Below are 115,343 nucleotides of genomic sequence, written 5' to 3'. Positions count from 1 at the left end.
ACCTGGAAGGAAATGCGGGTCGGGAAGTTCGCCTTGATCGTGCCGGTGATGACGTCGACCGACGGACGCTGTGTCGCCATGATCAGATGGATGCCGGCAGCGCGCGCCATCTGGGCGAGGCGTTGGATCGCGCCTTCGATGTCCTTGCCGGCGACCATCATCAGGTCGGCCATCTCATCGACGATGACGACGATATAGGGCATCGGCGTCAGGTCCAGCTCCTGGCTTTCCTCGATCGGAGTGCCGGTGCCCTTGTCGAAGCCGACCTGGACCATGACATGGATGGTCTCGCCCTTTTCACGGGCCTGGGCGACGCGGTCGTTGTAACCGTCGATGTTGCGGACACCGAGGCGCGACATCTTGCGATAGCGCTCTTCCATTTCGCGCACGGCCCATTTCAGCGCCATAACCGCCTTCTTCGGATCGGTGACGACGGGCGTCAGCAGATGCGGGATGCCGTCATAGACGGAGAGTTCGAGCATCTTCGGGTCGACCATGATCAGGCGGCACTGTTCCGGCGTCATGCGGTAGAGCAGAGACAGGATCATCGTATTGATGGCGACCGACTTGCCGGAACCGGTGGTGCCGGCGACAAGCAGATGTGGCATCTTCGCGAGCTCGGCGATGACAGGCTCGCCGCCGATGGTCTTGCCGAGGCCGAGCGCCAGCTTGTAGCCGCTCTTCTCGAAATCCTGGCTTTCGATCATCTCGCGGAAATAGACGGTCTCACGTGTCACATTCGGCAATTCGATGCCGATGACGTTACGGCCGGGGACGACGGCGACACGGGCCGAGAGCGCCGACATCGAGCGGGCGATATCGTCGGCAAGACCGATGACGCGCGAGGATTTCACGCCCGGCGCCGGCTCGAATTCATAGAGGGTGACGACAGGACCGGGACGGACATGGATGATCTCGCCCTTGATGCCGAAATCTTCCAGCACGCTTTCCAGAAGCCCGGCATTCTGCTCCAGCGTCTCCTGCGACATGATCTCGCCGAGGCGTTCCGGCGGTTCCTGCAGAAGGGCGCGCGGCGGGAATTCATAGCCGGATGCGTCGATCCTTTCGGGCCTCGCAACTAGGCGCGGCGACGGCAGAACCGCGGCGACAGGCGGCGTGCGTTGCGGCGCCGGCGCGGCCGGGGGTGCTGATGCAATTTGAGGGGCTGGCGCGACCCGAGAGGTTGCTACCGCCTGAGGTGCCAGTACGACCGGCGCCTCGACAGCAATACGCCTCGGCCTTTCCAGGGGTGGGGCGGCCGGAAGGCGCACGGCCACCTTTGCGGAGACCGCGGCGGGCGGAAGGGCTGGGCGGGAGACGACGGGAGCAGGGGCCGGCCGGCCGGGGCGCCATTCCATGATCCGGAACAGCGACGTGATCGACTCGGGCGAGGTCTCGGTCTTCGGGAACGAGATCAAGGAAGCCGCGCGCACCGGCGCCTCTTCGAAGGCCATGACTTCCCAGAAGGCGAAATCGGAAATGGACGAAAGCTCGGCGCTGGCGCGGAAGGCGGGCGCGCCGGGCTCGTCAGGCAAAGGTGACTGCTGCAATTCGATCCTTTGCGGTGCTGCGGAAATTTCGTCCGGCTCCGGCAGATAAATATCGAACGGTACGTCGACGGCAACCGGCTCTATCCGTATCGCCTGCTGTCCAATCTGCGAATCATCGCGAACGGGCTCATTCGGGGCGCGCCGCTTGCTGATCAGCGTTTCCGGTGTGCGGGTGAAACGGACATTCGGCGCGAGGGAAAAGTTGCTCTGCCAGATGGGCGCCGCCGGCTTCTCCCCTGGGTTTTCCTCCGGAAGGTCCGTTTCAATCTCGCTGGAAAAATCTCCGGCATCCGTCAAATTGGTTCTGGGAAAACGCATGCGTCCACTACTCACTCATGCTTTGCAAATTACGACCCTACCGGGATAGAAAAGGAAGGTTAATAAGTTCCTTCCTGCCGTATCGTACCGATACGACTCCCGGAGATAAATCTCTGCACTTTCAATGAGTTCTGGCAGTGAGAAAAATCTTTGCCGATTTTGCCGAGGCGCTCTGAAGCGCGTCGCAATCTTTCAGATCGCTCCTGGGGCTTTAGGCTTCATTCCACGCATGTCGTTGCCGCAAAACCGCCGCACAGTTTTGCGCGACATGCTTTTAATGCGCCTCGTCCCAATTGGTGGCGGCGCGTGCATCGACCCTCAGCGGCACACGCATTTCCAGCGCCGGCATGGTGGCGTTTTCCATGACCGAGACGATGACCGGCATCGCCTTTTCGACATCCCCGTCCTCGACCTCGAAGATGAGTTCGTCATGCACCTGCAGCAGCATTCTGACGCGATCGGCGAGGCCAACTTCAACAAGCGCTGGCTCTATCTTGATCATCGCCCGGCGGATGACGTCGGCAGCCGAACCCTGGATCGGCGCATTGATCGCCGCACGCTCGTTGAAGGCGCGCACGGATGGATTGGACGAGCGGATTTCGGGATAGTTGATGCGGCGGCCGAAGATCGTTTCGACATAACCCTTGTCGCGCGCCATGGCCTTTCGGCTTTCCATATAGTCGCGGATGCCGGGGAAACGCTCGAAATACTTCTTGATGTAGTCGCCGGCTTCCGAACGCTCGATCGAAAGCTGATTGGCAAGGCCGAAGGCCGAGATGCCGTAGATGATGCCGAAATTGATGGCCTTGGCGCGGCGGCGCACCTCGCCCGGCATGCCTTCCACCGGCACGCCGAACATTTCCGAGGCCGTCATAGCGTGGATATCGACGCCATCTTCGAAGGCCTTGGTGAGTTGCGGGATCTCGGCCACATGGGCAAGCACGCGCAGTTCGATCTGGCTGTAGTCGGCGGAGATCAGCTTGTGGCCAGGCGTCGAGATGAAGGCGGTGCGAATCTTGCGGCCTTCGGCGGTGCGCACCGGAATGTTCTGCAGGTTCGGCTCGGACGAGGACAGGCGCCCCGTGGTCGTCGATGCCAGCGAATAGGAGGTGTGGACCCGCTTTGTCTCGGGGTGAACGTAACCCGGAAGCGCGTCGGTATAGGTGGATTTCAGCTTGGTGACCTGGCGCCAGTCGACGATCTTGCGCGGCAATTCGAAACCGGCGGCGGCCAGATCCTCGAGCACCTGGGCGGAGGTGGACCATTGGCCTGTCTTCGTCTTGTTGCCGCCGCCAAGGCCCATCTTGCCGAACAGGATATCGCCCAGCTGCTTCGGCGAGCCAATGTTGAAACGTTCGCCGGCCAGCACGTAGATCTCGTCCTCCAGCCTTGCTGCACTTTGGGCCAGCTCGCCGGAGAGCCGCGACAGGATCTGCCGGTCCACGGTGATGCCGCGCGCTTCCATGCGCGCCAGCACCGGTAACAGCGGCCGCTCCAGCCGTTCATAGACACTGGTCAGCCCTGCCGCCGCCAGCCGCGGCTTCAGCACCAGCCAGAGGCGCAGCGTGACGTCGGCATCTTCGGCGGCATAGTGGGTGGCGCGGTCGATGTCGACCAGATCGAAGGTGACATTCGCCCTGCCGCTGCCCGCCACGTCCTTATAGGGGATCGGGGTATGGCCGAGGAATTTTTCCGAGAGCGGGTCCATGCCATGCGCACCGGTGCCGGCGTCGAGCACGTAGGAGATCAGCATCGTGTCGTCGAAACTCCTGGTCTCGATGCCGTAGCGCTTCATCAGCAGGTAGTCGTATTTCAGGTTCTGGGCGACCTTGAGAACCGATTCGTCTTCCAGCAATGCCTTCAGCCGCGGCAGGGCATCGCCCATCGGGATCTGGTTTTCGGCAAGGCCGCCGCCGAGCAGATCGCCGACGCCGTTCTTGTGGACGAGCGGCACATAGGCGGCACGGATCTTCGTGCCGGTGGGATCGGCCGTATTGTCGGCGATCGCCATCGAGAAGCCGACAAGCTCGGCCTGCATCGCATCCAGCGACGTGGTCTCGGTATCGAAAGCAACGAGGCCGGTGGCACGCGCATCGGCGATCCAGCGGTCGAGCGTCGCCAGATCGCGGATCGTGACATAGGCCGAATGATCGAAGGGCAGCGTCGCAAAGGCCTCGGCCCGCGCCTTGGCAAGATCGGCGGGCGAAAAGGCGCCTTCGACGGCGGCTTTCGCCTTCACCCGCGGCGGCACCGGCACGGATTCGCCCGAGACTTCAGGGATGCCGCCGGCAACGGGCTCGGGCTCGGCCGCATCGAGATCCGGGCCGCGGGCCGTCTCACCCCATTCGATGCGGACGATCGCCGGTTCGATGGCGCTCGCATCGCAATCGCAGGCTTCGGCGACACGGCGCGTCAGCGTGGTGAATTCCATCGTCTTCAGGAAGCCGATCAGCTTCGGGCCGTTCTGCGGTTCCAGCACCAGCGCGTCGAGATCGAGATCGAGCGGCACATCGGTGCGCAGCCGCACGAGATCTCGCGAGAGCCTGGCCATGTCGAGATTGGCGAGGATCGTCTCACGGCGCTTGACCTGCTTGATCTCGGTGGCGCGTTCGAGCAGGGTGTCGAGATCGCCGTATTCTTCGAGGAGCTGGGCGGCGGTTTTCGGGCCGATGCCGGGAATGCCGGGAACATTATCGACCGAATCGCCGGTCATCGCCTGCAGGTCGATCATCTTTTCCGGCGGCACGCCCCATTTCTCGATGACATCGGGAATGCCGATCTGCTTGTCCTTCATGCTGTCATACATGTGGACATTGGGGCTGACGAGCTGCATCAGATCCTTGTCGGAGGAGACGATGGTGACATCGCCGCCGGTCGCTTCGGCTTGGCGGGCATAGGTGGCGATGATGTCGTCGGCCTCGAAGCCTTCGGTCTCGATGCAGGGCAGATTAAAGGCGCGGGTCGCCTCTCTTATAAGGCCGAATTGCGGGATGAGCTCTTCCGGCGGCGCGGAGCGGTTCGCCTTGTAGGCGTTGTAGAGATCCTTGCGAAACGTCTTGGCGGAATAATCGAAGATGACGGCAAGATGTGTCGGCGTCACGCCGACATCGGTATTGCGCGCGTCCTTCAGCAGCTTCCACAGCATGTTGCAGAAACCGGACACGGCGCCGATCGGCAGGCCATCGGTCTTGCGCGTCAGCGGCGGCAGTGCATGAAACGCCCGGAAGATGAATCCGGAACCATCGACTAGGAAGAGGTGATCGCCTTTTTTCATGCGTGCATGGATAGCGCGGGCATGGGACGAGGTCCATATAGAGTTCGGCATAAAGTTCGACGCGCGAAAAGGATTATGGCGTTCGGACCGCTATGTCGCCGCGCGCATTGTCGGACGCGCAAAGGACGCTGAGTACTGGGCGTTGCTGCATAATTTTGTCCTTCGATCGATTCCGATTCCCGAAATCCTGCAGCAGGGATTCCGGCTCACCAAACTGTTACCGATTTGTAACCATGGCCCTCCCTTGAAAAACCACATTCTAAGGCACAAATCCATGTCACCGGCACTTGATTGCGCCGCGGGTCTGATTACCGGCTTGTCCCCCGCCGCGTCAGGCTTGGACAAAGGCCTTATCCCCCTCTCCGGGCCTTTGTCCCCACTTTAAAGTCGCCATGGCCAACCTCCAGGCCATGGCGACTTTTGTTTTTTCGAGACACTCGAAATTATCATCGCAGCTTGCATGTTATGGAGCATCATATGCGAATTGCTGCATTGTCTCCGGCATGGTTTTGAGCCTAACTTGCAATGATGGGATTTAACCGCATGGATTCGGGAGCCTACCTTGCCAGTCAGCTGGCGAAGGGTTTTGCCCGCTCGCTCCACCAGCGCGCGGTCGGGCTCGGTTTTTCTCCGGGCCAGTTCCCCATTCTGCTGGAACTCTGGGCCGAGGACGGACTGACCCAGAAACAGCTTCTCGAGCGGGTCGATATCGAGCAGGCGACCATGGCCAATACGCTTTCGCGCATGGTCCGCGACGGGTTGATCGAACGCCGGCCGCATCCGTCCGACAAGCGGGCGCAACTGCTCTTCCTGACGCCGCGCGCCCGCGCCATGGAGGCCGAAGCGATCGAGACCGCGCGTGAGGCCGACCTGTCGCTGTTTAAAGGTTTCCGGGTTTTCGAGCGTGAACTGACGCTTGAATATATCCGCCGGCTTCTGGAAAACGCCAAGGCGCTCTGACCACTGCAGTCCAAAAGCGCTACAGTGTCCTTTGCGCGTCTGAAAAGACGCGCGGCGCTGTAAGATCACTCACCGGCACCATGTCCGCGCCGCAACAAGGACAGGCCGGTTTCGATCTGCGCGATCAGGACGTTTTCGTGAGCGGCAAGCTTGATGCTCGGCTCGATATCCGGCTTGCCGAGTAAAAGGCCCTGCACTTGCGCGCAGCCTTCCTCGACGACGATCCGGCGCTGCATCTCGGTTTCCACGCCCTCCGTCACGACAGGCATGCCGAGGCTATGACCAAGGCCGATGATGGCGCGCACGATCGAGCGCGCCGCCGCATCATGTTCCAGCACGCCGGTGAAACTGCGGTCGACCTTGATCTTGTCGAAAGGGAATGAACGCAGGTTCGAAAGCGAGGAAAAACCGGTGCCGAAATCATCCATGACGATGTGCACGCCGAGCTTGTGCAGCCGCAGCAGCGTCGTCATCACGCGGTCGCGATCGCGAATAAGGGCCGCCTCGGTGATCTCAAGCTCCAGCCGGCTGGGCGCAAGCCCGGTTTCGGCGAGGATCGCCTCGATCCGCTCGCAGAGGTTCGGCAACATGAATTGCACCGGCGAGAGATTGACGGCGATCATCAGCGGCAGCGGCCAGCGCACAGCCTCCCTGCAGGCCTGCTGCAACACCCATTCGCCGAGTTGGACGATCGAGCCGCTTTCCTCAGCGATCGGGATGAAGATATCGGGCTCTGTCAAGCCGTGACCTGGCCGGTTCCAGCGCATCAGGGCCTCGTAGCCGCCGATCTCGCCGCTCAGCGCATCGAGGATCGGCTGATAGCTGACATGGATCTGGTTGCGGATGATCGCATGACGCAGTTCGCTTTCGATCTGGCGGCGGTTCCGTGCCGCCCTATCCATTTCCGCGTCGAAGAAACAGACCTTGCCGCGACCGTCATGCTTGACGCGATAGAGTGCAGTATCGGCATTGTTGCAGAGTTCTTCGGCAGCAGCCCCATCCGCGGGATAGAGTGCGATGCCGACGCTGACGCCGACGGCGGTCGGGTCGCGCGCCGTGTCCATCTCGGCGGCGAATTCGTCGAGGATATCGGCCGCAAGCTTTTGCGCCGCCGCCGGCTGCTGCCCGGCCGGCTGGATGATGGCGAATTCATCGCCGCCGAAGCGGGCGACCGTATCGCTCTCACCGGCCACGCGGCGCAGGATCGAGGCGACCTTGCGGAGAATGCGGTCGCCTTCGGCATGACCAAAGATATCGTTGACGGCTTTGAAGCGATCGAGGTCGAGATAGAAGAGGGCAACTTCGCTGTTCTTTCGTTCGGCCATCTGCAGTGCCTGCCGGATGCGGGTATCGAACAGCGACCTGTTCGGCAGATCGGTGAGCACGTCGTGGTGGGCGAGATGCTCGATCATCTCCTCGGCCTGCCTGCGCTCGGTGAGATCACGCACCGCCAGCACCTCGCAATTGTGCCCGCGATAGACGATCCTGCTCGCGGTCACGTCGACGGCGATCTCCCTGCCGTTCCTGGTGTTGAGCAGCGTCTCGCTGGGTCTGTTCTGCCCAGTCCCCTGAATAGCGGTCAAAACAGCCGAGGGCGCCTTGCCGGCAAGACCGGCGAGCTTCCAGCCGGAAAGCTCCTGGAAGCGTTCATTGGCATCGATGATCCGGCCTTCCCGCAGGATCAGCAGCCCTTCCTGCGAGGCATTCGCGAGCCCCCTCAGATCCGTCAGGTGGCTTTCGATAAAGACCACCGCGAGGGCAATCAGAATGAGCGTCGTCGCCGCCACCACGACGATCGCAGCAAGGAGGTTGGCGTCGAGCACCGTTGCCGGAACCTCTTTGCCGGGATCCGGCACGAGCGTGATGCTGGCCATCGAGATGAAATGGAGAGCGCAGATCGCGAGGACGAAAGTGATTGACGAGGCGAGGAGCCGCCTCGGTCCCTTCAATTGGAAAAAGGCGTGGAAGGCGGCGCTCGATAACAGCGCTCCTGCGAGAACCGCACTCAGCGTCATCAAGGGATCATAAAGGATGACCGCCTGCGTTTCGATCGCCTGCATGCCGGTCAGGTGCATGGAGGCGATGCCGAACGCCATCAGGACGCCGCCGCGGATGCTGGAAAACCTGCCGCGGCTTTCCGAAGCGACGACGATCGCTGCCCACGAACCGACAACCGACAGGAGGAAAGAAAGCGTCGTCAGGCCCAGTTGGTAGCCGATCGGCATGCCGCCGTCATAGGCCAGCATCGCGATGAAGTGCGTTGCCCATACGCCGGTGCCGAAAGCGAAAGCCGAGGCGCCGATCCAGAGCTTGCGCCGCCCGGCATCGCATTCCTGGGCGCGGGAAAGCAGCAGCATGGCCGCCATCGCGCCGACCAGGCAGACGGCGGCGGCAGCAAGCACCAGCCGCCAATCGTGGTTGTCCCGAATACAGGTAATGACCGAAAACATCCGAACCTCGCACAGCTGAATTCGGTCAGGCTAGTTAGGTTGTACTAAATAACTGTAAATTGAATTAGACTTCTCTTTTATATTATCCAGCAAATCTCCTTGATATTAATCTATGCCTCGCCTGCATTTCGCGCCGCCGATTTTTTGTTTTTCCGCCTCGCCTGTATTTCTGGTTTGGTCTATCGTCCGGCCGAATTTCAAAAAGGAGTCGAAAATGACCGATGTAAGCCAGGTGCTTGCGCGCGCGGACCAGAACCTTCCATCGAGCCTCGACAAGCTGTTCGAGCTTCTGCGCATCCAGTCGATTTCCACCGATCCGGCCTATAAGGCCGAATGCCGAAAGGCTGCAGAATGGCTCGTCGGCTATCTCGGGACGCTCGGCTTTACGGGCTCGGTCCGCGATACACCCGGCCATCCGATGGTGGTCGCGCACCATGCCGGCGCTTCCGCCGATGCGCCGCATGTTCTCTTCTACGGCCATTACGACGTTCAGCCGGTCGACCCGATCGAGCTCTGGGAAAACGACCCCTTCGAGCCGTCGATCAAGGATGTCGGCGAAGGCCGCAAGATCTTGACCGGCCGCGGCACCTCCGACGACAAGGGTCAGCTGATGACCTTCGTCGAGGCTTGCCGCGCCTTTAAGGAGATCAATGGCGCACTTCCTTGCCGCGTCACCATTCTGTTCGAGGGCGAGGAAGAATCCGGCTCGCCATCATTGAAGCCCTTCCTCGAAGCCAATGCCGCCGAGCTCAAGGCCGATTATGCGCTGGTCTGCGATACCGGCATGTGGGACCGCGACACGCCGGCGATCGCTGCAGCGCTGCGCGGCCTTGTCGGCGAGGAAGTAATCGTGACAGCCGCCGACCGCGACCTGCATTCCGGTCTCTTCGGCGGCGCGGCGGCCAATCCGATCCATATTCTCGTCGAGGCTCTTGCCGGTCTGCATGACGAGACGGGCCGCATTACGCTTGACGGCTTCTATGACGGCGTCGAGGAAACGCCCGACAACATCAAGGCGTCATGGGAGACGCTCGGCAAGACGGCGGAGAGCTTCCTCGGCGAAGTCGGCCTTTCCATCCCATCCGGCGAAAAGGGCCGGTCGGTGCTGGAACTCACCTGGGCTCGGCCGACCGCCGAAATCAACGGCATCTGGGGCGGCTATACCGGCGAAGGCTTCAAGACGGTGATCGCCGCCAAGGCTTCGGCCAAGGTCTCTTTCCGGCTTGTCGGCACGCAGGATCCGGCCGCCATCCGCGAGGCTTTCCGCAGCTATATCAGCTCGAAAATTCCCGCCGATTGCTCGGTCGAATTCCATCCGCATGGCGGCTCGCCGGCGATCCACCTCTCCTATGATTCGCCTGTTCTGACCAAGGCGAAGAACGCGCTTTCCGACGAGTGGCCGAAACCGGCCATCGTCATCGGCATGGGCGGGTCGATCCCGATCGTCGGGGATTTCCAGAAGATGCTCGGCATGGAATCGCTGCTCGTCGGCTTCGGCCTCAGCGATGATCGCATCCACTCGCCGAACGAGAAATACGAGCTCGTCTCCTACCACAAGGGTATCCGCTCCTGGGTGCGGATTCTTCAGGCGCTGGCCACCTGAACGGCGTGCCAAGCAGAATCGCAAATAACAAAAAGGCCGGTTCGACCCGGCCTTTCGTCATCCGCTCATCTCAGTGCCAGTTCATCCGTGGTCAAGGAGCAAGCGGGTATTGCAACTAGACTGCCGCCGAAAGGTTAACCAACCGTTAACAGCACCACCTTGCCGGAAGCACCGCTTGCGGCTCCAAGGGCGCTGACAGATATTTCGCCGTTCAAGCTGCGTTCATCGCCGGCAATATATAAGCCATTGAAAGATAAGACGAATAGCAACACCCTAACACCCGGGGGCGATCGCTCTATCTTTTGTTTCAATGGCATATGCCAAGGAAACGCGGCCAAGCGCTGCCTGAAAAACGTGCCAACAAGGACTGAGAAGCGTGAAAAATCTCTTTGTTAAAATCGCAGCGGTCGGCCTGCTTATGCTGGCGCCTGCCATAGCACAGGCTGCCCAGGGCTACTCGACGGCGAACGTCAACATGCGTGCCGGTCCGAGCACCCGTTATCCTGCCGTCGCCGTCATACCCGCCGGTTCCTCCGTCGAGATCCGCGGATGCCTTTCCGACGTCAACTGGTGCGACGTCGAGTTCTACGGCGGCCGCGGCTGGGTTTCCGGCCAGTACGTGCAGGCCCCCTACCAGCAGCGCCGCGTCTATGTCGGCCCGCAATATTACCGTCCGCTCGGCATTCCGATGATTCGCTTCAGCGTCGACAATTATTGGGACCGTTATTACCGCAACCGCGATTTCTATCGCGACCGTGACCGCTGGAGCCGCGGCCCGGATTATTACTACCGCGACCGCGACAATCGGGATCGCGACCGCGATCGGGATAACCGGGATCGCGACCGTAACTGGCGCGAGCGGGATGGCGACCGATATGGGCGCGACCGCGATCGTGACTGGCGCGACGACAATCAAAGGGACGATCGGCAAAGGGACGATCGGCAAAGAGGTGAACGGCAGAGGGACGACCGGAGAGGCGATGATCGCAGGCCGATCCGCAGGGACTTTGATTGCCGCCCCGGCGATCCCTCGTGCGACGAATGAAACAGAAGGGGGGACGGCAGCGCCGTCCTCTTTTGAGGTTTGCCAAGCTAAGGGCAAACAGCCAAGAAAAAGCCCGGCGCTCCCATGAGGGTGCACCGGGCCTGATGTCGATCGGCACGTGTTGAGGGGAGACGGCCGATCATTCGCGGGACTTGAGGGGTTGTCCCGCTTCTCCATAAACAAACGCGAAGCCTATTGGTTCCGCCTCCTGCATAATTCCTCAAATCGGAATCGAGTTTAAGGACAAAATTATCCAGCAATTCAAAGTTTTACAGCGTCACTTGCGCCTCTCGAAAAGACGCGCGCCGCGGTGAACTACGTCGTATCGCACGTAGCTCACGCCACAGACTTCGGGCCTTTGTTTTCACGACGCGCGCCGCATCGCCGGCGAGCGCAAGAGAGGAAACGCGGTGGAAGCATCGATCCTCGGATACGGTCAGCGACAATTTGATGTGAAGCCATCGCGAGGCTCTTGTTTTGCAGGATTCTTTATTGCAGTTTTGTGAAGTTGCGGATTGATTTTAATCCGTTCGAGGCTGGACCCTGATGACGCAAGACTACCTGGCTTTCTTCGGGCTTTTCGCCCCTCGGGCAGCCACTACCGATGTTACCGTTTGGCATAAACATAACCCACTCCTGCCTGTGCGCCTCACCGATGGGGCGAACCTCAACCCTTCCGGCCAGATCTGGCGCCGCTTTCATCTGGGCGAGTGGGAGTATAAGCAGGACCCGGAAACGCTCGACGATTACGAGGCCCGGCAGTTCTGAAGGCAATGCTGTCAGCCGACGCGGTCTGCCTTACTTTGCATTATTAATACCCCGTTAAATCGCCGCATTTACAGTTCAGTCGGATGATCACGGCGGCACTCAAAGTGCTCCAGCGTCCTTTGTGCGTCTGAAAAGACACACGGCGCTGGAGAAGAGCACCGTTATGCGAAGCTGGCTTCGCGATCGAACATGGGGTGTGACCGGTCGGCGATGGCAGGCAGAGGCAGATCAGGCGACAGAATAGAACCGTTCTTCAGCGGCCGCCCGGCACGCGACGATGACGAATTCTCGCTCGATGCCGACGATCGCGTTGCCGGAGGCCGATCCCAGCGCCGCGGCGGCTCGAAACCCCCGCCGCAACGTGCCGCCCCCCGGCGGAAGCGCGAGCCGCGGGAGCGCGAAGGCGGCGGCTTTTTCGGCTTCCTGCGCCGCGTGATCTACTGGTGCGTCGTGCTTTTCATCTGGGCCGGCATCGGCGTTGCCGGGCTTGTGGTCTATTATGGCTCGCGCATGCCGAGCGCCAGCACATGGGCGATCCCGGAGCGGCCGCCGAACGTGAAGATCACTGCCGTCGACGGCAGCGTCATCGCCAATCGCGGCGCCACCGGCGGCGAGGCGTTGTCGCTCGAAAACATGTCGCCCTATATTCCGGAAGCCGTCATCGCCATCGAAGATCGGCGTTTCTATTCGCATTTCGGCGTCGATCCGCTCGGCCTCGGCCGGGCTGTCGTGACCAATCTGACGGCTGGTCACATGGTGCAGGGTGGCTCGACGCTGACGCAGCAGCTTGCCAAGAACCTCTTCCTCTCCCCTGAGAGAACGCTTGAACGCAAAGTGCAGGAGGTGCTGCTCTCGCTCTGGCTGGAGCAGAAATACACCAAGGACCAGATCCTTGCCATGTATCTCAATCGGGTGTTCTTCGGATCGAACGCCTATGGCGTCGAGGCGGCCTCACGCCGCTACTTCAACAAATCGGCGCGTGACGTGAACCTCGGCGAGGCGGCGGTGCTGGCCGGCCTGCTGAAAGCGCCGTCGCGGCTTTCGCCGGCCCGCGATGCGGATGCGGCGAATGCCCGCGCCCAACTGGTGCTCGCGGCAATGCGCGAGCAGGGTTTCATCACCGATTCCGAAGTCAAGACGGCGATGTCGCAGACCCCGGCTTCGGCCAAGAGCTACTGGTCGGGCGCCGGGCACTATGTCGCCGACATGGTGATGGACGAGCTGCCGGGTCTGATCGGCGACGTCAAGGAAGACGTCATCGTCGACACGACGGTCGACAAGTCGCTGGAAAAGAAGGCCGAGCAATCGCTGGTCGACGTGCTCGACAAGGAGGGCGGCAAGCTCGACGCCTCGCAGGCGGCCCTGGTCTCGATCGACGGCACCGGCGCGATCCGGGCGCTGGTCGGCGGCAGGGACTATGCGACAAGCCAGTTCAACCGCGCCGTCAAGGCCAAACGCCAGCCGGGTTCGTCGTTCAAGCCCTTCGTCTATGCTGCCGCACTCGAGAAGGGGCTGACGCCCTATTCGGTGTTCAACGACGCGCCGATCCGGATCGGCGACTGGACGCCCGAAAATTACGAGAAGAAATACAATGGCGAGGTGACGCTGGCGACCGCGCTTGCCAAATCGCTGAACACGGTGGCCGCCCAGCTGGTGATGTATGACGGGCCGGACCAGGTGATCAAGCTTGCCCACCGGCTCGGCATTGAAAGCGAGCTGCAGCCGAATGCCTCGATCGCACTCGGCACCTCGGAAGTGTCGCTGATGGAACTCACCGCCTCCTATGCCGCCTTCATGAATGGCGGCTACAAGGCGACGCCGCACGTCATCCGCCGGGTGACGACTGCCGAAGGCAAGGTTCTCTACGAAAATACCTATGACAGCCCGCCGCGCGTGCTGTCCGAGCAGATCGCCGCCGAGATGGATACGATGATGATGGGCGTCATCGAGAGCGGCACCGGCAAGAGCGCCAAGATCCCCGGCTGGCAGGCGGCGGGAAAGACCGGCACCACACAGAATTCGCGCGACGCGCTCTTCGTCGGTTTCACCAGCAACCTCACCACCGGGGTCTGGTTCGGCAATGACGACGGCAAGCCGATGAAGAAGGTGACCGGTGGCGGCTTGCCCGCCAAGGCCTGGAAGGAATTCATGATCGCCGCCCACAAGGGTCTTTCGCCGGCGCCGCTTTTCGGCAACGGCCAGTTGATCGCCGATCCGAACAACGGTCAGCCGATGGCCGAGGCACCGGGCAACGGGCAGCTGGGCAGCGGGCAACCGATGACGGCGGAGGCGCCGCCATCGACGATCGGCGGTATCATTTCCGGCGTCTTCGGCGGCAATGACAATGCAAACCGCTATCCGCAAGCGCCTGCCCGGCAGCAGGCGGCGACCTCCGGCAATGGCCCGGTTCCGCCCGCAGACATTGCCGAAGGTGGCGGTTCTGGCTATGAGGGCATGGTGCCGCCCGGCGATGTCGGGGGCGCGCAGGCCACCTCTTCCGTCCAGCCGCGGCGCACGACGCTGCTCGATCTGATCATGGGCCAGTGAGATCTTTGCTGCATACCCCGCACAAGCCCGATGATCTTAAGCGCGTCGCGATCTTTCAGATTCGCTCCACGCGCTTCAGGTCTTTGTTTTACGCCTGCGGTTGTCGCAAAACCGCTCTGCAGTTTTGCGCGACATGCCGCAAAAATCGGCCGCTTTCCGGGCAAGGGGTGACCTCCGTCCCGGCGACTGTAAAAATTGAAGGCAACACATTCGTTTTGCTGGATTCCGGGGCATTTCTCGCCTTGCAGTCCAGAAAACCGCTCCTTATATACGCCGCATCACCGCAATCACGATTGCGTAATCTCAAGTAGACCCATCCCGTAAGGGGCTGTCAGGGAAATGCCTTCTCGGGGTTCCGACAGCTTGCTTCAAGGAGAGAATGACATGGCAAAAGTAATTGGTATCGACCTTGGAACGACGAATTCCTGCGTCGCAGTCATGGACGGCAAGGACGCGAAGGTCATCGAGAATGCGGAAGGTGCGCGTACGACGCCTTCCATGGTGGCATTTTCCGATGATGGCGAACGCCTCGTCGGCCAGCCGGCCAAGCGCCAGGCAGTCACCAACCCGACGAACACACTCTTTGCCGTCAAGCGCCTGATCGGCCGCCGCTACGAAGATCCGACCGTCGAAAAGGACAAGCACCTCGTTCCCTTCACCATCGTCAAGGGCGACAATGGCGACGCTTGGGTCGAAGCCAATGGCAAGGGCTACTCGCCCGCACAGATTTCCGCGATGATCCTTCAGAAGATGAAGGAAACCGCCGAATCCTATCTCGGCGAAAAGGTCGAGAAGGCCGTCATCACCGTTCCCGCCTATTTCAACGACGCGCAGCGCCAGGCAACCAAGGATGCCGGCCGCATCGCCGGTCTTGAAGTTCTGCGCATCATCAACGAGCCGACCGCAGCCGCGCTTGCCTACGGCCTCGACAAGAAAGAAGGCAAGACGATTGCCGTCTACGACCTTGGCGGCGGCACCTTCGATATTTCGATCCTCGAGATCGGCGACGGCGTCTTCGAAGTGAAGTCCACCAACGGCGATACCTTCCTCGGCGGTGAAGACTTCGACATGCGCCTCGTCGAATATCTCGTTACCGAGTTCAAGAGGGACAACGGCATCGACCTGAAGAACGACAAGCTTGCCCTGCAGCGCCTCAAGGAAGCTGCGGAAAAGGCAAAGATCGAGCTTTCGTCTTCGCAGCAGACCGAAATCAACCTGCCGTTCATCACGGCCGACGCCTCCGGCCCGAAGCATCTGACGCTGAAGCTGACCCGCGCCAAGCTCGAAAGCCTGGTCGACGATCTCGTCCAGCGCACGATCGCGCCGTGCAAGGCAGCGCTCAAGGATGCCGGTGTTACCGCTTCCGAAATCGACGAAGTGGTTCTCGTCGGCGGCATGAGCCGCATGCCGAAGGTGCAGGAAGTCGTCAAGCAGCTGTTCGGCAAGGAGCCGCACAAGGGCGTCAACCCGGATGAAGTGGTGGCGCTTGGCGCCGCCATCCAGGCCGGCGTTCTGCAGGGCGACGTCAAGGATGTCCTGCTCCTCGACGTGACGCCGCTGTCGCTCGGCATCGAGACGCTGGGTGGTGTCTTCACCCGCCTGATCGAGCGCAACACGACGATCCCGACGAAGAAGAGCCAGACCTTCTCGACCGCCGAAGACAACCAGCAGGCCGTGACCATCCGCGTTTCGCAGGGCGAGCGTGAAATGGCTGCCGACAACAAGCTGCTCGGCCAGTTCGACCTCGTCGGGTTGCCGCCGTCGCCGCGCGGCATGCCGCAGATCGAAGTCACCTTCGACATCGACGCCAACGGCATCGTCCAGGTTTCGGCCAAGGACAAGGGCACCGGCAAGGAACAGCAGATCCGCATCCAGGCTTCCGGCGGTCTGTCCGACGCTGACATCGAGAAGATGGTAAAGGATGCCGAAGCCCATGCCAGCGAAGACAAGAAGCGCCGCGAGGCCGTCGAGGCCCGCAACCAGGCTGAAAGCCTGATCCATTCCTCGGAAAAGTCGCTGAAGGATTACGGTGACAAGGTCTCCGAGGCCGACCGCACCGCGATCTCGGATGCGATCGCTGCACTGAAGACGGCGTCGGAAGCATCCGAGCCCGATGCCGACGACATCAAGGCCAAGACCCAGACGCTGATGGAAGTGTCGATGAAGCTCGGCCAGGCGATCTATGAAGCACAGCAGGCCGAAAGCGGCGCTGCTGGCGATGCCTCCGCGGAAGGCGGCGACAATGTCGTCGATGCCGACTACGAGGAAATCAAGGACGACGACCGCAAGAAGTCCGCGTAATCCGCGACGGCGTGGTTATGCTTCAACACCTGATCCGGCTGCTCACCATGGCAGCCGGAAATCCATTTCCGGGGTTTAATCCTTAATGGCAAAAGCGGACTTTTACGAAACTCTGGGGGTAGCCAAGTCGGCGGACGAGAAAGAGCTGAAAAGCGCCTTTCGCAAACTGGCGATGAAGTACCATCCGGACAAGAACCCGGATGACAAGGACGCCGAACGGAAGTTCAAGGAAATCAACGAAGCCTACGAGATGCTCAAGGACCCGCAGAAGCGGGCGGCCTATGATCGTTATGGCCATGCGGCCTTCGAGCATGGCGGCATGGGCGGCGGTGGCGGCGGATTTGCCGGCGGCGGTTTCTCCGACATCTTCGAGGATATCTTCGGCGAAATGATGGGTGGTGGGCGTGCGCGCCAGCGCTCGTCGGGCGGCCGCGAACGCGGCGCCGATCTTCGTTACAACATGGAAATAACGCTGGAAGAAGCTTTCTCCGGCAAGACGGCGCAGATCCGCGTTCCAACGTCGATCACCTGCGACGTCTGTTCGGGTTCAGGCGCCAAGCCCGGCACGCAGCCGAAGAACTGCGGCACTTGCCAGGGAACGGGACGCGTGCGCGCGGCACAGGGCTTCTTCTCGATCGAGCGGACCTGCCCGACCTGCCACGGCCGCGGCCAGATCATTCCCGATCCCTGCCCGAAGTGCCACGGCCAGGGCCGGGTGACGGAAGAGCGTTCGCTCTCGGTCAATATTCCCGCCGGCATCGAGGACGGCACGCGCATCCGCCTGCAGGGCGAAGGCGAAGCCGGCGCCCGCGGCGGTCCGGCTGGTGACCTCTATATCTTCCTGTCTGTCAAACCGCATGAATTCTACCAGCGCGACGGAGCCGATCTCTATTGCGCCGTTCCGATCTCGATGACGACGGCCGCGCTCGGCGGAACGTTCGACGTGGCGACGCTCGACGGCACCAAGTCGCGCGTCACCGTGCCCGAGGGCACGCAGGTCGGCAAACAGTTCCGCCTCAAAGGCAAGGGCATGCCCGTGCTGCGTTCGGTGCAGACGGGCGACCTCTACATCCAGATCCAGATCGAGACGCCGCAAAAGCTCACCAAGCGCCAACGCGAACTGCTTCAGGAATTCGAGCAGCTTTCCTCCAAGGAGAACAACCCGGAATCGACGGGCTTCTTTGCCCGGATGAAAGAATTTTTCGAAGGCTGAACCGCAATCGACACGCCCATTTCGAGAGCCGGGGACGGAAACGTCTCCGGTTTTTTTGTCCCAAGAATCCTAACGAACGGCGCGATCTTTCAGATTCGCTCGTTGCGCTTCAAGTCTTTGTTTTTATGGATGTCGTCATCACAAAACGGCTGCAGACTTTTGCGCGACATGTCTCAATTTGCGACATTCGCCGTCCACGCCGGCCAATCTGTCCCGGATCGAAACGGCGGCGGGCGGGAAGACGACTTGCGTTAACGCAGCCAGATGATGCCGCTTGCAAGTTTTCCAAATGAATTCAGTCTCTGCGTCAGTGCATGACCCCAAGAATTGGAATCAATTTCGGGGCATGCACCAAATCAAAGTGATAGAGCGTCCTTAGCGCTAGCGGGAACAAACAAACCAAGGGTATCAGCCATGGCGCCAGCCTTTTCATCTCAGTCCGAAGACGTCGACGTTCTCGCCGGCGCCATCTACACATGGTGCGCCGAGCGCAACATCAAGCTTCGCAGCCAGCAGGGTCTTTCGATCGCCAGCATCGCGATCGACCTTTACCATGCCGGGCACCAGACACAGGACGATCTGCTGATGGCGCTGCACGAACGCGAGATTCACTGAAGCGCGCGGCATCGAACCTTATTCAGATGACCTGCCCCGGTCCTTGTGTTGATGGACGCCGCCCCAAGACGCTGCACAGCAGTAAGCATCTGGACATCGTCCAGACCCGGAACAGGTCGCGCTTTTTCGTGGTAAAGCTGATGGCTCAGTGGAATCAGGCGGCGGTTTCGGCCGCTTCGCGGGTCATGAGGGTGAGGATGGTCTTGACCGCTTCTTTGCCTGCCGGTGAATTCAGCTTGTCGTAGCTCAACGCAAGCGCATAGGCGTCGGGGCTGAGTTCGATACGACTGCCGAATGGAGACACGCCGGCTCCCTCGAAAAGGGCAGAGATATCGACATTGAGAAAAACCGCGATCTGATGCAACTTGCTGGCGGAAACGCGGTTCGTCCCCTTTTCGTATTTCTGGATCTGCTGGAAAGTCAGTCCGAGTGCTTCGCCAAGCTCGAGTTGTGAAACACGGCGAAGGGCGCGAAACTGTCTGACGTTGCGACCGACGATAATATCAACCGGATCTGGCACTTCATCACTCTCTCATACGTAAACGGTTCGTTTACCATATCGCCTTCACGGAATAACTCAACCCAACAGTTGCAAAATTCAACCGACTTTTTCTGGGCATCACGTTACGTCAGTAGCCTCAAAGGATCGCGGCAAAGCCGGAATATCCGGATCTCCGAGGCACTGACGGTGACCGTCGACGGTATCGGCCTGGCGATGTCGGAGCCTCCCCGCCGGTTGTATTTTGTAGAATTTAGAACGCGCGATGCCTACCCCCTACATCGGCAGAATGTCGGACACCAGCACCGCGGTCAGGTGTCTTGAAAATATGTCCCGCGCGGTATATCGCCGCTTCGCGCTTATCCCTTATGCTCAACTGCCGCGTCCCTGATTTGCGGCGGCATCGGAGGTTCGCGATCCGCGGCCAAGACGCTGCCAGCCTTGCCATCAACGCCGCTAAGGCTTAGCTGTCACGCTTCACGATTCCGGACATTCGATGCCGCACAAGGTTTCTCTTTCTCGTCTGAAGCTGACAGACTTCCGCAACTATGCTGCAGCGGCCCTTACCCTTGACGGTCGGCACGCCGTGCTGACGGGAGACAACGGTGCCGGCAAGACCAATCTCATGGAAGCCGTCTCGCTGCTTTCGCCTGGCCGCGGTTTGCGTCGCGCGGCCTATGGCGACATTACCCGCGTCGGCGCGGCCGGCGGTTTTTCGATCTTCGCCGCGCTCGATGGCATGGAGGGCGAGGTCGAGATCGGCACCGGCATCGAAACGGGCGAGGAGACCACCGCCCGCAGGCTGCGCATCAATGGCACAACGGCAAAGACTGCCGTCGAACTGACCGACCATCTGCGCCTTCTCTGGCTGACGCCGGCGATGGACGGCCTGTTTACCGGCGCCTCCTCCGACCGGCGCCGCTTTCTCGACCGGCTGGTGCTGTCGCTCGATCCCGCCCATGGCCGCCGCGCCAGCGATTTCGAGCGCGCCATGCGCAGCCGCAACAAATTGCTGGACGAAGGCCGCTTCGATCCCTCCTGGCTTGCCGGCATCGAGGAGCAGATGGCAAGCCTCGGCATCGCCATGGCGCTCGCCCGGCAGGAGATGCTCGGCCTGCTGACCCGGCTGATCGAGGAAACACGGGAGAGCTCGCCCTTCCCTTCGGCATCGCTGCAGCTCTCGGGCTTCATGGACGGTCAGTTCTCGCGCCCCTCTGTCGACCTCGAAGACGACTACGCGGCGATGCTGGCGGAGAGCCGCTACCGCGATGCCGGCGCCGGGCGCACGCTCGAGGGGCCGCACCGGGCCGATCTCATCGTGCATCACCGCGAGAAGGCGATGGAGGCGGAGCGTTGCTCCACCGGCGAGCAGAAAGCGCTGCTTGTCGGCCTGGTGCTTGCGCATGCGCGGCTCGTCGGCAATCTCACCGGTCATGCGCCGATCCTGCTGCTCGACGAGATCGCGGCGCATCTCGACGAGGGCCGCCGCGCCGCGCTATTCGACCTTATCGACGGGCTCGGCGGCCAGGCCTTCATGACCGGAACGGATCGGGCGATGTTTTCAGCACTTGGCGACAGGGCGCAGTTTTTCACGGTTTCCGACGGAAGGGTGTTCGAATGACGGAGGCGGCTTTTCCCGGCGTCGGGGGTCATGATAACATCGGCGCCATGGAACCGCTCAGCCCGGACGAAATCGCGCGCTATCACCGCCACATCCTGCTTCCCGAGATCGGCGGCACCGGCCAGCAGAAACTGAAAGCCGCCCGTGTGCTGGTGATCGGTGCCGGCGGCCTCGGTGCACCGGTCCTGCAATATCTGGCCGCTGCCGGCGTCGGCACGCTCGGTATCCTTGACGACGACCGGGTTTCCCTCTCTAACCTGCAGCGCCAGGTGATCCATGATTCCGGCACGATCGGCGAATTGAAGACCGAGAGCGCCGCCTTCGCCATCGCCAGGCTCAATCCGCATGTCCGACTGATCCGCTTCGAGGAACGCTTTTCGCCGGAGGCCGCCCGCCGTCAGCTCTCCGGGTTCGATCTGCTGATCGACGGCTCCGACAATTTCGACACGCGTTATGCCGCCGCCGATGCAGCTGATGAAGCGCGCATTCCGCTCGTCAGCGGCGCCGTCGGGCGTTTCGATGGTTCGCTGACGGTTCTCAAGCCCTATGAGACAGCTGAGGACGGAACCGCCAACCCCAGATATCGCGACCTGTTTCCGGAACCGCCGCCGGCGGGGCTGATTCCCGCCTGCGCCGAAGCCGGCATCATCGGTGCACTCACAGGCGTCATCGGCACAATGATGGCGATGGAGGCGATCAAGCTCGTCACCGGCACCGGCGAACCGCTGGTCGGACGGTTGCTGCTTTACGACGCGCTCTCGGCCCGCTTCGACACCATCCGCTACAAACGGCGCCGTACCACACAGAGGCAGGCGGGATGAGGGTTGTTCCGCTTGATCAGACTTTCACGCGCTGGGATGAATTGCTGGCGCTCATCGTCGCCTCCTTCGCCTCGATGAACGGCAGGATCGATCCGCCATCTTCAGCGCTCAAGCTGACGGCGGAGTCGCTGGCCGAAAAGTCCAGGGCCGAGATCGGCCATGTCGCCATCGACGGCGAAAAGCTGGCCGGCTGCCTCTTCCTGCGGCCGGAGGCCGATTGCCTCTATGTCGGCAAGCTCGCCGTTCTGCCTGAGGCGCAGGGCAAGGGCCTCGGCAGGCGGCTGCTGGCGATTGCCGAGGAAACGGCCGCAGCGCTCGGTCTTCCTGCTTTGCGGCTGGAAACGCGCATCGAACTCACCGACAATCACGCCGTCTTTGCCGCCTGGGGATTTTCCAGAACCGCCGAAAAGGCGCATCCCGGCTTTGCCAGGACGACTTTCGTCGAGATGCGCAAGGTCCTTGCGCCTCCGATCTGCGTCGCCTGATTTACAGCGTTCTTCAACGCCCCGGCAGCACGCGATTCGGCGGCCTATGACCGTCGATGAAGGTGCGGATGTTGATGATGACCTTGTCGCCCATGTCGATGCGGCCTTCGATCGTCGCCGAACTCATATGCGGCAGCAGCACGACCTTGCCCTCATTGGCGAGCTTGATGAGCCTCGGGTTGACGGCAGGCTCGTTCTCGAAGACGTCGAGGCCGGCGCCGGCAATCCGGCCCTCCCTCAGGCACTTGATCAGCGCCGCTTCGTCGACCACGTCGCCGCGCGCTGTGTTGACGAGATAGGCTGTCGGCTGCAGCAGCGCCAGACGGCGGGCCGAGACCAGGTGGAAGGTCGCCGGCGTCGACGGGCAATTGATCGAAACGATATCGACGCGGGCGAGCATCTGGTCGAGGCTTTCCCAATAGGTCGCCTCCAGTTCGTCCTCGACGGCCGGATTGACGCGCTTGCGGTTGTGATAGTGGATCGATAGGCCGAAAGCCTTGGCGCGGCGGGCCACCGCCGTGCCGATGCGGCCCATGCCGACGATGCCGATGCGCTTGCCGTGAATGCGCCGGCCGAGCATCCAGGTGGGAGACCAGCCTGCCCATTCGCCCGGCTTGTCGGTCAGCACGCGCGCACCTTCGCCGAGCCGTCTCGGAACCGCGAGAATCAGCGCCATGGTCATATCGGCGGTGTCCTCGGTCAGGACGTTCGGCGTGTTGGTGACGGTGATGCCCTTGCGCGCCGCCGCCTCGACGTCGATGTGGTCGGTGCCGTTGGAGAAGCTCGCAATCAGCTTCATCTGCGGTCCCGCCTGTTCGATCAGCGCCGCGTCGATACGATCGGTGACGGTCGGCACCAGCACGTCGGCGGTCTTGACCGCGGCGATCAACTCGGGAACCGAACGCGGCGCGTCGTCGATGTTCAGCTCTGCGTCGAAGAGTTCGCGCATGCGGGTTTCGACGGCATCCGGCAGCTTGCGGGTGATGTAGACCTTCGGTTTTTTCTTCGCTGTCATGGCTGCCTGTGGTGCCTTGTTCAGAGGTCTTTAACCAAGAGGGGTGATAATTTTCCCATTCCGGGCATTTTCTACCAGACCCGCACGCGAAGACAAACAAAACTCGCGGTGCAGCCGGGGAATGTCAAAGCCCGGACCGCGAGCAGGCCTGCCCTGCCCGCGAATTCGAGCAACCGGAAACTTCCATGCGCAGCAAAGTCCTGAAGTCCTGCCTCGCCCTTGCCATCGCTCTGGCCGCATCCATGGGAAGCGTCGAATTCGCCCATGCGCAAGCGGCCAAGGGGCCAAGCGGACTGCCATTGCCGCGTTTCGTCACGCTGAAATCCAAGCGCGTCAACCTGCGCATCGGTCCGGGAACGGATTACGCCGTTTCTTGGATGTACTTGAAATCCGGCCTGCCGGTGGAGATCATCCAGGAATACGACAACTGGCGCCGCATCCGCGATGCCGACGGCACCGAAGGCTGGGTCAACCAGTCGCTGCTATCAGGCCAGCGCGCGGCGATTGCCGCCCCCTGGATGAAGACCAAGGGCAAAGGCGTCTATGTCAATCTGCGCCGTGAGGCGCTCCCCTCTGCATCGATCGTTGCCAAGCTGGAACCCGGCGTGATGGTGACGATCGGCGAATGCAACGGCGACTGGTGCCGCGCCGAAACCGACGGCGCCTCGGGCTGGGTGGCGCAGTCGGAGATCTGGGGCGCCTATCCCGGCGAAGCCTTCAAATAAGCCCTGCCCGTTTTGCAGCCTCGGAAAGCGAGGTCATCGGGCGGGGGCCGATCTGCTGGATGACGATGCCGGCGGCCAGGCAGCCGAGCTTGCCGCAATCCTCGAGAGACCGTCCCTGCGTGTAGCCGTAGAGGAAGCCGGAGGCGAAGAGATCGCCGGCACCCGTCGTATCCACAACTTCCTTGATCCGGATCGCGCCGACGTAAAAACGCTCACGGCCCTTCAGGATGACGGCACCATTCTCGCTCATCGTCACGGCAGCGATCTTGCAATCGGCGGCGATCCTGTTCAGCGCCTCCTCGAAATCGTCGGTCTCGTAGAGCGACAGCGCTTCCTGGCGATTGGCGAAGACGATATCGACCTTGCCGGAGCGCATCAGATCGAGGAATTCGCCGCGATAGCGGTCGACGCAGAAGCTGTCGGACAGCGTCATCGACACTTCGCGGCCGTTTTCATGGGCGATGCGGGCACAATCGAGGATGGCTTCCTTGGCGCGCGGCGGATCCCAGAGATAACCTTCGAAATAGGTGACCTTGGCGTCGGCCACGACGTCGACCTCGACGTCTTCCGGGCCGAGTTCGACGCAAGCGCCGAGATAGGTGTTCATCGAGCGCTCGCCATCCTCGGTGACGAAGATCATCGAACGTGCCGTCGGCGGGAAGGTGCCCTTGGGCCGGGTCTCGTAGTGAACGCCTTGGGCGCGGATGTCGTGCGCGAAGATATCACCGAGCTGATCTTGGGCAACATTGCCGAAATACGCAGCCTTGCCGCCGAGGTTAGCCACGCCTGCCGCCGTGTTGCCGGCGCTGCCGCCGGAGGCTTCGAGCGCCGGTCCCATGCGCGAATACAAGAGTTCGGCGCGTTCGGCATCGATGAGGTTCATCGCCGCCTTGGTGATCTGGTTGTCAATGAGGAACTGGTCGTCGCAACGGGCAATGATGTCCACGATTGCGTTGCCGACTGTCAGAACATCGAATCTTGTCATGAAATGGGGGGTCCCGGAGTTTGTGATAGCCGGGGTTTGGTCTTAGCGAAATTTCCGCGGTTTGGAAGGATAAATGGTGGATGGCGCATCTATTTCTTCGCAAAAGTGCCGCCTATTCGTCACGTCCCTGTCATTTTCCAAATCTAGAAATACTCGCAAGAAGACCGGCATGAGCAGCTTTCAGTTGCAGCCGGGCGCACGAGGGATGATCCCCTCGATCTTACCGGCGCGATGCTGACCACGGATGAACTGGCAGCTTCGTGATCCGGGTTTCCGGCAAGACCGGAGCGGAAAAGCGGGCTGTGCCCGCTTTTTTTGTTTTGCAGATGCGCCTGATTGGACGGCGACTGCCTTTTCAACCCAAGCGGTTTGCTGCTACTGCATAATTCCTTAAATCGGAATCGATTTAAGGATAAAATTATTCAGCAATTCAAAGTGCTACAGCGTCCTTTGTGCGTCTCAAAAGACACGCGGCGCTGTAGACGTCGAATACTCCCCCGCGCAGAGCAGCCTCCCTATGTCAGCCATCATTCTCGACGTCCTTCCCATCTTCATCCTGATTCTCATCGGCTGGGTGATCGTCCGCAGCGGATTGATGGCCTCGAATGTTGGCGAAGCGCTCAGCGAATTCGTCTTCAAGATCGCCGTGCCGCTTCTGCTCTTTCGCACCATCGCCGAGGCGGATTTTCATGGCGCCTCGCCTTTTCGCCTCTGGATCGTCTATTTTTCCGGCGTTGCCATCACCTGGACGGCCGGCCATATCGCCGCCACACGCCTCTTCGGCCGTGACGAACGAATCGGCGTGCTGGCCGGCGTTTCCTCGGCCTTCGCCAACAATATCTTCATCGGTCTGCCGCTCGTCGAGCGGACCGTCGGCGACGAAGGGCTGGTGGCGCTGTCGATCCTGCTTGCCGTGCATCTGCCCGTGATGATGGTCGCCGGCACGGTCCTGATGGAGCATGCCGAGCGCAAGATCGCCGGCAAAAGCGATCGCAGCATGGTACTCGTGCTTCGCCAGATCGCGGTCAATCTCGTGCGCAACCCGCTGGTGATCGGGCTTGCGGCCGGCATGGCCATGCACCTTTCCGGCCTCACCATGCCGACGACGGTGGCAACGGTCGTCGGGCAGATCGCCGGCATTGCCGGTCCGGCGGCACTGATATCGCTCGGCATGGCGCTGGAGAAATACGGCGTCTCCGGCAATCTCGGCATCGCCAGCGTCACCTCGACCCTGAAGCTGCTGATGCTGCCAGGCTGCGTCTGGGCGGCGAGCCACCTCCTCGGTCTCAGCCCCGAATGGAGGGCAGCGATCGTCCTGACCTCCTCCGTCCCGACAGGCGTCAATGCCTGGCTGATCGCAAATCGCTTCGGCGTCGGTCACAGCCTCGCCGCCTCGACGATCACGGTGACGACGGCGCTCGGCGCCATCACGGTCTCGCTCTGGGCCTATTTCCTCGGTGCCTGAACCGGTCCTTGCACCAAGAAAAGCCCGGCTTGCGGCCGGGCTCGATTGTCATGAAAGATGTTGCCCGCCCTATTGCGTCGCCGTCTTTGGGTCCGGCAGCGGCACCGGTGAATCGGCCAACGTGTGGAGGTAGAGGATGACGTTGGCGCGGTCCTGATCTTTCGGCAGACCGGCGAAGCCCATTGCGGTGCCGGGAACGTCCTTCTTCGGTGCCGTCAGGAACTTGTTAAGATTTTCGAAGGTCCACTTCTCGCTGCTGCCCTTGGAGAAATCCTTCATGGCAGCGGAATAGGCGAAGCCTTCATGCGAGGCGATCGGGCGATCTACGACACCAAAGAGGTTGGGACCGACCTTGTTCGGTCCCCCTTTGGTGCCGTCATGACAGGCCTGACACTTCTTGAAGACCGCTTCACCGGCCTTGGCATCTGCAGAAGCGAGCAATTGCGCGATCGGAACGGCAACGGCAGGCGCAGCCTCGCCACCAGCGGCGGGCGCCTCTTCGGCAACGATCGCGAAACCTTCCTTTTCCGGTGCTTCGGAATGGAAGATCCCTTCGGACGCGATGGAGACAGACATCAGAACGAATATCGTTCCGAGCAGCGCCCCCACGGCCGTATTGACGTATGAATTCATCTGCAATGCTCCCCTTGCAGCCGGCAGACCATAAACCGGACCATCTTGAAATCGCGCGGAACCTATGTCTTTTGGTTGTTCGTTGCAACTGTCTAAATGCTCTTGTGCGTGAGACTTTTTGACACTTTCCAGCCCGGAATAGAAGGCCCGAACAATGAGTGATTCAAATTTAGACGGCGTGCTCGTATTGATCCCGGCGCGCATGGCCTCCACACGGCTTCCGGGCAAGCCACTGGCCGATATTTGCGGCCTGCCGATGATCGTCCAGGTGGCGCTGCGCGCCAGGGAGGCAGCCATCGGCCGCGTCGTCGTCGCCGTCGACGACGCCCGAGTATTCGATGCGGTAGCCGCCGCCGGCTTCGAAGTCGTCATGACCCGCACGGATCACCAATCGGGTTCCGATCGGATCTTTGAGGCGCTGACGAAAGTCGATCCGGACGGAAAGGCGAAGTTCATCGTCAACGTCCAGGGCGATCTGCCGACGATCGATCCGGAAACGGTGCGCGCGGCGTTGCGCCCTCTCGAGAACGAGGCGGTCGATATCGGGACGCTGACGACCGAAATCGACAATGAGGAGGACAGGACGGCGCCGCATATCGTCAAGATCGTCGGTTCGCCGATTTCCGACACCCGACTGCATGCGCTCTACTTCACGCGCGCAACCGCCCCTTACGGCAAGGGACCGCTCTACCACCATATCGGCCTTTATGCCTATCGGCGGGCGGCCCTCGAACGGTTCGTCTCGCTCGGCCCCTCGACGCTCGAAAAGCGCGAATCGCTGGAGCAATTGCGGGCGCTGGAGGCCGGTATGCGCATCGACGCCGAGATCGTTGACACGGTTCCGCTCGGTGTCGATACTCCCGCCGACCTCGAAAAAGCGCGGCGCATCCTCTCCGCAAAGTCGAACTGACGGAACCATCATGAACATCAAGACCAACAGGATCGCCTTCCAGGGCGAATTCGGCGCCAATTCCGACATGGCCAGCCGCGACATGTTTCCGACCATGGAGCCGCTGCCCTGCCAGACCTTCGAGGATGCGTTCACCGCGGTCGACAACGGCGACGCCGATATCGCGATGATCCCGATCGAGAACACGATTGCCGGGCGCGTCGCCGATATCCACCATCTGCTGCCGGAGTCGCGGCTGCATATCATCGGCGAATATTTCATGCCGATCCGCTTCCAGCTGATGGTGCTGCCCGGTGTCACCAAGGACGAGATCCGCACGGTGCACAGCCATATCCACGCGCTCGGCCAATGCCGCAAGATCGTTCGCGCCAATGGCTGGAAGCCGGTGATCGCCGGCGATACGGCAGGGGCAGCAAAGCTGGTGAAGGAAACCGGCGACCGCTCGATGGCCGCCTTGGCGCCGCGTCTTGCCGCCGATCTCTACGGGCTCGAGATCATCGCCGAAAATGTCGAGGATTCGGAAAACAATGTGACCCGTTTCGTCGTCCTGTCCCGCGACGAAGAATGGGCGCAACGGAATTCGGCGGAAGAAAAGCTCGTCACCACCTTCGTCTTCAACGTCCGTAACATCCCGGCCGCTCTTTACAAAGCGCTCGGCGGTTTTGCCACCAACAACATCAACATGACGAAGCTGGAAAGCTACCAGCTCGGCGGAAAATTCGTGGCGACGCAGTTTTATGCCGATATCGAAGGCCATCCGAACGACCCGAACGTGCGCCGGGCGTTGGAGGAACTGCGGTTCTTCTCCGAGAAAGTCCGCATCCTCGGCGTCTACAAGGGGCATGCGATGCGAGGCCTCCTTTAGAACAGAATGAAGTCATCCTGTTCTAAATTAAATAGTTAGAGCATGATGTTGTCCGAAAACCGCTGACACTTTTCGGCATCATGCTCCAAGGCAAGCCCCGCCTGAATTATTTATCCGGCTCACAGACACGCAGCCGATGCCCGTCCGGATCGAGCACGACGAAGGTCGGGCCAAAATCCAGGTCGGTCAGTTCCTGGGCGATCGGCAGACCACGCTGGCGCCAGTCTTCATAATGTTTGGCGACGGCATTTTCTCCTTCGACCATGAAGGCCATTTCGCCGCGATTGCCGATGGCGGAGGGCTGCGGCTCGACCTTGCTGCGCCGCCAGAGACCGAGGGTGAAGCCGCCTTCAAGCGGAAAAGCGACGAAATTCGGCGCCTCCACGGCCGGCTCGCGATTGAGCAGGTTCCGGTAGAAACTGGCGCTTTCACCCGGGTCCTTGACGTAAAGAATGATGAGATTGGGGCTGGTCATTTCGGTTCTCCCGTTGTTGCAAAATGGGTCCGGACGAGATCAGCTGCTGACAGTTAATGGCAGCAGGGTGCGAAGGGCGCAGCGATCGCAGCGCCCCGTTCTCGTCGGGCGGAATGTTGATAAGGATAGTGGCGGCCTAGAGCGGGAAACGGTCCTCGCAATGCGGGTCGCTTCCATCCATGAAGCCGAGATCGCGCTTCAAGTAGTCCGGGGTTGCTTCAAGGTCGAGGCTCGTGCGGTTTCCCCTGGGAAAGCGGAAAACACCCATGATCAGGAGCAGCAGGCCGGAGCGTGCCGACTGGCGGACATCGGCAAAAGTCTCGGCCGAAATGACATCGGCAAAGGACTCGCCCGTAAAACGGTCGTTCGCGAAATGAATGGCTGGAGGCGTTACCATGATCAGTACTCCTTTCCTGTTGGATTGGTACTGACAATAACACTTGCTGCTGACAGTTTATGGCAGCAGTGTTCAGCTCTCGATCGGCACGTCCTGCGTCTCGCGCCACTCCTTGAGGAGCACCGTGCGGCGGCGCGGATAACGCCCCTCATGCAACGCCATGTCGATGATGCGGTCGGTACGGAAATGGCGAAAATCCTGGCGCAGTTCGCACCAGGCCATGACGACCCGCACATGTTCGAAATAACCGAGCGCGAAGGGCCAGACGCGGCGGCGCGAGATACGACCCTGCTCGTCACCATAATGCAGCTCGAGGATACGCTCCAGGCGGATTGCCCTGCGGATGGCCGAGACATCTGCGCTGTCCTCGTCCCGGCGTTTGGGGCCGACGAATAGAGCGGCCGAATCGATCATCTCGCGCATATCGGCCGGCAGCACGGCGGCAATCTTGGCCAGTGCGTCGGCGCCGGCGCCGGCAAGGCGCGGCTCGGCGGCGCGGGCCACCCAACGCGAGCCAAGCACCAATGCCTCGAGCTCTTCTTCGGAAAACATCATCGGCGGCAGCATGAAGCCGGGCTTCAGCACGTAGCCGATGCCGGCTTCGCCTTCGATCATCGCGCCCTGGGCCTGCAGGCTGGCAATATCGCGATAGAGCGTACGCAGGCTGACGCCGGTCTCCTGGGCGAGTACGGTTCCAGTCACCGGCCGCCGGTAACGCCGGAGCGTCTGGAGCAGCGTCAGCAGCCGTTCGGAGCGGGCGACCGGCATGACGCTACCGCTTCCACTCCACCCAGTCGCGCATCAGGCGGTGGGCGATCGCCCCTTTCGGCGGCGAGGCCTTGCCTGTCGCGCTCGGGCGCTCCAGCATCTCGATCGTTTCCTCGCGGGTGAACCAGCGGCAATCCTCGAGCTCCGTCTCGTCGCGGCTGATCTCGGTCGATTTCGCCTCGGCGTAACAACCGATCATCAAGGAATGCGGCATCGGCCAGGGCTGCGAGGCATGATAGCGGATGCGGCCGGTGCGGATGCCCGATTCCTCCAGCGTTTCGCGGCGCACGGCGTTCTCGATGGTCTCGCCGGGCTCGACGAAGCCGGCCAGACAGGAATACATGCCGGGCGCGAAATGCGGACTGCGGCCGAGCAGGCAGAGGTCGCGCTGCTCGTCAACCGTCAGCATGATGACGACGGGGTCGGTGCGGGGGAAGATCACATGTTCGCAGGCGGTGCAGACGCGCTTATAGCCGCCGATGTGGATCTCCATCGCCGAGCCGCAGCGGCCGCAGAAGCGGTTATCGCCGTTCCAGCGGATGAGGCTTGCGGCCTGGGCGAATTCACCGAGCAACACCTCGTCGATCAGCATTTCGCGAAACAGGGTGCGGCCGTCTTCAGGCTTGTAATGGCTGGTGAGATCGTCGGCGTCGATGCCGACGGGAACGGCAAGGCGCGGCTCGCCGGTCTTGCGGTAGCCAAGAAGTATGGTCTCGTCCCAATCCGGCTGCAATTCCTGCAGTTCATAGCGGGCAAAGAGCGGATCGAGCACTTGGCCGTCGTGCTTCAGCACGAGCTTACCCCCCGCGAAGGCGAAGATATGGGTACCTTCCTTGGCCAGCGCCTTTTCGACGGATCGTTCATCGCGATGCTCGGAATCGCGATTGAGGTCGTTGGCGGCAAAGGCCGTGAGATTGCTGGGTTCCGGATGCGGCACATCCGAATCGAAAAGCGAATGACTCATGATGAAAGGGCTTCCCGCAGCTTCGCTGTAAATTCGTCTCTCTTTCCGTCCTCGTAGGGCTCCGCGCGCCCGAAGCCCCAGACGGGACCCGGCCAATTCGCATCGCCTTCGAAGCGGGCAATGACATGAACATGAAGCTGGCGGACGATATTGCCAAGAGCCCCGACATTGATTTTTGTCGCGCCGGTGATCTCCTTCAGCGCCTTGGCGACCAGCTCCGTCTCAAAGGCCAGCAGCACCTGGTCGAGCGGCGTCAGCTCGAAGATTTCGGTGATATCGGCCCGGCGCGGCACGAGTATGAGCCACGGCCAGCGGGCATCCCTCGACAATCTCAGATCGCAGAGACCGGTGACCATGATGCTGACGCTGTCGTTTTCCAGCCGAGGGTCGAGCGCGAAACCTTTCAAAGGGCATTCTCCTCATGTTTTCCAACGACTAGCAGTTTTTTTGCATGTTGGCTTGCTTTTGATGACGATATTGCCGATATGTGCATCCGGGAGGTTGGTGGTGGACGAGCCACTCGCCAACCGGGTCAGGTCCGGAAGGAAGCAGCCCTAACGAGCCCGGCACGGGTCATCGTGCCAGCCTCCCACCTTCTCTCCACGAAGTGCCCGACGATCCGGGCGACAAGCAGGGCGATGAGCGACACCGAGCGACAATCAAAAGATGCCGCCTCGACAGGCACCGGATACCGAGTGCTGGCTCGCAAATACCGCCCCAAGGATTTCACGGACCTGATGGTCGGCCAGGAGCCGATGGTCCGCACCCTCACCAACGCCTTCGAGACCGGCCGCATCGCGCAAGCCTACATGCTGACCGGCGTGCGCGGCGTCGGCAAGACGACGACGGCGCGTATCCTGGCGCGGGCGTTGAACTACAAAACATCAGAAATCGACAAGCCGACGATCGACCTTCGCACGCCCGGCGAGCACTGCCAGGCGATCATGGAAGGCCGGCATGTCGACGTGATCGAGATGGATGCCGCCTCACATACCGGTATCGACGATATCCGCGAGATCATCGAGCAGGTGCGCTACCGGCCGGTTTCGGCGCGCTACAAAGTCTATATCATCGACGAAGTGCACATGCTGTCGACGCAGGCCTTCAACGGCCTGTTGAAGACGTTGGAAGAGCCGCCGGAGCATGTGAAATTCATCTTCGCCACGACCGAAATCCGCAAGGTGCCGATCACCGTGCTGTCGCGCTGCCAGCGCTTCGACCTGCGCCGCATCAGCGCCTCAGATCTGGTCGGGCTGTTCACGACGATCGCAGCCAAGGAAGGCATCGAAGCGGAGCCGGACGCGCTGGCGATGATTGCGCGCGCTGCCGAAGGCTCGGCGCGCGACGGCCTGTCGCTGCTCGACCAGGCGATCGCCCATGGCGCGGGCGCCGTGCAGGCGGAAGCCGTGCGCGGCATGCTCGGCCTTGCCGATCGCGCCCGGATCGTCGATCTCTTCCAGCATATCGTCAAGGGCGATGTGGCCTCAGCCCTCGGCGAGTTCCAGAACCAGTACGAAGCCGGCGCCAACCCGGTGGTGGTGCTGACCGATCTTGCCGATTTCACCCATCTGGTGACGCGGCTGAAATATGTGCCGGATGCGGCAAACGATCCTTCGCTGAGCGAGGTCGAGCGCACCAAGGCGGCGGAATTTGCCAAGGGCGTTGCAGTGACGACGCTGTCGCGCATCTGGCAGATGCTGCTTAAGGGCATTCCGGAAACGGAAGGCTCGTCGCGAACGGCAGGGGCGGCCGAAATGGTGCTGATCCGGCTTGCGCATGCTGCGCATCTGCCCGCGCCCGAAGATGCGGCACGGCGGCTTGCCGAATTTTCCGACAATGCCGGCTCGCGGCCTTCCTCTCCGCCGTCCGGAAACGGCGGCGGCAACGGAACACGGGTTCCCTATCAGAGCAGTGTCGCAGCGCGCGCAGCCGAAACCGCGCCGAGCCAGCCACAGCCTTCCGCACCGGTGGCGATGCTGCGCGCCGTGCCGAGCAGCCAGCCCGAGACGATGCCTGTCGGCCGGATCGACCCGAAACCGGCGGTAACACCGAAGCCGCTCGTCCCGGTCAATTCGGTCAATGATATCGTCAACCTCGCCACCGAGAAACGCGATCCGAAGCTGAAGGCGATGGTGCGGGCCTTCGTGCGCCCTGTGCGGATCGAGCCCGGCCGGCTCGACGTCAGCCTGGCCCCCGGTGCGCCGACGACGCTGCTCAACGAGCTTGCCGTCAAATTGAAGGAATGGACGGACATCCATTGGATCGTCAGTCTCAGCCGCGACGAGGGCCAGCCGACGCTTGTCGAAGCGGAGGCCAGGACCCGGGAACAGAATGTGATCGACGCGCGCCAGGACCCTGACGTGGCGGCAATCCTGGCACATTTTCCCGGTGCTAAGATCATCGACGTGCGTGTGCGGGCGCCCGAGCCGGAGGAGGAAGGCGAGGCGACGCCGCCGGCCGCCGCCGAATCCGAGGAAGGCGACATCCTGCCGGGCGACGACATAGAATTCTGAGGTTTCAACAAGGAGCGAGACGATGCGCGACATCATGGGCATGATGGGCAAAGTCAAGGAAATGCAGGCCAAGATGGAGCAGATGCAGGCGGAGATCGCCGAGCTCACGGCCGAAGGCAAGGCGGGCGGCGGCCTCGTCGCCGTCGTCATTACGGGCAAAGGCGAGTTGAAGAGCCTGAAGATCGATCCGTCGCTGTTCAAGGAAGACGATGTCGAGATCCTCGAGGACCTGATCGTCGCCGCCCACAAGGACGCCAAGGACAAAGCCGAGGCGCTGGCCGCCGAAAAGACCAAGGCCCTGACCGCAGGCCTGCCGATCCCACCGGGCTTCAAGCTGCCATTCTGAGCAATCGCCGCGTATACTCAGGGCAGTCAATGCCCGGCTTGCAGCAAAGCTCGCAGCTTGTAGTGGATCGGTGAGGCGAGATACCGCGATTGGTCCGCCTCCGACAGTCGCCGGCCGAACGTTTTTATCAGCTCCGGCATCGTGACTTTCTCTCCCGCAAAGGGTCGATGATCCACAGGCATTCCAGCCTCGGCCACGCCGCCTCGGATGACGCGGCAGTAGATGCCGGGACGAGCGGCGGCAGTATAGCGTTTGACGAATTTCGGATCGGCCATCCTGGCTGCGAAGGTGGCGCAGGGAATGCGGCATGACGTGACTTCGAGGATGAGATCGCCGGCGACGAAGCGGTCACCGACAGCGACGTCGCGATTGTCGAGATCCGATATCACCATGTTCTCGCCGAAAGTACCGGGTTCATAAGGCCTGCCAAACTCGCTGCTCCACCAGTCGAGCGTCAGCGATCCCTCGATATAGACAGCCTGGTCGACGCCGCCATGATGTTTGCGGTTGCAGATCGCATCGCCGACCAGACCTTCGGCGTCGATCATGACCGCGCCGTTGACGGCGTGTTTGAAGATGCCGGTCTTGTCGCTCTTGCCCGGCAGTCTTTCCGGATTGCCGGTGCACAGCGCCAGGATTTTCATCGGATGGGCGATCCTTCCGCGATTCCGTTTTCGGTCCATATCAGTTAAGAACGGCGCATGGCAAAACGAGTCACCGGCCCCGAAATCGAAAAACTCATCCAGCTTCTGGCGAAGGTGCCGGGCCTTGGGCCGCGCTCGGCGCGCCGGGCGGCACTGCATCTGATCAAGAAGAAGGATCAGCTGCTCGGCCCGCTGTCGAATGCAATGGGCGAGGCCTATGACAAGGTGAAGATCTGCTCGCGCTGCGGCAATGTCGACACCGTCGATCCCTGCACCGTCTGCACCGACACGCAGCGCGATCAATCGATCATCATCGTCGTCGAGGACGTATCGGACCTCTGGGCGCTGGAGCGGGCAGGCGCGATGAACGCCGCCTATCACGTGCTCGGCGGCACGCTGTCGCCGCTCGACGGCATCGGGCCCGACGATCTCAACATTCGCGGCCTGATCGACCGGATCGGCGAAGGCGGCATCCGGGAACTGATTATCGCGGTCAATGCCACCGTCGAGGGACAGACGACCGCGCATTACATCACCGACCAGCTGCAGGGGCTGGACGTAAAGATCACCCGGCTGGCGCATGGCGTACCGGTCGGCGGCGAGCTCGACTATCTCGACGAGGGCACGCTCGCAGCGGCACTTCGGGCGCGGACGGTGATATAGGGAGGCTTGCGTATGTTGCACCACACCCCCCTCTGCCCTGCCGGACATCTCCCCCACAAGGGGGGAGATCAGCAAGTTGGACCGGCTTCGCGAAATTTTGACCGCTTGCCAGGCGACGGCGATCTGCAGCGTTTCATTAGGACGAGAGGCTGCTTTCAGCCGATCTCCCCCCTTGTGGGGGAGATGTCCGGCAGGACAGAGGGGGGTGTTCCACGACGGCTGCGGATACTCGCACTCGTGATAGCGACCGCCCTCCTCCCCCTCTCCGCCCACGCAGCCCCTTCGAAAGCCGATGTCGAGGCGCAGTTCGGAAAATGGGTGCAGAGCGACCTCTGGCCAGAAGCGAAGGCGAACGGCATTTCGGAAAAGGTCTTTCAAGCCGCTTTCTCCGGCATCACGCTGAACTGGAACTTGCCCGATCTCGCTCCGCCGGGTTTCCCGCCGCCGAAGGAGCAGAAGCAGACGCAGGCCGAATTTTCCTCGCCCGCTCCCTATTTCAACGAGGACCATCTGAAGCGACTTGCCGCAACCGGGCGCGGCTTTGCCGCCCAATACGGCTCGACGCTGAAACGGATCGAGAAGACCTATGGCGTGCCGGGTTCGATCGTGCTGGCCATCTGGGGCCGGGAGACCGGATTCGGTGCGGCGAAGATCCCGAATTCGGCGATCGAGGTGCTGGCGACCAAGGCCTTCATGTCGACGCGCAAGGAGATGTTCCGCACCGAACTGGTGGCCGCACTCCATATTCTCGACGGCGGCGACGTGACACCGGCCGATTTCAAGGGGTCGTGGGCCGGCGCGCTCGGGCAGCCGCAATTCATGCCGACGAGTTATCTGAAATATGCCGTCGATTTCGACGGCGACGGCCACCGCAATATCTGGACGTCAGTGCCCGATACGCTCGCCTCGATCGCCAATTTTCTGGTCAAGAAAGGCTGGCAGCGCGACCGCGACTGGGGCTTCGAGGTGTCGATACCGGAGGCGGTTTCCTGCGCGCAGGAGGGACCCGATCTGGCAAAGCCGCTGTCGCACTGGGCCTCGCTCGGCATCGACCGCATCTCCGGCAAGGGCTTTCCCTCAGGCGAGATGAAGGCTGAGGGCATGATGCTGGTGCCCGCCGGCCGCGACGGGCCGGAATTCATCGTCACGCCGAATTTCTACATCATCAAGGAATACAATAATTCCGATCTCTACGCGCTCTATATCGGCAATCTCGCCGACCGGATCGCCTATAATGGCGGCGCCTTCCAGGGCAGATGGGGCGATGTCGGCAAGATGCTGCGCTCGGACGTCGCCGCCATGCAGAAGACGCTGGAACGGCAGGGCTATGATGTCGGCGGCTCCGACGGTCTGCCGGGCTACAAGACCCGGCGTTCGATCGGCCAGTGGCAGGCAAAGAACGGCATGAAACCGACATGTTTTCCCGAGGCTGCGATGAAGGGCAAGCTGAAGTAACCGGCTTCAGAGAGTGCGTTTCAAACCCTCATGGCTGGCGACGAAACCGAGCCTCTGGTAGAAGCGGATCGCATCCCCACGCGTCTTGTCCGATGTCAGCTGCACGAGGCCGCAGCCACGCTCGGCGCATTGGGCGATCGCCCATTCGATGAATTGCGCGCCGAGGCCAGAGCCGCGAAGATCGCTTGCGACACGCACGCTTTCGATCTGGCCGCGCCACATGCCCGTCCTCGAAAGGCCGGGAACAAAGCTCAGCTGCAAACAGCCGACGACCCGATCGTCCGCATCGGTTGCGACGGCCAGAAGCTGATTGGCATCAGCCTCGATCGCCGCAAAGGCCGAGAGATAACGCGCGTCGACAGGATCCGAAACGACCTCCCTGCTGCCGCCGAGATCGTCATCGGCCAGAAGCCGGACGATGGCGGCAAGATCGGATTGGCGGGCGAGCCTGAATCTACACATGCTTGATCTCTGCATAGTGGTCTCAATGATGCAGGTCGATCGGCGCCTTGTGGAAGACGTCGTCGCCCCGTGGAATGGCCTGGCGTTCGATCATGCGGTGGACATGCAGCGGACCCTCGCCGCGGTGAAGCGCACGCAGCCTGTCGGTGTTTTCGGCATCGGCCTGCGTGCGCCGCTGGTTGTGTCTGATATATTCGACCCAGGTCGGCGTGTGGTAGCTTTCGGTCCACATGCTGGGATATTCGAGATCACGCATCAGCGCCCAGTTGCGGGCGCCGTCGCGGATGCGGATACGGCGGCGTTCGCCCATCAACTCCATGAACTCGGCCAGGTCGTCATCTCCGATCTCGTAATCGACCTGGATGACGATCGGGCCGCTGCGCGGTGTGATGTCGAGACTGAGGGCCGGTTCGGTGAAGCGGTTCAGCGGGTCGAGATTGAGCGAGGCGAAGGCCGGCATCGAAAAACGCAGGCCGATGGCGATGCCGAGCAGCATGACGACGGATGACATCAGCAGCGCATCGGCGACGCCGTAGCGATCGGCGGCGACGCCCCACAGCCAGCTGCCGCCGGCAATGCCGCCGAAGGTGACGGTCTGGTAGAGAGACAGTGCCCGGCCGACCACCCAGCGCGGCGTCGAAAGCTGGACGATGGTGTTGAACAGCGAAAGTGCGGAGACCCAGCAGGCGCCGGAGACGAGCAGCCCGGCGGAGGTCAGGACGGCACTCGGGCTGAAGGCTGCGATGACCGCGCTCAGCGCGAAGCCGGCAAAGGACAGGCGGACGATCATCTCGCTGGAAAGCACCTGGCGGAGCCTGGCATTCAGCACGGCACCGCCGATCGCGCCGATGCCGAAGGCGCCGAGCATGAAACCATAGGTCAGCGGGCCGCCGGCAACCAGATCGAGGGCGACAACAGGCAGCAGCGCCAGGATCGAGCTGGCGCCGATGCCGAAGAGCAGCCCCCTGACGAGGACCTTTTCGAGATTGGGCGACATCGAGACGTAACGCAGGCCGGCGAAGATGGCGCTGCCGAGCGCCTCCCGCGGCAGGGTCGAGACGGGCGCGGCTGGCCGCCAGCGCAACAGGGCATAGATCAAGGCGAGGTAACTCAGCGTGTTAACCGCGAAAGCCGCGGCCGCACCGGCAGCGGCGACGATGACGCCGCCGATTGCCGGGCCGACGCTGCGGGTGATGTTGAAACCCATGCTGTTCAACGTGACCGCACCCGGCAGGTCGGCACGCGGCACCATGTCGCCGACCGAGGCCTGCCAGGAGGGATTGTTGAGCGCGGTGCCGCAGCCGATCAGGAAGGTGAAGAAGAGCAGCAGCCAGGGCGTGATCCAGCCGAGCAGTGCCGAGGCCGTCAGCAGCGCCGAGACGGTGAGCATCATGCACTGCGCCGTCAGCATCACCCGGCGGCGGTCATAATTGTCGGCCAGCGCACCCGATATCAGCGAAAACAACATGATCGGCAGCGCCGTCGAGGTCTGTACCAGCGCAACCATGTCCTCCGACGCGGTGATCGTCGTCATCATCCAGGCGGCGCCGACCGCCTGGATCAGGCCGCCGAAATTCGAGGAAAGGCTCGCGAACCAGATGGTGCGGTAGGTATCGTGCCGCAAAGGCGCCAATGTCGACGAAGTGTAGGCCACGATTTCTCCGCTTTTGTTATTGCGCGCCAACGGCAATATATGCGCAAGACCGGCGCTGGCCATAGGCCTGGTCACGTCACCGGAGCGAATCGGCCGAATCTGTCGCAGACCTTGCAATTTCGGAAAAACCCGACTATATGCCTCTCAAATTCTTGATCGCTTGATGAAGAGTGGGCCGCAAGGACCCGCTCTTTTTTATTACCGTGATCGCTTAAACAGCATGAAATTGCGAGGAGCGCACCGCTTGTCGGACATGACAAACGCAGACAACGAACTTGAGCCGCGGCTGATTACTGAAACCGGGCTCGACCAGCGTCTTGCCGATATCATCGAACCCGTTCTCGTCGGCATTGGCTTTAGGCTTATCCGCGTCCGGATGCTGAACCAGAACGGCGCGACGATGCAGGTTATGGCCGAACGCAACGACGGCACGATGTCGGTTCAGGATTGCGAAGAAGTCTCGATGGCGATTTCTCCCGTCCTCGATGTGGAAGATCCGATCGATAAAGAGTATCATCTGGAGGTGTCTTCGCCCGGCATCGACCGTCCGATGGTGCGGAAATCCGATTTCGTCCGCTGGCAGGGCCACCTTGTGAAATGCGAGACGTCGATCTTGATCGACAATCGCAAGCGCTTCCGCGGCAAGATCGTCGAAGCAGGCGCAGATGGTTTCACGCTCGAGCGTGACCAGGTTGCCTATGGGGAAGAGCAGAAGGTCACCATTCCCTTCACGGCGCTTAGCGATGCGAAGCTCATTCTGACCGACGACCTGATCCGCGATGCGTTGCGGGCCGACAAGCTGGCGAAAGCCCAGGCCGCCAACCAGAACGAAGCGGACGACCAGGAATAACCGATCAACAGACCGCTCCAGGGACGGGAACCCTGGAGTAAAGACGGAGAAACAAGACAATGGCAGTCAGTGCGAACCGGCTCGAACTTCTGCAGATCGCAGATGCAGTGGCGCGCGAAAAAGTCATCGACCGCGAGATCGTGCTGGCCGCAATGGCCGATGCCATCCAGAAGGCGGCACGCTCCCGTTACGGCACCGAGTCGAACATCCGGGCCGACATCAACCCGAAGACCGGCGAAATCCGCCTGCAGCGCCTGCTCGAAGTCGTCGAGAAGGCCGAGGATTATTCGACGCAGATCCCGCTGGAGCTGGCCCGCGACCGCAACCCGGACGCCGCACTCGGCGATTTCATCGCCGACCCGCTGCCGCCGATGGATTTCGGCCGCATCGCCGCACAGTCGGCCAAGCAGGTGATCGTCCAGAAGGTCCGCGAAGCCGAGCGTGACCGCCAGTTCGACGAATTCAAGGATCGCGTCGGCGAAATCGTCAACGGTACCGTCAAGCGCGTCGAATACGGCAACGTCATCGTCGATCTCGGCCGTGGCGAAGGCATCATCCGCCGCGACGAAATGATCCCGCGCGAAAACGTCCGCTATGGCGATCGCGTCCGTGCATACGTCTATGATGTCCGTCGCGAGCAGCGCGGCCCGCAGATCTTCCTGTCGCGCACGCATCCGCAGTTCATGGTGAAGCTGTTCACCATGGAAGTGCCGGAGATTTACGACGGCATCATCCAGGTGAAGTCGGTCGCCCGCGATCCGGGTTCGCGCGCCAAGATCGCGGTGATCTCGAACGACAGCTCGATCGATCCGGTCGGCGCCTGCGTCGGTATGCGCGGTTCGCGCGTCCAGGCCGTCGTCGGCGAACTCCAGGGCGAGAAGATCGACATCATCCCGTGGAGCCAAGACCCGGCGACCTTCGTCGTCAACGCCCTGCAGCCGGCCGAAGTCGCCAAGGTCGTTCTCGACGAGGATGCCGAGCGTATCGAAGTCGTCGTTCCCGACGAGCAGCTGTCGCTTGCGATTGGCCGCCGCGGCCAGAACGTCCGCCTCGCCTCGCAGCTGACCGGCTGGGATATCGACATCATGACGGAGGCCGAGGAATCGGAGCGCCGCCAGAAGGAATTCAACGAGCGCACCAACCTGTTCATGGATTCGCTCGATGTCGACGAGATGGTCGGCCAAGTTCTGGCTTCGGAAGGTTTTGCCGCGGTTGAAGAACTGGCTTATGTCGATCTCGACGAAATCTCTTCGATCGACGGTTTCGACGAGGAGACGGCGCAGGAAATCCAGCAGCGTGCCCGCGAATTCCTCGAGCGTCTCGAAGCCGAGATGGACGAGAAGCGCAAGGCGCTCGGTGTTCAGGACGAACTGCGTGAGATCAACGGCATGACCGCCCAGATGATGGTGGCGCTCGGCGAAGATGGCATCAAGACGATCGAGGACTTTGCCGGCTGCGCTGCCGACGATCTCGTCGGCTGGTCGGAACGCAAGAACGGTGAAACGAAGAAGTTCGAAGGGCTGTTCTCGAAGTTTGACGTCTCGCGCGTCGAAGCAGAACAGATGATCGTCCAGGCCCGCCTTTCGGCCGGCTGGATCACGCAAGAGGACCTGGCGAAGGGGACCGAAGAAGAGGTCACCGAAGCCGAACAAGAAGCATGATGACCGCGCATGAACCGGACGCTCCTCTCGAGGACGACGATCTTGCAGGTTATGACGTGAACGGACGCATGTGCATCGTGACGCGCGAAAGCGGATCGCCGGAAGAGCTGATCCGCTTCGTCGCCGCTCCCGATGGAACAGTTGTCGCCGATCTGAAGCGCGAGCTTCCGGGACGCGGATGCTGGGTGAAGATCGACCGGTCGCTGGTCGACAGGGCGGTGGCAAAGAAGCTCTTTGCCCGCGCGCTGAAGACGGATGTAAAGGCGGCGGACGATCTCGGCGCCAATGTCGACCGGCTGCTGGCGGCGCAATTGATGCAGATGATGAACATGGCGCGGAAAGCCGGCCAGTTCGTCAGCGGGTCCTCGAAAGTGGATGCCGCGGTCAGAAGTGGAGCAGCCCTTGCGGTGTTCCACGCGACTGGTGCAGCGGACGACGGCGTCCGGAAAATCGACCAGGCCCGCAAGGCCTGGCACCTCGGAATGGAGACCGAGGAGGAGATACCTTCCTTCCGTCTCTTCTCGGAGAGCGAAATGGAAGGCCTGATGGGCCAGAATGCTTTTATCCATGCCGCAGTGCTTGCAGGGCAGGCGGGTGAAGGTGTAGTGAAGCGCGCAAAGATGCTCGAACAGTACCGTAATGGCGGTCAGTCCCGGGCAGCGGGCGGCGCTGGCCGGCAAAAACAATGAGACGGTCACCGGCATCGGCCGGTCCCATTCTCATTGATCGACAGTATTGAACGACAGGGTCTGATCTAGTCATCGCTCCCTGTCCGAAGGAACGGGAACGAATGACCGATAGTAACGACGACAAGACAATCAGCGTAGCGGGCAAAAAGACACTCACCCTGAAACCATCGGGGATGAGCCAGGGTACCGTTCGCCAGGATATGGGTCGAGGCCGCACCAAGGCGGTCGTCGTCGAGACCCGTAAGCGGCGCCCGATGCGCCCGGAAGATGAAAAGCCGATCACACCCGTCGCTCCGGCGGCCCCCGTCCGCGCAGCCGAACCGGCGCCCGCACCCGTGCAGGCACGTCCGCAGCAGCCGGCTCCGCGGGTTCAGCAGGGCAACAACAACCAGACGAACCAGCGTCCGCAGCCGCCGCGCCAGAACGATCGTCCGCGCCCGGTGGTGCTGAACCATCTGTCGCCGGAAGAGATGGACGCCCGCCGCCGCGCGCTTGCCGACTCCCAGGCGCGTGACGCCCAGGATGCGATCCGCCGCGCCGAGGAAGAAAAGCGCCGTGCCGCCGAAGAGGTTGTCCGCAAGGCAGCCGAAGCGGAGGAAGCTGCCCGCCGGGCTGCTGAAGAGGCTATCCGGCAGGCTGAAGCACCCACTGTTGCCGAACCGGCAGCCGCAGAACCGGCTGCGGCCGAAGCACGCTCCGACGCGCCACGGCCGCAGCAGCCCGCATCGTCGGCACCGGCCGCACGCCGGCCCGATGCGGCTGGAGCACCTGTTGCCCGTCCGGCACCCGGCGCTGCCGTCCCCGGCGCCGTTCGCGGCCGTCGCGACGAAAAGGAAGAAGACGATCGTGGCGCAGCGCGCAGCGGCCCGGTCCGTGGCCGCGTCGTGCGCCCGGAACCGGCAAAGCCGGTCACGACTCGTCCGAAGACGGATGAAGAGCGCCGTCGCGGCAAGTTGACGATCACCACCGCCAACGTCGACGGCGAGGACAATGCCCGCGGTCGTTCGCTCTCCGCGATGCGTCGCCGGCAGGAGAAGTTCCGCCGCGGTCAGATGCAGGAAACCCGCGAGAAGATCTCCCGCGAAGTGGTTCTGCCCGAGACCATCACCATTCAGGAACTGTCGCAGCGCATGTCCGAACGCGCCGTCGACGTCATCAAGTACCTGATGAAGGAAGGCCAGATGATGAAGCCGGGCGACGTCATCGACGCCGACCTTGCCGAACTCATCGCCGGCGAATTCGGCCATACGGTCAGGCGCGTGTCGGAATCCGACGTCGAACTCGGCATCTTCAACGTGTCCGACGACGATGGCGAACTGGTTTCGCGCCCGCCCGTCGTTACCATCATGGGCCATGTCGACCACGGCAAGACCTCGCTGCTCGACGCCATCCGCCATGCCAACGTGGTCTCCGGCGAAGCCGGCGGCATCACCCAGCATATCGGTGCCTACCAGGTGGAGCAGAACGGCCAGAAGATCACCTTCATCGATACGCCCGGCCACGCCGCCTTCACGGCAATGCGTGCCCGCGGTGCGCAGGCGACCGACATCGCGATCCTGGTCGTCGCAGCCGACGACAGCGTGATGCCGCAGACGATCGAATCGATCAACCACGCCAAGGCGGCCGGTGTTCCGATCATCGTGGCGATCAACAAGGTCGACAAGCACGAGGCCGATCCGCAGAAGGTCCGCAACCAGCTGCTGCAGCACGAAGTCTTCGTGGAATCCATGGGCGGCGAAGTGCTTGACGTCGAGGTTTCGGCCAAGACCGGCAAGAACCTCGACAAGCTGCTCGAGGCGATCCTCCTGCAGGCGGAAATTCTCGATCTCAAGGCCAATGCGAACCGGACCGCGGAAGGCACTGTCATCGAAGCCCAACTCGATCGTGGCCGTGGTTCGGTCGCGACCGTGCTCGTCCAGAAGGGCACACTGCGTCCGGGCCAGATCATCGTCGCCGGCGACGTCTGGGGCCGCGTGCGCGCTCTCGTTACCGACAAGGGTGACCATGTGAAGGAGGCTGGTCCGGCAACGCCGGTCGAGGTTCTCGGTCTGTCCGGCACGCCGCAGGCCGGCGACAAGTTCGCCGTCGTCGAAAGCGAAAGCCGCGCCCGCGAAATCTCGGAATATCGTCAGCGTCTGGCCCGCGACAAGGCGGCCGCCCGCCAGTCGGGACAGCGCGGTTCGCTGGAACAGATGATGATGCAGCGCCAGAGCGTCGGCATCAAGGAGTTCCCGCTGGTCATCAAGGGTGACGTGCAGGGCTCGATCGAAGCGATTGCCGGCGCACTGGAGAAGCTCGGCACCGACGAGGTTCGCGCCCGCATCGTCCATTCGGGCGCCGGCGGCATCACCGAGTCGGATATCTCGCTCGCCGAAGCCTCGAACGCGGCCATCATCGGCTTCAATGTTCGTGCGAATACGCAGGCACGCCAGTTCGCCGAGCGCGAAGGCATCGAAATCCGCTACTACAACATCATCTACGACCTCGTGGATGACGTGAAGGCAGCGATGTCGGGTCTCTTGTCTCCGGAACGGCGCGAAACCTTCATCGGCAACGCCGAGATCCTCGAGGTGTTCAACATCACCAAGGTCGGCAAGGTCGCAGGCTGCCGTGTCGTCGAAGGCAAGGTCGAACGTGGTGCAGGCGTCCGCCTCATCCGCAACGACGTTGTCGTTCACGAAGGCAAGCTCAAGACGCTCAAGCGCTTCAAGGACGAAGTGTCCGAAGTGCCGATGGGTCAGGAATGCGGCATGGCCTTCGAAAACTACGAAGACATGCGCGCCGGCGACGTCATCGAGTGCTTCCGCGTCGAGCATATCACGCGCACGCTCTAAACTGCTGCGCCTGAACTTTTTCGAACGCCATCCGCCAGCCGGCGGATGGCGTTCGAGCATCTGGCGACTTGACCTTTTGGAACAAAAGAGTCATGGACGCTCTTCTTTGACGGGTTCGATTCCCAGCCGCATCGGCAAATAGAGATAACAATGACCAGAGCAACTTCTTCCGCGCCTTCGCAGCGCATGCTGCGCGTTGGCGAACAGGTTCGCGCCGCTATCACCCAGGTGCTGCAGCGCGGCGAGGTGCGCGACGACGTCATCGAGGCGACCGTGATCTCGATCTCGGAAGTGCGCATGTCGCCGGACCTCAAGATCGCCACCGCCTATGTGACGCCGCTCGGCGTTTCAGATCACAGCATCGTCATCGAAGCATTGAACCGCAATGCGAGGTTTATCCGCGGCCGGCTCGGGCAGCAGCTTCGGCAGATGAAATACATGCCGGAGGTGCGCTTCCGCGACGATACCAGCTTCGACAATTACAAGAAGATCGACGAGCTGCTGCGTTCGCCCGAGGTGAGCCGCGACCTCGACGGCGACAATGACGAACAATAAACAGAAGAGACGCATGTCCAAACCACGCAAACCCAAGGGCCGGCCGATTTCCGGCTGGCTGATCCTCGACAAGCCGGTGGATTTCGGCTCGACGGAAGCCGTTTCCAAGATCAAGTGGCTCTATAAGGCTGAGAAGGTCGGTCACGCCGGCACGCTCGATCCGCTCGCCTCCGGCATGCTGCCGATCGCGCTCGGCGACGCGACGAAGACCGTTCCCTACGTGATGGACGGCCGCAAGATCTATGAGTTCACGGTGAGCTGGGGCGAGCAGCGGGCGACCGACGATCTCGAGGGTGAAGTGACTGAGAGCTCGGACAAGCGCCCGAGCGAACAGCAGATCCGCGATATTCTGCCTGGATATATCGGCACCATCAGCCAGGTGCCGCCGCAGTTTTCCGCGATCAAGATAGCGGGCGAACGTGCCTATGATCTGGCGCGCGAAGGCGAGACCGTCGAAATCCCCTCGCGTGAGGTCGATATCTTCCGGCTGACCTTGATTGCCTGCCCGGACGCCAATACCGCGCATTTCGAAGTGGAATGCGGCAAGGGCACCTATGTCAGGGCGCTGGCGCGCGATTTCGGCCGCGAGCTCGGCTGCTACGGCCACGTGTCCGGGCTGCGGCGCATCTTCGTCGCGCCCTTCGCGGAAGAGGCCATGGTGCCGCTCGCAGATCTCGTGTCACTGGAGGCGATCGAGGACATGGACGAGCGGCTGGCGGCCCTCGACGCGCTGCTGATCGACACCTGCGAGGCGCTTTCGTCCCTGCCCCATCTCGTCATCAACGACGACCAGGCGCACCGGCTGAAGATGGGCAACCCGATCCTGGTGCGTGGCCGCGATGCGCCGATTGCCGAAAGCGAAGCCTATGCGACGGCCCGCGGCAGGCTGATCGCGATCGGCGAGATCGGCCAGGGCGAGTTTCGCCCGAAGCGGGTTTTCGCCTGAACCTGTTTGGGTTTGTGACAACGACAGAGATTGTCAGCCGCCAGCAATGAGATATTTTCCCTGTCGGGCCATGGCGGCCCGACAGGGGGAACACTATGCGCGGAAATGTTATCGCAATCCTGATGTTCTTTTCGATGTTGCTTGCCGCCGCCGGCGCTCAATCCGCCGAGCGCTGGGCCGAGCTTCCGGCCTTTCCTTCGATGCCGGTGGCAAAGACGAGCGGCATGGCCGATGTGAACGACATCAAGATGTATTACGCCGAATATGGCGAAGGCGAGCCGATTCTCTTCATCCATGGCGGTCTTGGAAATGCAGACGTCTGGGGTCACCAGGTCGCCGATTTTGCGAGGGATCATCGGGTCATCGTTGCCGACAGCCGCGGACATGGGCGCTCGACGCGCAGCCAGCAGCCCTTCGGTTACGACCTGATGACGTCTGACTACGTCGCGCTTCTCGATTATCTGAAGATCGACAAGGTGACGCTTGTGGGATGGTCGGACGGCGGCATCATCGGCATCGACATGGCGATGAAACATCCGGAGAAGCTGACGCGCGTCATTGCCCAGGCGGCCAACGTCACGACCGACGGCGTCAAGGCTGACGTCTTGAACAACAAGACCTTCAACGACTACATCAACGTCGCTGGCGAATATTACAGGAAGCTGTCGCCGACGCCGAACGAATACGACGCCTTCGTCACCCAGATCTCCGAGATGTGGGCGACCCAGCCGGCCTGGACGGCGGCGGATCTTGGAAAGATCTCGGTGCCGGTCACGCTTGCCATCGGCGACCATGATGAGGCCGTAAAGCTCGACCATACGGAGATGATGGCGAAAGTCATTCCGGGCGCCAAGCTGGTGATCCTGAAAGACGCCAGCCATTTCGCCATGTTGCAGGATCCCATGGGTTACGATGCGATGATCCGGGACGCCATGGCGGGCCGCTGAAAACCGCTGCAGGAGCTCCCCTCTTTCCATCGCGGCTTATTTGGTTTATAGGCAGCGCCAGCGTCAGGTTTGCCTGCTCGCATTCACGGCCAAAGCTGGACGACATCCCGGCTTTTGGCGACTTTATCTCCTCCTCTTAGAAAGGATCACCCGATGTCGATCACTGCTGAGCGCAAGTCTGCGCTGATCAAGGAATATGCGACCGTTGAAGGCGATACCGGTTCTCCGGAAGTCCAGGTCGCGATCCTGACCGAACGCATCAACAACCTGACCGAACACTTCAAGGACCACAAGAAGGATAACCATTCCCGCCGTGGCCTGCTGACGATGGTTTCGAGCCGCCGCTCGCTTCTTGATTATCTCAAGAAGAAGGATGAAGGCCGCTATTCCAAGCTGATCACCAGCCTGGGTATCCGCCGCTAAGATTGTCCGGCGGGCGCTTTCCAAGCGCCCGCCGGATGTGTTTCGGGACGACGTTCCCGATGGAATATTCCAGCCGCGCCCTATCTTCTAAGCGGTGGAAAGACCGGCAGACCCGGATGGGCCGGATCTGCCAAACCAACCGTTGACCTGTCATGGGGCAGGATTGCCGGATGCTTTCGGCCAAGGCTTGTCAACGAGCTTTGGCCCGGTTTCTCAGGAATGCCTGAGGAAACCGAGGATGAAAAGCCTCCCGTTGTCTTGCCCGTGATACGTCACATTGATTGCGGTCGACTGTGCGCTGCGCCTTGATATCGGCGATGGCGCGTGCTCCCGCATTGAAGGACAAGACATGTTTGATACACACACAGTCGAAATCGAGTGGGCCGGCCGCCCGCTGAAGCTCGAAACCGGCAAGATCGCCCGTCAGGCCGACGGCGCGGTTCTCGCCACCTACGGCGAAACCGTCGTCCTCGCCACTGTCGTCTCGGCCAAGGCGCCGAAGGCCGGCCAGGACTTCTTTCCGCTCACCGTCAACTACCAGGAAAAGACCTATGCGGCCGGCAAGATTCCCGGCGGCTATTTCAAGCGCGAAGGCCGTCCGAGCGAAAAGGAAACCCTGGTTTCCCGCCTGATCGACCGCCCGATCCGCCCGCTCTTCCCGGAAGGCTACAAGAACGACACGCAGGTCGTCGTTACCGTTATCCAGCATGACCTCGAAAACGACCCGGACATCTTGTCGATGGTCGCGACCTCGGCTGCGCTGACGCTCTCCGGCGTTCCCTTCATGGGCCCGGTCGGCGGTGCACGCGTCGGTTACATCAACGGCGAATACGTTCTTAACCCGCATCTCGACGAGATGGACGAATCGAGCCTCGACCTCGTCGTCGCCGGCACCTACGACGCCGTGCTGATGGTGGAATCCGAAGCCAAGGAACTCAACGAAGACGTCATGCTCGGCGCCGTCATGTTCGGCCACAGGGGCTTCCAGCCGGTTCTCGATGCGATCATCAAGCTCGCCGAAGTGGCCGCCAAGGAGCCGCGCGACTTCCAGCCGGCAGACTACTCCGCTCTCGAAACCGAGATGCTCGGCCTTGCCGAAGGTGAACTTCGCGAAGCCTACAAGATCACCCAGAAGGCCGACCGCTACGCCGCCGTCGACGCCGTCAAGGCGAAGGTGAAGGCACACTTCCTCCCCGAGGAAGGCGAAGCCCGGTACACGGCCGAAGAAGTCGGCGCGATCTTCAAGCATCTGCAGGCGAAGATCGTCCGCTGGAACATCCTCGACACCAAGAGCCGTATCGACGGCCGCAACCTCGAAACCGTCCGTCCGATCGTTTCAGAAGTCGGTCTTCTGCCGCGCACCCACGGTTCGGCGCTGTTCACCCGCGGCGAAACCCAGGCGATCGTCGTTGCGACCCTCGGCACCGGCGAAGACGAGCAGTATGTCGACAGCCTGACGGGCATGTACAAGGAGCGCTTCCTGCTCCATTACAACTTCCCTCCCTACTCGGTTGGTGAAACCGGCCGCATGGGCTCCCCGGGTCGCCGCGAAATCGGCCACGGCAAGCTCGCATGGCGCGCGATCCGTCCGATGCTGCCGACCGTTGAGCAGTTCCCCTACACGCTGCGCGTCGTCTCCGAGATCACCGAGTCGAATGGCTCGTCCTCGATGGCGACCGTCTGCGGTACCTCACTCGCTCTGATGGACGCCGGCGTTCCGCTGGCAAAGCCGGTTGCCGGTATCGCCATGGGTCTGATCCTGGAAGGCGATCGCTTCGCTGTCCTTTCCGACATTCTCGGTGATGAAGACCACCTCGGCGACATGGACTTCAAGGTCGCCGGTACCGCCGACGGCATCACCTCGCTGCAGATGGACATCAAGATCACCGGTATCACCGAAGAGATCATGAAGGTCGCCCTTGGCCAGGCCCAGGGCGGTCGCGTCCACATCCTCGGTGAAATGTCCAAGGCCATCACCGAAAGCCGCGGCCAGCTCGGCGAATTCGCTCCGCGCATCGAAGTCATGAACATCCCGGTCGACAAGATCCGTGAAGTCATCGGCTCCGGCGGCAAGGTCATTCGCGAAATCGTCGAAAAGACCGGCGCGAAGATCAACATCGAAGACGACGGCACCGTCAAGATCGCCTCGTCCTCCGGCAAAGAGATCGAAGCGGCCCGCAAGTGGATCCACTCGATCGTCGCCGAACCTGAGATCGGCCAGATCTACGAAGGCACGGTCGTCAAGACCGCCGACTTCGGCGCCTTCGTCAACTTCTTCGGCGCCCGCGACGGTCTTGTCCACATCTCGCAGCTCGCTTCCGAGCGTGTTGCCAAGACCCAGGACGTCGTCAAGGAAGGCGACAAGGTCTGGGTCAAGCTGCTCGGCTTCGACGAACGCGGCAAGGTTCGCCTGTCGATGAAGGTCGTAGACCAGGCCACCGGCCAGGAAATTGCGAACGAGAAGAAGAAGGAAGAAGCGGCCGAATAAGCCGCCTTCCAGATTCAAGACCGGGCGCGGGAATGCTTCCGCGCCCTTTTTGTATCCTAAAGCGCGGCGCGATCTTTCAGATCGCAGATTCAAAGTGATAGAGCGTCCTTAGCGCGTCTGAAAAGACGCGTGGCGCTCTAGCCGCACTTCAGGCCTTTGGTTTTGCGCATGTCGTGCTCGCAAAACCGCTGAACACTTTTGCGCGACATGCTTTAAGACGAGACGAGACCATGAGCAGCGAGACGCTGAAGACCCTGTTCCATCCCTTTGCCAGCGGCACAGTCGCGGCGCCCGGCGAAGGCGAGCGCGTGCTCTTCCTCGGCGCCGAGGCAGGCTTTGCGCTGCCGGAAGGCTTTGCCGCCTCGCTCAGCGCCGTCCAGGGCTTCCGGCCGCTCTACCGGCAGCTGCTGGCGCAGCGAATCGAAGCGAAGCCGGAGATCGACGGCGAGGACTACGATGCGGCTCTAGTGCTCTGCACCAAGCACAAGGGCGAGAACGAGGCCAATCTCGCCGCCGCTATCGCCCGCACGCGGCTCGGCGGCCTGATCGTCGTTGCCGGCGCCAAGGAAGACGGCATCCAGCCGTTGCGCAAGCGGATGGAAGGTTTCAATCTCGCAGTCGACCATATGCCGAAATATCACGGCGTTGCCTTCTGGTTCGGCCGGCCGGCGGATGCAGACGAGATCATTTCCAAGCTGGCAAAGGCGCCGGTACGCGTCGACGGCCGCTTCAATGCAACCGCCGGCATGTTCTCGCATGACCGCATCGATGCCGGATCGGAGCTGCTCGCCTCGCGCCTGCCTGAGGATTTCACCGGCGATGTTGCGGATTTCGGCGCCGGCTGGGGCTATCTTTCCGTCGAGATGGCGCAGAAGTCGCGTGGACTGACCCGCCTCGACCTCTACGAGGCCGATCACGCGGCTCTGGAGGCTGCCAAGGGTAATCTGGCCAAGAACTGCCCGAACGCGCCTGCACGCTTCTTCTGGCACGATCTGGCTGGCGAGCCGGTCAAGGACAAATACGACCTCGTCATCATGAACCCGCCCTTCCATGAGGGCCACGCAGCCGAGCCGGCGCTCGGCCAGGCAATGATCAAGACTGCCGCATCCGCCCTTCGCGGCGGCGGCCGCCTGATGCTCGTCGCCAATCGCGGCCTGCCCTACGAGCCGGTTCTGGCGGCGAATTTCAGGGAAAGCGGCGAAACCTGCCGTAACGCACGCTTCAAGGTTCTCTGGGCGAAGAAATAGGCTTACGCGGCTTCGACGCCGATCCTATCATCGAACAACAAAAAGGCCGTGCGCATCATCTGCGCACGGCCTTTGAGTTTCAATCGAATAGCGTTTACTCGATGTCAGCCCTGCGCAGCGTTTCCAGTGTCGGCATCGAGGTGACGTTGAAGCCGGCGTCGACGAAGTGGATTTCGCCGGTGACGCCGGAGGAAAGGTCGGAGAGCAGGTAGAGAGCCGAGCTGCCGACCTGATCGATGGTGACGGCCTTGCGCAGCGGCGCATTGCGCTGGTTCCAAGAGAGGATCGCGCGTGCATCGGAGATGCCGGCGCCGGCAAGCGTGCGGATCGGGCCGGCGGAAATGGCATTGACGCGGATGCCGCGCGGGCCGTAGTCGGCGGCGAGATAGCGCACCGAAGCCTCGAGCGCTGCCTTGGCAACCCCCATGACGTTGTAGTTCGGGATGACGCGCGTCGAGCCATTGTAGGTCAGCGTCAGCATCGAACCACCATCTTCCATCAACGGAGCGCAGCGCTTGGCGATCTCGGTGAAGGAGAAACAGGAAATGACCATGGTCCGGCTGAAATTCTCACGCGTCGTATCGGCGTAGAGACCCTTCAGCTCGTTCTTGTCGGAAAAGCCGATGGCATGAACGATGAAATCGAGCTTGCCCCAGCGCTCGCTTATCGCGTCGACCACGGCATCGACCGAGGCGACGTCCTCGACGTCGCAGGGCAGGACGAAATCCGAGCCGACCTCGGCAGCAAGCGGCCTGACGCGCTTGCCGAGCGCATCGCCCTGATAGGTGAAGGCGAGTTCCGCACCCTGTGCGGCGAGAGCTTTTGAAATCCCCCAGGCGATCGAGTGGTTGTTGGCGACGCCCATGACGAGCCCGCGCTTACCCTGCATGATTCCCGTCATATTATTATCCGTTATAGCGCTGGAAGACCAGCGTGGCGTTGGTTCCGCCGAAGCCAAAGGAATTGGAGAGGGCAATGTCGATCTTCGCGTCGTCGATGCGCTTGCGCACAATCGGGACACCTTCGAATTCGGGATCGAGCTCGGTGATATGGGCGCTTTCGCCGATGAAGCCTTGCTGCATCATCAGCAGGGAATAGATCGATTCCTGCACGCCGGCAGCGCCAAGCGAATGGCCGGTCAGCGACTTAGTCGACTGGATATGCGGGATCTTCGAGCCGAATACCTCACGGATCGCACCGATTTCCTTGCTGTCGCCGACCGGCGTCGATGTGCCGTGGGTGTTGACATAATCGACATCGCCTTTGACGGTGGCGAGCGCCTGGCGCATGCAGCGGATAGCGCCTTCGCCCGACGGAGCGACCATGTCGTAGCCGTCCGAGGTTGCGCCGTAGCCGACGATCTCGGCATAGATCTTGGCACCGCGGGCCTTGGCGCGCTCCAGTTCCTCGAGCACCAGCACGCCGGCGCCGCCGGCGATGACGAAACCGTCGCGGTTGACGTCATAGGCGCGCGAGGCGCTGTCCGGTGTGTCGTTATATTTGGAGGACATGGCGCCCATGGCGTCGAAGAGGTTGGACATCGTCCAGTCGAGATCCTCGTGGCCGCCGGCGAACATCACGTCCTGCTTGCCCCACTGGATCATCTCGGCGGCGTTGCCGATGCAATGCGCCGAGGTCGAGCAGGCCGACGAGATCGAATAATTGACGCCGTGGATCTTGAACCAGGTGGCGAGCGTGGCCGATGCGGTCGAGGACATCGCCTTCGGCACGGCGAAGGGGCCGATGCGCTTCGGGCTGTTGTTCTTCACGGTGATCTCGGCAGCTTCGATCAGGGTGCGGGTGGACGGACCGCCGGAGCCCATGATGATGCCGGTACGCTCGTTCTGAGCGTAGTCTTTCTCTTCCAGGCCGGAATCGGCAAGTGCCTGTTTCATGGCCACATGGTTCCAGGCGCCGCCCTGCGACAGGAAACGCATGGCGCGGCGGTCGACCAGTTCGGCAAGTTCCGCCGAACCGAGCTTCGGACTGCCCCAGACCTGGCACTTGAACCCGTGTTCGGCGAAATCGCTCGAAAAGGAGATACCCGACTTTGCCAGCCGCAAGGATTCGGTGACTTCGGCCGCGTCGTTTCCGATCGAGGACACGACACCCAGACCCGTGACAACTACCCGTCTCATCTGATCAAACCTTTGTTGTTTTCGTCAGCCGCTCGAAATGCGGTTTCAGGCCGTCTTGTCTTTCGATAGACCGACGCGAAGGTCGGCCGCCTGGTATATGGTCTCGCCGTCCGCCTTTAGCCAGCCGTCGGCCGTGCCGAGGACCAGACGGCCGCGCATGACACGCTTGAAGTCGATGCCATATTCGATCAGCTTCGTCTGCGGCCGGACCATGCCCTTGAATTTCACTTCGCCTGTTGAAAGCGCCATGCCGCGGCCTTGCTCGCCGAGCCAACCCAGATAAAAACCGGTCAGCTGCCACATGCCGTCGAGACCGAGGCAGCCCGGCATGATCGGATTGCCTTCGAAATGACAGGGAAAATACCAGTCGTCGGGGCGCACGTCATATTCCGCCCGGAGGTAGCCCTTATCGAAGGTGCCACCCGTTTCGGAAATCTCCGTTATGCGGTGAACCATCAGCATGGGCGGCAGGGGCAGCTGCGCATTGCCGGGGCCGAACAGCTCGCCGTGCGCGCAAGCGATGAGTTCGTCATACGAGAAGCTGGACTGTCTGGTCGTCATGAAGTTTCTTTTTCCCCCCGCGTCAAGCCGATGGATGTGAACGTGTAGTCCAGGTTCTTCAGAAAATGAAGCACAAGCAAGGCAGCTTCATTCATCGCCCCGGACCAGGCTTGCACCATTATTTGGTGGTCGCATACAGGAAGGCTAGAGCCGGGACCAGACCTATTTGCGTCAAAAGCCCGTTTTTGCCGCGTTTATCAGGCTCCCGTCGCCATTGAACTATTGAAAGGCTCCGATGCAAAAGTTATACCGCTTAAAGAAACATGATTGCTTTATGCCAGAATAACCGGAGTTGGTTTTGATGACGGGTGCACTCCCGATCGCAATAGAGGTAAGGCTGCGCGGTGCGGGCCTGCGCCCCACCCGCCAGCGCGTCGCCCTCGGCGACCTCCTGTTTGCCAAGGGCGACCGGCATTTGACCGTCGAGGAACTGCATGAAGAGGCGGTTGCCGCCGGCGTGCCGGTGTCCTTGGCAACGGTCTACAACACGCTGCACCAGTTCACGGAAGCCGGTCTCATCCGCGTTCTCGCCGTCGAGAGCGCCAAGACCTATTTCGACACCAATATTTCAGACCATCACCATTTCTTCGTCGAAGGCGAGAACGAGGTTCTCGACATTCCCGTCAGCAACCTGACGATCGCCAATCTGCCGGAACCACCCGAAGGCATGGAGATCGCCCATGTCGACGTGGTGATCCGCCTGCGGGCAAAGCAGGGCTGACGATCCCGCTTCACATGACATCGTCGGGGTGCCGGCCAGGCTGATGCTTGTAGGTCGGGAAGGTCCAGCCGAACCACAGGGCTCCGCCGCGCACGGCAAAGGCTGCGACAACGCCGCAGGCCGACGCCAGATAGAGCTGCATTCCCAGCGCATTCGCGGCGGTAAACACGCCGGCGCCAATGAGTGCGGCGGTGACATAGATTTCCGGCCTCAACAGCACGGAGGGCTCGTTTGCCATCAGATCGCGCAGGATGCCGCCGAAAGTCGCCGTCAGCGTGCCGGTGACGATCGCAATTGTGGGCGAACCGGTGGCGGCGAGGCCCTTGGCAGCGCCGAGCACGCAATAGGCGGCCAGGCCGATCGCATCGAGCCAGATCAGCAGTCGATAGCGCGATTCCAGCAGGTGGGCGGTGAAGAAAACGATGATCCCCATGATACAGCAGACGAGGATATAGGCGGGGTTCAGCACCCAGAAGACCGGCACGCGGCCGAGCACGATGTCGCGCACGGTACCGCCGCCCGTTCCCGTCACCATGGCGAAAAACAAAAAGCCGATCAGGTCCAGTTGCTTGCGCGAGGCGGCGAGCGCGCCTGTCGCGGCAAACAGCGCGATGCCGGCATAATCGAGATAGACGAGCAGAGACATGCGAGCCCCGGGACCGGCGGAAAGTCAGAGCATGATGCCGAAAAGTGTGAGCGGTTTTCGGACGACATCATGCTCTTACTCTTGAATTGAGAACAGGATTCAGATTTTAGGCCAACTAGGCCTAAAATCATCCTGTTCTCGGGAATCAATCACGGCGGCAAGGGCGGCGCAAGGCGGCGCGGCCATAAAGCTGATGTCTTTGATTTAATGCATGTCGCCCAAAACCGCTGCACAGTTTTGGGCGACATGCATTGGGAGCCTTTATCCAAAGAGGAAAGCCGTGAAAACGCTGGTGCTCGCCGTTCTGAATATCGTCCTGCTGCTTGCCATGCCGGCCGTCGCCCTCAGTCAGCAATCGCTGATATCCGACCCTGAGATCTACGAGAAGAAACATTTCCAGCAGCAGTGCAAGACGGCCGAATTTGCCGACGGCTTCATCATCCGGCAGGACATCAACAATGACGGCCTGATTGATGCGGTGGTCAACGAGGGCCAGTTGACCTGCGACGGGCAGAAGGGGCCGCAATGCAATGACGACGGCTGTACCTATAATTTCTACCTGCAGGTTGCCGAAGGCGGTTATTTCATGATCGCAACGGCACAGATCTATGGCTACGATTTCGTCCAGCGCTTCGGCAACATGGTGCTGGCGATGAAGATGCATCCGCGCTTCTGCGACCGCACCGAAGGTGATCCCTGCACCGTGACGGCACGCGTCCGCGGCACGAAATTCGTCACCATCTCGAAGAAATAGCTCTTAGCTCGGATAGAGTTCGGACGTCCGGCCGGCGAGGTAATATCCCACCAGGCCGCACCATTCGCGGATCGCCGTCGCCATGTTCTGCGCATTGAGGCTCGGCTGGGTGAAATCAAACCCAGGCCTCACCTGGCCGTCGGTGCGATAATCGGTCGGCCAGGGCACGATATCGATGCCGAGCTTGCGGAAGATGCCGACGGATCGCGGCATGTGAAAACCCGAGGTGATCAGCAGGCAATTGGAAAGGCCCTGGCTTGCCAGGAATTTCTTGGTATTGACGGCGTTTTCGAAGGTCGTTCGCGATTGCCTCTCTTCGATCAGGCGATCCCTGCCAACGCCGAAGAGCGGGAAGAAACGCTCGGAGGCGGCCGCATCGCCTTCATAGATGCCTGAGATGGAGCCATCGCCGCCCGATACCAGGATACGTGACTGCGGAAATTTCTGCGCGAGCCGCAAGGCTTCGACAAAGCGATCGGCTCCGTCGTTGAATTCTATGCCGTGGCGCGCCGTGTTCACCTCGTTTTCGAAGCCGCCGCCGAGCACGATCATGCATTGCAGGCTATCAGGATCGGCAGCGGGCTTGGCGAAGCGCTCCTCGAGGCCCTGCATCAAGAGGTTTCCGGTGGTGGTGTAAAGCGTCACGAAAAGGATGAGGGCCGAACCAGCTGCGCCGAGAATACTTAGGGTACGCCAGCGCAGGAGGCCGGCAATCAGGGCAAGCAAGATGAGGAAGAATGCCAGCGACAGCGGCTGAGCGAAAATCCAGACAAGCTTCGAAAACAGGAACAAGACCTACTCCTTTGAGGATAAACGGCGGTCCTTCCTATCCGATTCGACGGTAACAGGAATGCGACGGTTTTATTTCGCGTGCGTGATGGCCGATCCGCTCGGCGCGATCTTCTGATTGAAGCGCCGCTGAAGCGGGCGCGGGATGAGCATTGCGACCAGTGAAAGCATCATGGCGAAGAGGGAGACCAGCCACAGCGCATGCGCTCCGGTCAGTCGCGTCAGGACGGCGCCGACGATCGCGCCGAGCACCATGCCGCCCCAGGGCACGATCTGGATCGTCCATTCGACACGACGATCGCCGATGATCCAGCGGCCGATGCCGCGGCCGAAGCGCGACAGAGCGCCGGTCACATAGGTCAGGCCGATCGGCAGGCCTTCGATGTGCTCGATTGCGGCGTTCACCATGCCCATGGAAAAAACGATCATGTAGAACCGCACGAACAGCATGTTCTGCACTGTCATCACCGAGGCGAGCGCCAGAACCAGGGCGACGCAGCCAAGCACCACAAAAATGCGGCGCTGCGAAACATGGGAGATGACGATACCTGCCGCATTGCCAAGCACGAAGACGATGATGGCAGAGATCAGGACAGCCGCGTGATAAAGATTGCCCTCGCTCAAGGCGAGTGCGGCACGCGTCGTATTGCCTGTCATGAAGGAAACGAAATCGCCGGTGAGCAGAAGACCGGTCGCATCGGTCATGCCGGCCAGAAACGAAATCGAGCCGACGAGGGCGAGCCCGGTCAGGGTTCGGCGGGTACGGATGATGCGGCGTCGTCTTGATCTGGTCATTGGCTGAAGGTCCCGGAGCCGAATCGCTGAGATTCCAGCAACAAGCATACATCCTCGCATTGAGGAATTGGCAAAGGCGATCGGAAGGGGTGGGCGATTTGAACGGCAAGAGACATTTTCGGCCATAGAGGCAGCGTTGCTTCAGATCGAAGCTCCGTAAGCGTTTACGTCAATCAACGCGCAACCCGTCGATCGGTGCTGCGCAATTGTCTGATCGGCACCTTAGGGAGATCAAAAGGCCCAAAGGCAAACTCCCCAAACGTTACAATACGATCGTCATGTCACTCATCCTCTCGCTGCTGATGACATCCGTCGTCTCGGCGATCCGCATCGTGAGGGCACAGGGCCTGACCGCGCCTGCACTTGCCATGTGGCCCTCCACATGGGCGCTCTCCTGGGCGATCGGCTTTCCCGTGCTGCTGTTGGTTCTGCCAGTGGTCACGCCAGAACCAAGCCGGCAATTCCGGCAAAAGTCGCGACAATGCCGGCGATCGCGAAACGAACTGCATAGGCGATGCTCCCCATGCTTGCTGCAAGAACAGCTTTCGCAAGCAGATTGGCGAACGCGGCGACCGCTATGGCGCGAGCGGCCGCATCCGCCGGCACCTGGATGGATGACAATTTAGCCACGGCAAGTGTAATCGCATCGAGATCGCCCAGTCCCGTGATGAACGCAAGGGCGAGCAGCGACTGGTTTCCGAAGACGTTCAGGGTCACGCGCGTCAGGACTATCACGACGGCGAGAACAAGCGCGAAACGCAGCACAACCATCACCTCAAGTGGGTTTCGCGGCAAGAAATCAGTGCTGTCATCCGGGCGCCGCCACGATGCGGCGAGGCCGCCTGCCATGGCGAAGATCACAGCAGCTGGAGCGAGCGATGGAACCAGTTCCTTGAAAACAGCCGGTGCAACGACGCCGCAAATCAAAAGCACCCGGGCGAGGGAAACGGCGCCCGCCAGCATCGCTCCCGCTGAAAGCAATGGTGAGAGGGCAGGCATCTGTGTCGACTGGCGGGCAAAGGAAAGCGTCAAGGCCGTCGACGAGACAATGCCGCCGCTTGCCCCGGTCAACAGGATGCCGGCGCGGGCGCCGCTGAGCCTGATCAGGATATAGCCGGCAAAGGAAACAGTTCCCACCAGGATCGTCAGCATCCAAAGCTCAAAGGGGTTGATCGCCTGCCAGGGGTCAACCGGCTGATTGGGAAGGATCGGGAGGATGACGACCGTCATCGTCAGGAGGATCAGGGCGGCCCTGAGCTCGAGCCAAGTCAATTGACGAAGAAATCCATGCAATGGTTCGCGCGCGGCGAGGAGCGCTGTTATTGCAACAGCGCTTGCCGCCGTTGCCGTCATATCCGCAACGACTGCGCCGAAGCCCAGCGCGAAGACCGTTATTGCCGCAATGGCACCGGTTGCGCTGTAGTCTTTGTCATGTGTTGCCTGCATGCGGCTGAAAAGGAGAATTGTGACGCAAAAGGAAGCAAAGATGGCCGTCGGCAGAATTGGCCCCGTCACGGGCTGTAGGAAGCCGCAGAAGCCGCCCAGGAAACTGGACAGGCCATAGGTGCGGATCCCCGCTACCCTTTTGCCCGACGCGGCCTCACGATCCTGCCAGCCGCGCTCGATGCCGACCAGAATACCAATCGCAAGCGCGAGACTGAGGCGCTGGAAGGCTTCTTCGGTCGTTACCATGACGTGATCATCCGATGGGTCCAGACGTTGCCGGCCCATCCAATCGTGAAGGCACCTGCGCCGTATATGTCATTTCGTCATCCGCAAGCCGTCGTTCAGCGGCGTTCAGATAGGTTTGCTCCGCGAAGTGCCCATACGCCGAGAACAACGAGGAGAATGCCTGAGATGAAAGCATTCCAAACGAGGAGCGGCTCTTGAACGTACTGGAGGATCCATGGCGAGGCGACAAGCCAGACACCGATCAGAAGATTGACCCATTCTTCCCAAAAACGGTACGATGCCAGAGCAGCCAAGCCTAGGATAGCGATAGCGGTTCCGCAGACAAGGAAATTCCAGGCGGCCGACCCCATAGGCATGGAGTCCGGACTAAATCTTCCGAATACCCAAGGAGAACTGATGAGCCATATTCCCACGATAAAGGCGATGTGGTCTTGCCAACGGCGACGGTTCATTGCTGATCTCCTTGCTCTCCAAGAGCCATTCACAGTCATGCAGCTCAGTTCATGGCGTCGGATCGACATTCCTTGCAGCTGAGGAAATTCCCTGGCTGCCGCTTTGGACACCGGCGATATCAGAGCCGGCCCAGCGCGTCGTCCGTGGACGCCTCTCCGAACTGGTCGAGCGCCTCTTCGAGATAATCCGGCAGAAGGGGCAGACCGAGAAGATAAGCCGCCGTGCGCGTATTGTGCGCATCGGCAGCCAGGCTGCGCAGTTCATCCCAATCATCGACATTCCCATCGCCTCGGCCGAGCCATGCCAAGGCGACCAGGTCGATCTGTTCGTCTTCGTTGAGAGCCCAGATTGCACTCCTGAGCTCCGTCTCGACGGGATCGTCGTCATGGTCCTCCAGCACTTCGATCATCCCGTCGTCACTCGGATTCGAGCCCGGATCGGGTTCAGTGACAACATCCTTGACGTCGAACTGCTTGCCCTTGAGGATGAGAAAGCGGACGGTCTCCGGCGAAATGCTCGGCCTCCATGCCTCGTTCACAGCGTCATTCATGAAGTGGCCTCCGCGCACGTTATTTCATTTGAACTATACCACGATGTGACATGGAATGCCGATGCATTGAGAAGGTCAATCTGGGCCGTCGTCACGTAACGAAAACGGCAAACGAGAATGGGCAGGACGTATCCTTGACGCGCGTTCATGCCGATTGACGCGTTTTCAAAAGGGTGCCGGTTTGCGAGGTGAGGAGAAGCTGATGCAAGCAATGATTTTGGAAAGGATCGCGACCCCCTTGCGTCTGGTAGAGCGCGCTAATCCCGTGCCTGGAACGGGCCAGTTGACGTTGAGGATCGAAGCTTGCGCCGTCTGCAGGACGGATCTTCACGTCTGTGACGGCGACCTTCCGAACCCGAAGCTTCCACTCGTTCCCGGCCATGAGATCGTCGGCATCGTCGAGGCCGTTGGGGAAGGTGTCGCGCCATCACGCATAGGGCAAAGGGTTGGTGTGCCCTGGCTCGGCCACACATGCGGCTGCTGCTCGTTCTGCCGCACCGGAGATGAAAATCTCTGCGACGAGCCGCAATTTACCGGCTATACGCGCGACGGAGGTTTTGCCACCCATGTGGTTGCCGACGCAGATTATGCATTTGCACTTGACGGCGAGGCCGATCCGGTCGCTCTTGCGCCGCTGCTATGCGCGGGTCTCATTGGCTGGCGTTCGCTGAAAAAGGCTGGTGACGGTGCCCGGATCGGTCTTTACGGATTCGGTGCAGCCGCCCATATCATCGCGCAAATATGCCGCTGGCAGGGCCGTCAGGTCTATGCTTTCTCACGCACCGGCGATGAGGCAGCGCAACGTTTCGCGCTCAGCCTTGGCGCTTCGTGGGCGGGAAGCTCGGATGAACCTTCGCCCGTCATGCTCGACGCGGCAATCATCTTCGCTCCGGTCGGCGAACTCGTGCCGGCAGCGCTGAAGGCGGTGCGCAAGGGCGGCAGGGTCGTCTGCGGAGGCATCCACATGAGTGATCTTCCGGCTATGCCCTATGCGCTGATTTGGGGGGAGAGAAGCGTTGTTTCGGTCGCAAATCTCACGCGCAAGGATGCGGAGGAATTCTTCCCCATCGCCCGCCAGGCAGGCATCAGAACCCATACGATTGTCTATCCGCTTACCGAAGCCAATAGGGCGCTTGACGACTTGCGTGCCGGCCGATTGAGTGGAGCGGCCGTCTTGAAGCCTTGAGCCACGGCCTATTGCTGGGGCGTTGCAGCGCGACCAGGAGCGCTTCGGTCCGGGGATCGAGATGAGAGCGGCTGACAAGCGCGATCGGATGACGCCGTGGAGCGGAAGGGCGGGGCAGGCTGCGGCGCTGACTGCCGGCTGTTTGCTCGAATGCAAGTCCGGCGCCGTAGGAGAAGAAAAGCCGGTCACGGGCGGGTGCATAGGGCGATATTGACAGCAAACTCGTCTCGGCCTTTTATGAATTCCTTCGTGCCGTCGAGCGGATCGATTACGAGAGCGGAATCTGAGTCCTTGCGGGCCTCGAAGACATGGCTGTCTTCTTCGCCGGGGCAGGCATTGCCGGAAAGACCGCCAGGCATGCTGCGCGCAGGATGTCATTGCTGGCAAGATCGGCGGCGGTGACGGGTGAACCGTCCTGTTTGGCTCTTACCGCAACGTCGTCGTCCTGCAACGCGAGCGCGGCATCGCCGGCTTTCCGGATCACCGCGATCAGCGCTTCGACAAGCTGCCTTCTCGAAGACAGGTTGATTTTCACCCCGCGACCCCGGTCTCGCTTTCGTTCTGAGATGTGGCGGCGGTCCGAGCATTGATACGGGTCAATGTATTGTCGCGGAGGCAGGGCGATGCTTTCGATAGTGCGGCATGTCAGCTGAAAGTTTGCAGATGATCACGGAAGACCAGTCGGCAACCGTTTCCTTTCTCAACGACGCATTGCCCCAGGATGGGCAGCCGGTCGAAGTGCTCGAGACGCATATCTCGCGCATTTTTCTTGCCGGGGACCGCGCCTACAAGATGAAGCGCGCCGTGAAGCTGCCCTATGCCGATTTCTCCTCGGCGGAGAAAAGGCTGGCGACATGCCGGAAAGAGGTGGAATTGAACGCGCCCACGGCGCCCGGCATCTATCTCGGAGTCAGGACGATCACGCTGGAAAAGGACGGTGGCCTTGCGCTTGATGGTCAAGGGACCCTGCATGATGCTCTGGTGGAAATGCGGCGTTTCGATCAGTCGCTGCTACTCGATCATATCGCCACCTCCGGCGGATTGACGTCGTCGATGATGACATCCCTTGCAAGGGCGATCGTCGGCTTTCATCGTCTCGCGCCGGTCATGAGTGCCAACGGCGGGGCGGCGAGCATGGCTGCGGTGCTGAAGGTCAATAAGGCCGGCTTTGCGACTAGCCATATCTTTTCCGCCAAGGAGATCGAGGAACTGACCGGGGCCTTCGAGAGGCACCTCGCGCGGCTCGCCCAACTCCTGGACCGGCGGGGGCTGGCCGGCAAGGTCCGGCGTTGCCATGGCGACTTGCATCTCCGCAATATATTCTTGCTTGATGGCGAACCATGCCTGTTCGATTGCATCGAGTTCAACGATCAGATTGCCACCACCGACATTCTCTACGACCTAGCCTTCCTGCTGATGGATCTCTGGCATCGAGGGCATCCCGAGTTCGCGAACCTCGTGATGAACCGTTATCTCGACGAGACGGACGAGGACGACGGTTTTGCAGCACTGCCGTTCTTCATTGCCGTACGCGCTGCCGTGCGGGCTCATGTGATCGCCACTCAGGCGGAGGATGCAGGTGATCGTGCGGCGATGTTGACCGATGAGGCGCGCTCCTATTTCCAGCTCGCCCGGTCTCTCCTGCATCAGGTGCCGGGACAACTCGTCGCGCTCGGCGGCCTCAGCGGATCGGGAAAGACGACGCTTGCAGAAGTGCTGGCGCCGCGGATCGGCCTCGCGCCGGGAGCACGTATCATCGAAAGCGACCGCATCCGCAAGGCAATGCACGGCGTTCCGGCAGAGACGAGGCTGCCGAAGGCCGCGTACCGGCCAGAGGTCTCGGCAAAGGTCTATCAGGAGATGGCCTGGCGCGCCCGTCTCATCCTTGCGGAAGGCAGTTCGGCGGTGGCCGATGCGGTTTTCGACAAGCCGGTCCACCGGCGGATGATCGAGGAAGCGGCGGAAGAAGGCCACCATCCCTTTTCGGCCTTCTGGCTCGAAGCCGATCCGGCACTGCTGTGGCAGCGCGTTGCGGCACGGGCTGGCAGCCCCTCCGACGCGACGGTCGATATCCTGGCGCAGCAGTTCGCGCATGAGACGGGCGCCATCGCATGGCCGCGCCTCGACGCCACGCAGCCCGCCGAAAGGCTCGCCGAGGAGATCATGCTGCGCACTAAGGCAAAAGTCATCGAGCCCGTCCCCTGTCAGCCGGCAGACCGCTCGTCCTGAGCCGCATCAGCCGTCCGCTGGCGCGACCGCATGATGCCGTCAGGCGAAATGACTGGCATAGTCAAGCTGAAGCCAACGCCCTGCTTTCGTCGCCGGACGATTACGGATCGAACAGCGTTCCGTTTTCACCACGGGCCGTGCTGACCTTCAGCGCGTTTTGACGCGGCCTTCTCACCATTGCGATTTGCGTTAGGTCAATGAGCAAATCTCGCCCGCCGCTAATGTACATTTCGTGTTCAGAGGAGGCACGCCATGATCGTAAATGACCGTGAGCTGGCGGACTATTTTTCCGCGCTCGCCAACGTCAGCCGTTTAGCCGTGCTGCGCACGCTGGCCAAGGGTGAGATCTCAGCCACGGAACTCGCCACAAGTGTCGGGCTCAGCCAGTCGGCGCTATCGCACCATCTGAACGTGCTGAAACGTCAGCAGGTCGTCAAGGCGCGCCGCGAAGCTCAGACAATCTATTATTCGCTCGCCAGCCATCGAAGCGAGAAAGCCGTCTCCCTTCTCAACGGCATATTGTTTCCCGACGGACTCCAGATGTCGATGTTCGGCTTCCCGGACTTCAGCCCCGAGGCCGCGTGAAGATCGCGATCGGCCGGCGCATCGATCCTGCCAAAGCAGCCAGCCGCAGCCTAGCTGTCAGATCCCACAGTGCGATGGTCCGATCAATTCAGCCGGATGGGAGGAACCACTATGGGCCAGGTTTCGCGTAGCAGACCGGTTGGCAAAAGGAGTTTGGTGGAGCTAAGCGGGATCGAACCGCTGACCTCTTGCATGCCATGCAAGCGCTCTCCCAGCTGAGCTATAGCCCCATCAAGGCGGTCCGGCTCGGGGCCGGTCCTGGGATACTCGTAAGGCACGTGCCCTGCGGAGTGGCGGCTTATTACTTCCGGTTTCCGGAGATAGCAAGCCTAAAAAAATGCGGCCCGGAGAATTTTTTCCTCGCCGGGCCGAAATGCGGTCTCAGACTTCGTCTTCGTCGCCGGTCACGCCGATGATATCGCTCATGTCGTCATCATCGTCATCTTCGTCGGGTGTGAGGAAGGTATCGTCGTCGTCATCGCCTTCGATTTCGACATCGTCATCGCCGATATCGGGGATGTCGTCGCCGCCGGCGGCGTCATCGGCATCTTCCAGCGAAACCAATTCGACTTCGGTGTTTTCAGTATCGACTTCCGCGACCTCGTCTTCCTCGGCAACTTCGGCGATCGCCGAGGTTTCTTCGAAGAAGGACAGAGGGTAGGACTTGCCGGTATAAGGAGAAACGATCGGATCCCGGTTCAGATCATAAAACTTCTTGCCGGTTTCCGGATCGGTACGCTTGGTTCCAAGTTCCGCTTTCGCCACTATAAGCCTCGTGTGAATAGCCGAATATGAGATTCGGCAGATGCCGTTCAAGCCGGCGTTCCATCGGAATTTATAAGCCGGTCCCCTTAATCGCTGTGGCTTCCCATGTCAAAGCCAAACTTTGCGATCGGAGCGCCGGGTTTTTGGCAAGCCGACGGATGACCGCCCGGCACGTTTATGTTAACGAGCCGCAACAGCTGCAGAAGCGGACGGGAATTGCGACCGGCCAAGCCTGCCTTGCAGCAAAAATAGACTGCGTTTGCAAAGGATTACGCCATGCTGCACGGCTCTGCGCCCAGGCCCGCCATCGCCCGCAAATCCGCCAGTCTTACAGGCAGCGTCCGCATTCCGGGCGACAAGTCGATCTCGCATCGTTCCTTCATGTTCGGCGGGCTTGCTTCCGGCGAAACGCGGATCACCGGCCTGCTCGAGGGTGAGGACGTGATCAATACCGGCCGGGCAATGCAGGCGTTGGGCGCCAGGATCCGCAAGGAGGGTGCGCAATGGGTGATCGACGGCACCGGCAATGGGGCGCTGCTTGCGCCTGACGCGCCGCTCGATTTTGGCAATGCCGGCACCGGCGTGCGGCTGACCATGGGCCTCGTCGGCACCTACGACTTTCACTCCACCTTCACAGGCGACGCCTCGCTTTCGAAACGGCCGATGGGCCGTGTGCTCGCTCCGCTGCGCGAAATGGGCGTGCAGGTCAGCGCATCCGAAGGCGATAGGCTGCCGGTGACGCTCAGAGGCCCGGGAACGCCGAGCCCGATCCGCTATCGGGTGCCGATGGCATCCGCCCAGGTGAAATCCGCTGTGCTGCTTGCCGGCCTCAATACGCCTGGAGTCACCACGGTCATCGAGCCGGTGATGACGCGCGACCATACCGAAAAGATGCTGCAGGGTTTTGGCGCCGCCCTTTCCGTCGAGACGAACGGGGATGGCGTCCGCACGATCCGGCTCGAAGGCCGCGGCAAGCTTAAGGGCCAGGTGATCGACATTCCCGGCGATCCTTCCTCCACCGCCTTCCCGCTGGTTGCGGCGCTGATTGTTCCCGGCTCCGACATCACCATCGTCAACGTGCTGATGAACCCGACCCGCACGGGGCTGATCCTGACGCTGCAGGAAATGGGCGCTGATATCGAGGTGGTGAATGCACGTCTTGCCGGCGGCGAGGACGTGGCGGATCTGCGCGTGCGCCATTCCGAGCTCAAGGGCGTCACCGTTCCCGAAGATCGGGCGCCGTCGATGATCGACGAATATCCTATTCTGGCCATCGCTGCCTGTTTCGCCGAGGGCGCGACGGTCATGAAGGGGCTGGAGGAACTGCGCGTCAAGGAGTCCGACCGTCTTTCCGCCGTCGCCGACGGGCTGAAGCTGAATGGCGTCGACTGCGACGAGGGCGAGGATTTTCTCATCGTGCGCGGCCGGCCAGACGGCAGGGGCATCGGCAACGCCGCCGGCGGCCAAGTCCGGACGCATCTCGACCATCGCATCGCCATGAGTTTCCTTGTCCTGGGGCTTGCCTCGGAGCATGCTGTGACGATCGACGACGCGGCAATGATCGCGACCAGCTTTCCGGAATTCATGCAGCTGATGACCGGCCTTGGAGCGACGATCGAGCTGGTGGCGGAATGATGTGCCAGCCACCATTCCGCGAAGACAACCTCATTCGCCGTTTCGGCGCGCTGCCGCAGGATTGATCATATGACAAACGAGACCTTCACCATCGCCATCGATGGCCCGGCGGCGGCCGGCAAGGGCACGCTTTCACGCCGCATCGCCGACCAATACGGCTTCCATCATCTGGATACCGGCCTGACCTATCGCGCCACGGCCAAGGCGCTGCTCGATGCCGGCCTGCCGCTCGACGATGAGGCGGTGGCGGAAAAGATCGCAAGAGAGGTTGAGCTCGCTGGATTGAATCGTGATATACTTTCTAAACATGAGATCGGCGAAGCCGCATCGAAGATTGCCGTCATGCCGGCGGTGCGTCGGGCGCTGGTCGAGGCGCAGCGACGGTTTTCGACGAAAGCGCCGGGAACGGTGCTCGATGGGCGCGATATCGGCACGGTCGTCTGCCCGAATGCGGCGGTGAAATTCTATGTAACGGCGTCGCCGGAAGTCCGCGCAAGACGCCGTTATGACGAGATCCTCTGCAAAGGCCTGACGGCGGATTTCGATGCGATCTTCGAGGAGGTCAAGCGGCGCGACGAACGCGACATGGGACGGGCCGACAGCCCTTTAAAACCAGCTGATGATGCGCACTTGCTTGATACGTCGGAAATGAGTATAGAAGCCGCGTTTCAAGCTGCTCAATCGATCATCGATGCGGTCTTGAGCCGAAATGCCTAAATTCAAGCGATTTTGCGTGCTCTGAGCATGGATCGCTTCTCATACAGCAAGCCTGAAATTCCGTCCAAGCGCCGGATTGCCTTCGTAGAGAGGGCGGACTGGGTTCAGGCCCGTTCAACGCAAACCAACCGGCGCATACGTGTCCGCTTCCGTTTTAGGACACGCAGGAGATTTTATGTCAGTAGCTACCCCCTCCCGCGAGGATTTCGCGGCTCTTCTCGAAGAGTCCTTTGCCAAGAACGACCTGGCCGAAGGCTATGTCACCAAGGGCATCGTCACGGGCATCGAGAAGGACGTCGCCGTTGTCGACGTCGGCCTGAAGGTTGAAGGCCGCATCGCGCTCAAGGAATTCGGCGCGCGCGCCAAGGACGGCCTGTTGAAGGTCGGCGACGAAGTCGAAGTCTATGTCGAGCGCATCGAAAACGCGCTTGGCGAAGCCGTTCTGTCGCGCGAGAAGGCTCGCCGCGAAGAAAGCTGGGTCAAGCTCGAAGCCAAGTTCGAAGCTGGCGAGCGCGTCGAAGGCGTGATCTTCAACCAGGTCAAGGGCGGCTTCACGGTCGACCTCGACGGTGCGATCGCCTTCCTGCCGCGTTCTCAGGTCGATATTCGTCCGATCCGCGACGTGACTCCGCTGATGCACAATCCGCAGCCCTTCGAAATCCTCAAGATGGACAAGCGCCGCGGCAACATCGTGGTTTCGCGCCGTACGGTTCTGGAAGAATCCCGTGCCGAGCAGCGTTCTGAAATCGTTCAGAACCTCGAAGAAGGCCAGGTTGTTGACGGCGTCGTCAAGAACATCACCGATTACGGTGCGTTCGTTGACCTCGGCGGCATCGACGGCCTGCTGCACGTCACCGACATGGCATGGCGCCGTGTGAACCATCCGTCGGAAATCCTGAACATCGGCCAGCAGGTCAAGGTTCAGATCATCCGCATCAACCAGGAAACCCACCGTATCTCGCTCGGCATGAAGCAGCTCGAGAGCGATCCGTGGGATGGCATTCAGGCCAAGTATCCGGAAGGCAAGAAGATTTCCGGTACCGTCACGAATATCACCGACTACGGTGCATTCGTCGAGCTGGAGCCGGGCATCGAAGGCCTGATCCACATCTCGGAAATGTCCTGGACCAAGAAGAACGTTCACCCCGGCAAGATCCTGTCCACGAGCCAGGAAGTCGAAGTCGTCGTTCTCGAAGTCGATCCGTCCAAGCGCCGTATTTCGCTCGGCCTCAAGCAGACGCTGGAAAATCCGTGGGCAGCATTCGCCCGCAGCCATCCGGCCGGCACTGAAGTCGAAGGCGAAGTCAAGAACAAGACCGAATTCGGCCTGTTCATCGGCCTCGACGGCGATGTCGACGGCATGGTGCACCTCTCCGACCTCGACTGGAACCGTCCAGGCGAACAGGTCATCGAGGAGTTCAACAAGGGTGATGTCGTCAAGGCCGTCGTTCTCGACGTCGATGTCGAGAAGGAACGCATCTCGCTCGGCATCAAGCAGCTCGGCAAGGATGCAGTCGGCGACGCCGCTGCTTCTGGCGACCTACGCAAGAATGCAGTCGTTTCCTGCGAAGTCATCGCGGTCAACGACGGTGGTGTCGAAGTGAAGCTCGTCAACCACGAGGACATCACTTCGTTCATCCGCCGTGCCGACCTCGCCCGCGACCGCGACGAGCAGCGCCCCGAGCGTTTCTCGGTCGGCCAGGTGTTCGACGCCCGCGTCACCAACTTCTCCAAGAAGGACCGCAAGATCATGCTGTCCATCAAGGCTCTGGAGATTGCGGAAGAGAAGGAAGCCGTTGCCCAGTTCGGTTCGTCCGACAGCGGCGCTTCGCTCGGCGACATCTTGGGCGCAGCCCTGAAGAACCGCGGCGGCGAATAAGCCTCGCATCCGCCTTTGAATTGAAGAACCCGCCGGAGCGATCCGGCGGGTTCTTCATTTTCAGGCGATGAAAAGTGCTAGAGCGGTTCAGCTTTTAACGGAGCCCAGAACCGCTCTATCCTCTTGTTTTTACGCAATCCCGGACGGAAAACCGCTTCGCACTTTTCCTGGAATTGCTCTATTCCCAGCCGACCATGCGCTGATAGAGCGCATAGACCGGGTCGTCGGCCACTCCTGGCTGATAGACCGATGGTTCGGCATCGATCATCCTTGGCGTCCTCCGCTCGGGTGCGGCGGCGGTTTCTTCAGCGTCGGGCTCGGCATCGCCGCCGTCGGACTGCGCCTGCTGCTGATCCTCGGACGCGTCGTCACGGTGGTGCTGATGCTGGTGGTGCGTTTCGCCTGCCTTCTCGTTCGACGGCGTATCCTTGGCGAACTGGTAGGGCAGCTGGCTATAGGCAAATCCCTCCGGCATCCTTGCCGCCAACGGCACATAGGAAGCCTCGGCCATCTCGGGAACCGGCCTCATCTGCGGTTGCGCGGAGATTTCTTTCGGCTGACGGGCGGCAGCAGCCGCGGCCTCGATATCCATCTGCGATGGGCGGAGTGCTGCGGATTGGCGAGGATCGGGTGCGGTGAATTCGGCCGGCTGCCTGGTCAGGGTTTCGGTCGCATCGCTGATGACGGCGTCGTCGAGGATCGTATCGATCTCCACCGCCGCCTCGACGGGAACATCCTCCAACACGGTCTGGACGTCTTGTTCGCGGATGATGGTGACGATCATCTCGGAGACTTCTTCGGTCATCGAGGCGACAATTCCTGCCCAGTTCCTGGGAATGACAGGATCGACCTTTTCCGACATCGCACTGGTTTGGATGGCACCCGGCTCTGGCGGTGCCAGCGTATCGTCGGCCGCTGCTGCTTCCGTCGGCAACGGTTGCCCGGCTTCGATCTCCCGCGGCGCAGATTTTTCCGGGGCGATCTCCCTTGCCGTGACAGGGGCGGATTGAGCCCGGTTCTCAGCCTTCGGCGATTCCAGATCGGCAGCTTCCACGGCTTCGGCGATGATCGCTTCTTCGACGGTCGCCGAAGCTGCGGCCTCGATCAGCGAATCGGCCGACGCGGGCGCCGTGTCTGCCGGCTGGCGCATGGCGGCAGGCAGGCTGTCCTCATGCAGGCTTATCTCGGGCAGCCGGATCTCGGGGCGAGCTTCGGCGCGCATCGGCGATGCATCGTTCTGGCCATAGGAGCGGACGACGGCGCGGGCGGCGAGATCGCGATCCTTATAGCGGACGATCTCCAGATAGGCGACGACGCGGGCGGCTTCAGGGCCTGTCGGGTTCTTCAGGGCCTCGGCGATCGTCCGGAGCGGCACGCTATGCCCATTCTCGGTGAGCTGGCGCTCGACCTCGTCGATCCTGGCGGTTGGCAGCCGCCGGATGGCATCGGCGAGCCGAGAGGCGAAGGCAAGATTGCTCTCGTCCTCGCCACGCTCCAGCGAGATCGAGCGGCCTGCCGCATCGATGACATCGAAAAGGGCTTCGACCATGCGCTCGCGCGCCGCAAGGAGCAGAATATTGAGCTTGCCGGCAATGGCGGAATTGAGGTCTGCGGCTTCGACGGCGTTGACAGGCGCGGGGGCAATCACCGATTGGCCGAGACCACTGGCGACGATCGCCGCTGTCTGACCCTGGGACGAAAAGCTTGCATTGGACGCTGCACGAACGGGAGTCAACATGGCATGCTCCTTTCGTAAAGTGACGATGAAAGCAGGCTCTAGAAAAGGACCGCGCTCATCCGGTCCCCTTGCATCCCAGCAGATCCTCCTATCCGCATGACGCAGTTCCGGCGTCATCGAAATGCATAAAAATTAACAGGAATATTAATGAACAGGCGTTAACGAATCGCTAACGGCCGCCGGCAAGCCTGCCGCACGGCTATTGGCAAACGCAGAATGAAAGCAATTCGCTCAGCTATGGGCGAAGATATCGGCATCTTCCCAGCCGAGCAGGTCGAGCTTGGCGCGGGTCGGCAGGAATTCGAAGCAGGCCGTCGCATGATCGTAGCGGCCATCGCGGATCAGGCGTTCGGTCAGCTTATCGCGCAATGCATGCAGATAAAGCACGTCGGAGGCGGCATATTCGAGCTGAGCCGGGGACAGCGTCTCGGCCGCCCAATCGGAAGATTGCTGCGCCTTGGAGACATCGACGTCGAGCATCTCCTTGAGATTGTCCTTGAGGCCGTGGCGATCCGTATAGGTCCGGATCAGGCGCGAGGCGATCTTGGTGCAGAAAACTCGGGTCGTCGTGACACCGAAGGTATGGAAGAGCACGGCAATATCGAAGCGGCCGTAATGAAAGATCTTCTGATGGGTGGGGTCTTCGAGCAGGGCGACGAGATTGGGCGCCTCTTTCTGACCGGCGGCGATGCGGATGATATCGGCGGTGCCGTCACCCGGCGAAAGCTGGACGACACAGAGCCGATCGCGGCGCGGCACAAGGCCGAGCGTTTCGGTGTCGATTGCAATCGCGCCGGTGTAGCGGGCGGCATCGGCCGCGGAAATATCGCCTTCGTGATAACGTATGGTCGCTGCCATGAGATTGTCTTTCGTTCGAATGCATCCCCTACAGCGCCGCGCGTCTTTTATGACGCGCAAAGGACGCTGTAGCACTTTGAATGGCTGCTTAATTTTATCCTGAAATCGATTCCGATTTAAGAATTTATCCAGCAGCCCTATAGCGCAATGGCGCAGAGTGCGAAACCGCTTTCCAGCCGCTGGAGCGCCGTGCGTCCTCCTGGACGCACAAAGGACGCTCTACCTCGTTTCGTCTCCGCATCGTGTTAGCCGTTCAGAATGTCGGCGGGGTGTTGATCCAGAGAAGCACGGTTTCGCCATCGTGGCGGTTGCGCCAGGAATGGTCGCGGCGGCTTTCGAAATAAAGTGAATCGCCGGGACCGAGATCGAAGAACTGATCGCTGTCGAGCACCAGTTCGAGCCGGCCGGACAGAACATGCATGAATTCCTCGCCCTCGTGGCGATAGGCACCTTCGCTGGCAGCCCCCGGCGCCAGCACGAAACGGTGGCAGTCCATCATCCTGCGACCTTCGGCAAGGAGTTGCACCGCGACACCCGGGGTTGTTTCCGGCCACTTGCGCCATTCGCCGGCGCGCACCAGCGCCGGCACGTCCCCGCTTTCTTCACCGGAGAGGCGGGAGACGGTGGTGCCGTAATATTCGGCGAGATCGTGCAGCGTCTTGAAACTGACGCCCTGCGAGGTGCGCTCCAGCGTCGAGAGCGTCGAAGAGCTGACGCCGATGTCGCCGGCCACCTGATCGAGCGTCTTGCCGCTCGCATGGCGCAGGCTGCGCAGTTTGCGGCCGAGGCCGCCATCCTGGCTTGTCTCAGCGCCATCGGCGGAAGGCTCCTCGCTCTCCAGCGCCTCGCGGATTGCCGCGGGATTGAGGCCGCGCTCGACACGATACCAGGAGATGCGCTTCAACCGCGCTACATCGTCGGCGCTGTATTGCCGATGACCGGTTTGCGAACGGCCGGGAACCACCAGACCCTGGCTTTCCCAGAGGCGTAGCGTCGAGGCCGAAACGCCCGCCAGCCGCGCGGCTTCCGCCACCTTGTAGCGCACAGGCCCGTTATCGTTCATCCGCCAATATCCCTGATTCCAATCGCCCCAGAGCTTTCATCAAAAAACGTGATGTTTGAAGCAAAAAATGCCGCTTGTTTTCTTGCAGGAAAAATGTAGGTGTTTTGTATTCACCTTGCAGAAGATATGCAAGATAGTTTTCAAACTTTTCAGCGGAGGAGCCATCGATGAACACGACAAGCCTTACGGACCGGAAGAACGCCGCTATTTCACGCGGCGTCGGCATGACGACCCAGATCTATGCGGATCGTGCTGAGAATGCCGAGATCTGGGACAAGGAAGGCCGCCGTTACATCGATTTCGCCGCCGGCATCGCCGTTCTCAATACCGGCCACCGTCATCCCCGAGTCATCGCGGCGGTCAAGGATCAGCTCGATCGCTTCACCCATACCTGCCATCAGGTGGTGCCCTACGAAAGCTACGTACACCTTGCCGAGCGGCTGAACGCGCTGCTGCCTGGTGATTTCGAGAAGAAGACGATCTTTGTCACGACGGGCGCCGAAGCGGTTGAGAACGCCGTCAAGATCGCGCGTGCCGCAACCGGCCGCTCGGCCGTCATCGCGTTTGGCGGCGGCTTCCATGGCCGCACCTTCATGGGCATGGCGCTGACCGGCAAAGTCGTGCCCTACAAGGTCGGCTTCGGCGCGATGCCGGGCGACGTGTTCCACGTTCCCTTCCCGGTCGAGCTGCACGGCGTTACCGCCGACCAGTCGCTGGCGGCACTGAAGAAGCTCTTCGCCGCCGATGTCGATCCGCAGCGCGTCGCCGCCATCATCATCGAGCCGGTGCAGGGAGAAGGCGGGTTCTACGCCGCACCTGCCGCCTTCATGAAGGCGCTGCGCGAACTCTGCGACCAGCACGGCATCCTGCTGATCGCCGACGAGGTGCAGACCGGTTTCGCCCGCACCGGCAGGATGTTCGCAATGGACCACCACGAAGTGGCGCCCGACCTGACGACGATGGCAAAGAGCCTGGCCGGCGGCTTTCCGCTCGCCGCCGTCACCGGCCGCGCCGAAATCATGGATGCGCCGGGACCGGGCGGGCTCGGCGGCACCTATGGCGGCAATCCGCTCGGTATCGCCGCCGCCCATGCTGTGCTTGACGTCATTGTCGAGGAAGATCTCTGCAACCGGGCCAACCAGCTTGGCGGACGGCTGAAGCAGCGGCTGGAATCGTTGCGCGAGACGGTGCCGGAGATCGTTGATATCCGCGGGCCGGGCTTCATGAACGCCGTCGAATTCAACGACCGGACGACGGGACTGCCGAGTGCAGACTTCGCCAACCGGGTGCGTCTGATCGCGCTCGACAAGGGCCTGATCCTGCTGACCTGCGGCGTCCACGGAAACGTCATCCGCTTCCTGGCGCCAATCACCATCCAGGACGAGATCCTCGGCGAGGCGCTCGATATTCTCGAAGCCTCGATGCTGGAAGCGAGCGCGGACAAGTGATCGCACCGGAACTGGATTTCAATGGCTGCCGGCAACCGGCAGCCGCACTCCCACGGAGGTTATGACATGGCTTTCACGACCGCACTGACCAAGCACGTTCCCTTCTCCTCGCCCCTGCTGCGCGATGCCGGCTATATCGACGGGGTCTGGACATCAGGCGATGCCACTCGGACTTTTGACGTGCTGAACCCGGCAAACGGCGAGCTGCTCGCCTCATTGCCCGATATGGGCGCTGCCGAGACGCGGACGGCAATCGATGCGGCGCATGCCGCCCAGCCGGCCTGGGCGGCCCGTACGGCCAAGGAGCGAAGCGCGATCCTGCGCAAATGGTTCGACCTGATGGTTGCCAATGCCGACGAACTCGCCGCGATCCTGACTGCCGAAATGGGCAAGCCGTTCCCGGAAGCGCGCGGCGAGATCCTTTATGCCGCCGCCTATATCGAATGGTATGCGGAAGAGGCCAAACGCATTTACGGCGAGACGATCCCTGCGCCTTCCCAAGATAAACGGATGATCGTCATCCGACAGCCGGTCGGCGTCGTCGGCACGATCACGCCGTGGAACTTCCCGGCGGCGATGATCACCCGCAAGATCGCCCCGGCGCTAGCCGTCGGCTGCACCGTGGTGTCGAAGCCCGCCGAACAGACGCCGCTGACGGCGATCGCCCTTGCCGTGCTCGCCGAGCAGGCCGGCATTCCGGCCGGCGTCTTCAACGTCATCGTCGGGGTCGACGGTCCGGCGATCGGCCGCGAGCTCTGCGGCAACGAAAAGGTGCGCAAGATCAGCTTCACCGGCTCGACCGAGGTCGGCCGCATCCTGATGCGGCAGTGCGCCGACCAGATCAAGAAGGTGAGCCTGGAGCTCGGCGGCAATGCGCCCTTCATCGTCTTCGACGATGCCGATCTCGACGCTGCCGTCGAAGGCGCGATCGCCTCCAAATACCGCAATGCCGGCCAGACTTGCGTCTGCGCCAACCGCCTCTACGTCCAGTCGAACGTCTATGACACCTTCGCCGCCAAGCTTGCCGCCAAGGTCGCCGAGATGTCGGTCGGCGACGGCTTCAAGCCGGGTGTCGTGATCGGGCCGCTAATCGACGCGCAAGGCCTTGCCAAGGTGGAAGACCATGTCAGCGACGCGCTTGCCAAGGGCGCCAAGGTGCTGACCGGCGGCAAGCGCATCGACGGCGCCGGCACCTTCTTCACACCGACGGTGCTGACCGGCGTTGCGCGCGGCATGAAAGTGGCGCGCGAGGAGACCTTCGGGCCGGTGGCGCCGCTCTTTCGCTTCGAGACCATCGAGGATGTCATCGCCCAAGCCAATGATACGGAATTCGGCCTCGCCGCCTATTTCTACGCCGGCGACCTGAAGAAGGTCTGGCGGGTGGCGGAAGCGCTGGAGTACGGGATGATCGGCATCAATACCGGCATCATGTCGTCCGAGACGGCACCCTTCGGCGGCATCAAGCAATCCGGCCTCGGCCGCGAAGGCTCGCGCCACGGCGCCGACGACTATCTGGAAATGAAATATCTCTGCATCGGCGGCGTCTGATCCGCCGTCTCACGGCGCACGACACCCCAACGGGCACGCGGCATTGCGCCGCGTGTCGTCAATAGTGCGGCGGGCGGGTGATCGCCGGCGCGTCCAGCGACTGCTCCTCCAGCGACAGGAAGCGTTCGGTCAGCCGGTCGAGCTTGGTGCGCATCTGCTCCACGATCTTCCATTGATCGGCGAGCTGATCGGAAAGCTCTTCGATCGTCTTTGCCTGGTGGGCCAACATTTCTTCCAGCTGGGTGATACGGTTCGTCTCGTCGGACATCGATGCTCCTTTGCCGAAACCGGCAGAACAGATGGTTCTCCCAAAGCGGAAATAGGCCGCCTCGTCAATGCTTTCCATGCCCGGCGCGGCCACGCGTAAACTGTACCGTTTGGTTACTAAAAGACCTTGCCGTGCCTGATGTTGTGGGGTAGGCCGTTATCCATCAGGGAGGAATACTGATGGATGCAGGAAACGGCTTTCTTCATCCGGACCGGCTTTTTCCGGCTGATCCGGCAACACGGACCATCGCGCGAGACCTTTACGAGACGGTGCGCAATCTTCCGATCGTCAGCCCGCACGGGCATACCGAACCCTCCTGGTTTGCCGACGACAAGCCCTTCGAAGACGCGGCCTCGCTGCTGGTCATTCCCGATCACTATCTCTTCCGCATGCTGCACAGCGTCGGCGTCACCTTGGATGAGCTCGGCGTGCCGCGGCTCGACGGCAAACCGGTGGCTGAGGGACGGGCGATCTGGCGGACCTTTGCCGCGCACTACCACCTTTTCCGAGGGACGCCATCGAGCCTCTGGGTCGACCACGCCATGTCGGCCGTGCTCGGCTGCACCGAGCCGCTGACATCTGACAATGCCGATGCGCTGTACGACCATATCAATGCCCAGCTTGCCCTTGCGGAATTCCGCCCGCGGGCGCTGCATCAGCGATTCGGCATCGAAACGATCGCGACAACGGATGGGGCGCTCGACCCGCTGGCGCATCACCAGAAGTTGGCGGCGGACGGCTGGATCGGCAAGGTGCGCACCACCTACAGGCCGGACAGCGTCACCGATCCCGACGCCGTCGGCTTCCGCGACAATCTCATCAAGTTCGGAGAAATCACCGGCACTGAGGTGACGCGCTGGGAGGGCCTGATCGAAGCGCACCGGCGCCAGCGCGCCTATTTCCGCCAGTTCGGCGCCACCGCGACCGATCACGGCGTGCCGACAGCCTTTACATCAGATCTGCCGCCTGCAGAAAAACAGGCGCTGCTCGACAAGGCGCTGAAGGGTCCGCTTTCGCCTGAAGAGGCCGAGCTCTTCCGCGGCCAGATGATGACCGAGATGGCCGGGCTTTCGGCCGAAGACGGCATGATGATGCAGATCCACGCCGGCTCCAGGCGCAATACCGACCGCGGGCTCTTTGCGACGCGCGGCGCCAATATGGGCGCCGATATCCCGACACGCACGGACTGGGTCGGCGGCCTGAATGCGCTGCTATCAAAATATGGCCACGCACCGGGTTTGCGTGTGCTGCTCTTCACGCTCGACGAGACGACCTATGCACGCGAGCTGGCGCCGATGGCTGGCCACTGGCCCTGCCTGATGATCGGCCCGCCCTGGTGGTTCTACGACAGCCCGAACGGCATCCGGCGCTATCTCGACCAGGTTGCGGAAACGGCAGGTTTTGCCAATATGGCAGGTTTCAACGACGATACGCGCGCGCTGCTTTCGATCCCGGCCCGGCATGACGTCTGGCGCCGCGAAGTCTGTCGCTTCCTCGCCCAGCTTGCCGCCGAGCACCGGATTTCCAAGCGGGAAGCCGAGATCGTCGCGGGCGAGCTCTCCTATGGCAATGCAAAGAAGGCCTACAAGCTGTGACCGAACGACTGCAGACCCTTTCCGGCCTCGCCCCGACGGCGAAGCTTCCCGCCTATGACCGCGACCAGCTGAAAAGCGGCATCCTGCATCTCGGGCCGGGCGCCTTTTTCCGCGCGCATTTCGCGCCGTTTACGGATGGTGCGCTCGCGGCAAGCGGCGGAGACTGGGGCATCGAGGTGGCGAGCCTGCGAACGCCCGATGTCGCCGACAATCTGAGCGCTCAGAACGGGCTTTATACGACGCTGATCCGCGACAGCTCGGGCACGACGGCTGAGGTGATCGGTTCGATCCTGAAGGCGCATGTGGCGCCGCGCGATCCGGCCGGTCTGCTGGCGCGGCTCGAAGATCCCGCTATCCGCATCGTCAGCATGACGGTGACGGAAAAGGCCTATGGTTTCGATCCGGCAACCGGCGGCCTCGACCTGAAGCACCCCGATATCGTCGCCGATCTCGCCAGCCCGCATGCGCCGCGCGGCGTCATCGGCTACCTCGTGGAAGGCCTTGCGCTCCGCCGGCAGAAGGGGATCGCGGCCTTCACGGCGCTCAGCTGCGACAACCTGCCGAGCAACGGCGCGGTTCTGAAACGCCTCGTGCTTGAATTCACCTCGCGCATCGATCCCGACCTGCATCGATGGATCGAAGCGAATGTGCCCTTCCCTTCGACGATGGTCGACCGCATCACGCCGGCAAGCACCGAAGCGACCTATGCCGATGCCGAGCGGCTGACGGGCCGCACCGACATGGCGGCGGTCGAGACAGAGCCTTTTACGCAGTGGGTCATCGAAGATCATTTCGCCAATGGCCGGCCGGCCTGGGAAAAGGTCCGCGGCGCGCTGATGGTCGAGGAAGTCTCGGCCTACGAAAAGATGAAGCTGAGGATGCTGAACGGCGCCCATTCGCTGCTCGCCTATCTCGGTTATATCGGCGGCTATGAATTCATCCGAGACGTGATGGACGATGCAGCCCTGGCAGCACTTGCCTACCGCCACATGCATGCAGCGGCGAGAACGCTCGATGCAGTTCCCGGCATCGACCTCGATGAATATGCCAGCGAATTGATAGCGCGCTTTGCAAACAAGGCGATCGCCCATCGCACCTATCAGATCGCCATGGACGGCACGCAGAAACTGCCGCAGCGGCTGCTGGAACCGGCAACCGAGGCACTGGCGCATGGCGACAAGGCGGAGACCTATGCGATCGCCGTTGCGGCATGGATGCGCTATGCGATCGGCGAGCGCGGCAATGGCGAGCGCTACGAACTGCGCGATCCCCGTGCTGGCGAAATCGCCGCACTCATCGCCGATGTCCCGCGCACCGGCCTGGCGATTTCGGCGGCTCTTTTCACACTTCCGGGACTCTTCCCGGCAGCTTTGACAGGAAATCGGGCGTGGACGCAGGATGTGTCAGACAAGCTGGAGATCCTGATCCAGGACGACCGGCTGCCGCTGTTTTGAGACTTGGAGTCTCAGGCGCAGGCTCTGCTTCAGCCCAGGAGAGTTGTTTTCCGCAAATATAGTAAGTCACGCCAACGCGGGGTGGCTGGGTTCTTGCAATGAGAGGGCGTGCCGTGGTCGCCCCCCTCTGCCCTGCCGGGCATCTCCCCCACAGGTGGGGAGATTGGCTGGGCGCACCGGCTTCCACAAACAATCGGCGTCCAGCACGGCGAAACGATAGATGGGTAGGATGGTTCAAGCCACTTGTGATCTCCCCACCTGTGGGGGAGATGCCCGGCAGGGCAGAGGGGGGCTCACACGGCGTGCCCTCTCCTCGTCATCTCTGTCCTCAAAGCTTCGGTCGAAGGCAAAGAATCAGGTCGAGTTCGTCAAACCTTCACCCGCGCCATATCGGGATCGTAGAGCGGCAACAGCGATACCTTGCAGGGGATGCGCTGCCGCGCGACGTCAAGCTCATAGGTGCCGGAGAGGACGAAATCCTCGGTCACGCCGTCGGGATTGCGGACGTAGCCGTAGCCGATCGGCTTGCCAAGTGTGTAGCCGAAGCCACCGCTCGACAGCCAGCCGACGCGCTTGCCGTCGCGATAGATCGTTTCGCGGCCGAGCAGCACAGCATCCGCATTCTCCGGAATGAAGCAGGCGAGGCGTTTCTTGACGCCGCCCGCAAGCTGCCGTTCGATCGCCACACGGCCGCGGAACGAAATATTCTTCCGCATCTTCACCGCCCAGCCAAGACCGGCTTCAATAGGCGTATGGTCGGGACCGATATCCGACCCCCAGGCCCGATAACCCTTTTCCAGGCGGCAGCTCTCAATGGCGCGGTAGCCGGCATTGACGAGGCCGAGTTCACCGCCAGCGGCCATCAGCACGTCATAGACCGTGGTCGCATATTCAATGGGAATATGCAGTTCGTAGCCGAGCTCGCCGACATAGGTGATGCGCAGCGCCCGCACCGGGCAGCCTGCAATGCCGATGGTCCTGACCTTGCCGAAGGGGAAGGCCGCATTCGAGACGTCGCTGCCCGTTACCTTTTCCAGCACGGCGCGGGAATTCGGTCCCATCAGCGACAGCACGGAAAAGGCGGATGTGACGTCGACCAGCTCGGCATGCATCTCCGCCGGGATATTGCGGGCGATCCAATTGAAGTCATGGGTGGCGAAACCGGTACCGGTGACGATGTAATATTCATTCTCGGCGATGCGGGCGACCGTCACGTCGCATTCGATGCCGCCCTTGTCGTTCAGCATCTGGGTGTAAACAAGCGATCCCACAGGCCTTGCGACATCGTTGGAGGCGATCCAGGACAAGGCTGCCTCGGCATCCCTGCCCTTCAGCACGAATTTGGCAAAGGAGGTCTGGTCGAAGATGACGGCCGCCTCGCGCACCGCCTTGTGCTCGCGGCCGACGGCGTCGAACCAGTTCTGCCTGGTGTAGCTGTAGATATCCTTCGGCTCCTCGTTGGCGAAGAGATCGGCAAACCAGTTCGGCCGCTCCCAGCCGAGTTTTTCGCCGAAACAGGCGCCCTGCGCCTTCAGCCGGTCATAGAGCGGCGATTTGCGGCAGGGGCGGCCGCTCGAATGTTCCTCGAACGGCCAGGCCATGGTGTAATGTTTGCCGTAGGCTTCGAGCGTGCGTGTCCGCACCCAATCGGTATCGAAATGCGGACGTCCGAAACGGCGGATATCGACTGGCCAGAGATCATAGGGCGGTTCGCCCTTCGTCACCCATTCGGCAAGCGCCATACCGGCGCCGCCGGCCGAAGCGATGCCGAAGGCGTTGAAACCGGCGCCGACGAAGAAATTCTTCAGCTCCGGCGCTTCGCCGAGAATGAAGTTGCCATCCGGTGTGAAGCTTTCCGGGCCGTTCAGCAGCTGCTTGACGCCGACATTCTCCAGCGCCGGAACGCGGCCGAGCGCCTGTTCCATGATATGCTCGAAATGGTCGAAATTGCTGTCGAGCAGTGTGTAGTGAAAACCGTCGGGTATGCCCTCTTTCGCCCAGGCAATGGGGTTCGGCTCGTAGCCGCCCATGACGATGCCGCCGACCTCTTCCTTGTAGTAGGTCAGGCGATCGGGATCGCGCAGGGTCGGCAGGTTGGAGGGCACGCCGAAGGATTCGGTGATGATGTATTGATGCTCGACGGAGACCAGCGGCACGTTGACGCCGAAGCGGGCCGCAAAGGCGCGCGTCCATTGGCCGGCACAGATGACGACGCGCTCGCATTCGATGCACCCTTGCGCGGTGACGACGGCACGAATCCTCCCCTTGTCGATTTCGAGGTCGAGGACTTCGGTATCCTCGAAGATCGAAACGCCTGACATGCGGGCGCCCTTTGCCAGCGCCTGGGTGATGTCGGAGGGATTGGCCTGGCCGTCGGTCGGGAGGAAAGCAGCGCCGACGAGATCGTCCACCGTCATCAGCGGCCAGAGATCGAAGGCTTCCTGCGGAGTCAGCAATTGCATTTCGAGGCCGAAGGACTGGGCGGTGGTCGCCTGGCGCCTGACCTCGGTCCAGCGTTCCTCATTGCAGGCAAGGCGCAGGCCGCCATTCATCTTCCAGCCGGTGCCGAGCCCCGTTTCCGCCTCCAGCCGCTTGTAGAGATCGACGGAATAGCCGAGGAGCTGGGTGATATTGGCGCTGGTGCGCAGCTGACCGACAAGGCCGGCGGCGTGGAAGGTGGTGCCCGAGGTAAGCTTCTTGCGCTCCAGCAGCACGGTATCGGTCCAGCCAAGTTTGCCGAGATGATAGGCCGTCGAGCAGCCGATAATGCCGCCGCCGATGACCACGGCTTTCGCCGTCTTCGGTAATTCCTTCGTCATTTATTGGTCCTGTTCAAAGGCTTGATAGGCGCGCTCGAAGCGCGCGAGATTTTCGGCCGTGTAGCCGGCGTAATCGAAATCGATGCTGGAATGAATTTCCGAAATCATGCTCCAGAGCGTCTCGCGCAGCAGCGAGGCGCATTTCATTGCGGCATAGCGCCTGCTGAGATCATCGGTCAGCGGCCGGTCGAAATAGATCTCCAGCATCGTGCGCTCGACCGCTTCCGGGAGCTCGTTGTTGGAGGCCAATCCGCCAAGATCGAAAAGCGGCGTGTTGAAACCGGCATAGTCCCAGTCGATCAGCCAGAGCCGCTTGCCGTCATCGAGAAAGTTGGCGGCCAGCAGGTCGTTGTGGCCGAAAGCGATCTCGAAAGGCCCTGCCGCTTCTTCCAGCGTCTCAGCCCTGCCGACGAGCCCCGGCAGCAGAGGAAGATAGCTGCTCTGCGACGCCTTCAGATTGGCAGCGTAATCCCGGATAACGTGAAAGACCCAGAAGATCATCGCCTGGCCGCGGAAATGCCGGGCGATGTCGCGATGGCAGGCGCGCACCAGGGGCAAGACCCGGGCGAGCATATCAGGCGTCCTGATATCCTCCGGCGAAAGCGCCCGCGCCTCGATATATTCGAGCACCAGCACGCCCGGCGAATGGTGGATGACGGCAGGCGATATGCCGGCGGCATGGGCGGCACGGCTTGCGGCAAGCTCGTTCTGACGGCTGATGTGATGGATCGGAATATCGGTGCCGAGCCTGACCACGCAACGCGCGACGGCATCGCTGACCAGATAGTTTCTGTTGGTGATGCCGCCTGCTATCGGCGAGATTGCGATCGGGCCTTGCCAGATGCCAAGCGCATGAATCCTATCTTCAGGCGTCATGCTTGATCCCCCAGAGCATGATGCCGAAAAGTGTGAGCGGTTTTCGGACGACATCATGCTCTAACTATATAATGTAGAACAGGATTCAGATTTTAGGCCGACCCGGCCTAAAATCATCCTGTTCTAGCGGCCCCTCCGGAAATGATGGGCCAGAGCAGGATCTGATGTCAAGCGGCGCCGCGCTTAGATCGTCTTGCCGGCGGCGTCGAATACGTGGCAGCGGGCCGGGTCGAAGGACGCCTTCACATTGGCGCCGCGCTCGACCTTCTGCTGGCCGTCAAGCGCAACGGTCAGGAGCTGGTTATCCGGCGTCGTGGTGTAGAGCATGGTGGCGCCGCCGAGATTTTCGACGAGATCGACATTGATGGTCGAGAGCGTGATGGCGCCTTCGGCCAGGGAAAGATGCTCGGGTCGGATGCCGAAGGTGACCTCCTCTTCCGCCTTGCCTTTCAGGCGGCGCGGCAGGCGGACCGAATTGCCGCAGACATGGATGCTGGTTTCGGCCTCGCTGACCTGCTCGATGCGGGCCTTCAAAAAATTCATCTTCGGGCTGCCGATGAAACCGGCGACGAAGCGATTGGCCGGGTTGTTGTAGAGATCGAGCGGCGCGCCGACCTGCTCGATACGGCCGGAATTCAACACCACGATCTTGTCTGCCATCGTCATGGCTTCGACCTGGTCATGGGTGACATAGATCATCGTATTGCCGAGGCTGCGGTGCAGGCGGGAGATCTCGACGCGCATCTGCACGCGCAATTCGGCATCGAGATTCGACAACGGCTCGTCGAACAGGAAGATCCGCGGCTCGCGCACGATGGCACGGCCGATCGCGACACGCTGGCGCTGGCCGCCGGAGAGCGCCTTCGGCTTGCGCTCCAACAGCTTCTCGATCTGCAGGATCTCGGCGGCGCGCTTCACCTTCGGCTGGATATCGGCCTTCTTGTAACCTGCCGTCTCCAGGCCGAAGGCGAGGTTCTTGTAGACCGACATATGGGGATAGAGCGCATAGGACTGGAAGACCATGGCGATGCCGCGCTTGGCAGGCGCCACCTCGTTCATGCGCTCGTTGTCGAGCAGCAGCCCGCCGCCGGTGATCTCCTCGAGACCGGCGATCATGCGCAGCAGGGTCGATTTTCCGCAGCCCGAGGGGCCGACGAAAACGACGAATTCGCCGGGATCGATGGTCAGGTCGATGCCATGGATCACATCCAGCGAGCCGTAGCGCTTCTCGACCTTCTGAAGAACGACACTGGTTGCCATCTTCTCAAACCCTCTCTTTTTATCTTGTCGGTTACTTCGTTCTTGCGCGCCAATCGGCGTATTTCGGGCTGTCGGGACCGACCGGCAGCGGCACGTCGGCGCCGCTATCGGAAGACTGGTAGATGGCGGTGACGAGTTCCAGCGCGCGGCGGGCGTCCTTTGTCGACACAGGCAGCGACGCATGACCGCTGAGGAAAGCGTGGAACTGGCCCATCTGCGTGGTGAAACGCGGCGCGACCGGCTGCCAGTCGCCAACCACCCTGTCGATCTGCTCCTGCACGTCGTCATTCGCAGCGATGATCTTCCAGGGGTCCTTGCCGGGGGTATAGGGCTCGTGGCTGCTTTCGAAAGTGACATTCTCGAAGTGCAGCCTGAGCCGGCTAATCTGTTCCTGCGAACCAAGCGTGCAGGACAGCGAGACAAAGGCGCCGCTTTCCATCAGCAGGCTGGCGGAGGCACAATCCTCGACCTCGATATCGTTGACGCGGGTGGCGACGCGGCCGAAGACCCTTGCCGCCGGACCCATCAGATGCATCAGCATGTCGTGCAGATGCAGCGCATGGGTGACGAGCACGCCGCCAAGTTCCGTCGCCCATTTGCCGCGCCAGGGCACGGCGTAATATTCGGGCTTGCGCAGCCAGAAGGTTTCGACCGAAGCGGTATAGGGCTTGCCGGCAATACCGGCGTCGATGATCCGTTTGGCCTTCTGGATGCCGTCGCCGTAACGATATTGGAAGATCGGCATCAGCACGCCTTTGGCGGTCTTTTCCGCTTCCATGATGACATCGACAGCGGCAAGCGAGCCCGTCAGCGGCTTTTCGCAGACGACATGTTTACCGGCGGCAAGGGCCGCGATCACCTGTTCCAGATGGGTGCCGGGAGGGGTGCAGATATCGATGATGTCGATCGTGTCGTCGGCCAACAGCTCCGCAAAGGAAGTGGTGCGCCGTTCGATGCCGAACTCGTCGCCAACCGCCGCCATGCGCAGCTCGTTCAGGTCGCAGATCGCCACGACCTTGAACTTGTCGGAATGCGGCAAGTAGCCTTCGACGATGTGGGAGCGGCCGATACCGCAGCCGACGATCGCAACCGTCCTGATGCTCATGTCGCTCTTTCCCGTTATCGCCATCAACGCTTCATGCCCGTCGTGGCGATGCCCTCGATCAGCAGGCGCTGGAAGAACAGGAAGAAGAAGAACACCGGCACGAGCGTCAGGGTCGACATGGCGAACAAACCGCCCCAATCCGATGCACTGGTCGAATCCACGAAAGTGCGCAGGCCGAGCTGGATCGTATAGGTGTTCATGTCGTTCAGATAAATCAGCGGGCCGAAGAAATCGTCCCAGGTCCAGATAAAGGAGAAGATCGCGGCCGTTGCCAGCACCGGCAGCGACAGCGGCAGCATGATCTTCCAGTAGATGCGCCAAGCGCTGCAGCCATCCATCATCGCCGCCTCATCGAGTTCGCGCGGGATACCGCGGAAGAACTGCACCATGAGGAAGATGAAGAAGGCATCGCTAGCCAGGAACTTCGGCACAACCAGCGGCAGGATTGTGTTCACCCAGCCGAGGTTGAGGAAAAGCACATATTGCGGGATCAGCGTCACATGGTAGGGGATCATCAGCGTGCCGAGCATGATCGCGAACCAGAAGTTCCGGCCGACAAAACGCAGCCGCGCAAAGGCGAAGGCTGTCAGCGAACAGGCGATGACATTGCCCGTCACCACCAGCAGCGAGATGACCAGCGAATTCCAGAAAAACCGGCCGAAACTGACATCAAGGCCAACCCAACCGCGCGCATAGGAAGCGAAATCGATCGACGACGGGATGAGCGAGGTCGACGAGAAGATCTCGTTCTCCGGCCTGACCGACGCCGAAACCATCCACAACAGCGGATAGAGCATCAAAAGTGAAGCGGCGATCAGCAGGGCGTGGATGATGAGCGACGTCGGCAAGCTGCGTTTGGTGATGTCGGATGGCGGCCTGGCCGCAGTGACGGAAGCGGTCATCTCAGTCATCGTAGTGCACCCAATAACGCGAGGTCAGGAAGGAGAAGGCGGTGAAGATCGCGATGATCAACACTAGGATCCAGGCGAGCGCCGAGGCATAGCCCATGCGGAAATTGCCGAAGGCTTCCTGATAGAGGTAAAGCGTGTAGAACAGGGTCGAATTGATCGGACCGCCGGTGCCGCCTGAGATGATAAAGGCCGGCGTGAAGGCTTTGAAAGCATCGATCGTCTGGACGACGGCATTGAAAAAGATCACCGGCGTCAGAAGTGGCAGCGTGATCTTGTAGAATTGCCGGAATTTCGAGGCGCCGTCGAGGCTTGCCGCCTCATACATATCCTGCGGGATCTGGCGCAGGCCGGCCAGGAAAATAATCATCGGCGAGCCGAACTGCCAGACGGACAGAGCCACCAGCGTGTAGATCGAATAGTTCGGATGCGAGATCCAGCTCGGACCTTCGACGCCGAAATGCGAGAGCGCGGCATTGACCAGGCCATCGCTGGCGAAAAGCTGACGCCAGAGCACGGCGATCGCCACGCTACCGCCCAGCAGTGACGGCAGATAGAAGATGGCACGATAGATCGACAGCCCGCGCAGGCCTCGGTTCAGGGCCATGGCGACCAGCAAGGCGAAGGTCAGCTTGAACGGCACCGAGAAGACGACATAGGTCAGGGTGACATGCATGGCAGCCGAGAATTTCGGATCCGCCGTGGCGATGCGCACGTAATTCGCCATTCCCACCCACCGCGGCGACTGAAGCATGTCGAAGTCGGTGAAGGAGAGGTAGAGCGAAATCAGGGCCGGCCCGAGCGTCAGCCCGAAAAAGCCGATGAGCCATGGAAGAAGGAAGAGATAACCGGGAGCATTGGCATTCCAGAGACGCCTGAAGCGTCCTTCGGCCACGGCCCCCTGATATCTTTCCACATTTATGGCCCCTGCGGGCGTGCGCATCGCATTGCTCATACGGGATCAGCCTCGTGCGAGAATCTGCGTAATTTCAGCGACAAGCTGTTTGCCGCCGTCTGAGGGAGACAGCTGTCCAAAGCCGACCTGTTCGGCGATGTTGCGTAACATCAGCTCACCTTCACCGGCGCCGGCCGGCGGCGGCGGCGGCAATTTGCCGGCGAGATCGCCAAGGCCACTGACATAGGCTAGCGCAACCTTGCCGTTCTCATCAAGCTTCGCCGCCACGACTTCGCGCATGGCCTTCGATTCCGGAATTCCGCGTTCGACATCCAGAAGCAGCGCTGCCTCGGGGTTCTTGACGAAGAAATTGACGTAGTCCACGGCCAGGTCCACGGATTTCGACTGGGCGGAGACCGAGAAGAACATCGAAGGCTTGCGATAATGGCCGCCCTTCGAATCCGCCTTGACGCGCATGTAGTTGGTCAGCGCCAGCTTGTCCTTGTTCATTGCCTGATAGGCGACGAATTGGTTGGAATGGGCAAAACCGGCGGCCGACTTGCCGAGCGAAACCGTGTTGGTGTCGATATCGTTCTTGTCGAGGGCCTGGACATCGGCAGGAACGCAGGCGCCCGCCGCACGGAACTTGGCCCACATGTCGTACCATTCGGAGGCATCGTCCACGTCGAAGGCGATCTTGCCGTCGGCGGTATAAAGCGCCTTGCCGCGCTGACGCAGCCAGTTTTCGAACAGCGGTTCGCCGCCGCTGCCGTCGGCCATGCCGAACATGCCTTTGCGTTTGCCTGCCTTGGTGATCTCAGCCCCCATGCGGGCGAATTCTTCCCAGGTGGTCGCCTGGGTCGGCAGATCGACGCCGGCTTCCTTGAAGGCGGTGGTGTTCAGGACCGTGGCGGCCGAATTCGCCCCAAGGCTGACGCCGTAGAGATGGCCGTCGACGCTGCCGCCTTCGATCTGCGCCTTGTCGAAATCGTCGAGGTTCAGCTTGGCCGGCATATAGGATTCGAGTGGGGCGAGCGCGCCGCGCCGCGCATACTGGACAATATAGCGATAGTCCATCTGGATGACGTCGGGCGCATTGCGGCCGGCGACCTGGGTCGCAAGGCGCGGCCAGTAGTCGCCCCAGCCGAGGAATTCGCCGGTGATCGACGTGCCCGGATTTTTCGTCTGATAGAGCTGCGATACCTTGTTGGTTCGGTCGGCGCGCGGCTGCGAACCCCACCACAGGAGACGCAGGCGCTTTTCCTGTGCCAAAGCGCTGGTTCCCAGCGCTGAGAGTGAGAGAAGCGTGGCGCCTCCCGCGACGAAATTGCGTCTGCTTACACGGAATGTCATTTCTTTCCTCCTCTAAAGGGAAGCGCCTCCACACGCTTCCGAACCTAGTTACCCTTGCATAAATAACTAATTGGTTACAAGCTACGGGCAAAGCGGCGCACGTGTCAAGCGGTGTCGCTCGCAGGCCCTTCAAATTCGGTTTTTACAATTTCGCACCGAAGGCTTATGAGCGCAACATGTGAAGACGGAGGTGGAGAGATGAACGACAGCGGGGAGAATGGGGGAAAGAAAAGGTCTCGACGCCCATCGGCAGAACGGACGACCCAACGCGATCCGGAACGGACACGCGCTGCTATCCTTGATGCCGCAACTCGGGAATTTGCCGAAAACGGCATAGGTGGAGCTCGCGTCGATGCGATCGCCGAGCGCGCCGGCACCAATAAGCGCATGCTCTATCATTATTTCGGCGACAAGGAGCAGCTCTACCTCAGAGTGCTCGAGGAAGCCTATGTCAGCATCCGCACCGCAGAGCGCGCGCTGCATATCGGCGACCGCAGCCCCGAGGAAGGCATCGGCGAATTGGCACTCTTCACCTGGCGTTATTTTCTCCAGCATCCGGAATTCCTCAGCCTGCTCGGCACGGAAAATCTGCATCGGGCCCGCTGGCTACGCCAGTCCGTCCGGCTCAAGGAATTGCATTCGCATCTGATCGGTGAGCTTTCGGACGTGCTCAAGCAAGGAAAGAAGCAGGGCGTCTTCATCGAGACCGCCGATCCCCTGCATGTCTACCTGACGATCGCCTCGCTCGGTTATTTCTACCTCTCCAACCAATACACGCTGTCGACGATCTTCGGCCGCGACCTGATCGAGCCGACCCATCTCAACGCCTGGGAAAGACATATCGTCCACGTCACGCTCGCCTCGATCAAGCGCTGAATTTCTAAAATCGGATTTGACTATTGACAGCCACGTCGCTCTTCTGCCATCAAGTAACTGTTTAGTTACCGGCTTGGGAGGGTCGGGCCAGGACGCCCGCTCCCGCCGCAAAAATCTGCTGGGAGGAAAACATGGCACGCTTGGGGATCATCTTGCACGGCGTCACCGGCCGCATGGGTTACAATCAACATCTGGTGCGTTCTATCCTCGCGTTCCGCGACCAGGGCGGCATCACGCTGAAATCGGGCGAGAGACTTGAAATCGACCCGATCATTATCGGCCGCAACGGCGCCAAGATGGAAGAGCTGGCGAAGAAGCATGGCATCAAGCGCTGGTCGACCGATCTTGATGCCGCTCTCGCCAATCCCGACGACACGATCTTCTTCGACGCCGGCACGACGCTGATGCGGGCCGAGCTGCTGTCCAAGGCGCTCGACGCCGGCAAACATGTCTATTGCGAAAAGCCGATTTCCGACGATCTGCAGGTGGCACTCGACCTTGCCCGCAAGGCGCGCCGCTCCGGCCTCAAGCACGGCGTCGTGCAGGACAAGCTCTTCCTGCCCGGCCTGCGCAAGCTGGCCCTGCTCAGGGATTCCGGCTTCTTCGGCAAGATCCTCTCGGTGCGCGGCGAATTCGGCTACTGGGTTTTCGAAGGCGATTGGGGCGTGCCCGCCCAGCGCCCCTCCTGGAATTATCGCAAGGGCGACGGCGGTGGCATCATCCTCGATATGCTCTGCCACTGGCGCTACGTGCTCGACAATCTGTTCGGCGAAGTCAAAGCCGTATCCTGCCTCGGTGCCACGCATATTCCGCGCCGCATCGACGAGCAGGGCAAGGCTTATGACTGCGACACCGACGATGCCGCCTATGCGACCTTCGAGCTCGAAGGCGGCGCCATCGCGCAGATCAATTCCTCCTGGGCCGTCCGCGTCCGCCGCGACGACCTCGTCACATTCCAGGTCGACGGCACGCATGGTTCAGCCGTCGCCGGCTTGACGAAATGCTGGAGCCAGCACCGCGTCAACACGCCGAAGCCGGTGTGGAATCCGGACCAGCCGCAAACGATCGACTTTTACAAGACCTGGGACGAGGTTCCCGACACACAGGCCTTCGACAACGGCTTCAAGGCGCAGTGGGAAATGTTCATCCGCCATGTCGTCGAAGACGCGCCGTGGCCCTATGGCCTGGAGGCCGGTGCCAAGGGTGTGCAGCTTGCCGAACTCGGCTTGAAATCCTGGGCCGACCGCCGCTGGCTCGATGTTCCCGCACTGGAGTTCTGAGCCGTGACGACGATCAATCTCCCTCTTGACGGCAAGATCGTTCCCTACACGCTGACCGGCACGCCGATCGCGCTCGCCAAGCGCGACGCCAAGGCCTTTCCGCGCATCGCCTTTGCCGCCGCCCATGTGGTCGCCGATCCGCTCGCCGACAACGATCCGTGGCTGACGCCGGCGATCGACTGGGAGCGGACACTTGCCTTTCGCCATCGGCTCTGGGATCTCGGCCTCGGCGTTGCCGAAGCGATGGATACGGCGCAGCGCGGCATGGGCCTCGGCTGGCCGGAAGCGCGCGACCTCATCCGCCGGGCGCTCGGTGAGGCGGCCGGTCGCAAGGACGCGCTGATCGCCTGCGGCGCCGGCACCGACCATCTGACGCCGGGACCTGATGTCACTATCGACACGATCCTCAGGGCCTATGAGGAGCAGATCGAAACGGTGGAGGCGGCCGGCGGCCGGATCATCCTGATGGCGAGCCGGGCGCTTGCCGCCGCCGCCAAAGGGCCGGACGACTATGTAAGCGTCTATGACCGCATTCTCCGCCAGGTCAAGGAACCTGTCATCATCCATTGGCTCGGCGAAATGTTCGATCCGGCGCTTCAGGGTTATTGGGGCAATGGTGATCATATCGAAGCCATGTCCACCTGCCTCGAGGTGATCGAGGCGCATGCCGACAAGGTCGATGGCATCAAGATCTCGCTGCTCTCCAAGGAGAAGGAGGTGGCGATGCGCCGCCGGCTGCCGAAAGGCGTGCGCATGTATACCGGCGACGATTTCAACTATGCCGAACTGATCGCCGGCGACGAAGAGGGCCATTCCAACGCGCTGCTCGGCATTTTCGATGCCATCGCGCCGGCTGCCTCGGCAGCCCTCGAGGCGCTCGGCCGCAAGAGCAATCTTGAATTCTTCGACCTGCTGGAGCCGACGGTGCCGCTGTCGCGCCACATCTTCAAGGCGCCCACCCGCTTCTACAAGACCGGCGTTGTCTTCCTCGCCTATCTCAACGGCCTGCAGGACCATTTCGTCATGGTCGGCGGCCAGCAGAGCACGCGCTCGCTGACGCATCTGGCCGAACTCTTCCGCCTGGCCGACAAGGCCCGGGTTCTAGCCGATCCCGAACTTGCCGCAAGCCGCATGCGCCACGTGCTCGCCGTCCACGGCGTCAATTGAGGCGCTGAGGTGATGGGAGGAGAATGACATGCAGGTCGAAGGACTTTCGATCAATCTGGCGACGATCCGCGAACAATGCGGATTTGCAGAAGCCGTGGACATCTGCTTGAAACACGGCATCACCGCGATCGCGCCCTGGCGCGACCAAGTCGCCAAGGTCGGCCTCGACGAGGCGGTGCGTATCGTCAAATCGAACGGCATCAAACTGACCGGGCTGTGCCGCGGCGGCTTCTTTCCGGCGGCAAACGAGGCCGACTGGCAGAAGAACCTCGACGACAACAGGCGTGCGATCGACGAGGCGGCGGCATTTTCGGCCGATTGCCTCGTGCTCGTCGTCGGCGGTCTGCCGGGCGCGTCGAAGGACATCGTCGCCGCGCGCCAGATGGTGTTCGACGGCATCGCCGCCGTTCTGCCGCATGCGCAGGCTGCCGGCGTGAAGCTCGCCATCGAGCCGCTGCATCCGATGTATGCCGCCGACCGTGCCTGCGTGAACACACTCGGTCAGGCGCTCGATATGTGCGAGCAGCTCGGAGAGGATGTCGGCGTTGCGGTCGATGTCTACCATGTCTGGTGGGACCCCGATCTTGCCAACCAGATTGCCCGCGCCGGGCGCATGAAACGCATCTTTGCCCATCACATCTGCGACTGGCTGGTGCCGACAAAGGACATGCTGCTCGACCGCGGCATGATGGGCGATGGCGTGATCGACCTCAAAGGCATAAGGCGAATGGTGGAGACCGCTGGGTTCTTCGGCGCGCAGGAGGTGGAGATCTTTTCGGCCGAGAACTGGTGGAAACGCCCGGCCGACGAAGTGATCGCCACCTGCGTCGAGCGCTTCAGGAGCTGCTGCTAAGGCATGTCGCGCAAAAGTGTACAGCGGTTTTGGACCATGACATGCGAAAATCAAGAAACCTAGAGCGCCGGCCAAGCGAATCTGAAAGATCGCGACGCGCTTTAGGCCTCATTTCAGTATTTGTTTCATCACGCATGCAGGAGGATCATTCGATGGAGAAACGCCGTTTTGCCCTGATCGGGACGGGAAACCGCGGCACCACCATGTGGGGCAAGGATCTGCTTGCCGGCTGGCGCGAGCATGTCGAGCTGACCGCGATCGTCGAGAAGAATTCGCTACGCGGCGAACGCGCCCGCAACATGATCGGCAGCAATGCGCCGCTCTACGAAAACATCGATTCGATGCTTACCGAGCAGAAGCCGGATCTGGTCATCGTCTGTACGCCCGATCATACGCATGACGATATCGTCGTGCGGGCGCTGGAGTCCGGTATCGACGTCATTACCGAAAAGCCAATGACGACCTCGGTCGAGAAGATTCGCCGGATTCTGGATGCCGAAAAGCGCACTGGTCGCCGGGTCGACGTGTCCTTCAACTATCGCTATGCGCCGACGGCGGCGAAGATCAAGGAATTGCTGAATGCCGGCGAGATCGGCCAGGTGACGTCAGTCGATTTTCATTGGTATCTGAACACCAAGCACGGCGCGGATTATTTTCGCCGCTGGCATGCCTATACGGAGAATTCCGGCAGCCTGTTCGTCCACAAGGCGACGCATCATTTCGACCTGCTGAACTGGTACCTCGACAGCGATCCCGATGCCGTCACCTCCTTCGCCGACCTGCAGAATTACGGCCGCAAGGGCCCGTTCCGCGGCCCGCGCTGCAAGCTCTGTCCGCACGCGCATGAATGCGACTACTACCTCGATCTCGCGACCGATCCTTTCCTCGATTCGCTCTACGAGGATCCCTCGAAGATCGACGGCTACTTCCGAGACGGCTGCGTCTTCCGCGAGGACATCGACATTCCCGACACGATGGTGGTGTCGCTGCGTTACCGCAACAATGTCCATGTCTCCTATTCGCTGAACACCTTCCAGCCGATCGAAGGCCATCACCTTGCCTTCAACGGCACCAAAGGGCGCATCGAGCTTCGCCAATACGAGGCCCAGCCCTGGGAAGAGCCGAAGCAGGACACGATCCTCCTCATCCGCAATTTCCCTGATGGTAAGGAGGCTGTGGAGCGCATCGTCGTTCCGCATTTCACCGGCGGCCATTACGGCGGCGACGATCGGATGCGCAACATGATCTTCAAGCCCTATTCGGAAGACAGGCTCGCCCAGCGCGCCGGCACGCGGGCGGGTGCCATGTCGGTGCTCTGCGGCATTGCCGCGCTGGAGAGCTCGCGCACCGGCAAGGTGGTCAACATTGCCGATCTCATGCCTGAACTTGCCAATGACGGTTCGCCAAATTCGCTGAGGACGTCGCGCTGATACCCTTCGCCTGAGCCGCTCGACGCCTCAGGCGATGTTTTCGAGATTTGCCTGGTGGATTTGGTAGAGCAGTGGCTGGCCGGTCACGAAGCGCTCTATCTCGTCCACCGCCATCTCGCCGAGGCGCGCCCGTTCCAGGCCGATGGCGCCGGCGATATGCGGTGTCAGAAAGACATTCGGCAGATCGTAGAAAGCAGAGCCCGCCTCCGGGATCTCCGGATCGGTGACATCGAGGACCGCGTCGATGCGGCCGGTCTTCAGCACCGAAAGCAGGGCGGCCTCATCGATGAGAATGCCACGCGCCGTGTTGATGAGCGTGGCGCCGTCCTTCATCAGCGACAGCCTTCGCGCATCGATCATATGCTGTGTCGACGGCAGCGACGGCGCATGCAGGGAAATGATGTCCGCCTGCCGCATCAACTCATCGAGATCGACCTTTTCCGTTCCGAGGCCGGCTACCTCAGCGGCATCAAGCGTCGGGTCGGCGAGCAGCAGTCTATAGTCAAAGGGTTTCAGGAGCTCGATGACGCGCCGGCCAATGCGCGACGCGCCGACGATGCCGACGGTGCGGCGGTAATTTCCGATCGCTTCGCGCTGCATCGGATGGGTCCGATTGCGATTGCGATCGGCGACGTAGAGATCGCGAAAACGGAAGACGCGCTTTCCTGCGAAAATGATCGCCGCCAGCGTGAACTCGGCCACTGGCACTGCATTGGCCTCAGCCGAATGGCTGACCGGGATACCGGCTTCGAAGATGGCGTCGTCGATGACGCCCTTTACCGTGCCCGCCGCATGGACGATGAGCTTCAGATGCGGCGCCGCGGCGGGGATTTCAGGCCCGACATAGGGGGCGCCCCAGCCGGTGATCAGGATTTCGGCTTCGGCCAGCAGACGCCTCGCGCGCTCGTCGTCGAAGCGCTGCAGCGGCTTGGAATCCAGCAGGCGACCGATGCCGCTCAGCCGGCGCAGGACCTCATCCGGCAGGACATATTCGGTGCGCGACGGTTGCATGGCAAGGACAATGGCCGGCTGGCTCATGGCATGTGTCCCGGCGCCTCAATGGCGCTGACCGTCACGCCCTTTTCCCTCACCAGGGACTCCAGCGCTGCGATGTCAGGCGCTTTCGGCGGGATCTGCCAGACAGACGAGACAGCAGCGGGATCGTCAAGCGCGAGCACCGCCGTCACCAGGATTGTTTCACCGGCCGGAATCTGCCCGCGCAGTTGCGGCACGAGGGTTTTCGCGACAATCACGTTGGTGTTGGGCATTGCCTTCTGGACGAGCCCCGAACGCTTGACCGAAGAGCCGAGATCGAGAATGCCGGTGAAATCGGCTTCGCCGATCGCATAGGCAACCCCATCCGAAGCGGACAGCGTATCCAGCTCGAAATCCCGGCGGCCGATGGCAAACCCGCCTTCGGCAATCCGCAGCGGCCGGCTTGTCCTGATCCGGTGGAGGCGGATATGCCAGGGAGCGGCGGGCACGAGCCAGGTTTCGACGTCGACATCGGCAAAAGGCGACCATTTCGCATACAGCACGTCGCCTGCGAGCTTGGCTTCCTCGTTCGTTTCGCGCACCCGGTAGTGCAGCCCGTCATCGCTGAAGGCGAGTGCTGAATCGAAGGCGGCAAGCGCAAAGGCACGCTCATCGGCCTCGACGCTGAAGCCGTAGCGAGCGGAATAAGCGAACTTCGCGTATTTTTCCGTGCCGCACCGCATCTGCAGGTTTTCCTGGCCGGAAGACAGCGCCACGACATCGCCGCCCGCCCGCATGATCACCATGCCGGGATGGCGCTGGGAAATTATGTTAGGCGCCTGCTCCGGCTCCTTTTCCGCAGCGGTCCAGAACGGATGATCATCGGGGATCGCCAGCGGCAGAAAGGCCTTGAAGGCCCAGTAGGGCGAGCCGGCGGAATTGTAGCTCTCCGACATCAGCAGGTTCGGATAGCCGAAGCCGATCGAAAGCACGCCGTCGCGATCGGCAATCGGCTTGTCCTTCCACCAGCGCAGATGTTGCAGGCAGAGATGCTTGATCTCCCCCCAAGGAAGAGCCTCGACATCGGCAAAGGCGAGCGCCGACCAGAAGCCGGCGCAGGCAAAGCGATAGGTCAGGCTGCGGCCGAAAGGGATCGTCGCCCCGTCAGCGGCAAACCAGTGGCGGAAATCCCGGGCGAAGAGGACCGCCCGCTCGCGGTAGCGTTTTGCATAATCGTCGTCGACTAGCTTCGAATAGATCAGGCCATAAAAATGCATGGCAAAGGGAATGTAGTGGTCGATGCGGCGCACGTTTCCGTCGCGGTACCAGCCGTCACCGATATAGAAGCCTTCGAGCTCTTGCAGATATTGCCGCGTCAGGCTGCGGTCGAAATCGGCGCCGAGACGATCGAGCGCGATATCGACGAAGATCCGGAAGAATTTCCAGTTGTTGTCGGCATAGTCGAACTGCCTGGCATGCTTGAGGTAGGCGACGACATTGCCGCGAGCCCGCGCATCGAGCGGCTCCCAGATCTTTTCCGGCACCAGCGCCAGCGCAAAACCGAGAGCGGCAAGCTCGACCATCCGCTGATCGCGGCCATTGACCGTTCCCCAATATTCGGGATGGGCGGGATCGGTGCCGTTTGCCAGACCCTCGGCAAACCGATGCCAATGAAGAAAGTCTCCACCGCCGGCGCCGAGCGGCGCCAATCCCCAGAGCGGGCGAGCGAATCCTTCGAGATCGGCCGCTGCACGGTCGAAATGAGCAGCGGCGCCATTGAGCCTGACGCGGGCATTGCCCTTCGAAAAGCAGGCAAGCAGCGGATCGAAGAGCGCAAGCAGGGCATGGCTCATATCGGCGCGGGTTTCCAGCGGATTGCCGGCAAGCGGGTTGGCGCTGGCGGGATCATAGGTCATCGCATCTCTCACGGGTTTTCGGCATTCGGATTCGGAACAGTTCCGCCCGGAACGGGAATGACCGCCTGGCAGATGTGGCGCGCCGGTGCCGTCCTGTTGCGGAAACGGGCGAGCATCAGCGACACGGCCTCGCGCCCGAGGGCGGAGCGATCGACGCGCATGGTGGACAGCCGCGGATTGGTCATCAGCGCGCAGGGCAGATCGTCGAAACCGACAATCGCGAAATCCTCCGGCACGCGCAGGCCGGCCTCGGTGACAGCCTCGAGCACGCCGACGGCGATGAAATCATTCATGCAGAAGGCGGCGGTAAAACCGGCATTCTCGGCAAGTGCTTCTGCCGTGCGTTCATGTGCCTCGCGGATGGCGCTGCCTTGAAGTGTCAAGGACACCAGACGGCCCTCGGCGCCGGGGACGGCGGCGATCGCCGCCTCGAAACCGCGCACGCGCTCGCGGATCGTGTGGCGGTGGGAGCCGCTCAGATGCAGGATGCGACGATGCCCGGCTTCGGTCAGCCGACGGGTGGCCTCGTACGCACCAAAGAAATTAGCCGGCGAAACACCGTCAAACTGCATCGTTGGATCAGTGCCATTGACAAGAACGGTCGGTGTCATGCTGGCTTGCAGCCAGCCACGCAGCATCTCGTTCGGATCGATGCCGACGAGAAAGAGACCTTCAGCGCCTGCCGTCTGCATATAGTCGCGCACGGCATCCGGGGTGGTTCGATCCTCGCGGACCAGCCGGACGTCGAAGGGCATGCCGGCTTCGGCAGCGCCGGCGCGCAGGCCGTCGACGATGGCTTCATAGAAGACGCTGAGAGTGCCGGTGACGCCGTCGCTGGCAATCAAAGCCAGCCCGCCGGCAACGGCTTCGGAAGCCGGTTTGACGGGATAGCCGTGCTCGGCTGCCACCTTCAATATCTGGCGGCGGACGGTTTCGCTGATGCCAGGTTCGTTGGCGAGCACGCGCGACACCGTGGAGACGGAGACGCCGGCCAATGTAGCGATATCGGCCTGCCGCGGCCGTCTGATCTTTTGGTCATTCATATGGCAAACATTATGCAAGTAATGCAAATTTGCAAGAAAATGGTTGCTTCTTGCAATAAATTTTTTTTTGCGTAATCTGTTTACCGAAGTGCCCGATAACGCCATTGGAGGATGGCAGCGGGCAATTGGGACAAGGAGGATTAGCATGCAGGTCAATCGCCGTTCATTTCTGATGGGTTCAGCCGGTGCGGCCGCCGGCCTCGCTCTCGGCGCCGGAAGCGCCATTCCGGCCTTTGCCGAAGGGGCTCAACTGCGCGCCATGTGGTGGGGATCCAACGATCGCGCCAAGCGCACGATCGAGGTTGCCAAGCTCTATCAGTCGAAAACGCCTGGCGTCACTATCGTCGGTGAATCGCTTTCGGGCGACGGCTACTGGACGAAGCTCGCAACGCAGATGGCTGGCCGCTCGATCGCCGACATCTTCCAACTCGAGCCGGGAACGATCTCAGACTATTCGAAGCGCGGCGCCTGCCTGCCGCTCGATGAATTCGTCCCCTCCACGCTGGACGTTCAGTCCTTTGGCGCCGACATGCTGAAACTGACCACCATAGACGGTAAGCTCTATGGTGTTGGCCTCGGCCTCAACTCCTTCTCGATGTTCTTCGACACGGTCGAATTCGAAAAGGCAGGCATCCCGTTGCCGACGCCCGACCTCACCTGGGATGAGTACGCCAAGCTCGCCGTCGAACTCGCCAAGTCTTCCGGCAAGGGCGGCGGCCCCTATGCGGCGCGCTACGCCTATGTGTTCGATGCCTGGCTGCGCCAGCGCGGCAAAAGCCTCTTTGCGAGAGAAAGTGTTGGGCTGGGCTTCGCGGCCGACGATGCCAGGGAATGGTTCGACTACTGGGAGAAACTGCGCAAGGCGGGCGGCACCGTTGCTGCCGACGTGCAGACGCTCGATCAGAACACGATCGACACCAATTGCCTTGGTCTCGGCAAATCGGTGATCGGCATGGCCTATTCCAACCAGATGATCGGCTATCAGCTGATCATCAAGAACAAGCTCGGCATCACAATGCTGCCGCGCGAAAAGAAGGGCGGTCCATCCGGCCATTATTACCGTCCGGCACTGATCTGGAGTGTGGGCGCCACGACCAAGCAGGGCGAAGCTGCTGCGAAATTCATCAGCTTCTTTGTCAACGATCCCGAAGCCGGCAAGATTCTGGGTGTCGAACGCGGTGTGCCAATGTCGCCTGCCGTACGCGAAGCCATCCTGCCGCAACTCAACCCGACAGAGCAGGAAACGGTCAAATACGTGAACCTGCTCAAGGATCAGGTCGGTGAGTATCCGCCGCCGGTGCCGATGGGAGCAACCCAATTCGACCAGCGCGTGCTGCGCCCGATTTGCGACGAACTCGCCTTCGAACGGATTTCGCCCGCCGATGCGGCGACCCGGCTCATCGAAGAGGGTAAGGCAACGATCAAGGGATGATCGGTCGCCCGACATGAGGAGAGGCCCGCAACACCCCGGCGGGCCTCTCTGTTTTTCAGGCCTCTGTTTTCCAGACTATCAGTTGCTGCCCAGGTTTTCGACCACGCGCCAATCCGGCCGGCCGAGATCGAACGGCCATGCTTGCACATCCCGGTCGTTGAAATAGACGACTTCCTGCAGATTCGGGAAGGCGCTCTGCTTCAACGTGGCAGTTTCGATCCACGGCCTGATATAGGCGTCGCCGCCTTCATAGCCGAGCTCCGCCACCCAGATCGGCTTTCCGTAGCCGGCGACGAGATCATAGCCCTGCTTCAGCGCTTCCGAGAACGTCCGGTGCTCCTTGTAGGCAAGCTCGTCGTAGCGCTGCAGGCCGAAGACAGAGAGCCCGACGAGATCGACATAATCGTCGCCGGGATAGTAGGCCTGAAGGCCAGGCTCTCCCTTCGGCGACCACATGAGCTCTGTGCCGGGCGCCTCCTTGCGAACGATGTCCATCATCCGCTTGTAGGCCGCGATATAGTCTTGCGGGCTCCAGCCGGACCAGGAAAACCGCCCTGACTTGTCCTCCATCTCCTGTCCCCAGCGGACGATCACCGGGCTTTTCAGCTCGGATATCATATGCCCGATCGAACGCATGTTGACATCGTAATCACCGCGCAGGACCTTGGCGCGAAGCTGAGCGGAGCTTAGCCGCCAGTCGACGTCCCAGGACCACGGCTCCACAGTGATCAGCAGGTTGCGGCCTCTCGCCAGCGCATAGGCATCGGCGACCCGCAAGGTTTCCAGGTCGACGTCCTCCCACGGCAGGAACAGGGCTTCGGTCGCGACATTCACCTGCGCGCCGAAATCGCCGTGCGGATCGTAGGCCCCGAACTTGATGCCGGCGGCATGAACGACGGGGCGCTTGTCGATGATCGTCTGCACGGCCGCCGCCGGATTTGGCGCAATGCCCGCATATTGCACTTCGCTTCGGCCCGGCAGTTCCGCGACACACAACAACAGCAACGCGATCGCGGTGGTCGAGAGGTTGTTTTTCATTAGCTTCTTCATGGCTTCACCCTCCTTTTCGGGCTATTTCCTGGCTCAGCAGGACCTGCTTCAGTTCACGCGCCTTCGCGCTCACCGTATCCATGGGAACGAGCTTGCGGAACTCGTCATCCGGGAGCACCGATGCATGGCGGAAGACGTACCAATTGCCGTCTGGCTGGCGCCGCTGGTAGATCGTGTTGCCGATCTTGCGGTGACCGAAACAGGTGCTGGCGCGGGCCGCACCCTCGGCATTCGTCCAGGTGGCACGCATGCAGAGCTGGCCGAGATCGTCGACCACCCATCTGCCTTCGGCGAAGGACGGCTTCCCCTTGTCATTGCTCCAGGCGACGAACCGCCGGCCATCGTCGAAGAAACGGCCGCCGCCGGTGTTCCAGGTCCAGGTCTTGTCGCCGTAGATACGATAGAGCTCATAGGCGCTGACCGGCGTTGGCGCTTTCGTTTTGGCGACCTCTGCGCCGTGTGCCGCCATTGGCAGGCACAGGCTCAAAGCGAGCGCCGCTCCGTATAATTTCGATCCGATACTCATTACATCCTCCTAATCGATACTTGCCGGTTCCGCCGGCTCAGACACCTTGTTCGTCCCGTCCCGTGCTTCCGAACCCATTCCATCTGAGGCGGAACTTCACGATCCTGGTCTTGCCGCCGCCGAGGCCCGCGCCGGCCACGGCAAATTGCGTTTCGGTGAAACTGACGAACGTCTGGCCGTGCGAAAGAGCTTCGAGGCCGCGCAGGCCGTGGCTCCCCGCCTGCGTGCCGCCGGCGACGAAAATCGCAAGCCCGGTGGCTGTCGCAAGCCACAGCCCGCGCGATTGCGGCAGCAGCGGCAGATCGTTTTCGACTGCATGGCGAACGACGATCAGCACCGTCAGCGACAGGTAGACCGAGAGGTTCATCATGGCGAAAACATAAAAACCTTGGGCGGCCGCGGCATCGGTCGCAAACATCATTGCGACGGCGGAAAGGCCGGCGAGCCCGATATAGGGCGCGATAACGCGCAGCGGCAAAAACCGCTGCTGCTGCCTTCCCTTCGGCGTGATGCGGAAATCGACGAAAGAGCCACTGATATAGTCGCGAAGCGCTGCGAGGCTGCCGGCAAGCGACCATGGCCAGCGCAGGAAGATGAAGGCAAGCCCCTCCCAGCCGAACAGTTTCGCGTCGTGCGGCCTGAAGGTTGCCGTGGCCCGCCAGAAGAAGGCAAACAGCGTCAGCACGATCGATATCGGCCCAAAATGCAGCAGGAAATCCGGATAGGTGACATTGACGAAGACCTGGCCCGTCAGCAAGGCGGCAACCGGCAGCAGGAACATCACGGCCATGAAGGCGGAGAAGAGCGGATACCACAGCTGCGAGAACACGAACTGAAATCTCAGTTGCCAGGGCAGGTCCATGATGTAGCGGCGGGAATGTTGCAGCAGGATCGTGACGAGGCTGCGCGACCACTGGAATTCCTGGACGACGAGATCAGTGAAGTTCGCTGGTCCGTCGCCATGGGCGATCGCATCGACGGCGTGCACGCCGCGCCAGCCGCCGGCATTCATCATCAGCGTCGTCGAATGGTCTTCGGCAAGTTCGGGGCCGAGGCCGCCGATCTGGCGAAGGGCTGATGTGCGGACCGCATAATGGGAACCGATGCATAGGGGCGCCCAGCCATTGTTGTAACCGATCTGCAGCGAACCGTGCAGGTTTGCCTCGGCATAGAGCCTGCCGCGCGCCGCCCAGCTTGCGCCGGCATTGGCATCGCAGATGCTGGGAGCGGAGACATAACCGATGTCGGGATCGGCAAAGGGGCGCAGGACTTCACGGAGGTAGGTCGGCGTCGGCACATGGTCGGCATCGAACTGGGCGACGAAATCATAGCGTGCATAGCCGAAATGGTCGTAGAAATAGGCGAGGTTGCCTTCCTTGCAACGCGTCCGACGCGGCCACGCGGTGCGATGATACTCCGCCACACCCTTTCGGGTGGAGATCAGCACGCCGTGCTCCGCACACCAGCGCGTGGTTTCGTCCGAAGGGTCCTCGTCGGCCAGCCAGACATCGAAATCGACGCCGATCTGGTCGAGCATCGCCTGAAGCGTAGCGCGAACGACGGCAAAGGGCTCGGACGGTGCCTTGGTGACGACCATTGCCACCCGCCCTTCCGGCAGCCCTGCCCGAGCGCTGACCGTTCTCGCGTCGAGGAAGATCAGGATAAAATAGGCCGGTACCAGCGTGATCCAGGCAAGCACGAGGGTAATGAGCACGAAGGCCGCCGAGGAAATAATATGGGCGGACTGGCACCACCAGATCCAGAAATAACCGAGTGCTGCCAGCCAGCAGAGGATGCCGAAGGCATAGGCGACGCGGTTCCAGCCGGTGAAAACAGGATCGAATGCATCAGCTGTGGCGGCCTTCGCCGTCCTGGCGCTGTGACCGACTTGCAGTGCGTCGCTCATGCCCTCATCTCCAGTCCGAAGGTGGGGCCGGCGGTGCGGATGATCGTATCGATATCCGACAAGACCGGCGCGAAGCCGAGTTCCGCTTTCGCCCTTGCGGTATTGGCAAAGAGGATCGGCGGATCGCCAGCGCGGCGAGCGCGATAATTCACGGGGACTTCACGGCCGCTCGCGCGATAGATCGCCTCGAGAATTTCGCGTACCGAAGTGCCCCGGCCGGAGCCGAGATTGACGCTGAGCGAGCCGCCTCCCGCCATCAGATGATTGACGGCGGCGAGATGCGCCTGGGCGAGATCGCTGACATGAACATAATCGCGAACACAGGTTCCATCCGCGGTCGCATAATCGGTGCCGAAGATATCGAGCCGCTCCAACCTGCCGGCAGCGGCAAGAAGGGCACGAGGGATGAGATGGGTCTCGGGGTGATGGCGCTCGGCAAGCTCGCCATCTGGATCGGCGCCGGCCGCATTGAAATAACGCAGCGCGGCAAAGCGGATACGGTAGGCAGCGGCAAAATCCTCAAGCGCCATCTCGAAGATCAACTTGGTGCGCCCATAGGGATTGACCGGGTGCTGCGGGCTTTCCTCCCGAATCGGCAGCGAGGCGGGAACGCCATAGGTGGCGCAGCTGCTCGAAAAAACGATCCGCTCGATATCCTGATCGAGGCAGGCCTCGAGCAGCGTCAGGCTGCCGACGACATTGTTCCGGTAGTATTTCCTGGGCATGTCGACGGATTCGCCGACATAGGCATTGGCGCCACAATGGATGACGCAATCGGGCGAAAACTCTGTAAGGATCCGGCGCAGCGTGGCGGCGTCGGCAAGCTCTGCCCGGATGAGCGGGCCCCAGCGGACGCTGTCGGCATGTCCCGTTGAGAGATTGTCGTAGGTGACGGGGATCATGCCGGCGCGCGACAAGGCTTTGCAGATATGACTGCCTATGAAACCGGCGCCGCCGGTAACGAGAATGTAGCGGGGCATCTCATACGACCTCCGCCTTCTCTGTGCCGGCGAGCAGTCCGTCGAAATATTCGACGGTGCGAGCCAGGCCGGCTTCGAGCCCGACGCGGGGCTTCCAGCCAAGATCGGCCATGGCCCGGGAAATATCCGGCCGCCGCTGACGAGGGTCGTCGGTGACCGCCGGCAGGTGGACGATCCGGGAACGCGAGTTCGTCAGGTCTCGAATGATTTCCGCCAGACGCCGAACGGTCATTTCGGCTGGGTTGCCGAGGTTGATCGGACCGTTGCAGGCGCTGCCGGCAGCCGAAAAACGTAGGAAACCCTCAATGAGGTCGTCGACATAGCAGAAAGAACGGGTCTGCTGACCGTCACCATAGATCGTCAGGTCGGCATTGCGCAGGGCCTGAACGATAAAATTGGAAACCACCCGCCCGTCGTCCAGGCGCATGCGCGGTCCGTAGGTATTGAAGATGCGGCCGACCTTGATGTCGACACCGTAAGTCCTGTGGTAATCGAAGAACAGCGTTTCGGCGCTGCGCTTGCCTTCGTCGTAACAGCCGCGCGGTCCGATCGGGTTGACATTGCCGCAATAGGATTCGTGCTGCGGGCTCTGGGTCGGATCGCCATAGACCTCCGACGTCGACGACTGGACGACGATCGCACCGGTCTTTCGCGCGCAATCAAGGGTATTGACGGCGCCAAGCACGTTGGTGAGCAGCGTTCCCACAGGATCCCGCTGATAATCGGGCGGAGAGGCGGGGGAGGCGAAATTGAAGATGAGCGACGCGTCGACATCGAAGGGCTGCCTAACATCGTGCTCGACGATGCGGAAGCGGTTGTTCGCTGCAAGATGAGCGACATTCGCACGGCGGCCGGTCGAAAAATTATCGAGGCATGTGACGCTGTGGCCGCGCTGCAGGAGCCTTTCGCAGAGATGTGAACCGAGGAAGCCGCCCCCGCCATTCACAAGAACGGTGCGTCGCCCTTGGAGCGCCGGTATGCCTGATACTTTAGAAGTGCCTTCGTTGGGAACGAAACTACGCATTACAAACCCCTTCCCAGGTATTTAGTCTTTTGTTTTATTCATGCACTGCATGCCTGCGTTACCCGCTATGGATATTCATCAAACTGAGCGTCCATACATGAATAACTTTGTAGTTACTCTTCGGAAACCGAATTACTAGTAAAATAATACAACGACTGTTAGCGGGGTCAACTTGAAAAACTCCAGTTATCCGAAATAGTTACGAAAGTATACTTAAAAATAACAAATGATTAATCACTTCAATGTTTTACCGCCAATACACCTCTCATCCACCTCTCAAGCTTCACTCAATGCCGCTAATATACGAGGGAAGTCGGGAGATCGGCGGAGCTCAACGGCACGGCCGGTCTTGCATCCGGAAGTGCCATATGCGAGGGGTTTGGGCTATGTTGAAAAAACAAGGTGCAGCGCAGCTAAAAGGCTGGTGTCTTCGCTTGGCGATGTTCGTCGGAGGAACGACGCTTATGGCGATCGGACAAACGGCTTGCACGCTCGTTGATGACGATATCGCTGTCGTCGCGAAGAAGAATATCGTCGTGGCCGACGCTCCGCGCGTCTCGAGGGCCTACGCCTATCCGGAAAATCACGCCGAGCGCCCGGCCGGAGTAACGGCCCGCGCTGTCGCCTATCACGGCTCAGCGCCTTATATCTGCTCTCCAAGCGGCTTCGGACAGAAGTCGCGCTGCTTTGCGCGTCCTTCTATCTGAAACAAAAGCGTTATATCAATTGCGCCACCGGCCGGACATGTCGTCTTCGCCCGCGGGATGCTCATTGAAGAAGCGGGATGCCGCTTCCGTGCGATTCCGGACGTTCATCTTCTTGTAGATGTTGCGGACGTGAACCTTCACGGTGTTTTCGGAAAGATGCAGCTTGTCGGCGATGATCTTGTTCTGCGTCCCCTTGCAGATGAGATCCAGGATCTGAACCTCCCGGGTGGTCAAAGCAGAGATGCTGTCGCGTCTCAGCTTGAGCGCATTGTTGCGGGCCGCATCGACCGATTTTGCCTGATAGAGCGAAGGTTCCAGCTGGGCGTTCTTGTTGTTGAGACGGTTGAGAAGTGCTGACGGAAAATGTTCGCCGCCCTTCATCAGTAAATCCACAGCGGCCATGAAGACGTCGAGCCGCAGGTTGAGCGGCAGGACACCATCGATGATCCTTGCCTCCACCAGCCGGCTGACGTAGGGCTCGAGCATGTCGATCGCTTCGACAACAAGCCCGATCGAGGTTTCAGGGTGGTTTTCGCGCGCAGCCTGCAACGCCTCATGAAGCTCGGGGCCGGGTATATGATAGAATAAAACAAGCTTAATCTCGCTGGTATCTTTTTCCAGCATTGGCTTTATGCTCGTTATGCTTGCTACTTCACAATTCGGAAATTTCTTTGCCAGTGCTTCCACCATGCACTCCGAAAATAAATCCGCTTTTGCCACTACTAGTATAGTATCTCCAGACGTATTCAACTTCCTCCCCTGGTCAGTATTCTCCATTCCAGAGCCTGTCATGAACATATACGCCTCCCCTAGCGTTACACTTTACTCAAACGTGGAGCGATGGCGGGTATTAGATAGTATGAAATGTCGGTCCCGGATGTCATCGCCTTATTTTTTAGACATTTCTTAATTATGTTAATACGGATTGAGAAGGAAGGAAATGGCCCAAAGTGATTAGTTTTAGCAGACGAAAAACCATATAATACAAAGCTTTGGTTGCATTTTCACTCGGTAGATACTTGAAGGCTATATTTGCTCTGACTATAGACGATCAGCTTAATGTAATATTTCAGTACAAATTGTCATACTTTCGTCATGCAGCGTGGCCGAGGCAAGCTGACAGGGTCCTTGACTGCCAAGGCCTCACTGAGCCAGCGGGCCCGATCCTACACCGATCCAGATGCGGCTTGGCGACACGCAGCTTGCCCTGCAATATCAGCGAGCTGTAGAGACTGTCCGCCGGGTCGGCGAGATCGGGCCGCATCTTATCCAGGCGCGTTACTTGGCATCGCTCTTGCAACCAGCAAACGGCTGGCGGAAGGGGCCGTCTTGCCGCAAATCCAGGACCTGTATTCGGACGATCCGGCCGCGCTTGATTATGCCGGCGGTGCTCGATCGCCGAGCCCGCCGCTGGCAAGACGGATGTCGTGACGGCGACCATGGCTTTGCTGGAACCGGGGACGGCGCTCGGCGAGCGACGCCGATCGCGTCTGCATTGACGCGGTTTTGCCATGTGCGGAAATGCGTTCGGGGCGCGCAGTCGCCATGGACTTTGATTTCGAGCTGCGATCGTTGCTAAAACAAGCGCGAGCCTATTTTTGCAACGCCTCAGTGAGAACTCATGCAGATGAATGCAGACGGCGCCGAAAGAGAACGGCTTCTCGCCATTCTGGATTTCTGGCACAAAATCGAGTTCTTCATTCCTTACGATCTCTCCAGTCGTATTGCCTCCAATGAAGGCCGAAGCGTTTTTTGGCTGCATGCGAAAACGCTCGAGGATGACGGCGCCGCACTCAACCGCCCAGCGATACCCGAAGAGAAGCAGATCACGGGCTTCACCCTGTTCCTCGGCGTTTTCAGCAAATCCGAAATTGCCGATATCCGCAGGCACTTCGATTGCGTTGCGGCCGATAGCAACGAGTATGAGGATGCCGAACGCGGCGATCTCGATGGCGATACCTGCTTTGCCAGCCTGCAGCTCTCCCCCTTTGGGCAGCCGTTGTTCGAAACATTTTCCGTTTCCACGCTTCCCTGGGCTCTGGGGCGGGTGCGGAAATCCGGCCTCTCCTCACTCAGCCACGAGGCATTTGCCGACGGCAAGAGGCAGCTTTCGGAATTGCTTCAAAACTTTCGGGCACAACGGCATCTGAGATCTTCGTCCGACGAGGATCCCGACGGTCAGCCGATCGATGCCGCCGAAATCCTGACGCTGCATGAATTGCTCTGCGATTGGGCCGGCTTTTCCTCGAAGCAAGAGAAACCCATCGCTGCTGTTGAAATACGCTACCGAGACAGGGTGGTGAAACCTGAAATCATCTCCTTGCCGCCACCGCAGGAGAGCAATGCGCTCGATGCCGGCGACGAGGAGGAGGAGAGTGCAAACGTTGAAGAAGACATCGGGATCCTGAACAGTTTCTTCATAGAGGATATCGAACGGGTGATGACGTGCGTCAAACACGGCGATATTCCCGAGCCGCTCAGGCAATATCTCACGCCGCCTGCGCAAGAGAAGCGGATCGACCTCTACTCGGAGGATGGACGCCGGGCGATCGTTCAAGCCCTGCATCCAGGAAATCTCAACCGCGGACGCTGGCTCAGCGAACCTCACCAGGCGATGAGCCTCATGCAGTAGTTCGCGATCAATTCGGCCATCGGCGACCTTTCGGAAACGGGACTGTTCTCGGTCAACGGCCCACCAGGGACGGGAAAGACGACCCTGCTTCGCGACATGTTCGCGGATAATATCGTTCGGCGCGCCCGCGTCCTGGCCTTCTTGAAGACGGCGCGCGATGCCTTCGACGGCTCGCCGCGCCGAGCCATCTTCACGGACCGGAGCACCGCCTCGATATCGGCGCTGATCCCGGCTATTTCGGGATTCGAAATGGTCGTCGCTTCGTCCAACAACGCCGCCGTGGAGAATATCTCGCGCGACCTTCCCAAACGAAGTTCGATTGGGAAGACATCTTCATTCCAATATCTGCAGACGGTCGCGCACAAGATCGCTTGCCAGAAGGACAATGGAGCTGCCGTCAAGCTCTCCGACGGCGACCGCCCATGGGGGTTGATCGCCTGTGCGCTCGGCAACGCCCGGAACCGTCGAGCCTTCAAGGAACGTTTCGCCTTCATGGAGATCGCCGAAAGGCCAAAACCTGGCTGGTCCGGCGCCGATAAGCCACAGACCATCTGGGAATGGCTAAAAGGCTATGAGGGACCAACCTTCGCCGAGGCAGCGGCGGCATTTCATGCCGCCGATGAGGTGGTTCGCGACAAGATCGGCCAGTATGCGCGCTATGCCGATCTCTGTGATGAAATCGCGCTGGTTTCGCCAGATGTATTCTGCCGCGAGGCGCTTGAAGGGGTTAGGGCGGCCGCGGCGGAACTTCGGCGCGCACAAGATCGCTGCGACATGGTCGCGGCCGAAATGCTCGGTATCAGGGAAGGATTGTCTCATCTGAAGGAGGAGGAACAGCTGCTAGAGCGCAGCGCTCCTGCGTGGTGGGAGAAAGTGCTGCCGGCCAATCCTGCCCGGCAGCATCGGCAAGATGTCGTTGCCAACGCGCGCAAGCAGCTGGAACTGCGCAAGGCCCTGGCGGAATGCGAGCGTCGTCTTGCGAAAGTCCATGGACCTGCGCTGAAGCGAGCGTTGCGGGGACATCAACGGGCCGAGCGGGCGCTAGGATCGCAACGGGAAATCTGGTCTAGGAAGAGAGAGGAATTCGATCGTCTCGGGACGATTCTCGATCATCCCACCGTACCCAGGCATCTCTCCGATCTCGAGGCCGACCGTTTCCAGATTGATGGTCTGTGGCATCGAGACGAGTTGGCAGGTCTGCGTTCTGCATTGCTGGAAGCGGCTTTGACGCTGCATGAAGCGTGGCTGGCGGAGGTCGGCAGGAAGGGCGGGGGTTTTGGGGGAAATATCGTCGCCATCAGCAAACTGCTTTCCGACAACAGTCCCGTCGATGGCGAGCACATTGCCTTGATCTGGCAGAGCCTTTTCATGATCGTTCCGATCGTGTCGACGACGTTTGCGTCCTTCGCCCGGCAGTTCCGCGGTCTCGAAGCCGGCTCGATCGGCTGGGTTTTCATCGATGAAGCCGGTCAGGCGGTGCCGGAGGCGGCCGTCGGGGCCTTGTTGCGGGCGCGCCGTGTCATGGTGATCGGCGATCCCCAGCAAATCGAGCCGGTCTTCACGCTACCCAGCGTGCTGATCACCGCCACCTCGGCTCTCTCGCCCCACACCGCCGCAGGACAATATTCGCCGAACAGGGCGTCGGTGCAGATGCTGGCGGATGCCGCCAATCGCTATGGAACGACCGTTCCGGGCGAGGAGGCGGACGGGCTCTGGATCGGCAGCCCTCTCAGGGTGCATCGGCGCTGCATCGATCCGATGTTCGGCCTTGCCAACCAGATCGCCTATCAGAACAAGATGGTCTTCGGACTGCAGGAGCGCCGGCCCGCCGGCGATGCTCCACCGTTTTATGGCGACAGTGCCTGGATCGACGTCAAGGGAAGGGTAGCCGGCAAACAGGCCGTTCCAGAACAGACGGACTTCATCGTCGATCTCCTCACCGCCACCTGTCGCCGGGACGGCGTATTGCCTGATCTCTATATCATTTCGCCGTTCAAGGAGGTCAAGAACAGTCTGAAGCAGGCTCTGGCCCATGCAGCCTGGGTCGATTGGAACGGAAATACGCGCTCGCCTCCACCGAAACTGTCGAGGTGGCTGCGGGATCGGATAGGCACGGTGCATACCTTCCAGGGCAAGGAAGAAGACATCGTTTTCATGGTGCTCGGCGCCGATGCCGACCATAGCGGAGCGGCCAGCTGGGCCGCCTCGAAGCCGAACCTCTTGAACGTTGCCCTGACGCGCGCCAAGCGCCGATTCTATATCGTCGGCGATCGCAACCTCTGGGAAGGCCTGCCTTATTTCCGGGCGACAGCGAGCGCCCTGGAGACAATTCAGGCGGCCGAATTCCTGGCCCGGAATGAATTGAACTGAAGCATCGGATCCAATTGCTGCCCGACGGATGCCTGCCTCGACCCAGCGGTAAGCAGAAACGCAAAAGGCCCGCAGGAGGCGGGCTTTTGCGTATGTGTATTTGGGAAGGTTTGGTTGCGGGGGCAGGATTTGTAGTTTTCTGTCCCGCTGCGTCGGCTTTGCCTTCTTGCGGGCCGCTGATTAGGCATTAAACCCTCGACCCGTTACCAAACAAAAAGCCGCCCTGAAGGCGGCTATTTGTTTGGTTGCGGGGGCAGGATTTGAACCTGCGGCCTTCAGGTTATGAGCCTGACGAGCTACCGGGCTGCTCCACCCCGCGCCATTTTATTTTGCCTATGGCAAATATGGTATTTCTTGTCTGTCTGTTCAACGCAGAAGGGCCGCTTGTGAGCGGCCCTTTTGCGACGGCATGGGCCGTTTGTTTTGTTTAGAGAAGATTGTTTTATCAAAGTTGCGTTTTGCAGACCTGGCAGCGACCTACTCTCCCGCGTCTTAAGACGAAGTACCATGGGCGCAGGGGCGTTTCACGGCCGTGTTCGGAAAGGGAACGGGTGCAGCCACCCCGCCATAACCACCAGGTCGGCAAAGCGCAACTTTGTTGTTTTGAGAAGCTGGATTTGGAGCGAATAGGGAGTAGCCAATAGCGAATAGCGCTATTTGGTTCTCTTTCGCTGGTTTTGAACACGTCTTTTGGAACCTCTTCCGGCTGCGGGTGCTTGTGGCACCGATACAGGCCAGAGGCCGTCGCCAATCGTTTGGCGGGCCGTCCGCAGCGCCATGGCGCGTCAGGACAAAGGTCTGGCACATCGAACTTTGTTCGATGAGCATAGTCAATGAGAACGATCAAGCCGATCGAGCTATTAGTACCGGTAAGCTTCATGCGTTGCCGCACTTCCACACCCGGCCTATCAACGTGGTCGTCTTCCACGGCTCTGATAGGGAATACTCGTTTTCAGGTGGGTTTCCCGCTTAGATGCCTTCAGCGGTTATCCCGTCCATATGTAGCTACCCTGCTATGCCCTTGGCAGGACAACAGGTCCACCAGAGATATGTCCATCCCGGTCCTCTCGTACTAGGGACAGATCCTGTCAATATTCCTACACCCACGGCAGATAGGGACCGAACTGTCTCACGACGTTCTGAACCCAGCTCACGTACCGCTTTAATTGGCGAACAGCCAAACCCTTGGGACCTGCTCCAGCCCCAGGATGCGATGAGCCGACATCGAGGTGCCAAACAACCCCGTCGATATGGACTCTTGGGGGTCATCAGCCTGTTATCCCCGGCGTACCTTTTATCCGTTGAGCGATGGCCCTTCCACGCGGGACCACCGGATCACTATGACCGACTTTCGTCTCTGCTCGACTTGTCAGTCTCGCAGTCAGGCGGGCTTATGCCATTGCACTCGACGACCGATTTCCGACCGGTCTGAGCCCACCATCGCGCGCCTCCGTTACTCTTTCGGAGGCGACCGCCCCAGTCAAACTACCCACCATACACTGTCCCGGACCCGGATGACGGGCCGCGGTTAGACATCCATGACGATAAGGGTGGTATTTCAAGGATGGCTCCACGGAAACTGGCGTCCCCGCTTCAAAGCCTACCACCTATCCTACACATGCCGACACGAATGCCAGTGTAAAGCTATAGTAAAGGTGCACGGGGTCTTTCCGTCTGACCGCAGGAACCCCGCATCTTCACGGGGAATTCAATTTCACTGAGTCTATGTTGGAGACAGCGGGGAAGTCGTTACGCCATTCGTGCAGGTCGGAACTTACCCGACAAGGAATTTCGCTACCTTAGGACCGTTATAGTTACGGCCGCCGTTTACTGGGGCTTCGATTCAAAGCTTGCACCTCTCCTCTTAACCTTCCAGCACCGGGCAGGCGTCAGACCCTATACGTCGTCTTGCGACTTCGCAGAGCCCTGTGTTTTTGATAAACAGTCGCTACCCCCTGGTCTGTGCCACCCCATAATAGTTGCCTACCATGGGGTCACGCTTCTTCCGAAGTTACGCGTGCAATTTGCCGAGTTCCTTCAACATAGTTCTCTCAAGCGCCTTGGTATACTCTACCTGACCACCTGTGTCGGTTTCGGGTACGGTCTATACGGTGGAGCTATTTCCTGGAACCGCTCCGCTGCCCTGATAATCCAATAAACCAGAACAACTTGTGCAATCCGTCACTACCACCAGGCCCACGAATATTAACGTGGTTCCCATCGACTACGCATTTCTGCCTCGCCTTAGGGGCCGGCTAACCCTGCTCAGATTAACTTTAAGCAGGAACCCTTGGTCTTTCGGCGAGAGGGTCTCTCACCCTCTTTATCGTTACTCATGTCAACATTCGCACTTCCGATACCTCCAGGAGCCCTCACGGGTCTCCCTTCATCAGCTTACGGAACGCTCCGCTACCACGTGTATTGCTACACATCCTCAGCTTCGGTGCATGGCTTCAGCCCCGTTACATTTTCGGCGCAAAGACCCTTATTTAGACCAGTGAGCTGTTACGCTTTCTTTAAATGATGGCTGCTTCTAAGCCAACATCCTGGTTGTTTTGGGATCCTCACATCCTTTCCCACTTAGCCATGACTTGGGGACCTTAGCTGGAGGTTAGGGTTGTTGCCCTTTTCACGACGGACGTTAGCACCCGCCGTGTGTCTGCCGAGTAGTACTCCCCGGTATTCGGAGTTTGGTTAGGATCAGTAAGACGGTGAGTCCCCATAGCCCATCCAGTGCTCTACCCCCGGGGGTATTCGCTCGACGCTCTACCTAAATAGATTTCGCGGAGAACCAGCTATTTCCGAGTTTGATTGGCCTTTCACCCCTAGCCACAAGTCATCCCAATCTATTGCAACAGATGCGGGTTCGGTCCTCCAGTTGGTGTTACCCAACCTTCAACCTGCTCATGGCTAGATCACTCGGTTTCGGGTCTAATGCAACAAACTAAATCGCCCTATTCAGACTCGCTTTCGCTTCGCCTACACCTACCGGCTTAAGCTTGCTTGTTACACTAAGTCGTTGACCCATTATACAAAAGGTACGCCGTCACCCTTTCGGGCTCCGACTGTTTGTAGGCATCCGGTTTCAGGTTCTATTTCACTCCCCTTGTCGGGGTGCTTTTCACCTTTCCCTCACGGTACTTGTTCGCTATCGGTCATGCACGAGTACTTAGGCTTGGAGAGTGGTCTCCCCATGTTCAGACAGGATTTCTCGTGTCCCGCCCTACTCTAGGACAATCATGATATCTACGCGTACGGGGCTGTCACCCACTACGGCCGCACTTTCCAGAGCGTTCCACTTTAATCACAATTGCCACTGGCCTGGTCCGCGTTCGCTCGCCACTACTTGCGGAGTCTCGGTTGATGTCCTTTCCTGCAGGTACTTAGATGTTTCAGTTCCCTGCGTTCGCTTCTTACACCCTATGTATTCAGGTGCAGATACCTTATCACAATGCTTGGAACCTGGCGTCGCCTTGCGACGCAGCGAATAGTTGTTAGCGAATAGCGAATAGAATTTAAAAACTATTCGCTACTCACTATTCGCGGCGCCTGCGGCGCCAGATTCCCAAGCATTTAAGGTGGGTTGCCCCATTCGGAGATCCATGGATCAAAGCTCATTCGCAGCTCCCCACGGCTTTTCGCAGCGTATCACGTCCTTCATCGCCTGTGCATGCCAAGGCATCCACCAAATGCCCTTACGACACTTAATCGTTCTCATTGCCAATGCTCATCGTCTCGTTGCCCGTTCCAAAGGAACGGCAACAGACCGGGTTACCTTTTACAACCCAGTCAATCCAACAATGCCATTAACGTGTTCGACAGGTCTGCTTTATTGGAGCTACGCCGAGCAGCTCGCTTGCAGCCTGTCTTAAGACCAGCTTCTCGAGATATGATCCGATACCGCGCGGTCAGGCAACGGTAATCCGATCGTTCATCAGACGAAGCCCAAAGGCAACGAACAACAAACGATCCAGAGTGACAAGCTTCCTCCTACCTCCAGTCCTTCACCCATATCCGGCCGGCTAGGCCATTCATGGGATCATCAGAACTGGGCTCGGACGCCTTGGGTAAAACCCAAAACACCTGGAAGCCTCCAGATCAATCTTCTCTTCACAATGTATGCAGAACACGCAGCAGCCATAAGCCGATGCAAAACTTTTATTTCTTCAAAGGATATCTTTTTCGCCGCCAGCAACGATCCAAATACAGGCCAGAGGCCGTCGGCCATCATTGGCCGGCCCGTC

At 61.0% G+C, this 115,343-nt stretch carries 95 protein-coding genes, 2 tRNA genes, 2 rRNA genes, 1 other RNA gene and 3 pseudogenes (1 of these 103 only partly in view); 52 read left to right on the top strand and 51 right to left on the bottom strand.

The genetic code is table 11. The features are described 5' to 3' along the window. Together N2600_RS23145 and polA are read right to left on the bottom strand one after the other, a co-directional pair. Window positions 1–1,868: the 5' portion of a DNA translocase FtsK gene (locus N2600_RS23145; RefSeq protein ID WP_260297497.1), read on the bottom strand. 475 nt of this gene lie to the left of the window's left edge; 1,868 of the gene's 2,343 nt are visible here — the first part of the coding sequence; the start codon lies at window positions 1,866–1,868; its stop codon lies beyond the left edge, outside the window. Window positions 1,869–2,142: 274 nt separating this feature from the next. Next, complete coding sequence (gene polA, locus N2600_RS23140) at window positions 2,143–5,142, bottom strand: DNA polymerase I (RefSeq protein ID WP_260297496.1); 3,000 nt, start codon at window positions 5,140–5,142, stop codon at window positions 2,143–2,145. 543 nt (window positions 5,143–5,685) lie between these two features. On the opposite strand from polA, the gene N2600_RS23135 reads away from it, so the two are divergent. Beyond that, complete coding sequence (locus N2600_RS23135; protein ID WP_017966488.1) at window positions 5,686–6,102, top strand: MarR family winged helix-turn-helix transcriptional regulator; 417 nt, start codon at window positions 5,686–5,688, stop codon at window positions 6,100–6,102. 65 nt (window positions 6,103–6,167) lie between these two features. Here the strand turns inward: N2600_RS23135 and N2600_RS23130 are convergent, their stop codons facing one another. Next, window positions 6,168–8,552 (bottom strand): bifunctional diguanylate cyclase/phosphodiesterase, encoded by a 2,385-nt coding sequence (locus N2600_RS23130; RefSeq protein WP_260297494.1) that lies wholly within the window; start codon window positions 8,550–8,552, stop codon window positions 6,168–6,170. Window positions 8,553–8,766: 214 nt separating this feature from the next. Here N2600_RS23130 and N2600_RS23125 point away from each other — a divergent pair, with 214 nt between their 5' ends. The 7 genes from N2600_RS23125 to N2600_RS23095 all read left to right on the top strand — a co-directional run bounded on the left by N2600_RS23125 (window position 8,767) and on the right by N2600_RS23095 (window position 18,644). Continuing rightward, window positions 8,767–10,155: a dipeptidase gene (locus N2600_RS23125; RefSeq protein ID WP_260297493.1), complete on the top strand. Its 1,389-nt coding sequence runs from the start codon at window positions 8,767–8,769 to the stop codon at window positions 10,153–10,155. 376 nt (window positions 10,156–10,531) lie between these two features. Then, window positions 10,532–11,200, top strand: a complete 669-nt coding sequence (locus N2600_RS23120; RefSeq protein ID WP_260297492.1) for an SH3 domain-containing protein — start codon at window positions 10,532–10,534, stop codon at window positions 11,198–11,200. Window positions 11,201–11,746: 546 nt separating this feature from the next. Then, window positions 11,747–11,968, top strand: coding sequence for a hypothetical protein (locus N2600_RS23115; RefSeq protein ID WP_260297491.1), 222 nt, complete (start codon window positions 11,747–11,749; stop codon window positions 11,966–11,968). Window positions 11,969–12,178: 210 nt separating this feature from the next. Next, a complete protein-coding gene (locus tag N2600_RS23110; protein ID WP_260297489.1) occupies window positions 12,179–14,515 on the top strand; it encodes a transglycosylase domain-containing protein in 2,337 nt (778 codons plus the stop codon). 384 nt (window positions 14,516–14,899) lie between these two features. Beyond that, entirely contained in the window at window positions 14,900–16,816 is a 1,917-nt protein-coding gene (dnaK, locus tag N2600_RS23105) for a molecular chaperone DnaK (protein ID WP_017966482.1), read from the top strand. A gap of 85 nt (window positions 16,817–16,901) precedes the next feature. After that, window positions 16,902–18,029 carry a molecular chaperone DnaJ gene (gene dnaJ, locus N2600_RS23100; protein ID WP_017962754.1) on the top strand — a complete coding sequence of 376 codons (1,128 nt, stop codon included), beginning with the start codon at window positions 16,902–16,904 and terminating at the stop codon, window positions 18,027–18,029. Window positions 18,030–18,443: 414 nt separating this feature from the next. After that, window positions 18,444–18,644 (top strand): hypothetical protein, encoded by a 201-nt coding sequence (locus tag N2600_RS23095; protein WP_017966481.1) that lies wholly within the window; start codon window positions 18,444–18,446, stop codon window positions 18,642–18,644. A 154-nt stretch (window positions 18,645–18,798) separates the two neighbouring features. On the opposite strand, the gene N2600_RS23090 is transcribed toward N2600_RS23095, so the two are convergent. Next, the gene (locus N2600_RS23090; protein WP_162115574.1) at window positions 18,799–19,164 is read right to left on the bottom strand and encodes a helix-turn-helix domain-containing protein; all 366 of its coding nucleotides are present in this window, start codon (window positions 19,162–19,164) and stop codon (window positions 18,799–18,801) included. A gap of 475 nt (window positions 19,165–19,639) precedes the next feature. On the opposite strand from N2600_RS23090, the gene recF reads away from it, so the two are divergent. From recF to N2600_RS23075, 3 genes are read left to right on the top strand one after another with little or no spacing between them, the layout of a single operon-like run. Next, entirely contained in the window at window positions 19,640–20,764 is a 1,125-nt protein-coding gene (recF, locus tag N2600_RS23085; RefSeq protein WP_260297488.1) for a DNA replication/repair protein RecF, read from the top strand. After that, window positions 20,761–21,585 carry a molybdopterin-synthase adenylyltransferase MoeB gene (locus N2600_RS23080; RefSeq protein WP_260297487.1) on the top strand — a complete coding sequence of 275 codons (825 nt, stop codon included), beginning with the start codon at window positions 20,761–20,763 and terminating at the stop codon, window positions 21,583–21,585. The genes recF and N2600_RS23080 overlap by 4 nt, the downstream gene beginning before the upstream one ends. Beyond that, complete coding sequence (locus tag N2600_RS23075; RefSeq protein WP_017966477.1) at window positions 21,582–22,070, top strand: GNAT family N-acetyltransferase; 489 nt, start codon at window positions 21,582–21,584, stop codon at window positions 22,068–22,070. The genes N2600_RS23080 and N2600_RS23075 overlap by 4 nt, the downstream gene beginning before the upstream one ends. A gap of 13 nt (window positions 22,071–22,083) precedes the next feature. Here the strand turns inward: N2600_RS23075 and N2600_RS23070 are convergent, their stop codons facing one another. Continuing rightward, the gene (locus N2600_RS23070) at window positions 22,084–23,085 is read right to left on the bottom strand and encodes a 2-hydroxyacid dehydrogenase (protein WP_017966476.1); all 1,002 of its coding nucleotides are present in this window, start codon (window positions 23,083–23,085) and stop codon (window positions 22,084–22,086) included. 185 nt (window positions 23,086–23,270) lie between these two features. Between N2600_RS23070 and N2600_RS23065 the strand changes: the two genes are divergently transcribed. Beyond that, the gene (locus N2600_RS23065) at window positions 23,271–23,810 is read left to right on the top strand and encodes an SH3 domain-containing protein (protein WP_017966475.1); all 540 of its coding nucleotides are present in this window, start codon (window positions 23,271–23,273) and stop codon (window positions 23,808–23,810) included. Here N2600_RS23065 and N2600_RS23060 read toward each other — a convergent pair. Further along, window positions 23,803–24,795, bottom strand: a complete 993-nt coding sequence (locus N2600_RS23060) for an adenosine kinase (protein ID WP_222385667.1) — start codon at window positions 24,793–24,795, stop codon at window positions 23,803–23,805. The genes N2600_RS23065 and N2600_RS23060 overlap by 8 nt on opposite strands. Window positions 24,796–25,312: 517 nt before the next feature. On the opposite strand from N2600_RS23060, the gene N2600_RS23055 reads away from it, so the two are divergent. After that, a complete protein-coding gene (locus N2600_RS23055; RefSeq protein WP_222280125.1) occupies window positions 25,313–26,260 on the top strand; it encodes an AEC family transporter in 948 nt (315 codons plus the stop codon). 69 nt (window positions 26,261–26,329) lie between these two features. On the opposite strand, the gene N2600_RS23050 is transcribed toward N2600_RS23055, so the two are convergent. Next, on the bottom strand, window positions 26,330–26,893 hold the full coding sequence (locus N2600_RS23050; protein ID WP_222280126.1) for a c-type cytochrome: 564 nt from the start codon (window positions 26,891–26,893) through the stop codon (window positions 26,330–26,332). 154 nt (window positions 26,894–27,047) lie between these two features. On the opposite strand from N2600_RS23050, the gene N2600_RS23045 reads away from it, so the two are divergent. Both N2600_RS23045 and N2600_RS23040 read left to right on the top strand, forming a co-directional pair. Further along, the gene (locus N2600_RS23045; protein ID WP_222280127.1) at window positions 27,048–27,803 is read left to right on the top strand and encodes a 3-deoxy-manno-octulosonate cytidylyltransferase; all 756 of its coding nucleotides are present in this window, start codon (window positions 27,048–27,050) and stop codon (window positions 27,801–27,803) included. A gap of 10 nt (window positions 27,804–27,813) precedes the next feature. Then, window positions 27,814–28,668: a prephenate dehydratase gene (locus N2600_RS23040; protein ID WP_170262735.1), complete on the top strand. Its 855-nt coding sequence runs from the start codon at window positions 27,814–27,816 to the stop codon at window positions 28,666–28,668. 106 nt (window positions 28,669–28,774) lie between these two features. Here the strand turns inward: N2600_RS23040 and N2600_RS23035 are convergent, their stop codons facing one another. The 5 genes from N2600_RS23035 to N2600_RS23015 all read right to left on the bottom strand — a co-directional run bounded on the left by N2600_RS23035 (window position 28,775) and on the right by N2600_RS23015 (window position 31,679). After that, window positions 28,775–29,143 carry a VOC family protein gene (locus N2600_RS23035; RefSeq protein ID WP_017966469.1) on the bottom strand — a complete coding sequence of 123 codons (369 nt, stop codon included), beginning with the start codon at window positions 29,141–29,143 and terminating at the stop codon, window positions 28,775–28,777. Between the two features lie 136 nt (window positions 29,144–29,279). Then, window positions 29,280–29,540, bottom strand: a complete 261-nt coding sequence (locus N2600_RS23030; protein WP_260297485.1) for a hypothetical protein — start codon at window positions 29,538–29,540, stop codon at window positions 29,280–29,282. Window positions 29,541–29,612: 72 nt separating this feature from the next. Continuing rightward, window positions 29,613–30,308, bottom strand: coding sequence for a helix-turn-helix transcriptional regulator (locus N2600_RS23025; protein WP_017966467.1), 696 nt, complete (start codon window positions 30,306–30,308; stop codon window positions 29,613–29,615). A gap of 4 nt (window positions 30,309–30,312) precedes the next feature. Beyond that, the gene (gene nudC, locus N2600_RS23020; protein WP_162115582.1) at window positions 30,313–31,272 is read right to left on the bottom strand and encodes an NAD(+) diphosphatase; all 960 of its coding nucleotides are present in this window, start codon (window positions 31,270–31,272) and stop codon (window positions 30,313–30,315) included. Then, window positions 31,269–31,679 (bottom strand): HIT domain-containing protein, encoded by a 411-nt coding sequence (locus N2600_RS23015; protein ID WP_024323174.1) that lies wholly within the window; start codon window positions 31,677–31,679, stop codon window positions 31,269–31,271. Before N2600_RS23015 ends, nudC begins: the two co-directional genes overlap by 4 nt. A gap of 89 nt (window positions 31,680–31,768) precedes the next feature. On the opposite strand from N2600_RS23015, the gene ffs reads away from it, so the two are divergent. The 3 genes from ffs (at window position 31,769) to N2600_RS23000 (ending at window position 34,131) form a co-directional block, all read left to right on the top strand. Beyond that, window positions 31,769–31,865: signal recognition particle sRNA small type (gene ffs / locus N2600_RS23010), an RNA gene on the top strand. A 45-nt stretch (window positions 31,866–31,910) separates the two neighbouring features. Beyond that, window positions 31,911–33,785: a DNA polymerase III subunit gamma/tau gene (locus N2600_RS23005; RefSeq protein ID WP_222385668.1), complete on the top strand. Its 1,875-nt coding sequence runs from the start codon at window positions 31,911–31,913 to the stop codon at window positions 33,783–33,785. 22 nt (window positions 33,786–33,807) lie between these two features. Next, window positions 33,808–34,131: a YbaB/EbfC family nucleoid-associated protein gene (locus tag N2600_RS23000; RefSeq protein WP_003544342.1), complete on the top strand. Its 324-nt coding sequence runs from the start codon at window positions 33,808–33,810 to the stop codon at window positions 34,129–34,131. Between the two features lie 26 nt (window positions 34,132–34,157). Here the strand turns inward: N2600_RS23000 and N2600_RS22995 are convergent, their stop codons facing one another. After that, entirely contained in the window at window positions 34,158–34,775 is a 618-nt protein-coding gene (locus N2600_RS22995) for an MOSC domain-containing protein (RefSeq protein ID WP_222292010.1), read from the bottom strand. 57 nt (window positions 34,776–34,832) lie between these two features. Between N2600_RS22995 and recR the strand changes: the two genes are divergently transcribed. Together recR and N2600_RS22985 are read left to right on the top strand one after the other, a co-directional pair. Further along, window positions 34,833–35,438, top strand: a complete 606-nt coding sequence (recR, locus tag N2600_RS22990) for a recombination mediator RecR (protein WP_003571213.1) — start codon at window positions 34,833–34,835, stop codon at window positions 35,436–35,438. Window positions 35,439–35,621: 183 nt separating this feature from the next. Beyond that, on the top strand, window positions 35,622–36,893 hold the full coding sequence (locus tag N2600_RS22985) for a lytic murein transglycosylase (protein ID WP_260297482.1): 1,272 nt from the start codon (window positions 35,622–35,624) through the stop codon (window positions 36,891–36,893). Between the two features lie 6 nt (window positions 36,894–36,899). Here N2600_RS22985 and N2600_RS22980 read toward each other — a convergent pair whose 3' ends face one another. Beyond that, window positions 36,900–37,355, bottom strand: coding sequence for a GNAT family N-acetyltransferase (locus N2600_RS22980; RefSeq protein ID WP_170262730.1), 456 nt, complete (start codon window positions 37,353–37,355; stop codon window positions 36,900–36,902). Window positions 37,356–37,377: 22 nt separating this feature from the next. Then, window positions 37,378–39,009, bottom strand: coding sequence for an MFS transporter (locus N2600_RS22975; RefSeq protein WP_260297480.1), 1,632 nt, complete (start codon window positions 39,007–39,009; stop codon window positions 37,378–37,380). A gap of 244 nt (window positions 39,010–39,253) precedes the next feature. Between N2600_RS22975 and rimP the strand changes: the two genes are divergently transcribed. The 10 genes from rimP (at window position 39,254) to N2600_RS22925 (ending at window position 51,649) form a co-directional block, all read left to right on the top strand. Further along, complete coding sequence (gene rimP, locus N2600_RS22970) at window positions 39,254–39,859, top strand: ribosome maturation factor RimP (RefSeq protein ID WP_162115621.1); 606 nt, start codon at window positions 39,254–39,256, stop codon at window positions 39,857–39,859. A gap of 59 nt (window positions 39,860–39,918) precedes the next feature. Next, window positions 39,919–41,520: a transcription termination factor NusA gene (gene nusA, locus N2600_RS22965; RefSeq protein ID WP_003555785.1), complete on the top strand. Its 1,602-nt coding sequence runs from the start codon at window positions 39,919–39,921 to the stop codon at window positions 41,518–41,520. Then, complete coding sequence (locus tag N2600_RS22960) at window positions 41,517–42,209, top strand: RNA-binding protein (RefSeq protein WP_170257477.1); 693 nt, start codon at window positions 41,517–41,519, stop codon at window positions 42,207–42,209. The genes nusA and N2600_RS22960 overlap by 4 nt, the downstream gene beginning before the upstream one ends. Window positions 42,210–42,310: 101 nt before the next feature. Beyond that, window positions 42,311–45,043, top strand: a complete 2,733-nt coding sequence (gene infB / locus N2600_RS22955) for a translation initiation factor IF-2 (RefSeq protein WP_260297478.1) — start codon at window positions 42,311–42,313, stop codon at window positions 45,041–45,043. A gap of 150 nt (window positions 45,044–45,193) precedes the next feature. Then, window positions 45,194–45,598: a 30S ribosome-binding factor RbfA gene (gene rbfA, locus N2600_RS22950; protein ID WP_017966457.1), complete on the top strand. Its 405-nt coding sequence runs from the start codon at window positions 45,194–45,196 to the stop codon at window positions 45,596–45,598. A gap of 13 nt (window positions 45,599–45,611) precedes the next feature. Further along, on the top strand, window positions 45,612–46,544 hold the full coding sequence (gene truB / locus N2600_RS22945) for a tRNA pseudouridine(55) synthase TruB (RefSeq protein WP_222385671.1): 933 nt from the start codon (window positions 45,612–45,614) through the stop codon (window positions 46,542–46,544). Window positions 46,545–46,639: 95 nt separating this feature from the next. Next, window positions 46,640–47,491 (top strand): alpha/beta fold hydrolase, encoded by an 852-nt coding sequence (locus N2600_RS22940; protein WP_222385672.1) that lies wholly within the window; start codon window positions 46,640–46,642, stop codon window positions 47,489–47,491. A gap of 153 nt (window positions 47,492–47,644) precedes the next feature. After that, window positions 47,645–47,914 (top strand): 30S ribosomal protein S15, encoded by a 270-nt coding sequence (rpsO, locus tag N2600_RS22935; protein ID WP_003544317.1) that lies wholly within the window; start codon window positions 47,645–47,647, stop codon window positions 47,912–47,914. A 349-nt stretch (window positions 47,915–48,263) separates the two neighbouring features. Further along, window positions 48,264–50,402: a polyribonucleotide nucleotidyltransferase gene (pnp, locus tag N2600_RS22930; RefSeq protein WP_026154380.1), complete on the top strand. Its 2,139-nt coding sequence runs from the start codon at window positions 48,264–48,266 to the stop codon at window positions 50,400–50,402. Between the two features lie 230 nt (window positions 50,403–50,632). Further along, entirely contained in the window at window positions 50,633–51,649 is a 1,017-nt protein-coding gene (locus tag N2600_RS22925) for a class I SAM-dependent methyltransferase (protein WP_017966453.1), read from the top strand. 94 nt (window positions 51,650–51,743) lie between these two features. Here N2600_RS22925 and fabI read toward each other — a convergent pair whose 3' ends face one another. The 3 genes from fabI to fabA are packed head-to-tail and all read right to left on the bottom strand — an operon-like array spanning window position 51,744 to window position 54,348. Then, window positions 51,744–52,550: an enoyl-ACP reductase FabI gene (fabI, locus tag N2600_RS22920; protein ID WP_162115592.1), complete on the bottom strand. Its 807-nt coding sequence runs from the start codon at window positions 52,548–52,550 to the stop codon at window positions 51,744–51,746. Window positions 52,551–52,554: 4 nt separating this feature from the next. Continuing rightward, a complete protein-coding gene (gene fabB / locus N2600_RS22915) occupies window positions 52,555–53,787 on the bottom strand; it encodes a beta-ketoacyl-ACP synthase I (protein WP_170262723.1) in 1,233 nt (410 codons plus the stop codon). Between the two features lie 45 nt (window positions 53,788–53,832). After that, window positions 53,833–54,348: a 3-hydroxyacyl-[acyl-carrier-protein] dehydratase FabA gene (gene fabA / locus N2600_RS22910; protein ID WP_170262722.1), complete on the bottom strand. Its 516-nt coding sequence runs from the start codon at window positions 54,346–54,348 to the stop codon at window positions 53,833–53,835. 301 nt (window positions 54,349–54,649) lie between these two features. On the opposite strand from fabA, the gene irrA reads away from it, so the two are divergent. Further along, a complete protein-coding gene (gene irrA / locus N2600_RS22905; RefSeq protein WP_012759643.1) occupies window positions 54,650–55,069 on the top strand; it encodes an iron response transcriptional regulator IrrA in 420 nt (139 codons plus the stop codon). Between the two features lie 10 nt (window positions 55,070–55,079). Here irrA and N2600_RS22900 read toward each other — a convergent pair whose 3' ends face one another. After that, entirely contained in the window at window positions 55,080–55,715 is a 636-nt protein-coding gene (locus N2600_RS22900) for a trimeric intracellular cation channel family protein (protein WP_017966448.1), read from the bottom strand. Window positions 55,716–55,995: 280 nt separating this feature from the next. Here N2600_RS22900 and N2600_RS22895 point away from each other — a divergent pair, with 280 nt between their 5' ends. Next, the gene (locus N2600_RS22895; protein ID WP_017966447.1) at window positions 55,996–56,469 is read left to right on the top strand and encodes a hypothetical protein; all 474 of its coding nucleotides are present in this window, start codon (window positions 55,996–55,998) and stop codon (window positions 56,467–56,469) included. Window positions 56,470–56,472: 3 nt separating this feature from the next. On the opposite strand, the gene N2600_RS22890 is transcribed toward N2600_RS22895, so the two are convergent. Then, on the bottom strand, window positions 56,473–57,261 hold the full coding sequence (locus N2600_RS22890; protein WP_260297477.1) for a YdcF family protein: 789 nt from the start codon (window positions 57,259–57,261) through the stop codon (window positions 56,473–56,475). A 69-nt stretch (window positions 57,262–57,330) separates the two neighbouring features. Next, window positions 57,331–58,053, bottom strand: coding sequence for a YoaK family protein (locus N2600_RS22885; RefSeq protein WP_170262720.1), 723 nt, complete (start codon window positions 58,051–58,053; stop codon window positions 57,331–57,333). A 278-nt stretch (window positions 58,054–58,331) separates the two neighbouring features. Here N2600_RS22885 and N2600_RS22880 point away from each other — a divergent pair. Further along, window positions 58,332–58,493 (top strand): annotated as a pseudogene (locus N2600_RS22880) (DUF2798 domain-containing protein); the annotation flags it as partial. On the opposite strand, the gene N2600_RS22875 reads toward N2600_RS22880, so the two are convergent. From N2600_RS22875 to N2600_RS22865, 3 genes are all read right to left on the bottom strand, one after another. Continuing rightward, a complete protein-coding gene (locus N2600_RS22875; protein ID WP_222385675.1) occupies window positions 58,492–59,745 on the bottom strand; it encodes an MgtC/SapB family protein in 1,254 nt (417 codons plus the stop codon). The pseudogene N2600_RS22880 and the gene N2600_RS22875 overlap by 2 nt on opposite strands. A 95-nt stretch (window positions 59,746–59,840) precedes the next feature. Continuing rightward, entirely contained in the window at window positions 59,841–60,197 is a 357-nt protein-coding gene (locus tag N2600_RS22870) for an SPW repeat protein (protein ID WP_017966442.1), read from the bottom strand. 119 nt (window positions 60,198–60,316) lie between these two features. Further along, window positions 60,317–60,748: a DUF3775 domain-containing protein gene (locus N2600_RS22865; protein WP_017966441.1), complete on the bottom strand. Its 432-nt coding sequence runs from the start codon at window positions 60,746–60,748 to the stop codon at window positions 60,317–60,319. A gap of 202 nt (window positions 60,749–60,950) precedes the next feature. On the opposite strand from N2600_RS22865, the gene N2600_RS22860 reads away from it, so the two are divergent. Further along, window positions 60,951–61,934 carry a zinc-dependent alcohol dehydrogenase family protein gene (locus tag N2600_RS22860; RefSeq protein WP_260297476.1) on the top strand — a complete coding sequence of 328 codons (984 nt, stop codon included), beginning with the start codon at window positions 60,951–60,953 and terminating at the stop codon, window positions 61,932–61,934. Between the two features lie 185 nt (window positions 61,935–62,119). Here the strand turns inward: N2600_RS22860 and N2600_RS22855 are convergent, their stop codons facing one another. Together N2600_RS22855 and N2600_RS22850 are read right to left on the bottom strand one after the other, a co-directional pair. After that, window positions 62,120–62,203 (bottom strand): inositol monophosphatase family protein, encoded by an 84-nt coding sequence (locus N2600_RS22855; protein WP_260059010.1) that lies wholly within the window; start codon window positions 62,201–62,203, stop codon window positions 62,120–62,122. Beyond that, window positions 62,203–62,469 (bottom strand): hypothetical protein, encoded by a 267-nt coding sequence (locus tag N2600_RS22850; protein ID WP_260059099.1) that lies wholly within the window; start codon window positions 62,467–62,469, stop codon window positions 62,203–62,205. The genes N2600_RS22855 and N2600_RS22850 overlap by 1 nt, the downstream gene beginning before the upstream one ends. Before the next feature lie 107 nt (window positions 62,470–62,576). Here N2600_RS22850 and N2600_RS22845 point away from each other — a divergent pair, with 107 nt between their 5' ends. Further along, window positions 62,577–64,163 (top strand): bifunctional aminoglycoside phosphotransferase/ATP-binding protein, encoded by a 1,587-nt coding sequence (locus N2600_RS22845; RefSeq protein ID WP_260297475.1) that lies wholly within the window; start codon window positions 62,577–62,579, stop codon window positions 64,161–64,163. A gap of 252 nt (window positions 64,164–64,415) precedes the next feature. Continuing rightward, window positions 64,416–64,748, top strand: coding sequence for an ArsR/SmtB family transcription factor (locus N2600_RS22840; protein ID WP_260297474.1), 333 nt, complete (start codon window positions 64,416–64,418; stop codon window positions 64,746–64,748). A gap of 154 nt (window positions 64,749–64,902) precedes the next feature. Here the strand turns inward: N2600_RS22840 and N2600_RS22835 are convergent. Next, window positions 64,903–64,978, bottom strand: a tRNA-Ala gene (locus N2600_RS22835). Window positions 64,979–65,129: 151 nt separating this feature from the next. Beyond that, a complete protein-coding gene (locus N2600_RS22830; protein ID WP_017966434.1) occupies window positions 65,130–65,513 on the bottom strand; it encodes a TIGR02300 family protein in 384 nt (127 codons plus the stop codon). Window positions 65,514–65,789: 276 nt separating this feature from the next. Here N2600_RS22830 and aroA point away from each other — a divergent pair, with 276 nt between their 5' ends. The 3 genes from aroA to rpsA all read left to right on the top strand — a co-directional run bounded on the left by aroA (window position 65,790) and on the right by rpsA (window position 69,744). Continuing rightward, the gene (aroA, locus tag N2600_RS22825; protein WP_260297473.1) at window positions 65,790–67,148 is read left to right on the top strand and encodes a 3-phosphoshikimate 1-carboxyvinyltransferase; all 1,359 of its coding nucleotides are present in this window, start codon (window positions 65,790–65,792) and stop codon (window positions 67,146–67,148) included. 69 nt (window positions 67,149–67,217) lie between these two features. Beyond that, the gene (gene cmk / locus N2600_RS22820) at window positions 67,218–67,865 is read left to right on the top strand and encodes a (d)CMP kinase (RefSeq protein ID WP_260297472.1); all 648 of its coding nucleotides are present in this window, start codon (window positions 67,218–67,220) and stop codon (window positions 67,863–67,865) included. Window positions 67,866–68,040: 175 nt separating this feature from the next. Then, on the top strand, window positions 68,041–69,744 hold the full coding sequence (rpsA, locus tag N2600_RS22815) for a 30S ribosomal protein S1 (RefSeq protein WP_003544285.1): 1,704 nt from the start codon (window positions 68,041–68,043) through the stop codon (window positions 69,742–69,744). 178 nt (window positions 69,745–69,922) lie between these two features. On the opposite strand, the gene N2600_RS22810 is transcribed toward rpsA, so the two are convergent. From N2600_RS22810 to N2600_RS22800, 3 genes are all read right to left on the bottom strand, one after another. Further along, window positions 69,923–71,482 (bottom strand): hypothetical protein, encoded by a 1,560-nt coding sequence (locus tag N2600_RS22810; RefSeq protein ID WP_260297470.1) that lies wholly within the window; start codon window positions 71,480–71,482, stop codon window positions 69,923–69,925. A gap of 231 nt (window positions 71,483–71,713) precedes the next feature. Next, window positions 71,714–72,340: a ribonuclease D gene (locus N2600_RS22805; protein ID WP_017966430.1), complete on the bottom strand. Its 627-nt coding sequence runs from the start codon at window positions 72,338–72,340 to the stop codon at window positions 71,714–71,716. A gap of 253 nt (window positions 72,341–72,593) precedes the next feature. Beyond that, window positions 72,594–73,403, bottom strand: coding sequence for a MerR family transcriptional regulator (locus N2600_RS22800; RefSeq protein WP_170282644.1), 810 nt, complete (start codon window positions 73,401–73,403; stop codon window positions 72,594–72,596). Between the two features lie 167 nt (window positions 73,404–73,570). On the opposite strand from N2600_RS22800, the gene N2600_RS22795 reads away from it, so the two are divergent. Together N2600_RS22795 and N2600_RS22790 are read left to right on the top strand one after the other, a co-directional pair. Next, window positions 73,571–74,851: a 4-aminobutyrate--2-oxoglutarate transaminase gene (locus N2600_RS22795; RefSeq protein WP_260297469.1), complete on the top strand. Its 1,281-nt coding sequence runs from the start codon at window positions 73,571–73,573 to the stop codon at window positions 74,849–74,851. Between the two features lie 66 nt (window positions 74,852–74,917). Beyond that, window positions 74,918–76,399 (top strand): NAD-dependent succinate-semialdehyde dehydrogenase, encoded by a 1,482-nt coding sequence (locus tag N2600_RS22790; protein ID WP_260297467.1) that lies wholly within the window; start codon window positions 74,918–74,920, stop codon window positions 76,397–76,399. 58 nt (window positions 76,400–76,457) lie between these two features. Here N2600_RS22790 and N2600_RS22785 read toward each other — a convergent pair whose 3' ends face one another. After that, window positions 76,458–76,667, bottom strand: coding sequence for a SlyX family protein (locus N2600_RS22785; protein ID WP_260297466.1), 210 nt, complete (start codon window positions 76,665–76,667; stop codon window positions 76,458–76,460). 179 nt (window positions 76,668–76,846) lie between these two features. Here N2600_RS22785 and uxaC point away from each other — a divergent pair, with 179 nt between their 5' ends. Next, window positions 76,847–78,262, top strand: a complete 1,416-nt coding sequence (gene uxaC, locus N2600_RS22780) for a glucuronate isomerase (protein ID WP_260297465.1) — start codon at window positions 76,847–76,849, stop codon at window positions 78,260–78,262. Further along, window positions 78,259–79,716, top strand: a complete 1,458-nt coding sequence (locus N2600_RS22775; protein WP_260297464.1) for a mannitol dehydrogenase family protein — start codon at window positions 78,259–78,261, stop codon at window positions 79,714–79,716. The genes uxaC and N2600_RS22775 overlap by 4 nt, the downstream gene beginning before the upstream one ends. Before the next feature lie 368 nt (window positions 79,717–80,084). Here the strand turns inward: N2600_RS22775 and N2600_RS22770 are convergent, their stop codons facing one another. From N2600_RS22770 to N2600_RS22740, 7 genes are all read right to left on the bottom strand, one after another. Continuing rightward, window positions 80,085–82,535: a GcvT family protein gene (locus tag N2600_RS22770; RefSeq protein ID WP_260297463.1), complete on the bottom strand. Its 2,451-nt coding sequence runs from the start codon at window positions 82,533–82,535 to the stop codon at window positions 80,085–80,087. After that, window positions 82,536–83,411, bottom strand: coding sequence for a phosphotransferase family protein (locus N2600_RS22765; RefSeq protein ID WP_260297462.1), 876 nt, complete (start codon window positions 83,409–83,411; stop codon window positions 82,536–82,538). A 183-nt stretch (window positions 83,412–83,594) separates the two neighbouring features. After that, a complete protein-coding gene (locus tag N2600_RS22760; protein WP_260297461.1) occupies window positions 83,595–84,671 on the bottom strand; it encodes an ABC transporter ATP-binding protein in 1,077 nt (358 codons plus the stop codon). 31 nt (window positions 84,672–84,702) lie between these two features. Continuing rightward, on the bottom strand, window positions 84,703–85,800 hold the full coding sequence (locus N2600_RS22755; RefSeq protein ID WP_260297460.1) for a Gfo/Idh/MocA family protein: 1,098 nt from the start codon (window positions 85,798–85,800) through the stop codon (window positions 84,703–84,705). Next, a complete protein-coding gene (locus N2600_RS22750; RefSeq protein ID WP_407752966.1) occupies window positions 85,800–86,687 on the bottom strand; it encodes a carbohydrate ABC transporter permease in 888 nt (295 codons plus the stop codon). Before N2600_RS22750 ends, N2600_RS22755 begins: the two co-directional genes overlap by 1 nt. Further along, window positions 86,680–87,639: a carbohydrate ABC transporter permease gene (locus N2600_RS22745; RefSeq protein ID WP_260297459.1), complete on the bottom strand. Its 960-nt coding sequence runs from the start codon at window positions 87,637–87,639 to the stop codon at window positions 86,680–86,682. The genes N2600_RS22750 and N2600_RS22745 overlap by 8 nt, the downstream gene beginning before the upstream one ends. 6 nt (window positions 87,640–87,645) lie before the next feature. Further along, window positions 87,646–88,932 carry an ABC transporter substrate-binding protein gene (locus N2600_RS22740; RefSeq protein ID WP_222385687.1) on the bottom strand — a complete coding sequence of 429 codons (1,287 nt, stop codon included), beginning with the start codon at window positions 88,930–88,932 and terminating at the stop codon, window positions 87,646–87,648. 198 nt (window positions 88,933–89,130) lie between these two features. Between N2600_RS22740 and N2600_RS22735 the strand changes: the two genes are divergently transcribed. The 5 genes from N2600_RS22735 (at window position 89,131) to N2600_RS22715 (ending at window position 94,538) form a co-directional block, all read left to right on the top strand. Beyond that, window positions 89,131–89,808, top strand: a complete 678-nt coding sequence (locus N2600_RS22735; protein WP_017966416.1) for a TetR/AcrR family transcriptional regulator — start codon at window positions 89,131–89,133, stop codon at window positions 89,806–89,808. A gap of 131 nt (window positions 89,809–89,939) precedes the next feature. Next, window positions 89,940–91,088, top strand: a complete 1,149-nt coding sequence (locus tag N2600_RS22730) for a Gfo/Idh/MocA family protein (protein ID WP_222280152.1) — start codon at window positions 89,940–89,942, stop codon at window positions 91,086–91,088. A 3-nt stretch (window positions 91,089–91,091) separates the two neighbouring features. Then, the gene (locus N2600_RS22725; protein ID WP_222280153.1) at window positions 91,092–92,255 is read left to right on the top strand and encodes a dihydrodipicolinate synthase family protein; all 1,164 of its coding nucleotides are present in this window, start codon (window positions 91,092–91,094) and stop codon (window positions 92,253–92,255) included. Between the two features lie 28 nt (window positions 92,256–92,283). Then, entirely contained in the window at window positions 92,284–93,108 is an 825-nt protein-coding gene (locus N2600_RS22720; RefSeq protein ID WP_222280154.1) for a sugar phosphate isomerase/epimerase family protein, read from the top strand. A gap of 152 nt (window positions 93,109–93,260) precedes the next feature. Then, window positions 93,261–94,538, top strand: a complete 1,278-nt coding sequence (locus N2600_RS22715) for a Gfo/Idh/MocA family protein (RefSeq protein WP_260297458.1) — start codon at window positions 93,261–93,263, stop codon at window positions 94,536–94,538. Window positions 94,539–94,565: 27 nt separating this feature from the next. On the opposite strand, the gene N2600_RS22710 is transcribed toward N2600_RS22715, so the two are convergent. From N2600_RS22710 to N2600_RS22700, 3 genes are read right to left on the bottom strand one after another with little or no spacing between them, the layout of a single operon-like run. Then, on the bottom strand, window positions 94,566–95,576 hold the full coding sequence (locus tag N2600_RS22710; protein WP_260297457.1) for a hydroxyacid dehydrogenase: 1,011 nt from the start codon (window positions 95,574–95,576) through the stop codon (window positions 94,566–94,568). Continuing rightward, window positions 95,573–97,429, bottom strand: a complete 1,857-nt coding sequence (locus tag N2600_RS22705) for a DUF2264 domain-containing protein (protein WP_260297456.1) — start codon at window positions 97,427–97,429, stop codon at window positions 95,573–95,575. Before N2600_RS22705 ends, N2600_RS22710 begins: the two co-directional genes overlap by 4 nt. An 8-nt stretch (window positions 97,430–97,437) precedes the next feature. After that, a complete protein-coding gene (locus N2600_RS22700) occupies window positions 97,438–98,472 on the bottom strand; it encodes a LacI family DNA-binding transcriptional regulator (protein WP_222385690.1) in 1,035 nt (344 codons plus the stop codon). Window positions 98,473–98,617: 145 nt separating this feature from the next. Here N2600_RS22700 and N2600_RS22695 point away from each other — a divergent pair, with 145 nt between their 5' ends. Next, window positions 98,618–99,904: an ABC transporter substrate-binding protein gene (locus N2600_RS22695; RefSeq protein ID WP_260297455.1), complete on the top strand. Its 1,287-nt coding sequence runs from the start codon at window positions 98,618–98,620 to the stop codon at window positions 99,902–99,904. A 78-nt stretch (window positions 99,905–99,982) separates the two neighbouring features. On the opposite strand, the gene N2600_RS22690 is transcribed toward N2600_RS22695, so the two are convergent. Genes N2600_RS22690 through N2600_RS22670 form a run of 5 tightly spaced genes read right to left on the bottom strand, consistent with a single transcriptional unit; the run spans window position 99,983 to window position 105,390 of the window. Further along, window positions 99,983–100,954 (bottom strand): glycoside hydrolase family 26 protein, encoded by a 972-nt coding sequence (locus N2600_RS22690; protein ID WP_260297454.1) that lies wholly within the window; start codon window positions 100,952–100,954, stop codon window positions 99,983–99,985. Window positions 100,955–100,958: 4 nt separating this feature from the next. Further along, window positions 100,959–101,480: a DUF995 domain-containing protein gene (locus tag N2600_RS22685; RefSeq protein ID WP_222385693.1), complete on the bottom strand. Its 522-nt coding sequence runs from the start codon at window positions 101,478–101,480 to the stop codon at window positions 100,959–100,961. 37 nt (window positions 101,481–101,517) lie between these two features. Continuing rightward, window positions 101,518–103,386: a glycosyltransferase family 2 protein gene (locus N2600_RS22680; protein ID WP_260297453.1), complete on the bottom strand. Its 1,869-nt coding sequence runs from the start codon at window positions 103,384–103,386 to the stop codon at window positions 101,518–101,520. Beyond that, the gene (galE, locus tag N2600_RS22675; protein ID WP_260297452.1) at window positions 103,383–104,366 is read right to left on the bottom strand and encodes a UDP-glucose 4-epimerase GalE; all 984 of its coding nucleotides are present in this window, start codon (window positions 104,364–104,366) and stop codon (window positions 103,383–103,385) included. Before galE ends, N2600_RS22680 begins: the two co-directional genes overlap by 4 nt. A gap of 1 nt (window position 104,367) precedes the next feature. After that, window positions 104,368–105,390 carry a UDP-glucuronic acid decarboxylase family protein gene (locus tag N2600_RS22670; protein WP_260297451.1) on the bottom strand — a complete coding sequence of 341 codons (1,023 nt, stop codon included), beginning with the start codon at window positions 105,388–105,390 and terminating at the stop codon, window positions 104,368–104,370. A 386-nt stretch (window positions 105,391–105,776) separates the two neighbouring features. On the opposite strand from N2600_RS22670, the gene N2600_RS22665 reads away from it, so the two are divergent. Beyond that, complete coding sequence (locus N2600_RS22665) at window positions 105,777–106,097, top strand: hypothetical protein (RefSeq protein WP_260297450.1); 321 nt, start codon at window positions 105,777–105,779, stop codon at window positions 106,095–106,097. 15 nt (window positions 106,098–106,112) lie between these two features. Here the strand turns inward: N2600_RS22665 and N2600_RS22660 are convergent, their stop codons facing one another. Then, window positions 106,113–106,895 (bottom strand): helix-turn-helix transcriptional regulator, encoded by a 783-nt coding sequence (locus N2600_RS22660; RefSeq protein WP_260297449.1) that lies wholly within the window; start codon window positions 106,893–106,895, stop codon window positions 106,113–106,115. Window positions 106,896–107,204: 309 nt separating this feature from the next. Here N2600_RS22660 and N2600_RS22655 point away from each other — a divergent pair. Both N2600_RS22655 and N2600_RS22650 read left to right on the top strand, forming a co-directional pair. Beyond that, a pseudogene (locus N2600_RS22655) lies at window positions 107,205–107,596 on the top strand (GNAT family N-acetyltransferase); the annotation flags it as partial. Window positions 107,597–107,718: 122 nt separating this feature from the next. After that, window positions 107,719–111,099: pseudogene (locus tag N2600_RS22650) on the top strand (DEAD/DEAH box helicase). A 242-nt stretch (window positions 111,100–111,341) separates the two neighbouring features. Here N2600_RS22650 and N2600_RS22645 read toward each other — a convergent pair. From N2600_RS22645 to N2600_RS22635, 3 genes are all read right to left on the bottom strand, one after another. Then, a tRNA-Met gene (locus N2600_RS22645) sits at window positions 111,342–111,418 on the bottom strand. A 145-nt stretch (window positions 111,419–111,563) separates the two neighbouring features. Beyond that, window positions 111,564–111,678 (bottom strand): 5S ribosomal RNA (gene rrf / locus N2600_RS22640). 260 nt (window positions 111,679–111,938) lie between these two features. Next, window positions 111,939–114,809, bottom strand: a 23S ribosomal RNA gene (locus tag N2600_RS22635). Window positions 114,810–115,343: the final 534 nt, after the last annotated feature.

The organism is Rhizobium sp. WSM1274 (assembly GCF_025200775.1).
Lineage (GTDB): Bacteria > Pseudomonadota > Alphaproteobacteria > Rhizobiales > Rhizobiaceae > Rhizobium > Rhizobium leguminosarum_I.
The sequence above is the reverse complement of the archived record's forward strand: the minus strand, read 5'-3'. Positions and strand labels throughout refer to the sequence as shown.

Coding starts and splice junctions, on each gene's coding strand:
- polA (WP_260297496.1), bottom strand. CDS start 5,142: ATGAAAAAAGGCGATCACCTCTTCCTAGTCGATGGTTCCGGATTCATC.
- N2600_RS23135 (WP_017966488.1), top strand. CDS start 5,686: ATGGATTCGGGAGCCTACCTTGCCAGTCAGCTGGCGAAGGGTTTTGCC.
- N2600_RS23130 (WP_260297494.1), bottom strand. CDS start 8,552: ATGTTTTCGGTCATTACCTGTATTCGGGACAACCACGATTGGCGGCTG.
- N2600_RS23125 (WP_260297493.1), top strand. CDS start 8,767: ATGACCGATGTAAGCCAGGTGCTTGCGCGCGCGGACCAGAACCTTCCA.
- N2600_RS23115 (WP_260297491.1), top strand. CDS start 11,747: ATGACGCAAGACTACCTGGCTTTCTTCGGGCTTTTCGCCCCTCGGGCA.
- N2600_RS23110 (WP_260297489.1), top strand. CDS start 12,179: ATGGCAGGCAGAGGCAGATCAGGCGACAGAATAGAACCGTTCTTCAGC.
- dnaK (WP_017966482.1), top strand. CDS start 14,900: ATGGCAAAAGTAATTGGTATCGACCTTGGAACGACGAATTCCTGCGTC.
- dnaJ (WP_017962754.1), top strand. CDS start 16,902: ATGGCAAAAGCGGACTTTTACGAAACTCTGGGGGTAGCCAAGTCGGCG.
- N2600_RS23095 (WP_017966481.1), top strand. CDS start 18,444: ATGGCGCCAGCCTTTTCATCTCAGTCCGAAGACGTCGACGTTCTCGCC.
- recF (WP_260297488.1), top strand. CDS start 19,640: ATGCCGCACAAGGTTTCTCTTTCTCGTCTGAAGCTGACAGACTTCCGC.
- N2600_RS23080 (WP_260297487.1), top strand. CDS start 20,761: ATGACGGAGGCGGCTTTTCCCGGCGTCGGGGGTCATGATAACATCGGC.
- N2600_RS23075 (WP_017966477.1), top strand. CDS start 21,582: ATGAGGGTTGTTCCGCTTGATCAGACTTTCACGCGCTGGGATGAATTG.
- N2600_RS23070 (WP_017966476.1), bottom strand. CDS start 23,085: ATGACAGCGAAGAAAAAACCGAAGGTCTACATCACCCGCAAGCTGCCG.
- N2600_RS23065 (WP_017966475.1), top strand. CDS start 23,271: ATGCGCAGCAAAGTCCTGAAGTCCTGCCTCGCCCTTGCCATCGCTCTG.
- N2600_RS23060 (WP_222385667.1), bottom strand. CDS start 24,795: ATGACAAGATTCGATGTTCTGACAGTCGGCAACGCAATCGTGGACATC.
- N2600_RS23055 (WP_222280125.1), top strand. CDS start 25,313: ATGTCAGCCATCATTCTCGACGTCCTTCCCATCTTCATCCTGATTCTC.
- N2600_RS23050 (WP_222280126.1), bottom strand. CDS start 26,893: ATGAATTCATACGTCAATACGGCCGTGGGGGCGCTGCTCGGAACGATA.
- N2600_RS23045 (WP_222280127.1), top strand. CDS start 27,048: ATGAGTGATTCAAATTTAGACGGCGTGCTCGTATTGATCCCGGCGCGC.
- N2600_RS23040 (WP_170262735.1), top strand. CDS start 27,814: ATGAACATCAAGACCAACAGGATCGCCTTCCAGGGCGAATTCGGCGCC.
- N2600_RS23035 (WP_017966469.1), bottom strand. CDS start 29,143: ATGACCAGCCCCAATCTCATCATTCTTTACGTCAAGGACCCGGGTGAA.
- N2600_RS23030 (WP_260297485.1), bottom strand. CDS start 29,540: ATGGTAACGCCTCCAGCCATTCATTTCGCGAACGACCGTTTTACGGGC.
- N2600_RS23025 (WP_017966467.1), bottom strand. CDS start 30,308: ATGCCGGTCGCCCGCTCCGAACGGCTGCTGACGCTGCTCCAGACGCTC.
- nudC (WP_162115582.1), bottom strand. CDS start 31,272: ATGAGTCATTCGCTTTTCGATTCGGATGTGCCGCATCCGGAACCCAGC.
- N2600_RS23005 (WP_222385668.1), top strand. CDS start 31,911: ATGAGCGACACCGAGCGACAATCAAAAGATGCCGCCTCGACAGGCACC.
- N2600_RS23000 (WP_003544342.1), top strand. CDS start 33,808: ATGCGCGACATCATGGGCATGATGGGCAAAGTCAAGGAAATGCAGGCC.
- N2600_RS22995 (WP_222292010.1), bottom strand. CDS start 34,775: ATGAAAATCCTGGCGCTGTGCACCGGCAATCCGGAAAGACTGCCGGGC.
- recR (WP_003571213.1), top strand. CDS start 34,833: ATGGCAAAACGAGTCACCGGCCCCGAAATCGAAAAACTCATCCAGCTT.
- N2600_RS22985 (WP_260297482.1), top strand. CDS start 35,622: ATGTCCGGCAGGACAGAGGGGGGTGTTCCACGACGGCTGCGGATACTC.
- N2600_RS22980 (WP_170262730.1), bottom strand. CDS start 37,355: ATGTGTAGATTCAGGCTCGCCCGCCAATCCGATCTTGCCGCCATCGTC.
- nusA (WP_003555785.1), top strand. CDS start 39,919: ATGGCAGTCAGTGCGAACCGGCTCGAACTTCTGCAGATCGCAGATGCA.
- N2600_RS22960 (WP_170257477.1), top strand. CDS start 41,517: ATGATGACCGCGCATGAACCGGACGCTCCTCTCGAGGACGACGATCTT.
- infB (WP_260297478.1), top strand. CDS start 42,311: ATGACCGATAGTAACGACGACAAGACAATCAGCGTAGCGGGCAAAAAG.
- rbfA (WP_017966457.1), top strand. CDS start 45,194: ATGACCAGAGCAACTTCTTCCGCGCCTTCGCAGCGCATGCTGCGCGTT.
- truB (WP_222385671.1), top strand. CDS start 45,612: ATGTCCAAACCACGCAAACCCAAGGGCCGGCCGATTTCCGGCTGGCTG.
- N2600_RS22940 (WP_222385672.1), top strand. CDS start 46,640: ATGCGCGGAAATGTTATCGCAATCCTGATGTTCTTTTCGATGTTGCTT.
- rpsO (WP_003544317.1), top strand. CDS start 47,645: ATGTCGATCACTGCTGAGCGCAAGTCTGCGCTGATCAAGGAATATGCG.
- pnp (WP_026154380.1), top strand. CDS start 48,264: ATGTTTGATACACACACAGTCGAAATCGAGTGGGCCGGCCGCCCGCTG.
- N2600_RS22925 (WP_017966453.1), top strand. CDS start 50,633: ATGAGCAGCGAGACGCTGAAGACCCTGTTCCATCCCTTTGCCAGCGGC.
- fabI (WP_162115592.1), bottom strand. CDS start 52,550: ATGACGGGAATCATGCAGGGTAAGCGCGGGCTCGTCATGGGCGTCGCC.
- fabB (WP_170262723.1), bottom strand. CDS start 53,787: ATGAGACGGGTAGTTGTCACGGGTCTGGGTGTCGTGTCCTCGATCGGA.
- fabA (WP_170262722.1), bottom strand. CDS start 54,348: ATGACGACCAGACAGTCCAGCTTCTCGTATGACGAACTCATCGCTTGC.
- irrA (WP_012759643.1), top strand. CDS start 54,650: ATGACGGGTGCACTCCCGATCGCAATAGAGGTAAGGCTGCGCGGTGCG.
- N2600_RS22900 (WP_017966448.1), bottom strand. CDS start 55,715: ATGTCTCTGCTCGTCTATCTCGATTATGCCGGCATCGCGCTGTTTGCC.
- N2600_RS22885 (WP_170262720.1), bottom strand. CDS start 58,053: ATGACCAGATCAAGACGACGCCGCATCATCCGTACCCGCCGAACCCTG.
- N2600_RS22875 (WP_222385675.1), bottom strand. CDS start 59,745: ATGGTAACGACCGAAGAAGCCTTCCAGCGCCTCAGTCTCGCGCTTGCG.
- N2600_RS22870 (WP_017966442.1), bottom strand. CDS start 60,197: ATGAACCGTCGCCGTTGGCAAGACCACATCGCCTTTATCGTGGGAATA.
- N2600_RS22865 (WP_017966441.1), bottom strand. CDS start 60,748: ATGAATGACGCTGTGAACGAGGCATGGAGGCCGAGCATTTCGCCGGAG.
- N2600_RS22860 (WP_260297476.1), top strand. CDS start 60,951: ATGCAAGCAATGATTTTGGAAAGGATCGCGACCCCCTTGCGTCTGGTA.
- N2600_RS22845 (WP_260297475.1), top strand. CDS start 62,577: ATGTCAGCTGAAAGTTTGCAGATGATCACGGAAGACCAGTCGGCAACC.
- N2600_RS22840 (WP_260297474.1), top strand. CDS start 64,416: ATGATCGTAAATGACCGTGAGCTGGCGGACTATTTTTCCGCGCTCGCC.
- aroA (WP_260297473.1), top strand. CDS start 65,790: ATGCTGCACGGCTCTGCGCCCAGGCCCGCCATCGCCCGCAAATCCGCC.
- cmk (WP_260297472.1), top strand. CDS start 67,218: ATGACAAACGAGACCTTCACCATCGCCATCGATGGCCCGGCGGCGGCC.
- rpsA (WP_003544285.1), top strand. CDS start 68,041: ATGTCAGTAGCTACCCCCTCCCGCGAGGATTTCGCGGCTCTTCTCGAA.
- N2600_RS22810 (WP_260297470.1), bottom strand. CDS start 71,482: ATGTTGACTCCCGTTCGTGCAGCGTCCAATGCAAGCTTTTCGTCCCAG.
- N2600_RS22805 (WP_017966430.1), bottom strand. CDS start 72,340: ATGGCAGCGACCATACGTTATCACGAAGGCGATATTTCCGCGGCCGAT.
- N2600_RS22800 (WP_170282644.1), bottom strand. CDS start 73,403: ATGAACGATAACGGGCCTGTGCGCTACAAGGTGGCGGAAGCCGCGCGG.
- N2600_RS22795 (WP_260297469.1), top strand. CDS start 73,571: ATGAACACGACAAGCCTTACGGACCGGAAGAACGCCGCTATTTCACGC.
- N2600_RS22790 (WP_260297467.1), top strand. CDS start 74,918: ATGGCTTTCACGACCGCACTGACCAAGCACGTTCCCTTCTCCTCGCCC.
- N2600_RS22785 (WP_260297466.1), bottom strand. CDS start 76,667: ATGTCCGACGAGACGAACCGTATCACCCAGCTGGAAGAAATGTTGGCC.
- uxaC (WP_260297465.1), top strand. CDS start 76,847: ATGGATGCAGGAAACGGCTTTCTTCATCCGGACCGGCTTTTTCCGGCT.
- N2600_RS22770 (WP_260297463.1), bottom strand. CDS start 82,535: ATGACGAAGGAATTACCGAAGACGGCGAAAGCCGTGGTCATCGGCGGC.
- N2600_RS22765 (WP_260297462.1), bottom strand. CDS start 83,411: ATGACGCCTGAAGATAGGATTCATGCGCTTGGCATCTGGCAAGGCCCG.
- N2600_RS22760 (WP_260297461.1), bottom strand. CDS start 84,671: ATGGCAACCAGTGTCGTTCTTCAGAAGGTCGAGAAGCGCTACGGCTCG.
- N2600_RS22755 (WP_260297460.1), bottom strand. CDS start 85,800: ATGGCGATAACGGGAAAGAGCGACATGAGCATCAGGACGGTTGCGATC.
- N2600_RS22750 (WP_407752966.1), bottom strand. CDS start 86,687: ATGACTGAGATGACCGCTTCCGTCACTGCGGCCAGGCCGCCATCCGAC.
- N2600_RS22745 (WP_260297459.1), bottom strand. CDS start 87,639: ATGAGCAATGCGATGCGCACGCCCGCAGGGGCCATAAATGTGGAAAGA.
- N2600_RS22740 (WP_222385687.1), bottom strand. CDS start 88,932: ATGACATTCCGTGTAAGCAGACGCAATTTCGTCGCGGGAGGCGCCACG.
- N2600_RS22735 (WP_017966416.1), top strand. CDS start 89,131: ATGAACGACAGCGGGGAGAATGGGGGAAAGAAAAGGTCTCGACGCCCA.
- N2600_RS22730 (WP_222280152.1), top strand. CDS start 89,940: ATGGCACGCTTGGGGATCATCTTGCACGGCGTCACCGGCCGCATGGGT.
- N2600_RS22720 (WP_222280154.1), top strand. CDS start 92,284: ATGCAGGTCGAAGGACTTTCGATCAATCTGGCGACGATCCGCGAACAA.
- N2600_RS22715 (WP_260297458.1), top strand. CDS start 93,261: ATGGAGAAACGCCGTTTTGCCCTGATCGGGACGGGAAACCGCGGCACC.
- N2600_RS22710 (WP_260297457.1), bottom strand. CDS start 95,576: ATGAGCCAGCCGGCCATTGTCCTTGCCATGCAACCGTCGCGCACCGAA.
- N2600_RS22705 (WP_260297456.1), bottom strand. CDS start 97,429: ATGACCTATGATCCCGCCAGCGCCAACCCGCTTGCCGGCAATCCGCTG.
- N2600_RS22700 (WP_222385690.1), bottom strand. CDS start 98,472: ATGAATGACCAAAAGATCAGACGGCCGCGGCAGGCCGATATCGCTACA.
- N2600_RS22695 (WP_260297455.1), top strand. CDS start 98,618: ATGCAGGTCAATCGCCGTTCATTTCTGATGGGTTCAGCCGGTGCGGCC.
- N2600_RS22690 (WP_260297454.1), bottom strand. CDS start 100,954: ATGAAGAAGCTAATGAAAAACAACCTCTCGACCACCGCGATCGCGTTG.
- N2600_RS22685 (WP_222385693.1), bottom strand. CDS start 101,480: ATGAGTATCGGATCGAAATTATACGGAGCGGCGCTCGCTTTGAGCCTG.
- N2600_RS22680 (WP_260297453.1), bottom strand. CDS start 103,386: ATGAGCGACGCACTGCAAGTCGGTCACAGCGCCAGGACGGCGAAGGCC.
- galE (WP_260297452.1), bottom strand. CDS start 104,366: ATGCCCCGCTACATTCTCGTTACCGGCGGCGCCGGTTTCATAGGCAGT.
- N2600_RS22670 (WP_260297451.1), bottom strand. CDS start 105,390: ATGCGTAGTTTCGTTCCCAACGAAGGCACTTCTAAAGTATCAGGCATA.
- N2600_RS22665 (WP_260297450.1), top strand. CDS start 105,777: ATGTTGAAAAAACAAGGTGCAGCGCAGCTAAAAGGCTGGTGTCTTCGC.
- N2600_RS22660 (WP_260297449.1), bottom strand. CDS start 106,895: ATGTTCATGACAGGCTCTGGAATGGAGAATACTGACCAGGGGAGGAAG.